Here is a 113,002-nt window from a genome sequence, read left to right as displayed (position 1 = left end):
ACGGAAAAGAGCCGACAGAATAATCTGTCTCTCGGCATCGGTGGCCGCATTTTCATGCTTGAGCGCTAGGTATGTTGTGGTCATCACCGCCCGCTCTTCGGCGTCATTCCGCAGATGGTGTTCGCTCAGGTAGAGCTTCATCAGCACCCGGCCAATCCAGAACGCTAGCGTCGAAAGAACCGTCAAGCCACCCGTGACAACCAAATAGAGGGCAATTGGCTGTTGCTGGCCTGCCGGGACCGTGTGGTTCAGCAGAAAATTGCCCGCCATGGAAAAAACGCCCCCCATCACGATCGCTGTTGCGATGAAATAGAACATTAGGCCAGACCGCAACGATTGCTCCTTGGTCCCGTGAGCCGACGCCTTCGTGGTCCAGTATTCTACAGGCGCTTGCAGTCCCATGGATTCGCGATAGGTGGCCTCAACAGCCCTGATGCTGTTGACCGCGTCGGTTGCTCCCGCTGCCCAGAAACTGCGCGAAGTATCCCATCGTTTCTGGCGAATTCGCAGGGCGCTCGCCGCAATCGCCTTAGCTCTTCCCATCAGGGCTAGCGCCTCACTCGCTCGCGCCTGCTCGGATTTCTCCACCCGGTCGATGGCTGAACGCAGGGAGTTCCGGTAGCGCTCCCGCTCCTGCTTCAAGAGCGAGGTTAAGGCAGAGGGATCGATCATGTCGGGTAGGGCCGTCAAGATCGCTCCCAACAATTGTTCGGGAGCTTTCGCGGCGCGTAGATCGACCATCTGTTTGCTGAATGCGTAAGCAAACGCAGCCGCAGGCTCCCCGGCGCGATCCCGGATGTCCAAAATCAGCTTTCCCCCCGGACTTTCCGAATAATGCAGCGGACCTCCAAGGCCCAATTTCGCAAGCGTCTCAGCAGCCGAGGAAATCGGGTTCCCACGGGAACTCAAGGCCGCAAGTGTGTTGGCGATGACATCGAGTTGGTCCTGCACATTCGCGGACACGCCGGAGAGGTCGGTTGCTCCGTCCCCACGGACAAGCCATGCCCACTGGGCGCGTTCCGACCCGAACCATTTTTGTAACCCGTCCCAGTCGCGAAAAATCAGGGGTGGTGCCTTGGTGTCAAATTCCAGCGCCGCCTGCTCAGTGTCCGACATAGCCAACCCCCTGTTCATTGCCCCCAGCGAAACTCGCCACCCGTTTAGCAGGCATGGGCGGCGGCGCATCCCGTAATGGTGCTCTTCTGTTTAAATGAATCGGCCACGCACGCGCCGTTGCCTCGCTGAACTATGCTGATTAAGCGTCATGCTCGGGCGCAGCGCAACGTCGCTGCGGTTGAGTTTCGAAGGTTGGGGGGCAAAAGAGTGGCGGTCAAAAAGTCGCAGATTTACAGTTCGTTGTGGAAAAGTTGCGACGCGCTGCGGGGCGGCATGGATGCCTCGCAATATAAGGATTACGTCCTCACCCTGCTGTTCCTCAAATATGTGTCCGACCGCTCCCTGAGCGATCCCAATGCCCAGATCGAGGTGCTGGAAGGGTGTCACTTCTCCGACATGGTGAAGCTCAAGGGCACCAAGGACATCGGCGAGGAGATCGACAAGATCATCGCCAAAGTGGCCGAAACCAACGGCCTTGGCGGCGTGATCGACAATGCCAAGTTCAACGATCCCACCAAGCTGGGTGACGGTAAGGACATGGTGGATCGCCTGTCCAAGCTGATGGAGATTTTCAGCCGCCCGGAACTCGATTTCCGTAAAAACCGGGCTGAGGGCGACGACATTCTTGGCGATGCCTATGAATATCTGATGCGCCACTTTGCCAGCGAGAGCGGCAAATCGAAGGGACAGTTTTATACCCCGTCGGAGGTCTCACGGATCATGGCGAAGGCCGTCGGGATCAACCGTGCAACCACCCGCCAGCATACCATCTATGATCCCACCTGCGGTTCGGGCTCCTTGCTGCTTAAGGCCAACGATGCCGCGCCGGATGGCCTGTCGATCTATGGGCAGGAAAAGGATGTCGCCACGTTCGCGCTCGCGCGGATGAATATGGTGATCCATAATAGCGCGGATGCCGAGCTTTGGCGTGAGAACACTCTGACCAAGCCCTACCACAAGGGACCGGACGGCAAGCTCAAGCAGTTCGATTTCATCGTCGCAAATCCGCCGTTTTCGGACAAGGCATGGTCCACGGGCCTCGATCCTGATCATGATGAGTTCGGACGCTTCGCCTATGGCACGCCCCCGGCGAAGAATGGCGATTACGCCTATCTCCTCCATGTGCTGGCCTCGATGAAATCAACCGGCAAGGCCGTGGTCGTCATGCCGCATGGCGTGTTGTTTCGGGGCAATGCCGAAGCCGACATTCGCCGCGAACTGCTCAAGCGCGGTTACATCAAGGGCATCATCGGCCTGCCCGCCAACCTGTTTTATGGCACCGGCATTCCCGCCTGCCTCATCGTGCTCGACAAGGAACACGCCTCAGCCCGTAAGGGCATTTTCATGATCGACGCCTCAAAGGGCTTCGTAAAGGACGGGAACAAGAACCGCCTGCGCGAGCAGGATGTTCACAAGATCGTCGATGTCTTCCAGCGCTCGATCGAGATCGATGGCTATTCCCGCATGGTTCCCATGGCGGAAATCAGCAAGAACGAGGGCAACCTTAACATCCCGCGCTATATCGACGGATCGGAAGCCGAAGACCTGCAAGACATCGAAGCGCACCTCAAAGGCGGAATCCCAGCCCGCGATGTCGATGCCTTGCAAGATTATTGGGCGGTCATGCCGGGACTGCGCGATGACCTGTTCGGCCCGGGTGATCGCCCCGGATACCTTAGTGCCAAGGTCGAGCCGACCGAGGTGCGCGCCACGATCCATGCCCATCCCGAGTTCGAGGCATTCGCCGACACGGTGCAGGGAATCTTCGCGGATTGGCGTGATGCCAATATCGAGGTGATGCGCGGGTTCGATCAGGGCGATCACCCGGCTGACCTGATCCACACCTTGTCGGAAGACCTGCTTGCCCGGTTCCGCGAATCCCCGCTGATCGATGCCTATGACGCCTATCAGCACATCATGGCTTACTGGGCCGAAGTGATGCAGGACGATGCCTATCAGATCACGGCGGAGGGTTGGCCGGTGGCCAAGGTGCTGCGCGAACTGGTGAAGGACGCCGATGGTAAGTTCACCGAGGAGCCCGATCTGGTGCTGGGTAGTGGCCGCAGCGCCAAGCGGCTCAAGGCCGAATTGATCCCGCCCGCACTGATCGTTGCTCGCTATTTCGCCAAGGAGCAGGCCGAAATTGAGGCGTTGGAAGCCAAGGCCGAGGAACTCGGACGGCTGATCGAGGAACTCGAAGAGGAGCATTCTGGCGAAGATGGCCTTCTGGCAGAAGCCAAATCCGATACCGAAAAGCTGACCGCCGCCAGCGTGAAAGCAAGGCTCAAGGTCATCAAGAACGACTCCGACGCGAAGGATGAGAGGGCTGCCTTGCTGCAGTGGTCGGCCTTGTCCACTGATCAGGCCGAGGCGGCACGCGCGGGCAAGGACGCACAGGTGGTGCTCAATGCCAAGGTGGCGGCGCAATATCCCAGATTGTCAGATGTAGATGCCAAGGCGCTGGTGGTTGAGGATAAGTGGATTGCTTCACTAGAAAGTGCGATTGAGGGTGAAGTGGACCGCGTGGCGCAGATGCTGACTGCTCGGCTCAAGACGCTAACCGAGCGCTATGCATCGCCATTGCCTGCGTTGTCGGATCACATCGCAGACCTAGAGGCCAAAGTCTCTAAGCACCTTGCCGCTATGGGATTTGTGGCATGACTGGCGAGGGAGCCATTTGCGTAGACGCCCTTCCAGATGACTGGAAAGAGGCTACAATTGCCGAACATTTCGATTTCAAAAATGGGCTAAACAAAGCCAAACAATTCTTTGGCTATGGCACGCCGATCGTAAACTATATGGATGTCTATCGGCAACCTTGGCTCTTGCCGTCCCATGTCACTGGCAAGGTTTCCGTTACTCGAGGTGAGCAACAGGCTTATTCTGTAAAGCAGTATGATGCCTTTTTTACGCGAACCTCCGAGACCGTTGCGGAGATTGGCATGTGTTCGGTCCTGATGGGGCCGATTGAGAGCGCTGTCTTTAGCGGGTTTGTGCTAAGAGCGCGCCCATCAAGTGACCGGCTACTGCCCGGTTTTGTGGCGTTTGCCTTTCGGAGCCGGAAAGTTCGTCAGCAGATCGAATCGTCTGCGACCTATACGACGCGTGCCCTAACCAACGGGAGGTTGTTGTCGGCGGTAAGCTTTGCTCTTCCGCCAGTGCACGAGCAACAACACATCACCGCTGCGCTAAAAGATATCGACGATCTCATCGCCTCGGTCGACGTGCTGATTGCCAAGAAACGCGACATCAAGCAGGCCGCGATGCAGCAGCTGTTGACCGGCAAGCTCCGGCTTCCCGGTTTTACGGGGGTTTGGGAGACCGTCGAATTGGGCAGTTTGTGCTCGATGAAGAGTGGCACCGGCATTACCAGCAGGAGTATTTTCGAAGACGGTCCCTTTCCTGTTTACGGTGCCAACGGCCTGCGAGGCTTCACTGGCAGCAAAACGCACAATGGTGTGTTTCCCTTGATCGGTCGAGTTGGCGCGCTGTGTGGAAATATTCAGATTGCCAGAGGTGATTTTTTCGCTTCTGAACACGCTATTGTCGCTGAACCGAGGGCGAGGACCGACCCAGAATGGCTGGCTCTTGCTTTAACACGACTAGGTCTTAATCGGCTGTCCGAAGCATCCGCTCAACCCGTTTTGACGGTTGGGAAGCTCGGCGTGCTGCGCCTCTTGGCTCCAACAGATCACTTGGAGCAGAGGGCAATCAGTAGAGCAATCTTGTCCATGGATGACGAACTAAAGCAGTTGCGCAGCAAGATGGGAAAGTTGCGCGATATTCGGGAGGGCATGACGCAGCAACTCCTCACCGGACGGATCAGACTGGTATGAGCACAGTCGGCCAGATCGAGCGCGCGACCCAGAACCGCGTGGTCAAGCTGTTCCGCGAAACGCTGGGCTACGACTATCTGGGGGACTGGCACGATCGGCAGGGCAACCGGAATATCGAGGAAGAATACCTCCGCGCGTGGCTCAAAGGCCAATATGACGACACTCTGATCTCCCGCGCCATCGCGGAATTGCAGCGCGTGGCCGGGGATCAGTCCCGCATCGCATACGATGTGAATCGCTCGGTCTACGAACGACTTCGATATGGCGTGAAGGTCTCAACCGGGGTGGGTGAGAACTACCAGACAGTTCGCCTAATCGACTGGGCCAATCCTGCGGCCAACCACTTCGCCATCGCCGAAGAGGTCACCGTCACCGGGGCCGATGCCAAGAGCAGCACCAAGCGCCCGGACATCGTGCTCTATGTGAACGGGATCGCACTGGGTGTGCTCGAACTCAAGCGTTCGACCGTTTCGGTGGCCGAAGGAATCCGGCAAAACCTCGATAACCAGAAGGCGATGTTCATCCGCCCCTTCTTCTCGACCATGCAGCTTGTCATGGCGGGCAACGACACCGAGGGGCTGCGCTATGGCACCACGGAAACCCGCGAAAAATATTACCTGCAATGGAAGGAGCCGGAGGAAGCCCCCGACCTGCCTGCCAGCCCACTCGACCGCGAACTCATCCATGTCTGCCGCAAGGATCGTCTGCTCGAACTGATCCACGATTTCATCGTGTTCGATGCGGGCACGAAAAAGACCTGCCGCCACAACCAGTATTTCGGTGTGCGCGCCGCACAGGAGAAAATCCGCACCCGGCAGGGTGGGATCATCTGGCACACGCAAGGCTCGGGTAAGAGCCTCACCATGGTCTGGCTGGCCAAGTGGATACGCGAGAATATTCAGGACTCCCGCGTCCTCATCATCACCGATCGCACCGAACTCGATGAGCAGATCGAGAAGGTCTTCAAGGGCGTAGATGAGGACATCCACCGCAGCAAAAGCGGTGCGGACCTGATAGCTCGCCTCAACGATACCGGCCCATGGCTGCTCGGTTCGCTGGTCCACAAGTTCGGCGGCAAGGAAGATGCCGAGGCGGATGTGGAAGGCTTCATCGAGGAGGTCAGTCAGTCATTGCCCCCCGGCTTTTCGCCCAAAGGCGACATCTATGTCTTCGTCGATGAGTGCCACCGCACCCAATCGGGCGAACTGCACAAGGCGATGAAGGCAATCCTGCCCAACGCCATGTTCATCGGCTTCACGGGCACGCCGCTACTCAAGGATGACAAGGCCACCAGCCTTGAGGTGTTCGGTCCCTACATCCACACCTACCGCTTCGATGAGGCGGTGGAGGACGGCGTGGTGCTCGATCTGCGCTACGAAGCCCGCGACATCGATCAGGACATCACTTCTCCCCACAAGATCGATCAGTGGTTCGAGGCCAAGACGAAGGGCCTGAGCGATCTCGCCAAGGCGCAGTTGAAGCAGCGCTGGGGGACGATGAAAGCGGTATTATCCAGCCAGTCTCGCCTCGAAAAGATCGTCGCCGACATCCTGATGGACATGGAATTGAAGGACCGGCTCGCGAGCGGTCGCGGCAATGCTATGCTGGTTTCGGGCAGCATCTACGAGGCGTGCAAGTTCTACGAACTGTTCGAGAAGACGCCGCTGAAGGACAAGTGCGCGATCATCACCAGCTATAAGCCCAGCAAAAGCGATGTGAAGGGTGAAGGCGACGGAGAGGGGCTGACCGAGCGGCTGCGCAAATACGAAATCTACAACCGCATGCTGGGCGGCAAAGAGCCTGAGGATTTCGAGAAGGAGGTAAAGAAGCGCTTCATCGAATCCCCCGGGCAGATGAAGCTCCTGATCGTGGTCGATAAGCTGCTGACCGGTTTCGACGCGCCGTCGGCCACCTACCTCTACATCGACAAGAAGATGCAGGATCACGGCCTGTTCCAAGCGATCTGCCGGGTGAATAGGCTCGACGGCGATGACAAAGAATATGGCCAGATCATCGACTACAAGGACCTATTCCGCAGCCTTGAGGGTGCGATCACCGATTACACCTCGGGCGCATTCGAGGGTTACGACAAGGCCGATGTCGAAGGGCTGTTGGAGAACCGGCTGCAAAAGGCGCAGCAGCGCTTGACCGAGGTTCTCGAATCCATTCGCGCCCTGTGCGAGCCGGTGGCACCACCGCGCGACACCCCGGCTTACCTCCACTTCTTCTGCGCCGCCGATACCTCCGACAAGGAGGCGCTTAAGGAGAATGAGCCCAAGCGTCTAGCTCTCTACAAGCTGACCGCTTCGCTGATACGGGCCTACGCCGACATCGCGAACGATCTCGATGAGGCCGGTTATGATGCATCGAGCGCGGCAGCGTTGAAGGCCGAGGTTGAGCACTTTGAGAAAGTCCGCAGCGAGGTGAAACTCGCCAGCGGCGATTACATCGATCTCAAGATGTTCGAACCCGCCATGCGGCACCTGATCGATACCTACATCCGCGCCGAAGATAGTGAGGTAGTTTCCGCATTCGACGACATGTCGTTGGTCGAACTGATCGTTGAGCGCGGTGCCGATGCGCTTGATGCCTTGCCCGAAGGCATCAAGCGCAACCAAGATGCCTCTTCGGAGACGATCGAGAACAATGTCCGCAAGCTCATTATCGATGAGACCCCGGTGAATCCCAAATATTATGAGCAGATGTCGGACCTGCTCGATGCCTTGGTAGAACAGCGCAAGGCGGATGCCATCAGCTACGCCGATTATCTGGCCAAGATCGTTGAGTTGGCGAAGAAGGTCCACAGCCCCGAGGGCAGCGGCACCTATCCAGTGGCGATCAACAGCGCGGCAAAGCGGGCTCTTTTCGACAACCTCGGCAAGGATGAATCGCTGGCCGTGGCGGTCGATGATGACATTCGCCGCACGAAGAAGGCCGATTGGCGGGGCAACATCTTTAAAGAGCGGGAGGTGCGGCGCGCGATCGCCCGTCACATCACCGATCCGGCGCTCGTCGAGATCATCTTCGATCTGGCGCACAAGCAGCATGAATACTGAGCACCGCCGCCTGTCGGTGGGGGACATTCATGTCGAAGTCGTCCGCAAGCAGATCAAAAATCTGCACCTCGGCGTTTACCCTCCTCATGGCCGCGTCCGGGTCGCTGCACCGCCAAGCGTGAGCGATGAGGCGATCAGGCTCGCGATTATCACCCGGATGGGATGGATCAAGCGGCAGCAGGCAAAGTTTGCCGCGCAGGCCCGCCAGAGCAAACGGGCTTATGTCTCTGGCGAAACCCATTTCCACTTGGGCACAGCCTATCGCCTGCGGGTGGTGAATCGAAAGGGGCCATCGCAGGTCAAGATCGCCGGGGATCGCCTCGAACTCTCGGTTCCACCGGGAAGCGACAGAGATTTTCGCGAACGGATGTTCCAACGCTGGCAGCGGCAAGAGCTTCGCCAGCGAAGCCAGCCCCTCGTTGATCATTGGGCACAGGTTCTCAACGTACCCACCCCTGAGTTTGGAATCAAACGGATGCGAACCAAATGGGGCTCTTGCAGCGCTGCGGCTCGCCGCATCTGGCTCAATCTCGAACTAGTGAAAAAGCCACCGGCTTGCATCGACTATCTCATTTGCCACGAAGTCGCCCACCTAATCGAACGCTCCCACGGCGATCGCTTCATCGCGCTGCTCGATCGTCACATGCCCCGCTGGCGTGTGATCCGAGCCGAGTTGAACAAGGAGCCACTGGGCCCGGAAAAGTGGGATCACTGAGGGGATGCTTGAAGAGATCAAAGCTTGGCAGGATGGTCTTGGCGCGATTGTGGGCTTCATTGGACTGATCGTGGTAACTCAGGTCACCCTCTGGGACATCCCATTCAGCCGATCCACTAAATCCTGATGCTCGGCACTTTCCAGTCCATCTAGGGTCTCCATCACATTGGTTGCTGCCAGTTTCTGGTCAGCCGAACCGGAATCGACCATCTTGCGTGCGTTCGCTCGGAGTTTCTCGCGCTCGGCAGACGACATGCTGGGCAAGGAGGAAATAATCTTATCGATGTTCACTGCCCAACCCCCGCTTCTTTGATCCACGCCTGATACTCGTCGGCGTGCTGTCCCTCATGATTGCCCATACCGGGTTTGGTCAGCCAGCCCCTGTCCGGCGGGACTTGGCTATAGATACAGCGCCGGGGCTGCTCATGCCATCGGATGTTGAATGCTGCTAATTTGGGGAAGAAGGTCAACCGATCATAGCCGGGCAGATGGTCGTGAATCCACCAAGCCAGCGCTTGCCAATGCTTGGTCCGCTCATAATAGGGCAGCAAGCGATTCACGACGATGCAGGCGGTCGCCCCCATCAGATTATCGGCGTCGCGGCGATCCCAGATATGTGCGGCATAATTCGACTCGTTTGATGCCCAGTTGTGTTCCTTGCCCCCGCTCATTCACGGCGCAGGAGCGAAAGGCGGATTGGATCGAGATGCGGCCAAGCTTGGCCCATATCGGCTCAAGTAGTTCCTCGCACAGCCGCGTGCCGACCGTTACGGCGAGGGCAGGATCATCCGGGATGTTTGGGATTCCCTAGAAATTGGCGATCTCAGAATAAAGGAAATCGCGCATGAAGAAATTTTCTGAAAGCCGCACCCGGCCAAGGTCTTCCAACGAACTGACAGAACCCGGACTGCGCATGCTTCCCCTCAATTTCATTGACTCACCGATCCTTACTATGGCGAAATGAGTGTCGATGACCAAGTTCTCTCTTTCAGCACTGTCTGCCGCTGGTTTCGAGGGCTGGCTGCCTTTTGATCGGCTGCTGGAAACGGACCCATGTCCGCAAGGCGGCGGGGTCTACGTGGTAACTCTCACGTCTCGTGGTGATCCCAGATTCAGCGCAAAAAGCTGTGGCGGCTGGTTCAAGGGCAAGGACCCGACAGTGCCGATGGAAGCTCTATCTGCGAACTGGGTAAAGGGTGCGGAGACCGTCTATATCGGCAAAGCGGATAATCTCCGCCGTCGCCTACGGGAGTTTGCGAAATTCGGCGGCGGACATCCTATCGGCCATTGGGGTGGTCGCTTAATTTGGCAGTTGGAAAACTGCTCGGATTTACAGGTGGCTTGGAAGCTGACGCCGGGGTTAAATCCGCTGTCCGTCGAGGCTCAGATGCTGTCTGATTTCCGAGCGGAATACGGCAAGCCGCCCTTCGCAAATGATCCGCACCGATTGGGCGGCTGACCCCTCTGCGGCCCCTACGAGTGCCCCAAACGGGGCCTTGGCGGAACCTTGGCATGGCACCACTTCGTGCTCACGCCGCCTTCGCCATAAGTTCGTCCCCGTCGTCGAGCAACGGCTGGTCCTGCATCGCCTCGCGTTCAAGAGCCATCTTCTTTCTCATTCTCACCAGCGTAATTTGCGCCCCCGGCTGCGATGAGGCGGCCTGCTCCTTCCGCCCCTTTACATGCTGATGTTCGGTAAGGATGACCTGCATCCCATATCGGGGCCGCGCCTTAGGGGCACCGGCCAGCAAACCAAACAGGCGCTGATTGGCCACGAGAATGTGGCGAACCTCATCGCGCTTGCGGAAGCCAAGGTTTCGGCCTGCTGTCTGATTGAACTCGTCGATGTGGCGATGCCGAACCAGACAATCCAACCCCGTCCAAGCGTTCAACGCCTCCAGCTTCTCAAACTCGTCCGGGGTGATAAATGTCATGGTCTGCATGACATCTTTGCCGATCAGATTGTTGGAACCCCGAGCAGCGGCATGGGTCATCGTGTCGGGGAGGTCGGCCACCTTGTTGGATACGATCCAGAAATCAGGGTGATCCTTCTGCCACTCCCGGCACAGATCGGGTAGGTTCTCGCCCTTGACGCCTCTTTGAGCGTGGACCTCAACTGTATCACGCCTGATCCGGGGAGTGTCGAGGTCGTAAATGGACCACTCATGCGAACTCCGGCGCGCCACTTCGACGGGGACGGTTTCCGTGGTCAGGACGATGGTCTTGGCGGCTGTTTCAACCGGCCACGGACGCTCGATGACCCGCCACTCCTTGCCGATGGCCTCGGCGTAGGCGGCTTCCAGATCGCCATACTCTCCGCTGTCGCGAGTGATCACGCGATCCCACTGGTAGCCGGAGAATGCTGCAATATCCTGTGCCTCTTCGAAGGTGATGAATCGAGAGCACGAGCGCTGCTTGAGGTAATGCGCGAAGGCGGCGCGACGAGCATGTTCCGGCGCGCCATTCCGCCAAACCTTCGGGTTGCTGGCAATCATCGCCGCCACCCAATCGACCTTCGGTGCCGGGTATGCGGCGACGAGATTATCCGCCCTGACCTCATCGTGGACGAACAGGCTGATTTTCGTTTCCTCGCGGCAGACGGCAGCATGCTCGTCCTGACCTTGGAGCTTCCAGAACGACGGAGCCCACATTTGCCGAGACTTCGAGGACAGCCGCCAATTGTGCGCCACCGCATGGACCACGAAGAATACCGGCGTCGCCTCGCCAACTTCCCCCCAGATTTCGGCGTGCCGCCTGCGGAACACCCCCACGACCTCAGGCTGAAGCGCGGCTATAGCATCCCAGAGAGACGCGGATTGGCTTGCCGGGGTTTGGGTCGTGTTCAACTTCCCAACGCCAAGTTCCGCACACGCCTTCTCATAGGCTCTGTCGAAGCTGTCGAGCACCACCGCGCGGTAGCGCCCATCTTGTTGGCGGCCGTTGAACTCCTTGGCCTTATCATTGGCCGATTTGTAATCGGCGAATGCATACATCACCGTTCCTGCCTCTTGCGCATTCAGCCACGGCGCGATGCGCGCATGATTGTCGAAAAGGCCAGTGGTTTTGCTGATACCCTCGGGCGCGCAGATCAGGGCAAGGCGCTCGTCCCGGATCACCTTGATTAAGAGCTTCGCCATTTCGCCGCGCGCGGAAACATCATCCACTACAGCCATCGCAAACTCTTGCTCGACCGGGGAGCGGTGGCGGGTGTTGATCGCTCGAGACTCCTCGGTCCATTCCGACACCATCTCACTCAGCGGCTTCGGAAGCCGAGGTGCTGAGGACGGGGTGAGCCCGAGCGGATTCGATCCGTTGATATTCACGGTGCGGTAGTCGGCGTCCATGTATGAGGCGGGGTGCCGATCCCCGGCATGATTGGTAAAGTGAGCGCGGATGCACCCTGCGTTTTCCATGAAGTCGTGAAATGCGGGGTAGTTATCTTCGTTGAAGATCGCCCGCATCTTGTTCCGGCAGAAATCCAGTTCCTCCCCGGTGGGGAGGAAGGTCAAGGAATTGCCAGAGCGACCATCGCGCGCAATCGCCCGTGGCACGAACTGCATGGGGTCGAAGAACATTGCGGTTGCGCCCTTGGCCTTCCTATCGCGAAACTTCTCCCAGATCGTGACCTGCGGGACATATTCATCCGCAGGGATGTCGAGGAGGTTCGGTGCATCGAGTAGCCGCACACCGTTCGGGATTCGGCGATATTTGTCCGCCTGCCACATAGACAAATCGGGATTCACGCTCGGCTTGAGCGTATCCATCACCGTGTCGAGCAGGCGGTGCCAGTGTTTGTCGAGGCCCTCGCGAATGTGCTGCTCAATGCCCATAGCCTTCGCGTGTCCCGTGCTGAACACGATGTGGATGTGGAAGCCTTTGTTGCCCGAGTAGTTGACCGTGATCCCTTCGAAGTCGATCCAAGCTGAGCACGCCTTGTATAGCCGCCCCATGTCGCAGTTCAGAAGCTTTCCGTCGCGGCTGCGGCACCATGCCATTTGCCGCTTGAAGAAGGCGAGATCGGTTTGGTCAAACTCGTAGGTCATGACCTGATACTGCCCCCAAACGACCCGGTCCTTGGGGGCGATCCATTTTTCTTCACCGTCCAAGATGACCGGGGATGGCGGGATCGAAAGTGGGTTGGTGAAATAGGTCAGCGCGTGCCACGCATCGGGGGACTGGAGCATGGTCTGGGCGAGGTAATGGTTCTTGCCCGCGACGAACTTGTCCAGCGCGACGGCGAGATAGAGGTTCTGGGATGGCTGGAAGAACTGCGGGGCGATGACCCGCTTGTGAAATTCCCCCATGGGCTGCTCGATTGCGATTTGAAATTGGCGGGCCTCTTTCGGGCCCAATACGGCGTTGGCGTATGTTAGAAAGTTATTCATGTTCCACCCTACACCCATTTATTGCATGACGGGAGAAGAGTTGAGGGTGTTTACAACCGTTATCTCTTGGGCATGACTTCAAGAGTCTCCCGCCAGAAGTATTTATACTCCCGAAGATTCAACTCTCGCAATATCCGTGTTCTGCGTGATGCGAATGGATGTATTCGTAGGCTTGTGTAGGAAAACCCGCCCATAAGGCTAGTTCCTTATATATATAGGGGTTCTGTTCTTATGGGTGGGTTTTCCCGGATAGGGCAAACCTACATCCCCCTCGCATCACGCCAACGGGACGACTTTCTTCGATTTCCATTTTCGGCGCAGATGTCGGGAGGGCTCCCGCTCAGCGGGAGCCCTCCCGACATCAAGTCGTCGGCGGCATGCCCCGGCATGCCAACGCCATCACCGGCTCGGAGAAGGATGTGGTCGCCGTTCCCCCTTTCCAAAATCATGGTGGAACCCTGCGACCTCAGACTGGCGAAACTCGTGTTCCAAAACCGGGGCGAGGACGAGTTCTGGAAATCGTTCGCAATTCAGTTGATTTTGGAACCGGCTGCGTAATGATGGTTCGGCGTCAAGGGGGATGGTGATGTCGCGACTGGATTGGGCAAATGGCGGACTCTACCAACCCGACCCTGCGCGGGCTCAGCAGTATCGAGATTTTGTCGAACCTGACCGGGTGATCACCGTCATCCGGGACCTCACGCCTGAGGAAAAGAGAGAATTGGCGAGGCGTGGGGCTCTTGGGCATCAGTCCCGTCGGCGAAAGAAATCGTCGGCAAAGAAGGCTCAGCCGGTAAAGAAGCCAACGGCGGTCAAGGTGAAGCCGAAGCAGATCGATAAGAAGCCGCTCACCCCTGAGGAGAAGCTGGCCAAGGCTTGGGCTGCCGCCCGAGTAGAGGGGCGACGAGCGGCAAAGGCTGAGGCCTATCTCAACAAGGTTCGCCGCCAGAAGGTGGCAATGGCTGCGAAGAAGAAGACCCACCTCGAAGCATGGGTGGAAAAACAGCAGGGGCTGCGAGCCGACCGTGAATCTCTTCATCGCGTCTGGAGGGCTAAGCTCTTGCCCGACGCCGACTTGAAGCCTTCGTCCGGTTGAGCGTCAGGTAACCTGACCACCTGCCCTGTGTTGTCGAGGCTGACCGCTTTCCTACCTTGGACAGACAAGGAGGTGTCGGCCATGGGATTGTTCGATAACAATGGGAATGACCGGAAAAATGACGGTCCGAAGGTCAAGACTGGCCCCACTGCTGGGCAAACCCGCTCTAGGAACGATGACGGGCGTTGGCGAACGAAGCGCAGCGATGCCGGTAAGCCTCGCAAGTGAGGGGCGCTGCCTGACAGGTCATGCCCCGAAAGAAACCGCCTCGACCCGAGCCCAGCATGCTGATCGCCAAGATCGAGGCGGTTGAGCAGAGCTACTACATCTCAGAGGATGCCGAGCGTGACCGCCCGATGGGGGACGAGGCCACCCTCGACATCGTGGGGCGCATCGAGCAGATCAGCCTCCGGTTGAAGCAGCACCTCGACCGACAGATCGATATATCTCTGGTCTGCGAACGATCCTTCTCACGAGATGAGCGAACCCCGGTCACCAACAATCCGTTCCTAATGCTGGTGAACCTGCGCAAGAGTGGCTGCTCCCTGATGGCTTATCTTCCTGCCGATGCCTTCTGGGCGCTGCCGCAGATGATCGCTGCCGGTGCTACCCATATTGAGGTCCGGTTCGAGCCGCCTCATCATGGGAGCGGCACTCTCCTCAGCCTCCACTTCGCGTCAGCGTCGAAGATCGGCGAGTAGCGTCCTAAATATCGGTATGCCCACGCCGATCCCCCTCACTGAATGTCTCGGCCTCATCGATCTCATGCTGACCGGCGACGAGCAGAGCTTCGACATCGATGGCGTCAGATGTTCGGTCGAACGGATCGAGGAGCACGCCTGCTTCGAAGCCGCCACCGCCGACTTCGGCCTCATGCTGATCATCCCCCACTGGTATGCCGGGGAACACGGATCACCCGCCTACATCGCCATCGTCGGCGATCACCCTGCCTGCCTGCGATGGCTTCCCATCGACCGGGAAGATAAGTGCGCCCTCATTGAGCGCCTGCCGCTCAGCGCCATCGATGAGACCTTATGTAGGCTGGCAATCTGATCGCCCGCGCCTATCGCCGATCGTAGATCAGCCCGGACAGGACATTGCCCTTGGCGATGGTCCGGTGCGTGGCGTCCTTGGTGCTGTTGGTGGTGGGATCATAATAGCCCAGCGTGTGGTAGCTGGCGTCGAGCGCCTTCTGCTTCCCGCCGCCGAGGTCTTCGATGTAGCCGATGGTGTGGTTGATCGCGTTCTTGATCGCCGTCTTCGACATAGATGCCTCCCTCAGTGAGACTCGACGCTCTCACGGAAATGAGAAATAATCGAACTAAAAGAACTACTTGACGCATTCCAGAACTGTGAGAGGGTTCTGGAATGACCAAGCGCGTAGCCCTTTATACCCGTGTCTCTCAGGACTCCCAGACCACCGAAAACCAGCTTCGCGATCTCCACCTGATGGCCGAGCGCATGGGCTGGGAGATCGTCGCCCACTTCACCGATCAGGGGATCAGCGGCGCACGCGGACGCGAGAAGCGCCCCGGCCTCGACGCGATGTTGAAAGGGATCGCCCGGCGCGAGTTCGACATGCTGGCGGCATGGTCGGTCTGCCGTCTGGGACGGTCCCTCCAACATCTCATCACCATGCTGGGCGATCTCGATGCCCGCGGCGTCGATCTCTATCTCCATGTCCAAGCCCTCGACACCTCCACGCCTTCGGGCAAGGCCATGTTCCAGATGTTGGGCGTCTTCGCCGAGTTCGAGCGGGCCATGATCTCCGAAAGGGTGAGGGCCGGTCTGGCCCGCAGCAGCAAGAAAGGTGGCCGCCCCCGCCTCGACCCGGACAAGGCCGAGAAGATCAGGCGCTCGCTCATGAAGGGCGTGAGCATCAATGCCACGGCAAAGAAGCTCAAGGTTGGCGTCGGCACCGTCCACCGGCTGAAGCAGCAGATGACCGCCCAATCGGCCTGATCTCAATCGGGGTGAGGCGATCTGGCGTCGATGTCACGCAGCCGCGCGATGAACTCCTCGGCGGTCATCGAGGGTCCCGGCTGCGCCGCCGCCTGCTGGATCATGGCGACGAACTCGTCCGACATCTCACCTCGGCAGATCGGGCAATCATCGTCATGCCCATTACCGAACCGTTCCTCATGCTCAATCACGATCTCGGAGCCTCCGCGCATGATCCAGCCAGATTATAGCACAGCCGCGACATAGTGGAGCCGGTTCGATGCCGTCCCCGGCACCACTAACTCACTGAAAATAAAGATTTATTCTCGCGAATTGCCCGGAATTATGGTGACGCGTGTGAACTCTGTGAGTTTGCAGAAGTAGTTTTGGATGAGATGACGCCATCGGTACGTCTCCGCGTCGAGCGGGACGGGAAAAGCGCGGCGCGCCGTCGCTCATTCTTTACATGATGATCCGGAGCGCTGACCCAGAGAGCCGATAGTGGAACGGGGTCGAAGATATGCGCCCCGATCACCGACAATGCGACCCCGCTCGTTGCGCCGAGGAAGCTCGCCGCCGCCACACCCATTTCTGCCATGGTCGCCTCATGTTCCGGCGGAAGATTCACCACCCGGGACAGAAGCCTGACGCCGAACCAGCTCGCGCCAATCAGGGAAATTCCGGCCAGTCGCAGGCCATATCCTGTTGTAAGCTTGTTTTCCTGGCCTGCATGTCGCCCTCCATCGTGGCGGCATGAGACTTACGGATGGGCGCATATGCTTTCGAGCGGCCGGATCTCCGATCGCCATAGTATTATCATAGCATTTGCAGGGCGGAGGCGGGGCGGGCCTAGAGCATCGTGCGCAAAAGTGGGAACCGGTTTTGCGCAAAAACGATGCGACAACAAATAACTAGAGTGCGCGCCTTGCGTCCGATTTAACGCAGCGCGCTCTAATCCGCCATCAGTCGATAGCCGATGCCAAGTTCATTGACGATCATGGACGGTCGCGCGGGGTCCTTTTCCAGCTTCTGCCTCAAATTGCGCACGACGATTCGCAGATAGTCGATCCGGCGATCATGATCGTGCGGCCAGGCGGCTGCCAGAATTCGCTGATGCGTTACGACGCGGCCGGGGTGCATTGCCAACTGGGTGAGGACCTCAAACTCCTTGCGGGTCAGATGCACTTCCTCGCCGTCACGCAGGATGCGCCGATTGGCGAGGTCGATTTCCACGGGGCCGGACTGGACGACGGGCGCGGCCCCCTGCGCCGCCACACGCTCGCGCAGCGCGGCACGAAGGCGCGCGAGCACTTCCTCGCTATCGAAGGGCTTGGTGACATAGTCATGCGCGCCCAGATCGAGTGCGGCGACCTTTTGCTCGGTCGCTTCGCGGGCAGACACGACGATGATGGGCGCGGCCACCGCCGCCTTGAGCAACTGGACGATCTCCAGACCATCGCGATCGGGCAAGCCCAGGTCGAGGAGGATGGCATCGGGCTTTGTCCGCCGGGCCTCGTCCAGCGCTTGTGCCGCGTTCACTGCTTCGGCGACGTCATACCCCGCCCGCGTCAACGTACCGTGCAACAGACGCCGGATATGCACCTCATCGTCTACGACGAGAATCCGCTGGCTGCTCATATATGCTGGTCCTGCTCCGTAGCGCGGGTGAGGAGGGATTCAGGGAAATGCAGGCTAAACCGAGCGCCTTTGCCATCTGGCCGATTGCCCGCATCCACATTCATGCCCATCGCCTCGGCGAAACCCTTCACGATGGCGAGGCCAAGACCGGTGCCGCTGACCGACCGATCGGACCCCTCCAGCCGCTTGAACGTCTCGAATACCTCCTTCTCCTGTCCGGTGGGAAGTCCCGGCCCTTCGTCCAGCACCGACAGGATGAGTTCGCGGCCGGAGAGCTCGGCGCGGATCGTGATCGCTGTGCCGGGGTCGCCATAGCGCCCGGCATTGTCGAGCAGATTGAGCAGGCAATGGTGGAAAAGCTGGGCATCGACATTGACGAGCGGCAGGTCAGGTGGGACGTCAAGCTGGATCGGATGCCCCTCCAGCGATCGGCGCGTGTCATGGACTGCCCCGCCCACGGCGTCGGTCAGGTCGACCGGCTCGATATGCAGGCGCAGCGCTCCCGCCTCTACCCGCGCCATGTCGAGCAGGTTCGCCACGAAGCGATTGAGCCGCACGGCCTCGCTCTCGATCGTGTCGAGCAGGGGATCGCCGTTGCGCTGGCGCAATTCGGCCGCCGCGCCCAGGATTGCCGTTAGCGGTGTGCGCAGGTCATGGCTGACGGAGGATAGCAGCGCGGCGCGGAGCCGATCGCGTTCGCGCACCTTGTCGACATCGCGCATCTCGCTTTCCAGGCGCAGCCGTTCGAGCGCGAGCGAGGTCTGGTCCAGCAGGCTGGTGAGCAGCGGAAGTTGGTCCGAACGGATAGGATCGCTGCCGTCGTCGCGCGCCAGACCCATGACCGCCAGAATATGCTCTCCCGCGCGCAGCGGCTGAAACTGCCAGTCCGATGCCGCAAGGCTGCCCGTGCCACGCCCGGCGGGTTGGCCGGTGTCCAGCACCCACTGCGCGGCGGCCAGTTCCATCGTTTCCACATTGATGCCCGGTTCACTCGCCGCCTGGACGACCAAGCCCGTTCGATGGCGTTCCAGGATCAGGACGCGGAGTTTGAGCAGGCGGCCGATTTCCTGGCAGGCGGTTCGCCCTACTTCTTCCCGGTCGCCGAGCGCCGTCAGTTGCCGCAGATAGCCAGCGAGCGCGGCGTTGGTCCGCGCGCTGGAAGCGGCGAGGTCCGCCTGCGATCGAACGCGCGAGGTCAACTGGCTGGTCACGATCGCCACGCCCAGCAGGACGAAGATGGAAATGACATTTTCCGGATTGCTGATCGTCAGCGTGCCGGTGGGTGGCAGGAAGAAGAAATTATAGGCAAGGCTGGACACGATCCCGGCAAATAGCCCGGTGCGCAGGCCGAACAGGCTGGCGGCGACCATGACCGGCAGCAGATAGAGCAGGCCGACATTACCCAGGTTGAGGATGTGGAAAAGGGCCGATCCAAGGGCTGTCACGCCAGCGACCAGCAGCGCGGTCCAGAGATATCCCGCAGGCTTGCCCCAATGGTTCAATGGGCGTGCGCGCGCAGGGCTGGCCGGGGCGCTTTCATCCAGCGGCAGGACGTGGACCGCCACGCCCGGCGTTTCCCGCACCAGCCGATCGACGATCGAGCCGTGCCGGAACTCGAACCAGCGCGATCGAATGGATTTGCCGACGACCAGCTGGGTCGCGCGCGCCTCATCGGCGTAGCTTTTCAGGCCCTCGAACACCGTGGAGGCGGGCACCGTGGCGACCGTCGCGCCCAGACTGGATGCCAGGTTGAGCGCAGAGGCAATCCGGCGCATTTCCGCTTCGCCGAAATATTGCGCCCGGGGCGTTTCGATATGGACCGCGCTCCAAGGCGCGCGGGCGGCGTCGGATATGCGCTTGGCGGCGCGCACCAACGTCTCGGCGCCGGGCAGTTCGCTGACGGCAACCAATATGCGCTCGCTGCCTGCCCAGGTGCCGCCGAGCGCCTGAGCCCGAAGATCCTCCAGCATCTGCGTATCGACAGCCTGCGCGGCCCGGCGCAGTGCCAGTTCGCGCAGCGCCGACAGATTGGTCTTGGAAAAGAAATGGGCAAGGGCGCGGGTCGCCTCCTGCGGGAGATAGACCTTCCCCTCCTTCAGCCGCTCGATCAGTTCGGCGGGCGGAATGTCGACGACTTCAATCTCTGCCTGTTCCAGAATGCCGTCGGGCACGGTTTCGCGCACGCGCACGCGGGTGAAGGATGCGACGACGTCGTTCAGGCTCTCCACATGCTGGATGTTGAGTGTCGAATAGACGTCGATCCCGGCGTCAAGCAGTTCCTCGACATCCTGCCAGCGTTTGGGATGACGGCTTTCCGGCGCATTGGTGTGGGCCAGCTCATCGACGAGCGCCAGCGCCGGTCGGCGCTCCAGCAGGCCGTCGATATCCATTTCGGTCAGGACATGACCCTGATAGTCGATAGATCGGCGCGGGAGAATCTCCAGCGCCTGCGTCAGCGCCTGCGTTTCCACACGGCCATGAGTCTCGACGACGCCGACGACGACATCGACGCCCGCCTTCTGCCGAGCCGCGCCCTGCACCAGCATTTCATAGGTCTTGCCGACGCCGGGCGCCGCGCCCAGAAATATCTTCAGCCTGCCTCGCCCCTCCTGCGCGGCGGCGCGCAGAAAGGCTTCCGGGGTAGGCCGATCCCGTTCGTTCAACGCGCGCTGCCGCCAAGCTGGTCAAGCTGCCGGTTCAGCGCCAGCACATTTACGCGCGCCTCGCCCACAAAGCCCAGCAATGGGCGTTCGACATTGCGGCTGACGAGATCGCGCACCAGCCGTTCGTCAAGCGCGCGAACGCGGGCGACACGGGACACCTGCGCCATGGCGGAAGCAGGCGACAGGTCGGGATCTAGGCCGGAGCCGCTGGTCGTAACAAGATCGGCCGGAACCGGTCCGGCAACACCCTCGGCGCGCCGCTTTTCCACATCGGCCTTCACCCGATCCGCCAGTGCTTTGGAAGTCGGGCCAAGGTTGGAACCAGCGGAGGCGAGGCCATCATAGCCCTTGCCCGCCGCTGAAGGACGCGTCTGGAAATAGCGGTCGGCGGTGAAGGCTTGTCCGATCAGCGTCGATCCGATCACCTGGCCCCTGTCGTCGCGAATCAGGCTGCCATTGGCGGCGCGGGGGAAGATCGCTTGTCCAATACCCGTCATGGCGAGAGGATAGGCGATCCCGAGCAGAATGGCGAACAGGATCGTCATGACGATCGCCGGACGCAGCGAAGAAAGGATGTCCTTGCCCATCATATGTTCCTTTATGCGAGGCCGAGGCCGCCGACGATTATGTCGATGATCTTGATGCCGATGAACGGCGCCACCAGCCCGCCAAGGCCGTAGATCGCGAGATTGCGCGCCAGCAGCGGGCCGGCGCCCATGGGCCGGTACGTCACGCCTTTCAGCGCCAGCGGCACAAGCAGTGGGATGATGAGCGCGTTGAAGATGATAGCGGACAGGATCGCGCTTTGCGGCGTGGATAGCCCCATGACGTTGAGAATGCCAAGGCCCGGATAGAGCGCGACGAACATCGCCGGGATGATCGCGAAATATTTGGCGACGTCATTGGCGACGGAGAAGGTGGTGAGCGCCCCGCGCGTCATCAGCATCTGCTTGCCCAGACCCACCACCTCGATCAGCTTGGTCGGATCGCTGTCCAGGTCCACCATATTGCCCGCCTCGCGCGCGGCCTGCGTGCCGGTGTTCATCGCAACGCCGACATCGGCCTGCGCCAGCGCGGGCGCGTCGTTGGTGCCGTCGCCGCACATCGCCACCAGCTTGCCCCCTTGCTGCTCCCTGCGGATAAGGTCCAGCTTGTCCTCTGGCGTCGCCTGCGCGAGGAAGTCGTCCACGCCCGCCTCGGCCGCGATGGCGGCGGCGGTCAGCGGATTGTCGCCCGTGATCATAACGGTGCGGATGCCCATGCGGCGAAGCTCCGCGAACCGCTCCCGGATGCCCGCCTTGACGATGTCCTTGAGCGCGATGGCGCCCAGCAGCCGACCGTCCTGCGCGACCGCCAGCGGGGTCATGCCCGCCCGGGCGATCTCGTCGGTGATGCGCCGCAGTTCGGTCGCTGCGGCGGTCTCGTCCAGACCGGGATTGGCCTTCAGGATCGAGTCCACCGCTCCTTTCTGGATCAACGTTCCGCCCACCCTGACGCCGGAGATGCGTGTCTGGGCGGTGAAGGAGATAACCTCCGCGTCCTCGGGCAGGGACGCTGTCCCGACGCCGAATTTCTCGCGCGCCAGTACCACGATGGAGCGACCCTCCGGCGTTTCGTCGGCCAGGCTGGCGAGCAGGGCGGCTTCAGCCAGCTGGCCCGGCTGGGCGCCGTCCACCGTCCGGAATTCGGACGCCTGCCGGTCGCCGATGGTGATCGTCCCGGTCTTGTCGAGCAGCAGCACGTCGATGTCCCCAGCGGCCTCCACCGCCCGGCCCGACTTGGCCAGCACATTGAAGCGCACCAGCCTGTCCATGCCCGCAATACCGATGGCCGACAGCAGGGCAGCGATGGTGGTGGGAATGAGCGTGATGAGCAGCGCCGCGAGAATGGCCACGGGGATCGCCCCGCCGGCATAGCTGGCAAAGCCCGGAACAGTGCCGACCGCGATCAGGAATATGATGGTAAGGCCGACAAGCAGGATGGTGAGCGCGATCTCGTTCGGCGTCTTCTGCCGCTCTGCGCCCTCGACCAGGGCGATCATCCGGTCGAGAAAGCCCTGGCCCGGATCGACGGTCACCCTGACCCTGATCTCGTCGGAAATGACGCGGGTGCCCGCCGTCACGGCCGAGCGATCGCCGCCCGCCTCGCGGATCACTGGCGCGGATTCCCCCGTTATCGCGGATTCGTTGACGGAAGCGACGCCCTCGACCACTTCACCATCTGCGGGGATCAGGTCTCCGGTGGTGACCAGCACGATGTCGCCTGCGCGCAACTGGCTGGCGGGGATCTCCTCGACCCGTCCGTTCTTCTCGCGGCGGGCGACCAGCTCCGCCTTGGTGGCGCGGAGAGACGCGGCCTGCGCCTTGCCGCGCCCTTCGGCCACCGCTTCGGCAAAGGTGCCGAACAACACCGTCAGCCACAGCCATATGACCAGTTGAAGCTTGAAACCGACCCCCAGCGTATCGGTGCCGATGACGAGCAGGATGGTCAGCAGCAAAGCGACGCTCGCCGTCACGAACATCACCGGGTTGCGGATCAATTGCCTGGGATGAAGCTTGAAAAAGGCGTCGCGGATCGCAGGTGCGATCAACTCGGCCGTGAACAGGGATTTGCTGGTTGCGCGAGCCATTGGGCGCCCCCCTTTTAGAAAAGTTGCCCGCGGATCATGGCGAGATGATCGGCGATGGGACCAAGCGCGAGGCTCGGCAGGAAAGTGAGACCGCCAACGATCAGGATGATCCCGACGAGCAGCCCGACCCAAAGGCCGCCGGTCGTGGGGAAAGACCCGGCGCTTTCGGGCGTATGCCTCTTCGCGGCGAGGCTGCCCGCGATCGCTAGCATCGGCACGATGACGAAGAAGCGTCCCAGCCACATCGCCACGCCCAGCAGCGCGTTGTAAAAGGGCGTGCTCGCCGTCAGCCCGGCAAAGGCGGACCCGTTATTGCCGGTGGCCGAAGTATAGGCGTAGAGGATTTCGCTAAATCCGTGCGGTCCCTTGTTGAGCGGCCCGGCCAGCCCGGCAGGCAATATCGCGCTGACCGCCGTCAGGCCGAGGATGCAGAGCGGCAGGATGGCGATGGCGAGCACCGCCAGCTTCACCTCCCGCGCTTCGATCTTCTTGCCGACATATTCCGGTGTCCTGCCGACCATCAGCCCCGCGACGAACACGGCAAGGATGGCGAACAGCAGGAACCCGTAAATGCCCGCGCCGACGCCGCCGATGACGACTTCCCCCAACTGTATGTTGAACAAGGGGATCATGCCGCCCAGCGCGGTGAAACTGTCATGCATGGCGTTGACCGCGCCGCAACTCGCCGCCGTAGTGACGACCGAGAAAAGGGCGGAGGCGGCGATGCCGAACCGGACTTCCTTGCCCTCCATATTGCCACCGGCAACACCAAGATGGTGAAGAACGGGATTGCCCGCCGCCTCCTGCCAGTAAGTGACGGCCACGCCCAGGAGGAACAAAAACGTCATGGCCGACAATATCGCCCAGCCCTGCCGGGTGTTGCCCACGGCCTTGCCGAAGCACCAGGTCAGGCCGAAGCCGATCACGAATATGGACAGAATCTGGATCAGGTTGGTGAGCGCGGTCGGATTTTCGAACGGGTGCGCCGAATTCGCATTGAAAAAGCCGCCGCCATTCGTGCCCAGCATCTTGATCGCTTCCTGGGAGGCAACCGGGCCAAGCGCGATAACCTGCTTCGCGCCTTCCAGCGTGGTCACATTGACCGAAGCGGCCAGGGTTTGCGGCACGCCCGAAGCGATCAAGTAGACGCCGTAAACCAGGCTGATCGGCAGCAGCAGGTAGAGGGTGACACGGGTCACGTCCGCCCAGAAATTGCCGATGCTCGCTGCCTCGCGCCGTGCGAACCCGCGGAAGAAGGCGAAGGCAAGCGCGATGCCGGTCGCCGCCGACAGGAAATTGTGCAGCGTCAGCCCCAGCATCTGGGAGAGGTTGGACATGGCCGCCTCGCCCGCATACCATTGCCAATTGGTGTTGGTAGTAAAGCTGATCGCGGTATTGAACGCGCCATCGGCGCCTATCCCTGCGTAGCCAAGGCCGTTGAGTGGCAGCACCCCCTGCAACCGCAACACGGCATAGGTGAAGATCAATCCCGCGAAGTTGAACAGCAGCATATGCGCCGCATAACGGCGCCAGCTCTGCTCTTCGTCGGGATTGATGCCGGACAGCTTGTAGAAGCCCGCTTCGATCGGCCCGAGCACGGCATGAAGCGGCGTCCGGCGTCCTTCATAAAGGGCGAACAGCCAGACGCCCATCGGCTTGGTCAGCGCCAGCAAGATGCCCACGAAGGCGAATATCAGGATCCAGCCCTGGATAGTCATGGTCCGGGCTCCTCGTCAGAAGCGTTCGGGGCGAATGAGCACCGCCACCAGATACAGAAGAAGGCCGATCGCCGTGATCGCCGCGAGAGTGAGGTCAAGCGTCATCCCCGCCCCCCTCACGCCTGATCGCACAGGCGGACATAAGCCAGCGTTGCCGCCAGCAGCCCGGCCAGTGCGCCAATCCAGAGCAGGTCCTGCATCATCACGCTCCTTCCCCCGGCGCTGGCGCGGCCGAACGGCGGGGCAGGCACTCAAATGCTGCGGTTCTGGTCATGTCCGATCTTCCCCAAATACACGCCACCCGGCTGCGGCGATTCGTGAGGGGTTGCAGATATGACCGGTCGCCATTTCTTATCGAGATCGAGAAGCGGCGATCTTCATAGTATTTGCATAGGGTAGCGTCCTGTTCTCACAGGGACGGGAGGCGCTTACCGGGCCAAGCAAGCGATCAGCGCAGGTCCCGGGGCGGCGTTCTTCGCCAGTCAAAACCTTGCACTTGGAGAAAACCCCGCCGGGCGGGAAGGCATAAGGCTGAATACCGAAGGGAGCGCCTCGCGGAGGAATCTGCGGCTGGCTTCTTTCACATCCGGCGCACGGATATCCTTGACAGCAATCCCGGGACATCGAACCCCGAGTATTACCGCGAAATACGCTGCTAAAATCTTCGAAAATCTGGAGCGGGCGAAGGGATTCGAACCCTCGACCCCAACCTTGGCAAGGTTGTGCTCTACCCCTGAGCTACGCCCGCTCTGGCGGCCGGAGGAAGTCCCTCTCGGCGGGTGAGGCGGGCAACTAGCAGCGGTTGGGGAGGTCGGCAAGGGAGAATTTGGCCCCGGCCCAAATTTATCCCGATGGCGGACTTTTGGGCGGGGGCAGAAGGACTGCGCTTGGCTGCGGAAGGTGCGCGCCCTATCTGGGCGACGCCGCATCTTTTCTGACCGTGGCGGATCATCCGTGAATATGCTTCGTATTGGCTACGGCAGGAGGAAGGACGATATGGCGCCAGATGATCTGACTCGTCGTGCCGTGTTGCAAGGCGGGGGCGCGATGGCGGTTCCGGCCGTGGCGGACGCGACAACCGGGACCAAACAAGTGCCTGAATCCAGTGAGGGAAGACACATGACTACCGTGGAGCTGACCGTGAACGGCCGTCAGGTGCATCTGCAACTCGATCCGCGCACGACATTGCTGGACGCATTGCGTGAGCATCTGCACCTCACCGGGACCAAGAAGGGCTGCGACCATGGGCAATGTGGCGCCTGCACGGTGATTGTCGAAGGGCAGCGGATCAATAGCTGCCTGACGCTGGCCGTCATGCATGAAGGCGAAACCGTCACGACGATCGAGGGCCTCGGCACGCCGGAAAAGCTCCATCCGATGCAGCGGGCCTTCATCACGCATGACGGATATCAATGCGGTTACTGCACGCCCGGACAAATCTGTTCCGCTGTTGCCGTGCTGGGCGAGATCAAGGCGGGTATTCCCAGCCACGTGACCGATGATCTGGAGCAGGTGGTTCCGTCGGACGCGGAATTGCGCGAGCGGATGAGCGGCAATATCTGCCGCTGCGCCGCCTATCCCAACATCATTGCTGCCATTCGTGACGTCACCGGGGAGGAAAAGGCATGAGGCCATTCACCTACAGCCGAGCCGCCAGCGTCGAAGATGCCGTGAAAGCCGCTGCGGATACGAAGGGCGCGCGCTTCATTGCGGGAGGCACCAATTTGCTGGACCTCATGAAGCTGCAGATCGAAACGCCCTCGCATCTGATCGACGTCAATCATCTCGGCCTCGATCGGATCGAGCGGACGGCTGAAGGCGGCTTGCGGATCGGGGCGATGGTCCGCAACACGGTACTTGCGGCGGACAAAATGGTGCGGCGCGACTATGCAGTGCTCAGCCGTGCGCTGCTTGCGGGCGCATCGGGCCAATTGCGCAACAAGGCAACGACTGCCGGAAACCTGCTCCAGCGCACCCGCTGCCCCTATTTTTACGACATACGCATGCCCTGCAACAAAAGAAAACCCGGCAGCGGGTGCGGCGCGTTGAAGGGGATCAGCCGCAGTCTGGCGATCATCGGCACCAGCGACGCCTGCATCGCGCAGCATCCTTCCGACATGGCCGTGGCGATGCGCGTGCTGGATGCGACGGTGGATACGGTGGCCCCGGACGGGACGCGCCGTTCCATTCCCATAGCGGATTTTCACCTGCTACCGGGGGATACGCCGCATGTCGAACATGCGCTGCAACCAGGCGAACTTATAACGTCCGTAACCCTGCCCCGGCCGATTGGCGGCACCCATGTCTATCGCAAGGTGCGGGATCGCCATTCCTACGCCTTTGCCCTTGTTTCCGTGGCGGCAGTGTTCGACGAGGATGGCGGCGCCCGCTTCGCCTTTGGCGGCATCGCGCCCAAGCCATGGCGCGTCCCGGCCGCGGATGCGGCGGCCAAGGCTGGTCCGGCTGCGGTTGCTGAAGCCGCGTTGGCAGGCGCACGGCCCACCGATCAGAACGCGTTCAAGCAGCAACTGACCGCCAGGACGCTGGCATCCCTCTTCCGCCAGAAGGAGGCGCGGCCATGAAGTTCGACAAGCCCGCCACGACAAGCCCCATCGATCGCGGCCGTGTAGTTGGGGTTGCGCATGATCGCATCGACGGACCGGCAAAGGTCACCGGCACCGCGCCCTACGCCTATGAACGGCATGATGCCGCGCCCCATGCCGCCTATGGCTGGATTGTCGGATCGGCAATCGCAAAGGGCAAGATCGACGCCATGGACCTGCGCGCCGCTCAAGCGGCACCCGGCGTTCTGGCTATCGTCACGCATCAAAATGCCGGGCCACTCGCGAAGGGCGGGAGGAACACCGCCCATCTGCTGGGCGGACCCCTGATCGAACATTATGATCAGGCGGTGGCGTTGATCGTCGCCGATACGTTCGAAAATGCCCGCGACGCCGCCCGGCTATTGCGCATCGACTACAGCCCGGAAAAGGGGCGTTACGATCTCGCAGTCGAACGTCAAAATACCATCGTACCGGAAGAGGGGTTCGGCGGCCCGGCCGATACGCGCGCGGGGGATTTCGACGCGGGTTTCGCCAGCGCGGCGGTAAAGATCGACCAGAGCTACACGACGCCCGACCAAAGCCATGCAATGATGGAACCGCATGCGACCACGGCGGCATGGAATGGCGATCAGCTGACCTTGTGGACATCCAACCAAATGGTCGCCTGGACCGTCGAGGACATGGCTGCCACGCTGAAGATCCCGAAGGAAAAGGTCCGGGTCGTCTCCCCCTATATCGGCGGTGGCTTTGGCGCCAAGCTGTTCCTGCGCGCCGACGCACTGCTGGCGGCTATGGGCGCACGGATGGTGGGTCGGCCGGTCAAGGTGGCCCTCGCCCGGTCGCAGGTGCCCAACAACACCACCCACCGCGCCGCGACCATTCAGCGCATTCGCATCGGCGCGGGCAAGAATGGCGTCATCGACGCGATCGCCCATGAAGTCTGGTCCGGCGATTTGCCGGGCGGTGGTCCGGAGGTCGCGGCGCAACAGACGCGGCTGCTTTATCGCGGTGCCAATCGGCTGACCGCGCACCGGCTGGCGGTACTGGACCTGCCCGAAGCCAATGCGATGCGCGCTCCGGGCGAAGCCGTGGGCTTGCTGGCGCTGGAAGTCGCCATGGATGAACTGGCCGAAGCCTGCGACATCGACCCGGTCGAGCTGCGCATCCGCAACGATGTGCAATATGATCCGGAAGCAGGACCGCAGCGCCCCTTTTCCAGCCGCAAGTTCATCGAATGCCTGCGTCAGGGCGCGGAACGCTTCGGATGGGAAAAGCGTCATCCGCAGCCCGGCCAGGTTCGGGACGGCCGCTGGCTGATCGGCATGGGCGTGGCCGCCGCTTTCCGCAACAATCTCGTCGCGCCCTCCGGCGCACGGGTCGGCGTGGACCGGCGCGGCCATGTCATTGTGGAAACCGACATGACGGACATCGGCACCGGCAGCTACACCATCCTCGCGCAGACGGCGGCGGAAATGCTCGGCGTGCCGATCGAGGCGGTCACGGTGCGCCTGGGCGATAGTCGCTTCCCCATATCGGCCGGATCGGGTGGCCAGTTCGGCGCGAACAGCGCAACCGCAGGACTTTATGCCGCCTGCATCGCCTTGCGGACAAAGCTCGCCGCCAAGGCTGGCTTCCCGGCGGACGACGTCATTTTCGAAGACGGGCTGGTGCGATTTGGCAATCAGTCGCAGCCCATCGGCAGTCTCGCGGAAGAGGGCGGCCTGTGGGCGGAGGATCGGATCACCTTCGGCAAATTGACCAAAGACTATGCGCAGGCGACCTTCGGAGCGCATTTCTGCGAAGTCGGGGTAGACATCGACACGGCCGAAGTACGGGTCAGGCGAATGGGCGGGGCGTTCGCGGCGGGCCGCATCCTCAATCCAAAATCGGCCCGCAGCCAGGTCATCGGCGCCATGACGATGGGTGTTGGCGCGGCATTGATGGAGGAGCTGCATGTCGACACGCGCTTTGGGTTCTTCGTCAATCATGACATGGCCGAATATGTGGTCCCCGTGCATGCCGATATTCCCGAGCAGGATGTGCTTTTCCTTGATGAACTGGACGACAAATCCTCTCCGATGAAGGCCAAGGGCGTGGGCGAACTCGGCATCTGCGGTGCTGGCGCAGCGGTTGCCAATGCCATCTATAACGCCACGGGAATCCGCCTGCGCGACTATCCGCTCACCATCGACAAGCTGCTGGCCGAGCGGGAAGGGTCGGCGCTGGCCTGACGCCGCACGCCGGGCGGCGTCGTTGTCAGGGGCAGGGCGCACCGCTATCAGCGGCGCCATGAAAGCCGCGCCCCTTTGCCTATTGCCTGCCTTGCTGTCCTCTGCCGCGCTCGCCCAACCTGCGGCATCTGACAATGCGCAGGCACGCATCGTCATCACGGGAGCGGGCTTGCCCCTGCCGCCCGGCACGCCTGCCTATGGGTCGGTGGAGATCGAACGGCAACGCCTGCTAAACAGTGCGTCCGGCAGGATCGAAAGCATCCTGACCGATGTAGCCGGGTTCCAGCAGTTTCGCCGATCCGACAGCCGGTCGGCAAATCCTTCGGCCCAGGGGGCGAGCTTGCGCGCCTTGGGCGGTAACGCGTCCAGCCGCACGCTGGTGCTGCTGGACGGCGTGCCGATGGCCGACCCGTTTTTCGGCTACATCCCTTTCAGCGCGCTGGTGCCGGATCGGCTTTCCGGCGCACGGGTGACGCGTGGGGGCGGTGTCGGCGCTTTCGGATCGAGCGCGGTCGCAGGGACCATCGAACTGGCAAGCGCCACACGCGAACAATTGCCCATGCTGACCGCCAGCGCCCTTTACGGCAGCCGCGATGCAACCGAACTGTCGGCCAGCCTCACGCCTGATCTTGGCGGCGGCTTCGTCTCCCTCTCCGGCCGTTGGGACAGAGGAGATGGCTTCCAAACCACGCCATCGGACCAGCGCGTGTCAGCGACGGTCCCTGCCGCCTATGACAGTTGGTCGGCCAATCTGCGCGCCGTGGTTCCGGTTTCCGCCAGCCAGGAACTGCAATTCCGCACGATATTGTTCCACGACGATCGGACGCTTCGCTTTCGTGGCGCGGACAGTGTGAGCGAAGGACAGGATGCAAGCATCCGTTACGTGTCGCGGGGCCGGTGGCAGGTCGACGCCCTTGCCTATGTTCAGGCGCGCAACTTTGCAAACATCGTGATTTCCTCCAATCCGCCTTTCCGCAAGACGCTGGATCAGCGGAACACGCCTTCCACTGGTCTTGGTGGCAAAGTCGAACTGCGTCCGCCGGTTGGTTCGGATCATCTGCTGCGCATCGGCGTGGACAGCCGCTTTGCCAGTGGCGACATGTTCGAGGATGCCTACAGCGCCACCACCGGGTTGGTCACCGCGCGCCGCCATGCGGGGGGGCAGCAACTCACCACGGGCATGTTCGCCGAAGATGACTGGACGCTGGGTCGCCTTGTCCTGACGGGAGGGGTCCGAGCCGACCGTTGGACGATATCCGACGGCTTCTTCCGCGCGGCGGGTGCTGGCGCGACAGACCGGGATTTTAAGAATCGCTCCGACTGGCAGATGTCGGGCCGGGCTGGGGTACTATGGCATGCCGGGGAGGGGATTGCCGTGCGAGGCGCGGCGTATACCGGCTTCCGCTTGCCGACGCTGAATGAGCTTTACCGGCCTTTCGTCGTCTTTCCGGTCACGACGCAGGCCAACGACGCTCTGGTGCCCGAGAAGCTGAAGGGGATCGAGGCCGGGATCGATGTCAGCCCCGTCAAAGGCATGACCTTGTCGGCAACCGCCTTCTATAACCGGCTGGACGATGCCATCGCCAACCTCACGATCGACACCAATCTGCGCCGAAGGGAAAATGTCGATGCCATCGTGGCCAAGGGGGTCGAACTGACCGCTGTCGGCCAGATAGGCCCGATCTTCCTGTCCGCCTCCTATGCCTACAGCTACAGCGTCGTTCATGCGCCGGGCAGCCTGTTCGACGGCCTTTCCCCTGCCCAGACGCCCCGCCACGCCGCCAGCACGACATTGGCCTGGCAGCCCCGGCGCGGATCTAGCCTGTCGGCCACCCTGCGTTATGTCTCCGCCCAGTATGAAGACGATCTTCATGCCGATCGCCTGGCGGGCGCGGTGACGGCCGACGCCGTCGCTCGCTTGCCGATCGGTCACGGCGTCCAACTGATCCTGCGCGGCGAAAATCTGTTCGATGAAGATGTCGTCACCCGCCGCGTCACCACCGGCACGGGGGTGTCGGAGGACCTCGGCGCGCCACGTACATTGTGGGTCGGACTGACCCTCAACCGCTGAATCTTACGCTTCTTGCTCCACTTTAAAGAGGGCAGACGCGCGCTTTGCTAGAGCGGCCGGAACGATCCGATCCGAGGTTCCGTGCGCGCAATTTTCGATGACTCTTCCCCGCCAGCTTTTTCGACGGCCCGATTGGCTGAATTTCGGTCGCCAAGCCCGGCGGAACTCGAAATTTTCTCCAGCCTCGCAGGCCCGGTTCAGCAGATCGCGCGCAACCGGACGATACGGCGGGAAGGGGATACCCCCCAGTCAATCTATATGCTGCTGGAAGGCTGGGCGATCAGCAGCATGACGCTGGCCGATGGCGGGCGGCAGATATTGAAGGTGCATTTGCCCGGCGACATTCTGGGCACGCCCAGCATGGCGCTCGACCGGGCGGCGGAGACTTTGACGGCGCTCACGCCCGTCAAGCTGCGCACGATCAGCCTGTCGGCCTTTGGCGGCCTTTTCACCCGCGCGCCGCACATGGCGGCCCTCATGTTCCTCAGCGTGCAGCAGGAACGCGTCATGCTGATGGACCGGCTATGCTCGATCGGCCGCACTTCGGCCGAATCCCGCCTCGCCGACTTTCTGGTTCACCTGCATGGCCGCCTGAACGTGGTTCAGCCGGGCACCGGGCCGCGCTTCGAACATCCGCTGACGCAGGAACAGATTGGCGACGTCATCGGCCTTACCGCCGTCCATGTGAACCGCGTCTTCCGCACGCTGGAGGACAAGGGACTCATCCTGCGGGACGGCCACATGATCGAACTGCTCGACATTCCGGCCCTGCGCAAACTCAGCGGCGTACCGCCCCGTACACTCGCGCGGGATTTGAGTTGGCTGCCAAAGCCGCTGCCATGACCTGTGTCTGCCATGCTCCAGGAAAAGCCGGGAACGCGGCAGGACCGCCCGTCATCCCATCAGGATCATGTTCCGCCCCTGCGCCTTGGCCCGGTATAGCGCTGCGTCGGCATCGTTGAGCGCGCCTGCCCAATCCGCACCTTCGTTGACCAGCGCGACGCCCGCCGAAAAGGTGATGGCGCCCATCGGCTCATCGGTGTCACGCAGCCTGAAAGCCCGTTGGCCGAGGTCGCGCCGGGCCGTGTCCAGCAACTCCACGGCCTGTTCTGGCGCCAATCCCTTCATTACCACCAGAAATTCCTCGCCGCCCCAGCGGCCCACCAGTTGGCCACCACAGCTTTCGACCAGGGAAGTTGCGACCATCTTCAGCACCCGGTCGCCGACCGAGTGGCCATATTGGTCGTTGACGCGCTTGAAATGATCGACGTCGCAGATCGCGACGGCGAAGGAGCGTTTCGCGCTTTTCAGCTGGTCCATCGCCGTTTCCAGCGCCCGCCGATTAAACAGACCGGTCAACGCATCAAGGTTCGCGTCATGGCGCGCGGTGTCGAGTTCCTGCCTTAGGACCTCCACCTCCCTTGCTGCTGCGGCCAGATCCTGCTCGGCCCGCAATGAGCGTTCGATCATGTCGGAAATGACAAGGCCCACGCCAGCGACGTCCTTGTCCGCCAGCTTTTCATAACCGATGTTGAGGTCCCGGTTGAAATCTCCGGTCCGTTCCGCCGCGCTGTTGGCGACTTCGGCCAGCCGCAGGAGTTGATGCCGGGTCTGGTTTCTCAGGGCGTCGGCGTTATGGGCTGTACCTTGACCGCCAAAGCTGCCGAGACAGCGCACGAAGATGTCGTCCGCCTGCTGCTGACTCATCCTGATGCCGCCATCCGTGGCATCGTTGACGGCTTTCGACAGCGGCTCGTTCGTGCCGCTTTTCAGCACGTAGCCCATTGCATAATTTTGCGGCGTAGGCGCGAGGCTTTGACGTTGAAGAAAGGTCAAGACCTCGTGCGCAACGGCTTGTTGCTCGCGCACCTAAAATTCCCCCCGGATTTCCCGATTCCCCGCAGGCGAAATAATATGGATTAAATTACGTAACAATAATCAAAAATAGGAAAATAGGCGAGCATGACTGCTCCAGCCTGTCGGGAAATGGTGCTGCCGGCGAGGATTGAACTCGCGACCTCAGCCTTACCAAGGATGCGCTCTACCACTGAGCTACGGCAGCACTTTCACCATCCCGCAGAGCCTTTCGGGCTGCGGAGCCGGGCCTATGGCCGCGCGCGTCCTGCTTGTCAAGGCGGGTTGCGGCCGATGCCCCAATTTGCTTATGGCGCGGCGATGACCAGTGGACAGGACGATCGCAAGGCACGGCTGGCGCAGGCGCTGCGCGACAATTTACGCCGCCGCAAGGCGCAGGCGCGGGAGGAGGCAGGTCGCGCCACGCCGTCACCAGCCAACCAGAAAGATCAGCCCGACGAATAAGGGCGCGGCGCCGTCACAAGGGTGCGCAGGCCTGCTTCAACCATTCCAGCGCGTCACCTTCCAGCTGCGGCCCGACAATCTCGACAACCTTGGCATGATAGGCATCGACCCACGCCCGTTCGTCCGCCGTCAATAATTCCACCGCGATGGCATTGCGATCGATCGGCGCGAAGGTCAGCGTTTCAAAGCCCAGCATCTCCCGCTCGGCACCGGGCACGTCACGCCGCTCGACCAGCACCAGATTTTCGATGCGGATGCCATATTCGCCCGTCTTGTAATAGCCCGGCTCGTTGGACAGGATCATGCCCGGTTGCAGCGGTTCGTCGCCACCTCCGGCTGTCGCGATGCGCTGCGGCCCCTCATGCACCGATAGAAAGCTGCCGACGCCATGTCCCGTGCCATGGGCATAATCGAGTCCTTCCGCCCAAAGAAACTGGCGCGCCAGAACATCCAGCTGGCTACCGCGTGTTCCTGCTGGAAACAGCGTCCGGCCAAGCGCGATATGGCCCTTCAGCACCAGCGTGAAGCGTCGTTTCATCTCTTCCGTTGGCGTGCCGATCGCGATCGTCCGCGTCACATCGGTCGTGCCGTCGCGATACTGGCCGCCCGAATCGACCAGATAGAAAGATCCCGGCTCGATCGACCGATTGGTCTTTTCCTCGACCCGGTAATGCACCACCGCGCCATTGGGACCGGCGCCGCTGATCGTGTCGAAGGACAGGTCCTCCAACAGCCCGGTCTCCTTGCGGAGAGCCTCCAGCCGGGCGGCGGCCGTCAACTCGTCTACGCCACCCTTGGGCGTTTCGACCGCAATCCAGTGCAGGAAACGTGACAGGGCAGCACCGTCGCGTGCCTGCGCCGCCTTATGCCCGGCGATCTCCACCGGGTTCTTGATCGCCTTGGGCAGCACGGCCGGATCGCGGAGCGACAATATCGTTGCCCCGCCCGCGTCCAGCGCTTCGAATATCGCCGCGACCGCCCGCTCGGGGTCCGCTGCCACCGTCTTGCCTGCAAACCCTCCCAGCGCCCCGGCAAAGTCAGCGTGCGGATGCACTCGCACTGCGTTGCCCAGATGCTGCACGACCGCCTCGTCACTCTTCTCGGGCGCGACATAGAGGTCCGCCGTCGCATCGGCATGCACGATGGCATAGGCCAGCGCGACAGGTGTGCGGGACACATCCTTGCCCCGGATGTTGAAGGTCCAGGCGATGGAATCCAGCGCCGACAGCACCACCGCGTCCGCCTTCTTCGACGTCAGCCAGTCGGCCGTTGCCTGCCGCTTTGCCGCCGCGCTCTGCCCGGCATAGCGATCTTCATGGATCACCAGCCGCGCATCGCTAGGGGCAGGGCGGTCGGGCCAGACCGCGTCCACCGGGTTGCTATCCACCGCCACCAGCTCCGCCCCGCGTTCCGCCAGCACTTCGCTCGCCGCCTTCACCCATGCGCGAGTGTGCAGCCATGGATCATAGCCGATCCGCCCGCTCTCAGGGGCATGGGCGCCAAGCCAGGCCGCGACCGACGTCTGCGGCACGCTTTCAAACTGCCAATGCGCGGCATCGACTTGCTCGCGCACTTGCAGCGTGTAGCGCCCATCGACAAAGATCGCGGCTTCTTCCGGCAGCACCACGGCACTACCGGCCGACCCTTGAAAGCCGGTTAGCCAGGCGAGGCGCTGCGCATATTCGCCGACATATTCGCTCATATGCTCATCGGTCAGCGGCACGACAAAACCGTCCAGCCGCTCGCGCATCAGCTGTTCGCGCAGGGCTTTCAGACGGTCTTCATGGGTCGACATCGCATTTCCTTGATCGAGAACCCTTGCGCAGGGCAGGCTGCCGCCAACATAAGCAGGCCCAGCCGCTTATGCCAGCGCGCCTCCTATACGAGAATCAGGATACTGAATGACCGCCGACAGCACGCCTCCTTCCGCCGCCCGCCGCCCGCACAGCTTCGCCCGCCACGGCATCACGGTTGAAGATCCCTGGGCATGGTTGCGCGATCCGGGTTATCCCGACGTGAAGGACAAGGATGTCCTGTCCTATCTTGAGGCGGAAAACGCCTTTTTCGAAAGCGCCATGCAGCCGCACAAGCGGCTGACCGACGCGCTCTTTGCGGAGATGAAGGGCCGCATCAAGGAAGATGACAGCTCCGTTCCGCAAAAGGACGGCGACTATGTCTATTGGCGCGCGTTCGAAACCGGCGCGCAATATCGCAAATGGTATCGCCGCCCGGTGGCTGGCGGCGAGGACCAACTGATCGTGGATGAGCCTGCGCTGGCGGAAGGACATGAATATTTCCGCCTCGGCGCGCTGTCGGTCAGCCCGGATGGCCGCTACCTCGCCTATGCTATCGACAATAATGGTTCGGAACGGTTCGAGGCGCGGATCAAGGACCTGTTCACCGGAGAAATCCTGCCCGAAGTCATTCCCGACACGCTGTCCTCGCTCGTCTGGACCAGCGACAGCAAGGGCCTGCTCTACGGCATCGCCAACGATCAGTGGCGCACCGACAATACGCGCCTCCATTGGCTGGGCCAGCCGGTGGAAAGCGATGTCGAGCTTTTCCATGAGGATGATGAGGGCTTCCGCGTGTCGGTCGGCCTGACCTCATCGGAAAAATGGATCGTCATCGCCACAGGCGACCATGTCACCACCGAAAGCTGGCTGCTCCCCGCCGACAATCCCCTGGCCGAGCCGCTGCTGGTGTCCGCGCGCAAGCCGGGGCGCGAATATGATGTCGATGAGCATGAAGACACGCTCTACATCCGCACCAACGATATCCATCCCAATTTCCGCTTGGCAAAGGCGTCGCTTGAGGCTCCGGGCGAATGGTCGGAGGTCATCCCGGCCGATCCACATTTCTACCTGACCGATTTCACCCTATTCAAAAACTTCTACGTCACGGAAGGGCGGCAGGACGGGCTCGACCAGATCGAACTGCGCGATTACGCGACCCATTCGGCCAAGCGACTTTCCTTCCCGGAGGCGAGCTATTCCGCCTCGCTCGACGACAATCCCGAATATGACGTGACGAAGCTGCGCATCGGCTATGAATCCATGGTCACGCCGGACACCATCTACGACTATCACCTCGCCACCGGCGAGATGGAGGTCCTGAAGGTCCAGGAAATCCCCTCGGGCTATGACGCGACCCGCTACGCAACCGAACGGCTGACCATCCCCGCGCGTGACGGCACGCCGATCCCGGTCTCCATCGTCTATCCCAAGGACCACCCCCGCGACGGCAGCGCGCCGCTCCACCTCTATGGCTACGGCGCGTATGGCATCGCGATGGAACCGGGTTTTTCAACCAGCCGCCTGTCGCTGCTCGACCGGGGCTTTGTGTTCGCTCTCGCCCATATCCGGGGCGGCGATGACCTTGGCCAGCAATGGTATCTGGACGGAAAGCTCGACAAGCGCACCAACACCTTCAATGACTTCGTCGATGTGGCGAAGGGACTGATCGAGCACGGCTACACGTCAAAGGGCCGGATCAGCATTTCCGGCGGCTCGGCGGGCGGCGAGTTGATGGGGGCGGTGATCAATTCCGATCCCGACCTCTGGGGCGCCGTCGTCGCACATGTCCCCTTCGTCGATGTCCTCAACACCATGCTCGATGAAAGCCTGCCGCTGACGCCCGGCGAATGGCCCGAATGGGGCAACCCTATCGAGGACAAGGCGGCGTTCGAGACGATCCTGTCCTACGACCCCTACAATAATGTGAGGGCGCAATCCTATCCGCCGCTGATGGTTACAGCCGGTCTCAACGACCCCCGCGTCACCTATTGGGAACCGGCCAAGTGGGTGGCGAAGCTGCGCGCGACCAAAACCGACCAGAATGTTCTGCTGCTCAAAACCAACATGGGCGCGGGCCATGGCGGTAAATCCGGCCGCTTCGAAAGCCTTCAGGAAACCGCCGAGGAATTTGCCTTCATCCTCTGGCAGCTTGGCGTATCTCAATAGCCAATAATCTCTCCCCTCCCTTTTAAGGGAGGGGTCGGGGGAGGGTGCGAGCGCAGCGAGCCAGCAACGGAGCATCAATATAATGTCCTCCACCTACACCGCCCAGATCACCGCAGGCCCGGAGCATATCGACATGCTCGGCCATGTGAACAACGCGGTCTGGGTGCAGTGGATGGAACAGGTCGCGACCGAACATTGGACGCGCGATGCCGCGCCGGAACATCTCGACGCCTATCTCTGGGTCGTGACGCGGCACGAGATCGACTATCGCGGCAATGTATCGGAGGGGGAGACGGTCACCGCCCGCACCTGGATAGCGGAAGCGCCGCGTGGCGCGCGCTTCGACCGGCACATGGAGTTCATCGGCCCGGACGGCAAGGTCAAGGTCAGCGCCACATCCACCTGGGCGATCATCGACAAGGACAGCGGCCGCATCCTGCGCGTGCCGGCCGAAGTCGCCGCCCCTTTTCTGCCAGACTGACGGCAGCCCGTCTCTCTCCAGCAACCGCGCATCCGGAACCCGGTTCATTCCGGCACGTTACCCGGCTCTCAACAGTCTCAGGAGAGAATATGCGTAAATCCGGCTACTCCCTACGCGCTCTTGCCGCCGCTTCGGCGCTTTTCCTCGCGAGCGGTCCCGCGCTCGCAGGCGACGAAGAACAGGCGCTCACGGCCATCGCGCAGGCGCAGGGCAAGATCGACGCCGCCGCCAAGCTGCAGGCAGGCCAGTTCGTTCCGGCCGTTCTCGCCAAAGCTCAGACCTCGCTTCGCCTCGCTCAGGAACGGCTGAAGAGCGGCAAGGAACAGGACGCCATCAAGGCCGCCGTCGAGGCGCAGGGCTTTGCCGACACCGCCATCGGCCAGAGCCAGGTGAGCGTCAAGACCGATGCAGAGGTTCAGGCCTCCACCGCCGCCGCCGCGCAGCAGGACGCTGCCGCCGCCAATGCGCGCGCCGAGGCCGCAGAACGGGCGGCTGCTTCCGCTGCTGCTGACGCAAGGGCCGCGCGCGCCGCCGCTGCGACCGCCCCGGCCGCCACCACCGTTACTACCGAAACCGTGAAAAGCGCGCCTGTGACAACCGTCCGCAAGGCCGCGCCGGTCAAGCGCAAGATCGTCCGCAAGACGACTTCCGCGCCCGCGCGTGCCACGGTTGTCGAAAAGACGACAACGACCGTCACCAACCGTTGATAGCTGGAAGGCAAGCGGCCTCGCGTTCCGAACCGGGGCCGCTTGCCTAGCCTTAGGAAAAGATGCCCACGGCACCTTCCGCCCATAGCAACATGGCCAGGATGAAGATGGCACCGGCCCACAACAACCGTCGCCCGCGCCCAGTAATTAGCCGCGCACCGAGCTGATAGATCAGCACAGCGCTGGCGAGCAGCACGCCCGCCGCAAGAAAGTCATGGCCGGTCCAGCGCACCTCATCGGTAAATTGCATTGCGACCAGCGGCACCATTAAGATGATCGCGATCGCCGCCCATGGCGCCAGTCGCCAGCCGCGACCGCCGTCCGTTATCTGCCGCATTCTCAACCCGTCCTCATCGAGGCTTCCCTGACAGCGATGCCGTCATCGATCACCGGATCTGAGGGCATCTCCTCTCGCTCTGTCGCCTGGCGCGTCCACATCGCAGCATAGAGCCCATCGGCCCGCACCAGATCAGCATGGCGTCCGCGTTCCACGATCCGCCCCTGATCCAGCACGATGATCTCATCCGCGTCCACCACCGTCGACAGGCGATGCGCCACTACCAGTGTCGTTCGCTTGCGGGAAATATTGCGCAACACGTCCTGAATTTCCGTCTCCGTCCGGCTGTCGAGCGCGCTTGTCGCCTCGTCCAGCACCAGAACGGGCGGGTCCTTCAGCAGCGTGCGGGCAATCGCCACGCGCTGCTTCTCGCCACCGGACAGCTTCAGCCCGCGCTCGCCCACCCGCGTGTCATAGCCCTGCGGCAGCCGCATGATGAAATCATGGATCGAGGCCGCCTTGGCCGCTGCCTCGATTTCCGCCTGCGTCGCGCCTGCCCGGCCATAGCCGATATTATAGCCGACCGTGTCGTTGAACAGCACCATGTCCTGCGGCACGATGCCGATCGCCGCGCGCAGGGATGCCTGCGTAACCTGCGCAATGTCCTGTCCGTCGATCAGGATGCGGCCACCCTGAATGTCGTAGAAACGGAACAGCGTACGCGCGATGGTGGACTTGCCCGCACCCGAAGGCCCGACGATCGCCAATGTCCGTCCGGCTGGCACGGCAAAGCTCACATCATGCAATATCTCGCGATCGGGATCATAGCCGAAGCGCACATGATCGAAGCGTACTTCCCCCGCGTGGACGTGCAGCGCCGGGGCGTTCGGCGCATCGGCGATCTCCGCCTCCGTATCGATCAGCTTGTACATCGCCTCCATGTCGATCACGCCCTGCCGGATCGTCCGGTAAACCATGCCCAGCAGATCGAGCGGCCTGAATAGTTGGCTAAGTAATGTGTTAACCAGCACCACGTCGCCGGTGGTGAAGCTGCCCTTGCTCCATCCCCACACTGTATAACCCATCGCGCCCGCCATCATCAGGTTGGTGATCAGCGATTGGCCGATATTCAGCCAGGCAAGGCTGTTTTCCGATTTGACGGCGGCATCGGCGTAACGCCGCATCGCCCTGGAATAGCGCGCCGCCTCACGACTTTCCGCGCCGAAATATTTGACCGTCTCGAAATTAAGCAGGCTGTCCACCGCATGGGCGACCGCGTTGGTATCCATGTCCACCATGTCGCGGCGCAACTGATTGCGCCATTCGGTGATGGTGCGGGTAAACCAGATGTAGAGGCCGACCATCGCCAATGTCGCGACGACAAGGCCCGGCCCGAACTTGACGAAGAAGATGACGCAGACCGCTGCCAGTTCCAGCACCGTCGGCGCAATGTTGAACAGCAGGAAATACAGCATCGTGTCGATGCTCTTGGTCCCGCGCTCCACGATCTTGGTGACCGCGCCCGTGCGCCGATCGAGGTGAAAGCGCAGCGACAGCCGGTGCAGATGCTTGAAGACGTCATCGGACAGCCGCCGCCCCGCCTCCTGCCCAACGCGTTCGAACACGGCGTTGCGCAGATTGTCGAACAGCACGCTCCCAAACCGCGCGCCCGCATAGGCGACGACCAGGGCTACGGCGAGCGCCACGCCCGATTCCAAACCCGGCGCCATCCGGTCGACCGCGGCCTTATAGGCGAAGGGCATCGCCAGGCTGATGACCTTGGCGAATATCACCAGCAGCATGGCAATGGACACGCGCCGCCGCAGCGCCGGGGCGTCGGAAGGCCACAAATAAGGAAGAAACCGCCGCAGCGTCGCCCAGACAGGCGGCAGGGGGGTGTTGTCAGGTGTGGATGGCGGCATCGGGGGAATGTAGGCGACCGGCGCCCATCTTATAAGCCCCTCCCTTCAGGGAGGGGGAAGGGGTGGGTGTGAGCGCAGCGAGCCGACGCCCTATCCCAGAGGGCGGCACGATTGCTGGCGCAATCGCGGCCCACCCCCAGCCCCTCCCGCCTGCGGGAGGGGAGTAGTGTCGCTTAATCCCGCAACAACTCGTTGATCCCGGTCTTCGACCGCGTTTGCGCATCCACGCGCTTCACGATCACCGCGCAATAGAGGCTCGGCCCTGGCGTGCCGTCAGGCAGCGGCTTACCCGGCAAAGACCCCGGCACGACCACCGAATAGGGCGGCACTTCACCGATGAACACTTCGCCGGTCGAGCGGTCCACGATCTTGGTCGACATGCCGATGAACACGCCCATCGACAGCACCGAACCCTTGCCGATGCGCACGCCTTCCACGACTTCCGACCGCGCGCCGATGAAGCAGTCATCCTCGATGATCACCGGATCGGCCTGCAACGGCTCCAGCACGCCGCCAATGCCAACGCCGCCCGACAGGTGGACGTTTTTGCCGATCTGCGCGCAGCTGCCCACCGTCACCCAGGTGTCGACCATCGTGCCTTCATCGACAAATGCGCCGATATTGACGAAGCTCGGCATCAGGATGACATTCTTCGCGATATGCGAACCCGCACGGGCGAAACTGCCCGGCACCGCACGGAAACCGGCGGTGCGAAACGCCCCTTCGTCCCAGCCGGCGAACTTGCTCGGCACCTTGTCCCACCAATGGCCAGCGCCCGGACCATTGTCGATCATGACATTGTCGTTGAGGCGGAAGGACAACAGCACCGCCTTTTTCGCCCACTGATTGACCTGCCAGCCCTCCGCGGTGGATTCAGCAACGCGCAGTTCGCCCTTGTCCAGCAGCGCCAGCGCCTTGTCGACCGCCTGGCGGACTTCGCCCTGCGTCGTCAGGCTGACATTGGCCCGGTCCTCCCAGGCGGCGTCGATGGTGGCGATCAGATCTTGGCTCATGGTCTTGTCCCCAGAATGTCGGCCAAAAATGGCGTCAGATGGTCGGTTTCGAAATCGATAAAATCCGGATGATGCTCGTGATTGCCTGCTTCAGAGCCATTATTCACCCAGATGGTGGACATGCCGATCGCCTTGGCGGGCCGCAGGTTGCGCGCCATATCCTCGAAGAAAGCGGCGCGGGTAGGATCGACGCCATGGACACGGCACAGCTCGGCATAGCCCGACGGATCGGGCTTCGGAATATATTGGCAGGCATGGATGTCGTGGATCAGCTCGAATGTCTGCCCAAGACCCAGCTTATCCAGAACCCGCTGCGCATAATCCGCGTCGCCATTGGTGAAGATCAGACGGCGGCCGGGCAGGGCAGCGATATGCGCATTCAGCGCCTCATCCACCTCCAGCCGATCCATGGAAATATCATGCACATAGTCCAGGAAAGCGCGCGGCTCGATGCCATGATGATGCATCAGCCCCGATAGCGTCGTGCCATGCTCGATGAAGTAGCGCTTCTGCGTGGCCTTCGCGACGTCCGGGTCACAGCCCAGCAGCCCCTGGATGAACTCGCCCATCTTCACGTCGATGAGCGCGAACAGGTCCGCCTTCGCCGGGTACAGCGTATTGTCCAGATCGAAGATCCAGCAATCGACATGATCAAGCTCGGCACGCATGGCCGCGCCCTAGTCTTCACAACCCCAAGAGGCAACATCTAACCCTTCTCCCCCACGGGGAGAAGGATACGAAGCCTTGGCCCAAAAGGGCCTAGGCGAAGTTGGATGAGGGGGAGGGGGCTAGGCGCCATCTCTCGCCCCCTCTCCAGCTCCGACTAGGCGCTTCGCACCAAGTCTCCACATCCTCTCCCCTAAAGGAGAGAGGACAAGCATCAGCACCCCGGCCCTTCACTATCCTGATAAAAAGTCTGCACAGCCTCCCACGCATCCTCGGCCGTCTCGACCCAGGTCAGCAAATTCAGGTCCGAAGGCGAAATCACCCCCTCATCCGCCAGCGCTTCGAAATCCACGACCCGTGTCCAAAACTCCCGCCCGAACAGCAATATCGGGATGGGCTTCATCTTCCCCGTCTGGATCAGCGTCAGCAGTTCGAACATCTCGTCAAACGTGCCGAACCCGCCCGGAAACACAGCCAAAGCCCGCGCCCGCAGCAGGAAATGCATCTTCCTGAGCGCAAAATAGTGGAACTGGAAGCTCAGCTCCGGCGTGACGAAGCGGTTGGGGGCCTGCTCATGCGGCAGCACGATGTTCATCCCGATCGTCTGCGCGCCCACATCCGCCGCGCCGCGATTGGCCGCCTCCATGATGGAAGGGCCGCCGCCCGAACACACCACGAAGTGGCGGCATCCCGCCTCATTCACCGGATATTGCGCCGCCATCCCCGCTAGCTTGCGCGCTTCTTCATAATAGCGCGCCTTCTTCCCCAGATTCTCCGCGATCCGCCGCTGGTCCGGTGTCGTAGCGGCGTCTATCCGCGCCTGTACCTGCTCAGGCTCGGGGATGCGGGCCGATCCATAAAAGACGAAAGTGGATTCGATCCTCGCTTCGTCCATCAGCAGTTGCGGCTTCAACAGTTCCAGCTGAAACCGCACCGGCCGCAAATCCTCGCGCAGCAGGAACTCGGTATCCTGAAAAGCCAGGCGGTAGGCGGCGCTGGTGGTTTGCGGGGTGTCCACGCCTTTCTGGGCATCGGCGGCTTCCTGCCGGGCGGGACGGAATTTGCGTTCTTCGATTTCTTTTCTTGTCATTCAACCCAACTTAGGAAGGTCAGCGGCAAAAGCCACCTCTTCCACCCATATCGAAATGAAAATGGTCATGATGCGCGACATTATAGTCGGGGCTCAAAACCGTGCGGAACCGCTTGCAGGCGCTCGCTCTGACTACCTCCAGAAACTGCCGCGTCTGCCGGTCGCCATTCCATCCCTGCTCTATGGTAATCCGCCGCCCGTCTGACAGGACAAAAGCCGACACATCCACCGCATTGCTGTGCGCATGTTCGGAAAGCCTGCCGCTGCCAGCGATCGGCCGGCAATTATAGGTGCCGAAAGTCTCGATCCGCTCGATCTCCGCGCCCAGGATCAGTCGCGCGGCAGGCTGCACGCCATAGCGCGCCCATGCCGCGAAATTGGCTGCCAGCCCGCATGTCATCGCGCCCAGATTGGTGGCAGGCACGCCGATGTCGAGCAGCTTGACGCTACCCATCGCCGAACAGCCGCCGCCGAAATTCTGGTCGGGCAGGGGGGTGAACAGCACCGATTGCGATTGCAGCTTCACCAGGCACTGTCGCAATTCCATCGTCGGAGGCGCGGCAGGACGGGCATTTTTTACAGGCTTGGACGGACGCTCCACCCGCCCGCGCGGGACGAGGTCGCCGCCGCACGATGCTAATGTCATGCACAGCGTCAGCAGGGCCGCCTGGCCCGCGCCGCGTATCGCCGCTTTCCCCCTGACCCACTCGTTCATGATCAACCATTTACCATGGCTCACGCAATTGAGGGTTAACGAGCGCAACGGTTCGTCGCATCCAGACATTCAGCTTGACTCTTCCCCTGCGATCTTTAGGGCGGCCAGCGGGCCACGCGGTCCCAACGCCGCGCGAGCTCTCTGCAAGGAGAAGCGTACATGACTGATGTTACCGCCGCCGACGCCACCACTGCGCCCGCGGCCAAGCCGACGACCAAGCCGGCTCGCCCCTATTTCTCGTCCGGTCCCTGCGCCAAGCCTCCGGGCTGGAGCGCCGACAAGCTGAGCGCTGAATCCCTCGGCCGCTCGCACCGCGCCAAGATCGGCAAGACCCGCCTCGCTTACTGCATCGACCTGATGCGCGAGCTGCTGAACCTGCCCGACACCCACCGCATCGGCATCGTGCCGGGCTCCGACACCGGCGCTTTCGAAATGGCGATGTGGACGATGCTGGGCGCCCGCCCGGTGACGACGCTGGCCTGGGAAAGCTTCGGTGAGGGCTGGGTGACGGACGCCGCCAAGCAGCTGAAGCTCGATCCGACGATCATCCGCGCCGATTATGGCCAGCTGCCCGATCTGGGCACCGTCGATTTCAGCAACGACGTGCTGTTCACCTGGAACGGCACCACTTCGGGCGTGCGCGTGCCGAACGCCGACTGGATTCCGGCGGATCGTGAAGGCCTGACCTTCGCCGACGCCACCAGCGCGGTCTTCGCCTATGAGATCGACTGGACCAAGATCGACGTCGCCACCTTCTCCTGGCAGAAGGTGCTGGGCGGCGAAGGCGGTCATGGCGTGCTGATCCTCGGCCCCCGCGCCGTGGAACGCCTCGAAACCCACACCCCGTCCTGGCCGCTGCCGAAGGTTTTCCGCCTGATGGCGAAGGGCAAGCTCGCCGAAGGCATCTTCAAGGGCGAGACGATCAACACCCCCTCCATGCTGGCGGTCGAAGACGCGATCTTCGCGCTGGAATGGGGCAAGTCGCTCGGCGGCCTCAACGGCTTGATCGCGCGCAGCAACGCCAATGCGGCAGCGCTGAACAAGATCGTCGAAGAGCGCGACTGGCTCGGCCATCTCGCCGCCGACGAAGCGACCCGCTCGACCACCAGCGTCTGCCTGACCGTCGAGGGTGCGGACGAAGCCTTCATCAAGAGCATGGCTGGCCTGCTCGAAAAGGAAGGCGCGGCCTATGACGTCGCGGGTTACCGCGACGCCCCGGCGGGCCTGCGCATCTGGTGCGGCGCGACGGTAGAGACCGCCGATATCGAAGCGCTTGGGGCCTGGCTCGACTGGGCCTACGCGACCGCCAAGGCTGCTTAAACCAAATCCCAATATCTCCGTCATCCCAGCGAAAGCTGGGATCTCAGGCCTCTAGGTACGATTTCACCGCCTGAGATCCTGACTTTCGTCAGGATGACGAATTGCAAGAAAGGCAATTCGTCATGCCCAAGGTACTCATTTCCGACAAAATGGACCCCCGCGCCGCCGCGATCTTCCGCGAACGTGGCGTCGAAGTCGACGTAATCACCGGCAAGACCCCGGACGAACTGAAGGCGATCATCGGCCAATATGACGGCCTCGCCATCCGCAGCTCGACCAAGGTGACCAAGGAAATCCTGGACGCTGCGCCTAACCTCAAGGTCATCGGCCGCGCAGGTATCGGCGTCGATAACGTCGATATCCCTGCCGCCTCGGCCAAGGGCGTGATCGTCATGAACACCCCGTTCGGCAACTCGATCACCACCGCCGAACATGCCATTGCGCTGATGTTCGCGCTCGCCCGCCAGCTGCCCGAAGCCAACGCCCAGACGCAGCAGGGCCTGTGGCCGAAGAACGGCTTCATGGGCGTTGAAGTCACCGGCAAGACGCTGGGTCTGATCGGCGCGGGCAATATCGGCTCGATCGTCGCCAGCCGCGCGCTTGGCCTCAAGATGAAGGTGGTCGCCTTCGACCCCTTCCTCACCCCCGAGCGCGCCGTTGAAATGGGCGTGGAAAAGGCCGATCTCGACACGCTGCTGGCGAAGGCGGACTTCATCACGCTGCACACGCCGCTGACCGACCAGACCCGCAACATCCTGAGCAAGGAAAACCTCGCCAAGACCAAGAAGGGCGTGCGCATCATCAACTGCGCCCGTGGCGGTCTGGTCGATGAAGCCGCGCTCAAGGAAGCGATGGATTCGGGCCATGTCGCTGGCGCCGCGCTGGACGTGTTCGTGCAGGAACCAGCCAAGGAATCGCCGCTGTTCGGCACCCCCAACTTCATCTGCACTCCGCATCTGGGCGCATCGACCGACGAAGCGCAGGTCAACGTCGCGCTTCAGGTCGCCGAACAGCTCAGCGACTATCTGCTCGACGGCGGCATCACCAACGCGCTGAACGTGCCGAGCCTGTCCGCTGAAGAAGCCCCCAAGCTCAAGCCCTATATGGCGCTCGCCGAGGAACTGGGCAGCCTCGTCGGCCAGCTGGAAGGCGACCGCATCCAGGGCGTCTCGGTCGAGGTCGAAGGCCATGCCGCCGAACTTAACCAGAAGCCGATCACGGCGGCGGTCCTCGCTGGCCTGATGCGCGTCTATTCCGACACGGTGAACATGGTCAACGCACCCTTCCTCGCGAAGGAACGCGGCCTCGATGTCCGCGAAGTGCGTCACGATCGCGAAGGCGACTATCAGACCCTCGTCCGCGTCACGGTGAAGACCGAAGCGGGCGACAAGTCGGTGGCTGGCACGCTGTTCGGCCACGGCAGCCCGCGCCTTGTCGAGCTGTTCGGCATCAAGGTCGAAGCCGACCTTGAAGGCCACATGCTCTACATCGTCAACCAGGACGCGCCCGGCTTCATCGGCCGTCTCGGCTCAACGCTCGGCGAAGCAGGCGTCAACATCGGCACCTTCCACCTCGGCCGCCGCAGCCAGGGTGGTGAAGCCGTGCTGCTGCTGTCGGTTGATGGCGCGGTCAGCGAAGCCGTGCTGAACGACATCTGCAAGCTCGCAGGCGTGAAGACGGTGAAGCTGTTGAAGTTCGCCTGACGTCTAAAAGCCCTCCCCCCTCGGGGGGAGGGTTGGGAGAGGGGGAAGCAACGGTGCGCCTTGATCCAAAACTCAAGGATCGCGCCAAACAAATGCGCGCCCACCCCCACCCCCGCCGAACAAAAGCTCTGGCTCGCCCTCCGGGCCAACCGCTTCGAAAACCAGCAATTCACCCGCCAGACGATCATCGCGCCCTACATCGCCGATTTCGCGTCCAAGGCTGCCAAGCTCATCATAGAGATCGACGGGGATACACATTCCGCCAAAGATCGCTATGACGCACGGCGAACAGAGTTTCTGGAATCGCTAGGATATCGCGTGCTTCGTTTCGGCAACCCGGATGTGATGGGAAATATTGAGGGCGTACTCAGTGTGATTGCGCAAGCGTTGCGCCATTCCCCCTCTCCCCAACCTCGGCCAGAGTCACGTGCCTCTGGCCGACCCCAAGGGGGGAGGGAGTCAAAATAATGACCATCCCGCCCGGCCTCCTTCCCGAAGGACTCTCCGACCGCCTGCCGCCGCAGGCCGAAGCCTCCGCGCGCCTCGCGCGCCGCGTGCTCGATACGGTCGCGTCGCATGGTTATGAGCGCGTCATGCCGCCGCTCGCCGAGTTTGAGGAAACGCTGGTCAGCCGCCTCAAATCCATGCGCGCGCAGGATCTGGTTCGCGCCGTCGACCCAGTGTCGCAGCGCAGCCTCGCTCTGCGCCCCGACATGACCGCACAGGTCGGCCGCATCGCCGCCACCCGCCTCGCCAGCGCGCCCCGTCCGCTACGCCTGTCCTATGGCGGCCCGGTGATCCGGCTGAAGGCCAACCAACTCCGCCCCGAACGCGAACGGCTGCAAGTCGGCGCCGAACTCATCGGCAGCGATAGCGTTGCCGCCGCCGTCGAGATCGTCAACGTAGCGATCGAGGCGCTGCAAGCCGCGGGCGTCACCGGAATCACGATCGACTTCACCCTGCCGGACCTGATCGACAGCCTCGCCGCCGGACCGCTCCCGCTCGCTCCCGAAGACATCGAGGCCGTCCGCGCCGAACTCGACGCCAAGGACGCAGGCGCCCTCGCTGCGATCAGCCCGGCCGCCGCCGCCTATCTTCCGTTGATGGAGGCCACCGGCCCCTTCCACCCCGCGATGGAAAAGCTCGAAGCGCTGAGCGCGCAACTCGGCGGCGCGATCAACAGCCGCATCGCAGGCCTGCGCGCCATCGCCAAGCCGATCGGCTGGGACATCACGCTGACGCTCGACCCGACCGAACGCCACGGCTTTGAATATCAGAACTGGTTCGGCTTCTCGATCTTCGCGGAAGGCTTCATCGGCGAGATCGGCCGGGGCGGTAGCTACGCCATCACCCGCGCGGACGGCTCGGAAGAACCGGCGATCGGCTTCTCGCTCTACCCCGATCCACTCATCGACGCGGGTTTCGGCGCGGAAACGCCTCAGCGCCTCTTCCTGCCCCTCCACCACGACCAAAGTCGCGCCGCGCAACTTCGCGGGCAGGGCTGGCAGACCGTCGCAGCCCTCGCAGGCCAGGAAAATGGCGAAGCACTGCGCTGCACCCATTGGCTGGACGGCGACGAACCGCGCCCCTACTGACTTGACGCATAGGGGGCAGCGCGGCTAACGCGCGCCCCGCATAGGGCGTGAAGCGTCCGCTTGATCCCACCGGCATGCCGAGTCCCGTCGAAGGGCATGGCCGGTCCCCGCGGCGGGCGGAGGACTGTATCTGTGGCTAACGTGACCGTGATCGGCGCCCAATGGGGTGACGAAGGCAAGGGCAAGATCGTCGACTGGCTGTCGGAGCGCGCCGATGTCGTCGCCCGCTTTCAGGGCGGCCATAATGCGGGCCACACGCTGGTTGTGGGCGAAAAGGTCTACAAGCTCTCGTTGCTCCCCTCGGGCATCGTGCGCGGCACGCTCAGCGTCATCGGCAACGGCGTGGTCCTCGACCCCTGGCACTTCCGCGATGAAGTCGCCAAGCTGAAGGGGCAGGGCGTGGAGATCACCCCCGAAAATCTCCAGATCGCCGAAACCTGCCCGCTGATCCTGCCCTTCCACCGCGACCTCGATGGCTTGCGCGAAGACGCATCGGGCGCGGGCAAGATCGGCACCACCCGCCGTGGCATTGGCCCTGCCTATGAAGACAAGGTCGGCCGCCGCGCCATCCGCGTCTGCGACCTCGCTCATCTGGACGATCTCGGCCCGCAACTCGACCGCCTGACCGCCCATCACGACGCCCTGCGCGCCGGTTTCAACGAAGCGCCGATCGACCGCGACGCGCTGATGGCGGAACTGCGCGACATCGCCAGCTTCATCCTGCCCTTCGTCAAACCTGTCTGGCTAACGCTCAATAAGGCGAAAGCAGAAGGCAAGCGCATCCTGTTCGAAGGCGCGCAGGGAACCCTGCTCGACATCGACCACGGCACCTATCCCTTCGTCACCTCCTCCAACACGGTCGCAGGCACGGCAGCGAGCGGCACCGGCCTTGGCCCCAATGGCGCGGGCTTCGTGCTCGGCATCGTCAAAGCCTACACCACTCGCGTTGGCTCCGGTCCCTTCCCGACGGAACTGGAGGACGAAACCGGCCAGCGCCTTGGCGAGCGCGGCCATGAGTTCGGCACCGTCACCGGCCGCAAGCGCCGCTGCGGCTGGTTCGACGCCGTGCTGGTACGCCAGTCGGTCGCCGTCTCGGGCGTCACTGGCATCGCGCTCACCAAGCTCGACGTGCTCGACGGCTTCGACACGCTCAAGATCTGCGTCGGCTACAAGATCGGCGACCAGACCTACGACTATCTCCCCGCCCATGCGCAGGACCAAGCGAAGGCACAGCCCATCTACGAAGACATCGAAGGCTGGCAGGACACGACGGCGGGCGCCCGCAGCTGGGCCGACCTGCCCGCGCAGGCGATCAAATATATCCGCCGGATCGAGGAGCTGATCGGCTGCCCGGTCACGCTCGTCTCCACCAGTCCCGAGCGCGAGGACACCATCCTCGTGCGCGATCCCTTCGCGGATTGATCCGATGGCAGGCGATCGCTTCGAGCGTCACAAACAGCCCTGGACGGCGGATGAGCTGCAAAAGCTCCATTCTCTGGCGAAAAAGGGCATGGCACTGAAAGCGATCGCCAAGGCCCTGACCCGCAGCGAGGAGTCGGTAAAAGCCCGCGCCAAGCAGGACGGGCTTTCGATAGCGAAGTTGCGCTAAAGCCTCATCCCCAACCCCGTCATGCCAGCGAAAGCTGGCATCTCGGGCCTATGCGTCCTACCCCATCCTGAGATGCCAGCTTCCGCTGGCATGACGCATAGAATGGCCGATATGCTGGACGCGCGCTCATGCCGATGCGACAAACCTCCCCCTAACAGCAAGGGAGCGCCGCGATGCCACTCAACCTCCTCATCCTCTACGGCTCCTACCGTCGTAATCGCATGGGCATCCGCCTCGCCGACTATCTCATCAACGGCTTCCAGCAACTCGGCCACAAGCCCGAACTCATAGACGCGATGCAGGTCAGCCTTCCCATGCTCGACCAGCGCTACAGTGACTACCCGCCCGGCCAGGCCCCCGCAGCCATGGCCGCGCTGGCCGACCGCCTCACCGTTGCCGATGCCTTCGTCTTCGTGACCGGCGAATATAATCGGGGCGTTCAACCCGGCCTCAAGAATCTCGTCGACCACTATCTCAAGGAATTCGACCGCCGCCCCGCCGCCATCGCCAGCTATTCGGCGGGCCGCTATGCCGGGGTCAACAGCCACGCCGCCTGGACGGTGACGCTGTCCGCCATGGGCATGGCCGTCATCCCGGAACGTTTGAGCGTCGGCCAGATCGCCCAGACGCTTGATGAACAGGGTCAGCCACAGGGTGACGGCGGCGCGGCGCTCGAACGCGGTTTTGCGGGTTTCGCGAGCAGCCTCATTTGGTGGGCGGAAGCGGCGAAGGCAGCGCGCTGACCTCCCCCCGTTGCAAAGAGGGCGTAACGCGCAGCCGGTAAATTGTCCCCCGCCCGCATCCAAAGGAGGGCCGCTTTGTTTATGCCCTCCTGTGCTGAAATCCGGAGAAATGCATGATCGTCAATGCCGCGCCCAGCCTGCGCCAGATTGCGAGTGAAGTTTGGAAGCCGCTCGCCCTGTTGTTCATCTGGGACTGCGCGGTCACGATCACCTATTTCATCCTGCCCTTTCGCGCGCCACCGCTGCCGCTTACCCTGTTCGGCTCGGCGCTGGCGCTCTTCCTCGGCTTTCGCAGCAATTCATCCTATCAACGCTGGTGGGAAGGCCGCATTCTCTGGGGAGCGATGATCAACGCCTCGCGCAGCCTGGCGCGTGCCACGCGGAACTTCCTGCCCGACCCCGAAGCGCGGGACCTGAAGCGAGAGATTATCAAACGACAAATCGCCTATGTGAACGCCTTGCGATGCCAGTTGCGCCGCCAGCCCTTCGACGATCGCGTTACCGGCTTTATCGAGGAGCGGGACAAGGGGCATGCCCTCGCGCGCTCCAATCCGGCCAATGGCCTGCTGGACAGCACCGGGCGGCGGATCGACATCGCCCGAAGGGAAGGGTGGATCGATACTATCCAGCAAACGCAGATGGAACGGACGCTGGTCGATATCTCCAATGCGCAAGGGGGCATGGAGCGGCTCAAGAACACGCCGTTGCCTATCCAATATCGGTTCCTGCCGACGCTGTTCACGCATCTCTTCTGCGTATTGCTGCCGATCGGGCTGGTGGAAACCCTCGGCCTTGCGACGCCGCTGGGGTCGACGGTGGCGGGCCTCATGTTCCTCGCCGTGCTGCGGATTGGCGATGATCTGGTCGATCCCTTCGCTAACAGCGTACATGACGTGCCACTCTCCGCCATGTGCCGCACGATCGAGATCGACCTGCTCCAATCCATCGGCGACGATGCGCCTGCACCGGATCAGCCGGTTAGGGGCATATTGTGGTAGCGGTCAGCTTCGCGGTTCTTCGTCCACCATGTCCGACGCCAGTTCCAGCCCAGCGCGGCCATGCGCGGGCGTATGGGCTGGCGCCTTGGGATGCGGCACGAATTCGGGTTCCTCGACCTCCAGCATGCCTTCCCATTTGGTGATGACCGACGTTGCGATGGCGTTGCCCAGCACGTTGGTGGCGGTGCGGCCCATGTCCATGAAATGATCGACGGCCAGGATGAAGGCGATGCCTTCCACCGGCAGGTCGAACTGGCCCAGCGTCGCCGCAACGACGACGAGCGAGGCGCGCGGCACGGCGGCGATGCCCTTGCTCGTCACCATCAGCACCAGCAGGATGGTGATCTGCGTCGCGATCGGCAGGTCGATGCCATAGGCCTGCGCGATGAAGATCGTGGCGAAGGTCGAATACATCATCGACCCGTCGAGATTGAACGAATAGCCAAGCGGCAGCACGAAGCTATAGATACGACGGGGGACGCCGAACCGGTCCAGCTGCTCCAGCATCTTGGGGTAGGCGGCTTCCGACGATGCCGTGGAAAAGGCGATCAGCAGCGGCTCGCGCACATATTTGAGCAGCTTGATCATCCGCCGCCCCAAGAAGATCGCCCCGGCGCCACAGAGCAGCAGCCACAGCGCAAAGAGCGAAAGGTAGAATTCGCCCACCAACTCGCCAAAGGTCTTGAGCACGCCCAGCCCCTCGGTGGTGATCGCCGACGCCAGCGCCCCGAACACGGCAAGGGGCGCGACCCGCATCACATAGCCCGTCACTTGCAGCATCAATTCGACCATCGCCTCGATAACGGTGACGATCGGCTTGCCCTTCTCGCCAATGGCGGTCAGCGCGACGCCCACGAACAGCGAAAAGACGACGATCTGGAGGATCGAATTTTCCGCCATCGCGCCCACCATGGACGTGGGGAAGACATGCAGGACGAAATCCCTGAAATTGAGTGCTTCGGTATTCACCGCGGATTGCGCGCCTGACCGGACAAGGTTCAGCCCTTCACCCGGCGCGAAGAAATTGACGAAGAAGAGGCCGAGCGTCAGCGATATGAGGCTGGCGATGATGAACCAGGCCAGCGCCCGCCCGCCGATCCGCCCCAACGCCGCGCTGTCGCCCATATGCGCGATCCCCGCGACCAGCGTCGAAAACACCAGCGGTGCGATGATCATCTTGATGAGGTGGAGGAAAATGTCGGCCAGCAGGTGGAAATATCCTGCCACATCCTTGGCAAGGGTCTTGTCGGCTCCGACCCACAAATTGGCCGCAAAGCCGGTGAGAACGCCCAGGATCATGCCAGCAAGGATGAAGGCCGTCAGTCGATTCCGCATGCAACCCCTCTTAGCCGTGCTGGCCTCACATCTAACAGGCGCCGACCGGAACGCCTATCCTGTTGAACGAATGACCGCAGCCTTATCCTCCCTGCGCCGGAGGCGTGGGGAGGGGGACCAGCCAAAGGCTGGTGGAGGGGAAATGCGCAACGCTGGCCACGCTCCCTCCACCACCGCTACGCGGCCCCCGCGCCTCAAGGATAAAGCAGCCCTTCGCGCCAACCATCGCCATCCCGCTCGAACAACCGCCGTTCGTGCAGCCGATGCTCACGGTCCTGCCAGAATTCGATCCGCTGGGGTACCACGCGAAATCCCGACCAGTGCGGCGGGCGAGGCACCGGCCCACCCTCGAACCGGGCGACCGCATCATCATAGCGGGCCATGAAAACCTCCCGAGACGGCAGCGGTCGCGACTGGTCGGAAGCCCATGCGCCCAGCTGGCTGTCACGGCTGCGCGTCGCGAAATAGGCGTCGGCCGCAGCCTCATCCACCGTCTCGACAGGCCCTTCGATCCGGATTTGCCGCCGCAGCGACTTCCAGTGAAACAGCAGCGCCGCATGCGGATTGGCGAGCAAATCCTCGGCCTTGCGCCCTTCGAAGTTAGTATAAAAGATAAAGCCTTCCGGCCCATGCCCTTTCAGCAGCACCATCCGCACCGACGGCCGCCCGCGCGCGTCGGCGGTTGCCAGCGCCATTGCGTTGCTGTCGTTGATCTCGGCGTCGCGCGCTTCGCCATACCATTGGTCGAACAGGATGAAGGGATCGGTCATGCTGCTGATCTACGGCTGGTTTCCGTTCATGTCGATGGCCGCGCCGCTTGAACGATCGTGACTATTTCGCCACATAAGGTGCAAATCAGCTTTCACGAACAAGGATAGACACTCGGCAATGGCGGATCCCTACTCCACTCTGGGCGTCGCGCGCGGCGCGAGCGAGGCAGAGATCAAGTCGGCCTACCGCAAGCTCGCCAAGGAGCTTCACCCTGACCGGAATCAGGATAATCCCAAGGCGGCCGAGCGTTTCTCGTCGGTTTCCAGCGCCTATGAGCTGCTGTCGGACAAGGATAAGCGCGCGCGTTTCGACCGGGGAGAGATCGACGGCGACGGCAATCCCACCGCTCCCTTCGGATTTGGCGGCGCTGGCGGCGGCGGCGGTTTTCGTGGACGTCCGGGTGGCGGCGGCGGCTTTGAATTCAACGAAGGTGCCGACTTCGGCGACATTTTCGAAGGATTGTTCAGCGGCGGCGGCGCCCGGCGCGGTGGCGGCGGTTTCGGTGGCTTTGGCCGTGGCGGCCCGCCGCAAAAGGGCGCCAATGTATCCTACCGCCTCGCCGTCGCGTTCGTCGACGCGGCCACCCTCGCGCCGCAGCGGATCACCCTGCAGGACGGCAAGAGCATCGACCTCAAGCTGCCTGCTGGCGTCGAAACCGGCACGCAGATGCGGCTGTCGGGGAAGGGGCAGGCGGGGCCGGCCGGGGCAGGGGACGCGATCGTCACTATCGAGGTGAAACCGCACCCATTCTTCACCCGCGACGGCGACAATGTGCTGCTCGACCTGCCCATCACCCTCGACGAAGCGGTGAAGGGCGGCAAGGTCAAGGTGCCCACCGTCGATGGTCCGGTGATGCTCGGCGTCCCGGCCGGGACCACATCGGGCAAGACGCTGCGCCTGCGCGGCAAGGGCTTCACGCACAAGGCTGGGGAGCGGGGCGATCAGCTCGTCCGGCTGCTGATCGACATCCCCGGTGACGACCCGGCGATCCTGTCGCTCGTGGAAAGCTGGCAGGATGGCCGTGCCGTTCGCGCCCATCTGGGCGTCTAGGGCGTTAGGAGGGCATGCCGCAGCCTTCACCCTACTCACCCGAATCCCGCCGCAAACGGATCGCGGACGACGCTCGTGCCCATCTCAACCGCGGCATAGCCAAGGTCCGACCCGGCAGCCACGCCTTCGAAATCATGAAGCGGGTGGCTGTCGGCACCTATAGCGATGGCTTCATCCACGCGGGAAACCTCGCCTATCTCTCGCTGATGACGCTCTTCCCCTTCTTCATCGTCGCGGCGGCGGTTGCCAGCATCTTCGGCCGGTCGCAGGATGGCCTGGCGGCGGTGGGCGCTTTCCTCGAAACCGTGCCGCCCGGCGTCGCCAGCGTGGTGAAACAGCCCATCATCGACGTGCTCACCGCCCGCACCGGACCGCTGCTCTGGCTGGGCGGCCTTGTTGGCCTGTGGACGGTGGGGAGCCTCATCGAAACCATCCGCGACATTCTCCGCCGCGCCTACGGCACCAAAAGCACGCGGCCTTTCTGGCACTATCGCCTGACCGCCATCGGCATCACGTTGGTCAGCGTGTTTGCCGTGATGTTCGCCTTTTCCCTTCAGGTCGTCATAACCGGCATCGACCAGTTCCTGCACCAGCTGCTGCCCTTCGCGGACCAGGCGATGCAGATCGTCACCCTGACGCGCGCCCTGCCGATGCTGATCCTCTGCGTCGCCCTTTATTATCTCTATTTCTCGCTGACACCCAGCGCCTACAAGGACAAACGCTTTCCCAAATGGCCCGGCGCGGTCGCCACGGCGCTTTGGTGGTATGGCGTCACCATGCTGTTGCCCCCCACACTTTCGCTGCTCGGCGGCTATGACCGCACCTATGGCAGTCTGGCTGGCGTAATGATCACACTCATTTTTTTCTTCCTCGTCGGGCTTGGCGTGGTAATTGGCGCGGAACTCAATGCGGCGCTTGCCGAATTTCCCGAAGAGGAAGTGGAGCGCGGCATGGAGGATCGTAAAGGGAACGGGACGGTAGAATGACGGGCTTGATGGCGGGAAAACGAGGTCTCATCATGGGCCTGGCGAATGACAAGTCGCTCGCATGGGGCATTTCCAAGGCATTGCGCGCACAGGGGGCTGAGCTGGCCTTTTCCTATCAGGGTGAGGCGCTGGCCAAGCGCGTGCGCCCGCTTGCCGAGGAACTGGGATCGGACTTTTTGATCGATTGCGACGTTTCCGACATGGACAAGCTCGACGCGGCCTTCGACGAAGTGAAGGCACGCTGGGGCAAGCTCGATTTCGTGGTCCACGCGATCGGCTTTTCCGACAAGAATGAGCTGCGCGGCAAATATGTCGACACCAGCCTCGAAAACTTCCTGATGACGATGAACATCTCGGCCTACAGCTTCGTCGCCGTCGCCAAACGCGCCCGTGCGCTGATGGCCGAGGGTGGCAGCATGCTGACGCTGTCCTATTATGGCGCCGAAAAGGTCATCCCCCATTACAACGTCATGGGCGTGGCCAAGGCGGCCCTGGAAACCAGCGTGAAATATCTGGCAATGGACCTGGGACCGGAAAATATCCGCGTCAACGCCGTTTCGGCAGGCCCCATCAAGACGCTGGCCGCCAGCGGCATCGGCGATTTCCGCTACATCATGAAGTGGAACGAGCTGAACAGCCCGCTCCGCCGCAACGTGACGATTGAGGATGTCGGCGGCGCGGCCCTCTACCTCCTGTCGGATCTGGCATCGGGCGTGACCGGCGAAGTCCACCATGTCGACGCAGGCTACAACGTCATCGGCATGAAGGCCGAAGACGCGCCGGATATCGCGCTCGACAAGGGCTGATCCGGGCTAGGGACAGGATATGAGCTTCAACACCTTCGGCCGCGTATTCCGCTTCACCACCTGGGGCGAGAGTCATGGTCCGGCCATCGGCGCGATCGTCGATGGCTGCCCTCCCGGCCTGCCGATCAGCGAAGCCGACATCCAGCCCTATCTGGACAAGCGCAAGCCCGGCACATCGAAGTTCACGACCCAACGCCGCGAACCGGACGAGGTCCGCATCCTGTCGGGCGTGTTCGAAGGCAAGACCACCGGCACCCCGATCAGCCTGATGATCGAGAATACCGATCAGAGGTCGAAGGATTATTCGGACGTCGCCAAGGCTTATCGGCCGGGTCATGCCGACTATGCCTACGATGCCAAATATGGCTTTCGCGACTATCGCGGCGGCGGTCGTTCGTCGGCGCGTGAAACCGCCAGCCGTGTCGCTGCGGGCGCGGTGGCCCGCCTCGTCCTGCCGGAGGTCGATATCTTCGCCTATGTCAGTGAGATAGGCGGCGACGCGATCGACTATGCCCGTTTTGACGCGGCGGAAATCGACAATAACCCCTTCTTCTGCCCCGACCCTGAAGCTGCCAAGCGGTGGGAGCAACTGGTGGACGGCGCGCGCAAGGACGGTTCGTCCCTTGGCGCCGTGGTCGAATGCGTCGCGTCCGGCGTGCCCGCGGGCTGGGGGGCGCCGCTCTATGCCAAGCTCGACAGCGAACTCGCCGCCGCGATGATGAGCATCAACGCAGTCAAGGGGGTGGAAATCGGCGACGGTTTCGCTGCTGCCCGCCTGCGTGGCGAAGACAATGCCGATCCCATGCGGCCGGGCGAAGAGGGGCCAGCCTTCCTTGCCAATCACGCAGGCGGCATTGCGGGCGGTATCTCGACCGGCCAGCCGGTGAAGCTGCGCGTCGCTTTCAAGCCGACCAGCTCGATCCTCATCCCCGTCGAAACAATCACGCGCGATGGCGAAGCATCCGACATCATCACGAAGGGTCGCCACGACCCCTGTGTCGGGATTCGCGGCGTGCCCGTCGTGGAAGCGATGATGGCGCTGGTGCTGGCGGACCAGAAACTCCTGCATCGCGCGCAATGCGGCGGCGCATAACCGGCTGACACGAGCCGATTACCCGTCGAAAGTCACGTTAGCGCGAGACGACTCAGTAAATCTGCGTTAACATCGGCACCATAGATCGCCCGCGGGAGGGCGAGCGGCAGTGCGTAAGCCTGGGGAGCGTCATTCCTCACCGGCCTTCGGGCCAAAATTGGATTGACGGTCAAAGCGTCCCCTCAAGCCGCGAACACGGGCCAGCCATTTCATATGGCTGGCCCATTTCGTATCCCACCCACGTCATGCCAGCGAAAGCTGGCATCTCAGGCCCCTGCATCGAACGCCAGATCACTCTCCCCCTTGACGCACATCCAGACCAATGTCTCCTCGCTGGCCCTATCGCCCGGCGTCACCGCGCGTCATCATCGGCGTCACAAGCCAGCGGAAACCCGATCCATGACCAGCCTTCCCTTCACCCAGGTTGACGCATTCGCCGACGCGCCCTTCACCGGAAATCCGGCTGCCGTGATGCCGCTCGGCCGCTGGTTGGACGATGCCACCCTCCAGGCGATCGCGGCTGAAAACAACCTGTCGGAAACCGCCTTCACCGTTCCGACGCCCGATGATCCCGACGCCAATTATGCGCTGCGCTGGTTCACGCCCACGGTCGAGGTGAAGCTTTGCGGCCATGCCACGCTGGCGAGCGGGCATGTGCTGATGGGCGGCCGCACCGCGCTGCGCTTCCGCACCCGTGACGCGGGCGTGCTGACGGTTATGCGCGACCGGGATGGCTATGCCCTTTCCCTCCCCGCGTGGCACCTGGAGCCGCGCGCGCTGCCCGATCTTGCGGCCGGGCTCGGCGGGGAGCCGCTTGAGTCCCATTGGCGCGACGGCGGGTACAGCCTGTTCCTCTTCCCTGATGCTGCGGCCGTCCGCGCGCTCCAGCCTGACTTTGCGGCATTGACGGCGCTCGGTGACATCATGCTGATTGCTACGGCACCGGGCGAGGACAGCGACATCGTCAGCCGCGTCTTCGTGCCCGGCGGCGGCGTGGACGAGGATCCTGTGACCGGCTCGGCCCATTGCCTGCTTACACCTTTCTGGGCGTCCCGGCTCGATAAGGTAAAGCTCAGCGCCGTGCAGGCATCTGCTCGCGGCGGTCGCCTTGGCTGCCGTCTGGACGGCGATCGGGTCATCCTGACCGGCGCCTGCCGCACGGTGATAGAGGGGCAGTTCCTGCTTTAGGCGAACGATATTGAGCTTGGCGGCAGCCGGGCCGCTTCAACCCTCAAGCCTCGTCGCCGAGCATCCCGATGATCGGGAAGATATGCCGGACCTTGCTGCGGTGAATGGAAGCGGTCACCCGGTCCTTATATTGGGTCAGGCCGATCAGGTTGCGGTCCCGCGCGCTCAGTCTGCCTATCGTCCAAAGCGATCGTTCCTCTTCGTCGCGCAGTTGCACGATTACGTCGGTATCAATGGAGGCAGGCTTGATCCTGTCCAATATCACCCGCTCGCCTGCCCGGAACCTCGGCTCCATCGCTTCGCTGGGGATGTAGATCGCGAAATAGCGGGCCGCGTCGGCACGGCCGAATGGCGCGGGGATAAAGGCGGCCGGCTGGGTGAAGTCGCCCTCCCACATCTCCAGGTCGTTGGCCAGCGATATACTGTCCTCGTCCGGGAACAGCAGGGACGCGGCATAAACCGGGATGGTCCTTTCACTCGGCATAGCAAAGGGCAGGGGCCGCTCTTTCACCAGATGAGTAGGTGCCGGTGAAGGGGTGGCGGTGATCCCTCTTGCCTCGCACATGGCGAATGGCTCGGGGAATGCTTCCTTGAGCTTGGATATGCTCCGGGCCGAAAGGGAATAGCCGACCGAAGGTGTTGGATAAATCCGGGTCAGCGTCGATGGAGCCAGCCCTGATCGGCGCGCTACTTCCGTCGCCGACAGGCCGGTTTCCTCTATCAGGCAGCTGATCAGCCCACGCGCTTTCTGCTGATCCCACTCATAATCAAAAGACATGTTTTTCTGCGCCTGTTCTTGGCACACCCGTGCGACCACCTGGAGAAACGACGATCGCAAACCTTGCGTCGCCTTTTGTTCGTTGTTGTTTCTAGAAGCGTTCACACCGCTGTCGCAAACCTGCCAAGTGCATATTGAACGATCATACAATTTGCGCACTTAAGAATCCAGAATTTTCATGGAAAAGGCCAAAAGCCCGACCCAAATCCGTCAAATCTCGGAGCTATTTGCGCACATCTTTGCGACGCCGCAAAAAGCGATTGCGAACCAATGCGATTGCGCATAGGAGATTTGCGCAAGTTGCGCACACGCACGTGAAGTGCGTCTAGCAATGTGCAGGGGGTGAAGGGGATTTCACCGCGCATATCAGATGCGGCAGGTCGGGTGGTGTCGTCCCGGCCCGGATGTCCCCTTGTGCCGTCTGGCTTTGCGGCTTTGCACGATGACTAGGGGAATAAAGAATGAGAAATAACTCGAAACTGCATCGGATGCTGCTCTTGTCAGCCTCGATGCCGGCGATGGCGCTCCTCGCCAACGCCAGTGGAGCCTCAGCCGCTCCCGCAACTGTGAACGTGCCCACCGGCGCGGGTACAAGCGCCGCGGTGAACGCCAGCATCGATGCCGCGATCACCACTCCTGCAAACCCTGACCTTACGGTAACGATCGCCTCGGGCGCGGACATCAGCGGCGGCAGCGTCGGCTATGATTTCGTCGCGGGCGGCTATGCCGCTGGCGAGGGCGATGGCGCTGTTTCACTGACCAACGATGGCCTGGTCACCGGCATCGCCTTTGGCGGCGTCGGCAGCACTGCCGCCGCCAACAACTTCACCGCCACCAACAATGGCGAAGTCACGGGCAGCATCAGCGCAACGGACTTCGGCGGCACGGCTTCGGTTACCAATAACGGTTCGGTAGGCGGCAGCGTATTCGGCTCGGCCTATGGTGATGTTGCGCTCGTCAACGGTCCCGCGGGCGAAGTCGGCGGCAGCCTGATCGGCTCAGCCCTTGATGCCGCCAACGTCTCCGTCACCAACAACGGTTCCGTCGATGGCGACCTTGTTGGCACGGCAACGACCGGTTCTGTCACCCTGGCCAATAGCGGCTCGGTCGGCGGCAGCGCCTTGGCCTCGACCACTGATGGTGCCATCTCGATTACCAATGCGGCCGCTGGACGGATCAGCGGCGACGTAGATGCCGATTCGGACACCGGCGCGATCACCATCGCGAACAATGGCCAGGTCCTCGGCCAGACTACCGCATCGAGCGGCAGCACGGTCTCGACCAGCACCGGTCCCACGGTCACCGTATCGGGAACGACCACGACCACGCAGTCGAGCAGTTCGAGCGAAACCGTCGGCGGCGACGTCACCGGCACCTATGCGGGCATCAACGGCTCGCTGAACTTCGGCACCGGCAATGACGGCAGCGTCAGCCAGTTCTCCGCCGCCAACAGCACGGCTACCGTCAGCGGCAGCGTCTATGGCGATGTGTCTTCTGTAGCCCAGGGTGGGTCATCCGCAACTGCCAGCACGGACGTTGCGACGGACTCCCGCGATGGCGCAGGCACCGGAACGGTCGTCGCCACCAGCCTCGACACGACCGATTTCGCCACCACCGGCGGCACGAGCACCGTCAACATCAGCGGAACGGTTGCTCCCGGTGATTCTGGCCGCAACGGCGATGTGTTCTCCTCCGGCAACGCAGGCAGTGCGGTCAACGTCAACGGCGGCCAGATCTCGGGCAACGTCACCTCGACGAGCCAGGGCTTCGCCATCAACCTGACGAACGCCTCGGAAAGCACCGACACCTATGACGCTGGCGTTCTGCAGGGAACCAGCTCGTCCGCCAGCTCGCAGTTCACCCAGAGCCAGACCGGCGGTGCGGCTTCCGTCGCGCTTCAAGGTGCGGCGAATGTGGGTGGCAACGTGAATGTTACGGGCACCGCTTGGGCATTGGCCGACATCGGCGCGGATGCAGCTGTCGCTGGCAACGTGTCTGTCAGCACCGCGCAGGTCGGCCCGTTCGCCTTCACGCCCGCTGACGTGGCATTCGCCACCTCCGCAACGCGGACGGTAGACGCCGCTGGAGATGGCACGGCTACTGTCACCACCACCTCGACGCAAACGGCTCCGGCCGCTGCTGGCAACGCCACGCTCAACAATGCCGGACGCATCGATGGTGACGGCAGCGTCACCTCGGCTTTCGGCAACGCGAGCGCCAACATCACCGGCTCGGTCGGCGGATCGGTCTTCGCCTCGTCGGGCACCGACCTGTCAAACAGCGAGAGCGTTGACAATTACAGCGTCACTGGCGGTATCGACACGCTGACGACCAGCACGCAAACCAACAGCTTCACCTCCGCAGGTGGTCAGGCTTCGGTCGTCGTGGATGCTCCCTCGCAGCAGGGCGTGCCCAGCGTGGCGGGCAACGTCTTCGCTTCCGGCGTAGGCGGTGCATCGATCACCATCGGCCAAGGCAGCGTCATCGGCGATGCCAACAACGGCACCGGCGGCAACCTTTTCGCCAGCAGCTCGGGCTTCGACAGCAGCGAAGAAACCGTCACCACCTATGCGGCTGATGGCTTCACCCCCGTCAGCGTCGTAACGACGTTCACGGGTCAGCCGGTCGGCGCCGCGGCTTCGGTCACGAACAACGGCACTGTCCTTGGCGATGTCGATGTCGAAGGTCTGGCCTCCGCCTCGCTCGTTAACAATGGCTCGCTCGGCACGCCGGGTGCGGGCAATGTGTTCAGCGTTTCCGCGTTGGACGGTGGCGGCTCCGCGACGATCACCGACACCAACCCGACCGACGCTGGCACCCGCACGATCGCGGCAAACGTCACGGCGGCTCCGGCAGGCGGCAACGCCAGCTTCACCAACAACGGCATCGCCTTTGGCGACGTCGAGCTGGAGGGCGTCACTGGTGCTGTCACGAACAACGGCATCCTGACGGGCAACACGACGCTCGGCGGATCGGTGTTCAGCGGCACGGCTACTGTCGATGCGACGGTCAACACGACCGCCGTCACCGTCACGGCTGCTCCTGCGGCTCAGACCTACACCGTCGATCAGAACGGCATCTCGCGCGGTTTCACCGTGACGGGTGCGGTATCGACGCAGGGCGAAGTCGCTTCCGAACTGGCTTCGCTGGTTTCGGGCGCGGGCGTTCCCCTGAACGCATCGCAGGTTGATCCTGCCGCGTTCAACCTCAGCGTGGGTGGCGAAGCTGCCGTCAAGACAGCCGACATCAAGGCGGCGATCAACCTCAACAACGGGTCGATCACGCTCGGCGACATCGACGCACAGCGCGACGACAGCGGTGCCTATCTGACCGACACGACCGTCAACCTGAACGGCGGCGGTTTCCTGGGCGCCCGCGAACTGAAGCTGGCTGGATCGACCACCCCGGCCAACTTCACGCCGGTCGCGACCCTGCCGCAAGACGCGCAAGGGCTGTTCAACCCGACGGCCGTTCGCGTGCTGGGCGTCAACACCGTCAACAAGACGGGTGCTGGCACCTTCGTGGTGACGGGCGCCGAATATGTTCCGGCTGAAGGCTCCTCGCCTGCTGCCTGGACGATGGATGTCGGCAACCTCAACGTGCAGGCTGGCGAACTCCAGCTGGACGTTGCTTCGGACGACGCGGTCTTCGGGATCAAGGGCAACATCAACAATGATGCGACCCTCGTCCTCGGCCGCCGCGCACCGACCTTCATCCGCACGGTCGGCAACAGCATCGTCACGCCGGGTCCCGAAGCCATCAAGGGCATCGAAGTCTATCAGCAGGGCAACTACACCCAGACTGCCAACGGCACGACGGTTGTGGGCGTCAACCCCTCGCTGGTCCGCTTCGGCAGCCTGAACGTCAACGATGGCGGTTCGGCTCCGGAAATCCTGGGCCCGATCACCGGCGGAGTCGGCATTCCCTACTTCACCACTCCGGAAAATGCGGGTGTCTTCTCGACTCCGTCGTCCGTCACGGTGGACGGGAACCTGAACCTGGCTGGCAAGGTCGCTGTGACCGTGTCGAAGGACAGCCTCTATTCCACGGGCGACGGCTACACGCTGTTCACCTACACCGGAACGGGCGATGTCACGGCAACTGCGACCCCGTCGCTTAGCTCGCAGTTCGTCACCTTCGGCCTGAAGCATGACACGACCGCCAAGACCGTGGCGATCGAAGCGACCCGCAACAGCTATGCTGTCGGCGCGACGAACCCCAACGCAGCTGCTGCGGCGGTGGGTCTCGACAGCGCTCTGGCTGACGTCATCGCCCGGGTGAAGACGGACGCTGCTGGTGGCAATGGCTTTGCTTCGGTCACGGAGATCGCCAACGCTCAGGACATCGCCAACATCGCGGCCGGTCTCGACTGGCGCCTGAACAGCGCTCAGGCGGCGCAGGTCTTCAACGAGCTTTCCTCGGCGGAGATTTACGGTTCGCTTGCTGCGGTGGATCAGAACGCGGTCTTCAACACCACGGTCAACCGTCTGGCGGCACGTCGCGGTTATGGAGAGGCTCTGGGCACCCAGCTCTGGTTCAACCCCTCGGCTAACTTCGCCAAGACGGGCGGCACCCGTTCGGGCGCGTCGAAGATCAAGACCAACAGCTATGGTGGTGCCTTCGGTATCGACGTCGCTTATCAGGAAGACGGCGCCTTCGGCATCGGCTTCGGCTATGGTCAGCATGACGTAACCGCTCAGGGTTCGCCGGAAGAAGCGCAGGTCCGCACCTACACCATCGGTGCCTATGCGACGCAGGGCTTTGGTCCCTTCTACGGCAGCTTCCAGTTCGCCTACGGCTTCTCGAAGTTTGAAGTCGAACGCGACCTGACCCTGCTTGCCCGCACGATCGAAGGCAACTTCAAGGGTTCGCAGTGGGATGCCAGCCTGGAAATGGGTTATGACTTCGCGGCCGGTAACGGTCTCGTCGTAACGCCCTTCGGTAAGCTGGCGCTTCGCCGCTGGTCGATGAACGGCTTCACCGAAAAGGGTGGCGCAGGCATCGGTCTCAACGTCGAAGACGCGTCGAAGACGGTCTTCTCGCCGGTCATCGGCGTGAAGGCCGGCGCTCTGCTGGGTGATGTCGATGGTGTGGCTTACCGCCCCTATGCCAAGGTGCAGTACAGCTTCCAGGGCAACATCGGCAGCGATCGCACCGTCCAATATGTGGGCGGCGGCAATGCCTTCAACCTGAAGGGCGTCGATCCCGATGGTCATGGCCTGATCGAACTTGGCATCGACACTTCGGTGAACAAGCGCGTCAACCTGTTCCTGTCCGGCGGCTACGGCTTCGGTGGGCACAACAGCCTGGCTCAGGTCCGCGGTGGCATCAGCTTCGGTTTCTGATCCAACCCTCCTCATGCACTGGGCGCGTCGATTTCGACGCGCCCTTTTTTTGCTCCAGCTACCGTGCTGGCAGACCATGACATTCCAGGATTGGAACGACGGGCATGAATATGAAATGGGAACACTATGTCGCTGACATGCTGATCGAGCGGCTAAGGCAACATCATGTTGAGCTTCTGACGGGCGAACAGGAAACGATATGCTTCTTCGTCGATCCAACGTCCCCATCCACCCGTCGTTGGACAGTCAGTGATTATGACAAGGGCGTGGTCGATGGCGCCATTCGCGAACTGCAACACCTCATCCACTCGTCCCCGCTGCTCAAACGTGCCATATTCGATCGACTGTCGGCGTCAGGCAGCGCCGAAGGGGCGCACCGCCAGCGGGTTCGGGGATAGGCCGCGATGCCCAAAGGGACATGGCATGTGGAAACCGGAATATTGCGCATCGGCCAATGGGGCTATGCGCTGGAGAGAGATGATGGCGGCACGTGGCAGCTTGACGCCCCCCGATCGGCGCGACGCTATCTCGACAGGCGAGTGACGGTAGAGGGCAGGCGGTCGGGCTTTGACCTGCTGGACGTGCATCGCATCTGTCCGGGCGACGGTCTGCGGCAACGGCTGCCGCCTGGCTGGTCGGCACTATTTGGGCGCTTCAGCCTCGGCTGACGTGGCGGCCTCTATAGCGTGATCGTTTTACACGGAAGCATGAGCATTAGGGCCGATTTTCCGTCACCCCGGGCTCGACCCGGGGTCCCGCTGCCTCGGCAGCATCAGAAAAGAAGTGGAACCCCGGATCCAGTCCGGGGTGACGATCACTCAAACATCATCATGCTTTAGCGAGCGGACGTAGGCCCAGACGAGTTCGCCATCATGCAACGCCCTGTTGTCAGCGCTACCTCCCACCACCGTTCGCGCTGGAGCTTCGGCTTAACGGCGACTGATATCTTGCGTGTGGCGCGTTCGTGGGCTGTCATCCGGGCCTGACCCAGATGTCCTCGGCGAGGCGCCATAGCATCGTGCCTTGTATCTGGATCACTCAGCCCGATGACCGGGCATATTAACATCCGGCGGAAATCACCCTCAGGCAGGAAATAGCCGCATCAATCTTGCCAGCCCTTGCTTCACGGCCGTTCGCTGCTTCTTTTCCGGTGACGCCCCGATCCGAACGATCGTCAGCGCCTGACCCGGCGACACCAATATATATTGCCCCCCATGTCCCACACAGCCAAACAGGCTGCGCGGCGCATCCCCCGGCATCAGTACGCTTTCCTCGCTTTCGCGGTTCAGCCAAAGATGCGCGCCATAGGCCGCATTGCGCCCTGAAGGTGTGCGCATGAAATCGACCCATTTTTCCGGCACGATCTGATGTCCGTTCGGCCCCCGCCCATGGTTCCGCAGCAATTCGCCAAAACGCGCATAATCGCGCGCCGTCATATGCAGGAAACTGCCGCCTATCATCGTGCCCGCCGCGTCATATTCCACCGTCAGGCTCTTGATCCCCGCCGGAATCTTCAGCCGTCCGTCGATAAAGGTCTGCATCGCCTGCCGCCGTACATCCGGATCGGGATTGCTGGTCAGCATCCGCGCCATCAGGTCGCCCAGGATCAATGTATTGCCTGTCGAATAGGAAAAGCGCGAACCCGGCGCATGCGCCAGCGGCTTCGCCTCGGCAAAGGCGCTCATGTCCTGCGCGCCGTCGGTGAACAGCATCCGCACCGTGTCCGCCTCGGCCAGCGGCTCGTCATCCTCGACATGGTCCAGCCCTGACGTCATGGCGAGCAATTGCCGCAGTGTAATCTTTCCGCGCGGATCGCCCGGCTGACCCCATGCCGCGACCGGCACCGGCGAATCCAGCGCCAGCCGCCCGTCAGCAACCATCAAGCCAACCAGCACCGCCGTCACGCTCTTGCCCATCGACCAGCCAAGCAGCTTGGTTTCCGGCCCGAATCCGGGCGCATAGCGTTCCGCGACGATCTCGCCGCGATGCATGACGATCAGCGCCCGCGTCTCGCCGACATCCTCGTCGCCCTCGAACAGCGGATCGATCGCGGCGCGCAAATCCCCTTCATTCACGCCCGCATCCGCCGACACGCGATAATCTGTCGCCGGATCGGCGGCGCGCACGGCGAGGCCCCCCGCCAGCGCCAGCAGCGACAAAATGGCAGCGCCTGCGCCAACAGCCTTTACGCGTTTCCGATCGAGCTTCATAAGCCGCGCCCTTAGCACGGCTCATCGGAAAGGGGAGCATGTCCGCACGCCCGAAATGGATTTATGCGCTCGCCGCCATCGTCGCGCTGCTCGTCCTGCTGCTGGCATGGAACTGGAGCGCCCTGCGCGCCCGCGCCGCCGTGGGCGCTGGTTTTGGCGCGCGCGTCACCTGTTCCTGCCGTTATGTGGAAGGGCGCGCAATGGACAGCTGCAAGGGCGACAAGGAACCCGGCATGGCCTTCGTCACCCTCTCGGACAATCCCGAATCGAGCAGCGTCGAAACCAGCGTCCCGCTCCTGGCTTCCCGCACGGCGCGCTACCGCAAGGGCTGGGGCTGCCTCCTCGACCCAATCGACTAGGGCGCGCGGAAGCGCCGAAGACCCAAAATAGCGCGCCGCGCCTTTATATGGGTCACTAACCCCGTTCGGGCTGCCCGAACGAGTCACTTGCCTCGTTCGAATGTCGAAGCCCTCTTCTTTCCAAAGAAGTTGAACCAGGACGCGAACGGTAATGGGGGCAGCGCCGATTAAGACGCGATGCCCTAAAAGCGTTTCGGCCACAGCGCTCGGCAAACCCTCTGCCCGCAAATCCACAGCACAGCCACTTTATCAGCCCACCTGAAGCGCGACCTTCTTCCGTCGCGCATCTGCATTGCCTCGCCAGCCGAACCCGCTACAGCCGCCAGATGCGTTCGGACATCCCCAGTCTCCTCCACGACATTTTCGGCTTCCCCGGTTTTCGCGGCGTACAGGAACAGGTCGTCGAACGCGTCATGGCGGGCCAGCCGACGCTCGCCATCATGCCGACGGGCGCTGGCAAATCGCTTTGCTACCAACTCCCCGCCGTCGCGCTCGATGGCTGCTGCGTCGTCATCTCGCCCCTCATCGCCCTCATGCACGACCAACTCCGCGCGGCGCAGGCGGTCGGCATCCGCGCCGCCAGCCTGACCAGCGTCGATGCCGACTGGCGCGAAACTCAGGACCGTCTGCGCAATGGCGACCTAGACCTGCTCTACGTCGCGCCCGAACGCGCAAGCGGAGAAGGTTTCCGCAGCCTCCTCCGCTCGGCAAAGATCGCCCTTTTCGCCATAGACGAAGCGCATTGTGTATCCGAATGGGGCCACGACTTCCGCCCCGACTACCGCCTGCTCCGCCCTCTGCTGGACGAGTTCCCTACCGTCCCGCGCCTAGCGCTCACCGCCACTGCCGACCACCACACCCGCGACGACATCCTCGTCCAGCTCGGCATCCCGCGCGAAGGCCTCATCATCGCGGGCTTTGACCGCCCAAATATCCGCTACGCCGTCCACCCCCGCGACGGCCTTCCTCGCCAGCTGTCCGATCTGATCTCCGCCCGCGAAGGCCCCGGCATCGTCTACGCCCCCACCCGCGCGGCCACCGAAAAGCTGGCCGACACCCTGACCCGCACCGGCCGCCCGACCCGCGCCTATCATGCCGGGCTCGATCCGGCGGTGCGTGCCGCCAACCAGTCCGCCTTCATCGCCAGCGAAGACATGGTCATGGTCGCGACCATCGCCTTCGGCATGGGCATCGACAAGCCCGACGTCCGCTTCGTCGCCCACGCGGCGCTGCCCAAGTCGATCGAGGGCTATTACCAAGAATCCGGCCGCGCAGGCCGCGACGGCGAACCGGCCGAAGCACACCTCTTCTGGGGCGCCGACGACTTCGCCCGCGCCCGCCAGCGCATCGCCGAATTGGACCCCAGCCGCCAGCAGGGCGAACGCACCCGTATCACCGCCCTCGGGGGCCTCGTCGAAACCGGCACCTGCCGCCGCGCCATCCTCCTCCGCCACTTCGGCGAACATCCGCCTGCCAGCTGCGGCAATTGCGACAATTGCCTCAATCCCCCGCCCAGCATCGACGCCACTGAAACCGCGCGCAAATATCTGTCCGCCGTCTATCGCACCGGCCAGAGCTTCGGCACCGGCCATATCGAGCAAGTCCTGACCGGCGCCGTCACCGACCGCATCCGGGAACGCGGCCATGACAAGATTTCCGTCTACGGCATCGTATCAGGCGAGGAGACAGCGCTCCTCCGCCCGGTCTCCCGCGCCCTGCTCGTAAAAGATGCTTTGCAAACTAACGAACATGGCGGCCTCGAACTAGGCCCCAGCGCCCGCCCGATCCTGCGCGGGGAGGAGGAGGTCAGCCTGATCCTCCCCCCACGCCGCGAGCGCCGCCGCCGCAGCGCCCGCAACGGCAATCCGGAAAACCCCGTCGGCGATCCGCTGTTCGACGCCCTGCGCGCCTGCCGCCGCGAACTGGCGCAGGAACAGGGCGTGCCCCCCTATGTGATCTTCCACGATTCCACCCTGCGCGAAATGGCCGAACAACGCCCTGCGACACTCGCCGAACTCGGCCACATCAGCGGCATCGGCCAGCGCAAACTCGACGCCTTTGGCGACGCCTTCCTCGCCGCCATCCGCCCCTTCCTCTAACTACATCCTCTCTCCTTCAGGGGAGAGGATAGGGAGCCTTGCTGCGTTAGCAGCTAGGCGTACTTGGAGAGGGGGAGGGCGGATGCCCCCCTGTGCCCACCCAAAACCCCCTTGAATCCCGCCCCCCACAAGCGCATGGCTCGCGGCAGAAGGAGTCCCGCCCCATGTTCCGTCAGATCACCCCCAACCTCTACGTCTCCCCCCAGATCAGCGTCGATCAGGTCGAGGAAGCCAAGGCCTTGGGCGTGACCGTCATCATCAACAACCGCCCCGATGACGAGGAACCGGGCCAGACCAACGGCGCGGAAATCGAGGCCGCCGCAAAGGCCGCAGGCCTCGCCTACGCCGCTGTCCCCGTCGCCCATGGCGGCTTCGCTCCCTGGCAGCTTGACGGTATGGCCGCCGCACTCAACGAAGCAGGCGAAGGCAAGGTCCTGGCCTATTGCCGCTCCGGCACCCGCAGCACGCTCCTTTGGGCACTCACCCGCGCCCGCGCTGGGGATCACCCCGCAGCGCTCAGCGAGAAGGCGGAAGCGGCTGGCTATGATCTCACCCCCATTCGCCAGATCATGGACGCGCTCTCCGCAGGCTGATCTTGTCCACCACATCCGATCAATTTGACGCCATCGTCCTCGGCGCTGGCGGAGCGGGCCTCATGTGCGCGGCAGCGGCCGGGCAGCGTGGCAAACGCGTCCTTGTCCTCGATCACGCCGATCAGCCGGGCAAGAAGATCCTGATCTCGGGCGGCGGCCGCTGCAATTTCACCAACATCCACACCGCGCCCGACCGCTATCTCTCGGCCAACCCCCATTTCGCCAAGTCCGCGCTCGGCCGCTATACGGCAGCGGATTTCGTCGCGCTGGTCGATCGCCACGGCATCGCCTGGCACGAAAAGACGTTGGGTCAACTCTTCTGCGATCAGTCCGCGCGCCAGATTGTCGCCATGCTGCTCGCCGAGTGCGAAGCAGGGGGCGTCACCATCCGCCTCGGCCACCCTGTCGGCGCGATCACCCACGCCGATGGCCGATACAGCGTGACCCATGGCGGCAAGATAGCACAGGCCCCCGCGCTGGTGATCGCCACAGGTGGCCCCTCCATCCCGCAAATGGGCGCTACCGGCTTTGCCTATGACCTCGCCCGGCAGTTCGGCCTCAAGGTGGTGGAGCCGCGCCCCGCGTTGGTCCCGCTCACCCTCGGGGGCGAAGATATGCTTTTCCGCGAACTTTCCGGCGTCTCGACGCCCGTGATCGCCCGCCATGGTAAGACGGCCTTCCGCGAAGCCGCGCTGCTGACCCACCGTGGCCTGTCCGGCCCGGCCATCCTGCAAATCTCCTCCTATTGGCGTCATGGCAGCGAAGTCAGCCTCGACTTCCTGCCCGACATGCCCGCCAATTGGCTGACCGAAGCCAAGCGTAGCAAGCCGCGCACATCGCTGACCGCGCTGCTGCGCGCGCAACTCCCCGACCGCCTCGCCGACGCCCTGGCCGATCGCCTCGCGCTGCCCGGCGATCTTGGCAACATAGCCGACCGCAAGCTGGAAGAAGCGCAGCGCCGCCTTGCCGCCTGGTCCTTCGCCCCCAATGGCACCGAAGGTTTTGCCAAGGCAGAAGTCACGGTCGGCGGCATCTCGACCGCCGAACTCTCCTCCCGCACGATGGAAGCCCGCCGCATGCCCGGCCTCTACGCGATTGGCGAAGCGGTCGATGTCACCGGCTGGCTAGGCGGCTATAATTTCCAATGGGCATGGGCCAGCGGCTGGGCAGCGGGGCAGGCGATCAGCGAAGCCTGACCGCTTGCCCGCCACCAATCAGTAATTCCACTGCACCTGCGTACGGATCAGGTCTCCCGTCGCCCGACCCGTCCGCCGCTCGTCTGCTTCGGCCCGCTTCATCCGCGCATAGGCCAGCGTGATCTCCAGCGCCTTCCACGGCTGCCATTCCAGCCCCAATTCAAACTCGTCCGTTTCCAGGCGAGGCGCATTGGTGGAAGCCTTCCACCCGCCGCGATAATGCTGCCAGCGGCCATAAGGCACCAGCACGCCGATCGAATCGGTGGGCAGGCGATACATCATCTGGACATACCCACCGTTCAGCTTCTTCTTTTCGATCGACTGGCTTACCCGGTCGAACTCCGGCCCCTTGCCCCAATTCCATTCGGCCTGAATGCCGAAGGGCTGCGGATAGAGCATCGCGTGAATGCCGACGCGCTTTTCGTCATAGGATTGCTCACTGATCGCGACCGCCGATCCGTTGCGCACTTCCGGCTGGTAGTCGTTCATCATCGCCGACCCGCCGATTTCGAACACCTGATCCTCGAACATGCCGCCCAGCCCATCCAGTTCGAACGGCCAGGTTGCAAAGGCCACCTTCATCAGCCCGCGATTCTGCTCGGTCTTGTTGATGCCCTGACCATTGAAGACGCCCAGACCGAACGCACCATAATTGCCGAACAGCTTCTGCCCGTCATGCCCCAGCCGGTCCCAGATCTTCTGCACCGAAGGCGGCGTGTAATAGCCGACAATGCCCAGATCACGCTCGCCCGGCACCGCGCTGTTGATCGCGTCGCTGCGGTCCAGCGTCAGGCGGTTGGAGGACGACTGCATATTCTCCCAGCCATAGGGCACCTTGGACTGGCCCAGGCGCATGCGGAATGTCTTGGCCTTGTCCAGGAAGACGTCGGCATAGGCGTCGCGCAGCTGTACAAAGCCTTCCCGCCGCTCACTGCCTGCCTGATTGTTTACGGCAGCGGAGAAATCGGACTGAAGGTAGAGCGACACGCGATCGGAAATGTCGCCCTGAACGACAAGGCGCGTCCGGCGGAGCGAGAAGCTGCTCTTGTCGGAAATTCCGCTGTCATGCACCGACCGCAGGCGCGACTGGCCTGCCGGTGCGGTGTCGTCGCCCGACAGAAACGCATTATAGCGCATCTGGGTATAGCCGCGCAGCGACAGCCGCTCATACCAGGCCTTCGACTTCGGAACGGATGATGTCGCAGATGTAACGACCGGCTGGGTTGGAGCCGCAGCCAGAACCGCAGGGGCGGGGGTCGCCGCCAAACCCGCGACCGGAGCAGGCGCGGACGAAGCGTTCGCGCTGGCGACTTCACTGCCCTTGTTGGCAGCAAGCGCATTCGTCAGCGCCTGAACCTGCGCCTTCAACTCGTCAATCTGGCGCTGCAACGCTTCATTGCTCTGCGCCTGCGCCACTTCCGGCATCAACGCCAGCAGGCTCACCGCAAGAGCCATGCTTTTCATCTTGGAACCTGTCACGAAAATTTCCCCTGTTTCGATCGAGGGGCGAATTATGATTTTTCAGTGACAGTTCAGTGACAAATATCTTTCGCTTACATGACAGCGAACCACCGACGTCTATTGAGCCGTCATCCCAGCGACCGCTGGGATCTCAGGCCCCACAGCCGAACATTAGCGCCAGCGCACCCAATAAAAAAGCGGCGCATCACTCCCGCGACACGCCGCCCGCTCATCTTACCGGCAATCCCCGCGTTCAACCTCGCGGCCCGCCAGCGCGCCCGCGCCAGCGCCCAAGATCAGGCCAGTCGTGCTCGGCCGGTTCCACCGTCCGCCACGGCCGATTTCCCGACCCAGCAAGCCGCCCAATACACCGCCGACCACCGCGCCAGTCGTCCCGGACGAACAGCCATCGTCATAGCCCCGCGCCCGATAGCGGCGGGGCGCCTCACGATAATGGTCCTCGCGATACTCCCGATATTCCACCGGCCGTCGGTCATAGTCGCGATAGCCGCGATCATAATCCCGATCGTCCCGCTGATAGGTTTCGCTGCGATAATAGCTGCCGTCGTCCCCATCATAGCGTTCGCTATAGCGATAGCTGCTCTGCGCAAAGGCGGGCGATGCGGCAGCGCCCGCGATCGCCGCACTGGCGACGGAAAGGGAAATGATGAACTTGGTCAACATGACAGGCCTCCACTGATCCTTATCGGACCCATATGCTAGGCCGCTGATGAGTGCTTCCTGAACATGCCCGTCACTTATCGTTCAGCAACAGGCCATTGTTCGCAAAGACATTTCCGTTCAGCCTGAATGGACCTGCGTTCAACCGCACTCGACCGTGACATGCTCCATCCTTGGCAGCGCGCGCACCCGCTGGCGCACCGCGCCCACATCGCCGCCCGGCGCCAGGCTGATGATCGCGGCATGGGCGTGCGGCCCTATCCGCCAGACATGCAGGTCATGGATGATCGCGCCCTCTGCCTCCACGAGCGCCTTGATCCGCTTCATCAACGCCGGTTCGGCGGTGTCGAGCAGGATGGCCGAGGTGTCCTTCATCAACCCCCATGCCCAGCGCGCGATCACCACCGCGCCCAATATGCCCACCGCCGGGTCGAGCCACCACCAGCCCATATAGCGCCCGGCGAGCAGCGCCGCGATCGCCAGCACGGATGTCAGCGCGTCGGTCAGCACATGCACATAGGCGGCGCGCAGATTATTGTCGGCATGCCCATGCTTGTGATCGTGCCCATGATCGTGATCCGTCCCATGGCCCCCCGCATGCTCATGATCATGCCCATGATGATCATGGCTATGGTCATGCCCCAGCAGCAACGCGCTGATCAGGTTGATGGCGAGGCCAATGACCGCGACCAATGTCGCCTCGCCAAACTTCACCGATACCGGCTCAAAGAAGCGCAGCACCGATTCGACCAGGATGAACAGCGCCGTGACGCCCAGCAGCAGGGCGGATGCAAAGCCCGAAAGGTCGCCGACCTTCCCCGTGCCGAAGGTAAAGCGCGGGTTGCGGGCATGGCGCCGCGCATAGCCATAGGCTGCCGCCGCCACGGCCAGCGCGCCCGCATGGGTCGCCATATGGAACCCATCGGCCAGCAGGGCCATCGACCCGGTGATCCAGCCAAAGGCGATCTCGACCACCATCGTCGCAGCCGTCAGCCACACGACCCACATCGTCCGCCGAGCATTTTTGTCATGGCCCGCGCTCAGGTAAATATGGTCGAAATAATGGCTTTCTTCCTCATCCCCATTGGTGGGGAAAGGGGGCAGCGCCTCGCTTTGAGCCTTTGCTGCGTCATAATCGTGGCTATGGCCGTGCATCGTCATTTCCCGTACCGCCGGATCAGCTCCAGCATTTCTTCCGCCGCCGTCTGCCGCTCTTCATCGGTCAGGCCGGGGCGGGCGACATGGTCGCGCATATGCTGCTCGATCAGCTCCTCCATCAGGCTGCCGACCGCACCGCGCACCGACGCGACCAGCTGCAAAGTCTCCGAACAGCCCGCATCTCCGCCCAGCTGCCGCTCGATCGCGCCGACCTGCCCCGCGATGCGCCGCACCCGCGCCAGCAGCTTGTCCTTGTTCTCGATCACATGCATAGGCTACCCCCCTATCCTATACGGCCATTTTCGTCAAACCCCGTTCTTTTCGCCAATTGCTTCATTAATTCGCCCTCCCTAACAGGACTCATGGCCAAGACGTTCGACTGCGACCTTGCGATTCTGGGCGGCGGCCTTTCCGGCACTCTGACCGCGCTCGCCTTCGCCCGCCTTCGCCCGGAGGTCGATCTGCTGCTGATCGAACGCGGCCAATCGCTGGGCGGCAACCATCTCTGGTCCTTCTTCGACGGCGATGTCCGCCCCGCCGATCGCTGGCTGGTCGATCCGCTCATCACCCATCGCTGGCCCCAAGGCCATGAGGTCCGCTTCCTCGCCTATCAGCGTCGCCTCCCCACCGCCTATAACAGCATCGCCTCCGCCCAACTCGACGCCCATGCCAGCCAACTCCTCGGCGATCGCGTCCTGCTCAACGCCGACGTCACCCACATCACGCCCACGAGCGTCACCCTTGGCGACGGCCGCCATATCCAGGCTCGCGCCGTACTCGATACTCGCGGCGGCGGCGATATGTCGGCGCTGGAGTGCGGCTGGCAAAAGTTCGTCGGCCAGGTCCTCCGCGTCAGCCATCCACACGGGTTGGAGCGCCCGGTGATCATGGACGCGACCGTTGCGCAGATCGACGGCTATCGCTTCGTCTATCTGCTCCCCTTCGATGATCGCACCATCTTCGTCGAGGATACCTACTATAGCGACAGTCCCGAACTAGGTCACCCGACGCTCGCCAGTCGCATCGCCGAATATGCCAAAGATCAGGGCTGGCACATCGAACAGATCACCCATCAGGAAAGCGGCGTTCTTCCCGTAGTTCATGGCGGCAACTTCGATCGCTTCTGGCCAGCGGAGGATGACATTGCCCGTGCAGGCGTTCGCGCCGCATTGTTCCACCCGATGACCGGCTATTCGCTGCCCGACGCCGTGGCCACCGCGCTCTGGCTCGCCGACCAGCCGATCGAAGACCTTGCCGCCACTACCCGTGCCCGCGCTGCGGCGCATTGGCGCGCCGGCGGCTATTACCGGCTGCTCGGCAAGATGCTCTTCCGCGCTGCCCGGCCGGACCAGCGCTGGCGCATCTTCGAACGCTTCTATCGACTCAATCCCCATCTGGTCGGTCGCTTCTATGCGGGCCGATCAACTTGGGCCGATCGCATCCGCATCTTGTGTGGACGCCCGCCGGTGCCCATAAGGAGCGCCATGCGCGCATTGTTGACCCCCTCCGCCTGATGAACCGCAAAGCGATAGTAATAGGGGCGGGCTTTGGTGGCCTTGCTCTTGCGATCCGCCTGCAATCGGCGGGCATCGACACCACTCTGGTAGAAGCGCGGGACCGCCCGGGGGGGCGCGCCTATATGTGGGAGAAGGACGGCTTCGTCTTCGACGCAGGCCCGACCGTCATCACCGATCCAGATTGCCTTGCAGAGCTCTGGCGCCTGTCCGGCCATGACATGGCGGAAGATGTCAGCCTTGTGCCGGTCACCCCCTTTTACCGGCTGAACTGGCGCGACGGCACGAACTTCGATTATTCCAACGACGAAAACAGCCTGCGGGCGCAAATCGCAAAGCTGAACCCGCAGGATGTCGCTGGGTATCAGCGCTTTCTCGACTATGCTGACGGCGTTTATGAGGAAGGCTATCGCAAGCTTGGCTCGGTGGCTTTCCTCGACTTCGCCTCCATGATCCGCGCCGCGCCAGCACTGGCGAAGCATCAGGCATGGCGCTCGGTCTATTCGATCGTCTCTTCCTATGTGAAGGACGAAAGGCTGCGTCAGGCGCTGTCCTTCCACACGCTGCTGGTGGGTGGCAATCCGATGCAGACCAGCGCGATCTATGCGTTGATCCACAAGCTGGAAAAGGATGGCGGCGTCTGGTTCGCCAAGGGCGGCACGAACCGCCTGGTCCAGGGCATGGCGACGCATTTCGAGCGGCTCGGCGGTACGCTGCGTCTCGCCGACCCGGTCGTGCGCATCGAGACCCATGGCGACCGCGCGGTCGCTGTCTCGACCGCGTCGGGATGGCGGGGGGAGGCCGATGCTGTCGCCACGAACGGCGACCTCATGCATAGCTATCGGGACCTTCTCGGCCATCACCCAAGGGGGCAGAAACAGGCCGAGAGCCTCGCGAGAAAGCGTTGGTCGCCCAGCCTGTTCGTGCTGCATTTCGGTATCAAGGGTAGCTGGCCCGGCATCCCCCACCATATGATCCTGTTCGGTCCCCGCTATGAAGGGTTGCTGACCGACATCTATGATCACGGCGTGCTGCCTCAGGATTTCTCGCTCTACCTGCACCACCCGACCGTCACCGATCCGTCGATGGCGCCCGACGGTCATTCGACTTTCTACGCTCTTGCGCCCGTGCCCCACATGGGCAAGCTGCCGATCGATTGGAAGCAGTTTGGCCCGGTCTATGCGGAGCGCATCCTTGACGAGATCGAACATCGTCTTATCCCCGACATCCGCTCTCGCATCGTCACGCAATTCCACTACGCGCCGCCCGATTTCCAGAGCGACTTGTCCGCGCATCTGGGCAGCGCCTTCAGCCTTGAACCGCTGTTGACGCAAAGCGCCTGGTTCCGCGCCCATAACCGCGATGACGTGATCCCGAACCTGTATCTCACCGGCGCCGGTACTCATCCGGGGGCGGGCATCCCTGGCGTCGTCGGTAGCGCCAAGGCGACCGCCGCGCTGATGCTCGAAGACCTGCTGTGAAGCGGCTGGCCGTCTATTGCGGATCGGCTTTGCCTGCTGATCCGGTCTATGTGGAATCCGCTCGCCAAGTTGGCCGCACCCTTGCAGGGCGAGGCATTGGAGTCGTCTATGGCGGCGGACGGCTGGGTTTAATGGGCGCGGTTGCCGATGCCGCGCTCGAGGCGGGAGGCGAGGTGATCGGCGTCATCCCGGAAGCTCTGGTACGGGCGGAGGTCGCGCATCAGGGCTGCACCGAGCTTCATGTCGTCCAGACCATGCATCAGCGCAAGGCATGCTTCACCGATCTGTCTGACGGCTTCATCACGCTCCCCGGCGGCGTTGGCACCATGGATGAGTTATGGGAGGCGATCAGCTGGGCGCAACTTGGCTATCATGCCAAGCCTGTTGGCCTGCTGAATGCATCTGGCTTCTATGACCAGCTCATCGCCTTCAACCGGCATATGATCGACACCGGCTTCATCCGGCCGCAACATGCCGACATCCTGGTCCATGCCGACTCGATCGAGGCGCTGCTTGATAAAATGGCAGCCTATAAGGCGCACGAGCCGATCTTTTCGATGAAGGCCGACAGGCTGTAATTCGTGCCACCCTTGCGGCGACCATCGGCGCGGGGCATGGCCGCAGTGTGAACACTCTCGATCGCACCGCCCTCGTCGCCCATGCTCGCGAAAGTATCGCCCGGGGTTCCAAATCCTTCGCCTTGGCATCGAAGCTGTTCGACCGGCAAACGCGTGAGCGTGCTTGGCTTCTCTATGCATGGTGCCGCAAGTGCGACGATATCGCCGACGGGCAGGATCATGGTGGCGTAATGAGAGGCGTGGCCGATGGGCAGGTGCGTCTTGCCAGTATGAGGACACTGACCGATGCCGCCCTGCGCGGCGAGCGCACGGGCGATCCCGCCTTCGACGGCTTTGGCGTGGTGATGCGCGAATGCGCCATCTCGGCCCGCTATGCGCATGACCTGATCGAAGGGTTCGCGCTCGATGCTGAAGATTGGCGGCCTCAGAGCGAAGAGGACATGCTGCGCTACTGCTATCATGTCGCCGGAGCCGTCGGCTGCATGATGGCGGTGCTGATGGGGGTGGACCCGTCGGATGAGGCTACGCTGGATCGTGCTTGCGATCTGGGTTTGGCGTTCCAGCTCGCCAATATCGCTCGCGACATCGGTGAGGATCAGGCGGCGGGACGCTGTTACCTGCCCCAGCAATGGCTGGCGGAGATGCACATTCCTTCGGGCAGGCATATGGAGCCAGGCTTCCGTCCGCAGCTAGTGATATTGGCGCGGCGTCTCGCCGGGCTGGCCGCGGATTATGAGGCTAGCGCGCGGCATGGCACCGGCGCCTTGCCGCCGCGCTCTGCCTGGGCGGTTCTGGCCGCAGCGGGCATTTATGGCGATATCGCTCGGGAAGTGGATCGACGGGGCGGTCATGCCTGGGACGATCGCGTGGTGACGCCGAAGAGTGAAAAACTGGGCTGGGTGGTCCGGGCGGGGTTGCAGATCGTGGCCCGGTCTCGCCGCTGGCCTTTATCGGTGCCCCGACAGGCATATCTCTGGACCCGACCAAAGGACTGACATCAAAAAAAGGACCGATACTTTCGTACCGGTCCCGAGGCGTGTTCGCAGGAGGAACATCGTGTGGCGGGCGGGCCGTTCTTTCCGGCCCGCCCTGCCGAAGTCTCAGTAGTTGTAGGCGCGCTCGCCGTGGCTCGCGAGATCCAGACCTTCCATCTCCGCATCGCGGCTCGGACGCAGACCCATGGTCTTGTCGATGATGAAGTAGAGGATCGCACTGCCGATGCCCGAGAAGAGCAGGGTGAACACCACTGCCTTGGTCTGGATCCAGACCTGCGCCGGGATGCTGTAGGCTTCCGGATGGAAGGCCGCCGGGAAGACAGTGTAGTCGAACACGCCCTGGCCGCCGAGCGACGGAGCCGCGACGATGCCGGTCGCGATCGCGCCGACGATGCCGCCGATGCAGTGCACGCCGAACACGTCCAGGCTGTCGTCATAACCGACCTTGCCCTTCACGAACGCCACGAAGAGGTAGCAGATCGGGGAGACGGCGAAGCCGAGTACGATGGAGGTCATGGGAGCCGCGAAGCCCGCAGCCGGGGTGATGGCGACGAGGCCAGCGACAGCACCCGTGACCGCGCCGAGCAGCGAAGCCTTGCCATGGTGGACCTGTTCGACCAGCGACCAGCTGACCGCTGCCGCACAGGTGGCGACCATGGTGTTGATGAAGGCGACGCCGGTGACGGCATTGGCTTCCAGGTTGGAACCGGCGTTGAAGCCGAACCAGCCGACCCACAGCAAGCTGGCGCCGATCATGGTCATGGTCAGCGAGTGCGGCGGCATGGGTTCCTTGGGGAAGCCGACGCGCTTGCCGATCATGATGGCGCCGACGAGGCCCGCGATACCCGCGTTGATGTGGACGACGGTGCCGCCCGCGAAGTCGAGCGCGCCCCAGCCCCAGAGCATGCCATAGTCGGTAGGAGCATCAGCCAGGAAGTCCGGGCCAGCCCAATACCACACCATGTGCGCCATCGGGAAGTAGATGAAGGTCAACCACAGCACGACGAACACGATCAGCGAGGAGAATTTCACGCGCTCCGCGAACGCACCGACGATCAGCGCCGGGGTGATCATGGCGAAGGTCATCTGGAAGACGACGAACACGAATTCGGGCAGATAGACGTTGTTGCTGAACGTCGCCGCCGAGGTCGTGCCATCGACGCCCATCAGGAACGCCTTGGATAGACCGCCGAAGAAATGATTGTCGCCACCCGAGGTGAAGGCGATGGAATAGCCCCAGCAGGTCCAGACCAGACCAGCCACGGAAACGATCGTGAACACCTGCATGAGGATGCTCAGCATGTTCTTGGTACGGACCAGGCCGCCGTAGAACAGGGCAAGGCCCGGAATCGACATCATCAGGACCAGCGCGGTGGAGATCAGCATCCAGGCGACGTCGCCCTTGTTGACCATGCTGGCCATTGCAGCGGCGTCTGGCGCCTTTATCGGCGCGGCGAGCGCCGGTGCGGCTGCGAGAAGGGTCAGCGCAGCCGCCCCCATCACGCCGCAGAATTTCTTGGAAAAGGTCATTATTCCCCCCTTCTTACAGCGCGGTTTCGCCGGTCTCGCCGGTGCGGATGCGCACGGCCTGACCGACATCGAGAACGAAGATCTTGCCATCGCCGATCGCGCCGGAATTGGCGGCCGCCTGGACCGCTTCGACTACGCGCGGTGCAAGATCGTCATCGCAGACGACCTCGATCTTGATTTTCGGAACCATGTTCGTGGAATATTCGGCGCCCCGGTAGATTTCGGTTTGCCCCTTCTGGCGGCCGAAGCCTTTCACCTCGCTCACCGTCATGCCGGCGATGCCTAGCGAGGAGAGTGCCTCGCGGACATCGTCAAGCTTGAACGGCTTGATGATAGCCATGACAAGTTTCATGTCGCCCCCTGTTAATGGTGTGCGGCGACATTCCAGCAAGAGGCGTGCCAATTGGTCAGCGCCGTTTAAAAGCGTGCTTTTTAGACTGGCCTTAAACACCACCCGCCAAAAAAATGGGCAGTCTGCCTACGCTGCCCAAAAATTGGGCAGCTTTTCCCTACCAGTTGGCCGTCATATGGACGGCGTCTTTTTCCTCCGGCAAAGTTGGCCGCCCAATCGCAGCGTTTCGATGCGGGAACCGGCCAAAGCGGGCGATGACGTCGTGATGCTGACGGGCATATTCCAAGGACTGCGCATCGCCTGCTGCCTCGAACAGACTAAGTGACAGATTCTGATCGTCGATATCTTCGCTATGCTGGAACGGCATGTAGAAAAACCTGCGGCCCGCGCCGCCAATCTGGATGTCATAGCCATGCGCAATGGCGCCGCGCGCGACGCTTCGAGCGAGTTCGTCAGTTTTGAACGCCTCGGCGGTGCCGCGGAACATATTACGCGGTAACTGATCGAATAGCAGGACTGCCGCCAATGCGTCATCAGCCCGATCAAGGAATGTTTCGGCGGCCAACTTGCGTTTTTCCTCCCACAGCTCGCAAAAGCGCGTCGCGCACTGTTGGTCCAGCTTCGGGTCATGCTTCCACCAGCCCTCCTCCCCGACCTGATTGAACCAGAAGTCCAGCAGGGCAGCCGCCCAATCGGCGGTCACGGCGTCATGGCTGTCCGTAAGCATGTTCATACAAGGAAAAAGAAGCAGTGGGCCGCAGGTTCCGCAGCCCACGGCGCGAGGATGTCAGGTCGCCGTGCCGCCAACCGTCAGCCCTTCGATCAGCAGCGTCGGCTGCCCGACGCCCGCTGGAACGCTCTGTCCACCCTTACCGCACATGCCGACGCCCTCATCCAGAGCCCAGTCATTGCCGATGCCGACCACCTTGGTTAGCGCCGTTGGCCCGTCCCCTATTAACGTTGCCCCCTTGATTGGGTCGCCCAGCTTTCCATTCTCGACCTTGTAGGCCTCGGTGCAGGAAAAGACGAATTTGCCTGAGACGATATCGACCTGACCTCCGCCAAAGCTCTTGGCGAAAATGCCGGAACCCATGCGGGACAGCAATTCCTCAGGATCATCATGGCCGTCTTTGATGAACGTGTTGGTCATGCGCGGCATCGGCGCATGGGCATAGCTTTCGCGACGCCCGTTGCCCGTGGGTTCCACGCCCATAAGCCGGGCGTTGAGGCGATCCTGCATATAGCCTTTAAGGATGCCATCCTCGATAAGGACATTCTCTCGTGTGGGCGTGCCTTCGTCATCGATCGAGAGCGATCCACGGCGGCTGAGGATCGATCCGTCATCCACCACCGTGACGCCGGGAGCCGCAACGCGCTCGCCGATCCGGCCGGAAAAGGCGCTGGTGCCCTTACGGTTGAAATCACCCTCAAGGCCATGGCCGATCGCCTCATGCACCAGTACGCCCGGCCAGCCCGGCCCCAGCAGCACCGTCATTTCGCCCGCAGGCGCAGCGACGGATCGCATGTTCACTCTCGCTTGTGCCAGTGCCTCGTCGATGGCCCGGTTCCATATCGCGGAATCCATCACCTGATCGTAGAGATAGCGTCCGCCAATACCGAAGCTGCCGGTTTCGCGGCGGCCATTTTCTTCAAGAATCAGGGAGACATTCAGCCGCACCAGCGGCCGGACGTCGGTAGCGGTAAAGCCATCGGCACGGACGATTTCCACAACCGACCAGCTCCCGGCCAGACTGACCGAAACCTGCGCGACGCGGGGATCACGAGCTCGCGCCGCCGCATCAATGGCAGCGCACAGCGTCACCTTTTCGGCGAACGGGACGATGTCCAGAGGGTTGGCGTCTGTATAAAGATGCCGGTTGGTCCGCTGCGGCGGCGGAGCGGGCTGGCCCATGGCCGGGTCCAACAAGGTCAGCGTTTCGGCCGCCCGGCGAATCGCTGCTTCGCTGATATCGTTGGCATGGGCAAAGCCCGTCATCTCGCCCGACACGCCGCGCAAGCCAAAGCCTGCATCGGTCGAATAGTCGGCAGTCTTCAGCCTTCCATCGTCGAACCCGAAACTCTCGCTGGCGCGATATTGCAGATAGAGCTCGCCATCATCACAATTGGTGAGCGCCTGCGCCGTCAGTCGCTGCGCGCCATCGGGATCAAGCAAGCCCGGCCGGTAGAGAAGGCCGCGCGCGTCAGTGAACTGGGAAACGATGCTGGTCATGCCGCCTGATATAGGAGCGACACAGCCCAAGCCCAATCAAATTCGAAGGGCGCTTCTTTAGATGCTCGCGCCGGACGAGATGTCAGGCAGGCCCGCAACTTCCGGTGTATCCGCAGGACCGCCAATCAGGACGAAGCGCTTGTCACAATAACCGCAATCGACATAGCCATGTTCGTCAATCTCCAGGAACACGCGCGGGTGACCCAGAGCGGCGGGAATGTCGCCTGACCCGTCGCATGAGACGCGGGCTTTGGTGACTCGAAGAATTTCAGGCGGCTGTATCATGATGGCGTCGATTAGCAGCGGCGCCATCGCACCGCAATATCCGGCACGGCTTTCTGGCAGCATAAGGGATGGTGGGCGATGACGGGCTCGAACCGCCGACATTCTCGGTGTAAACGAGACGCTCTACCAACTGAGCTAATCGCCCGATACCGCATCCATGCCGGTGCAGCCGGAGCGCGCCTATCTAGGCCAATCAGCGCGCGGGTCAAGCGTTGATGACGACCTTGTCACGCGCAAAGAAAACGGCGGCTGGCCATGAACCAGCGTGTAAGGGCTTGGGCCGTCTCTTCCGCAAGGGCGATGAACACACGGCGGCCATCATGCGGATCGGCCTGCCGATGAACGATGCCCTTGTCTGTCAGCGTTCGAATCCAGCGCAGTGCTGTGGTGGGCGGCACTGCCGACGCGATGCATAGGCTGGAAACGGACACGCGCTCCTGCTCCAGACGCGCCGCCAGCAGATCCAGCAGCATGTCCCATGCGGGATCCGCAAACAGTTCTCCAGGCAGGAAATCCTCGCGCAGCCGCCGCGCGCGCAGCATGTCCCGTACCTGCGCGGCACCCAGTGCTGCTTCGTCGGCGGCGGTTGGCTGACCACCCATCGGCTCGACGGTGGGCATGCCGATATAATCGCTTGCCCGATCGGATATGCGAGGCCCCAATGCGAAGGAGGGGGTCGCGTGGCGCGGTCGCGATGTCAGCGCCTCCAGCGTCCGCGCAAGGCGGCTGACCTCTTCGCTCAGCTGTTGCAGGCGGACGCCCTCGCTTTCCTGATTGACCTCATGAACCGTGCGCTGCGGCGTCGTTCCCCCGGCAGTCAGCAAAGCGGCGGCGAGGTCGGTGTGATCCGGCGTGCAGAGCAGTTGCGTGCGGTCGCTCCGCATGCAGGCGAAGGCAAGATCGATTGTGTCGAGACCGGCAACCAAGATGACCGACATGTCATTCTGAACCGCCAGCGTCTCCACCTGCACCAGCAATCGCTCGAGCAATGCGGACGGGTTTGTGCAGAAGAGCAGGATGACGTCGCACCCCACCTGCATGTCGAGCCGCAGCATCGCCTGATCCAGCGGCACGATATCGAGGAGCCGGAACTGGGCGGCCTTTGCCAATCCTGCGACATCGTCCAGAAAGACGTCGTCCGCCAGAATGAGGAGTCCCGCGCGAGGGTCTCTTATCCCATAGATTTCCTCGCTGCTGGATCCAAATTCAGTCCGGGGGCGATCCATTTCCACCTGTTACTCCTGTCCCTGCTTTGTTCCGAACCTATCGCAATATTGCGGCGGCGTGCCTGCTCTTTCCTCCGGATCGGACATGCCAGCTTCCCTTTATTGACCGATAATCCTGCTGACCCACCCGAATTCACGACGTTCGGCCCTCGCTGTCGCCAAAATGGTTTGGCTTTTCGCCGAAATGGCGGGAGGCGATGGAGAAGAGGCAACCCATCCAAAATGGATGTTGTTATCCCAGGTTGTCGCTTCAGACCGCCGTCCGGCGTGCGAAATCGATGTAGAGCTGGCGTAGCCGGGTGGCGACCGGGCCGGGGGTGCCATCGCCGATCTTGGTCCCGTCGATACGCACGACCGCTTGGCAGAGTGTCGATGCACTGGTGATGAAGGCTTCGCGGGCTTCCTTGGCTTCCGCCACGGAAAAGGGGCGATGGACAATATTTAGGCCGCATTCTTCGGCCAGCGCAGTGAGTGCAGTGCCGGTGCATCCGGCAAGCACAGCTTGTGAATAAGGGCGGGTGATGATGCCTTCATCCGTGACCAGAAAGGCCGTGGAAGAGGCGCCTTCGGTTATGAAGCCGTCTTCCACCATCCAGGCTTCCTGTGCCCCGGCCTCGGCCGCGATCTGTTTTGCCATCGCTTGAGCCAGCAGACCGACACTCTTGATGTCGCGCCGCGCCCACCGCAGGTCGGGTGTCGTGACAACCGCGATGCCGTTCTGCACAGCGGGAGAATCGAGAAAGCGCTTGGCGTGTGTGAACATCACAAGCGTTGGCTGCAAAGCCGATGATGGCAGGAAGTCGCGCCCTGCGTCAGCGCCCCGCGTCAGTTGCAGATAGATCAAGCCCTCTTCGAGATCATTGCGCGCCGCCAATGCCTTCTGCACCGCTTCAATCTCTGCAAGGGAGACGGGAAGGCTAAGCCCTATCGCGGCCGCCGAACGTTCAAGACGCACCAAGTGCGACGCGCTGTCGATCAGTCTGCCATCAAGGACGGCCGTCACCTCGTAAACGGCCTCGGCGAACAGAAAGCCGCGATCCAGCACCGAGACCCGCGCTTCGGCGAGCGGCAGGAACTGGCCATTGAGATAGGCGATGGACATGAAGCGCTAAAATCCTCCGGTATGAACATCCGCGATGTTGCCGGGGCAGGATCGTCGGTCAAGCAATGATCATCGGCTTAACGTCCTTACCCGCTCTCCTATCTCTCGCAAATCTGCGACAAAGCGCGCTCGCTCGGCCGCCTTCCGTGCTTCATCGGGTATGCGCAGCAGGAAACTCGGATGCACGGTCACCCAAGCTTCGGTGCTGTTTTCCAGTGGAATCGGCGCGCCTCGCGTGCGGCTGATCGTCACGGCCTTGCCCAATATGGCGCGCGCGGCAGTTGCGCCCAGAGCGACGACGACGCGCGGGCGAACGAGGTCCAATTCCTGATCCAGCCACCAGCGGCAGGCAGCAATCTCGGGTGTGTCAGGCGTCTGGTGGATGCGCCTCTTGCCCCGCCGCTCATGCTTGAAATGCTTGACGGCGTTCGTGACATAGACGCTCGCGCGATCGATCCGGGCTTCCTCTAATGCCTGGTCGAGCAACTGGCCCGCCGGGCCTACGAAGGGGCGCCCGGCAATATCTTCCTGATCGCCCGGCTGTTCCCCCACGAGAACCAGGGGCGCATCAATGGGGCCTTCGCCAAACACAGTCTGGGTGGCGTCGCGATAAAGGGGGCAGCGGGTGCAGCCTATCGCCTCCTCGCGCAATCTGGTCCAGGCAGCAGTCGCGTTGCTGGCGCGGGCAGGGGCTTTAGGAGGAGTGGCGATCATGGCTGCTTCCCGTGCCTGCGCCCCGGCAACAAGGTCGGGGATGAGCGCCGCCTCCGGCAGGTTGCGCCAGTATTTCTTGGGCATCTCGGACAGCATGGCTCGCTGCTTGAGCCGGGCGGGGTTGAATGTTGCAGCATAATAGCTTTTCCAGATTTCCTCGACCGGGTCGCCGCCCGGCGCATCTGTCTTTGAAGCGCCGGGACTTTCTTCCAACCTTTCGCCATTCCAATGGAGACTGAGTTCGGGCGTCAGGATCGACCAGCGCATCGATGCGAAACGCCGCACGAAAAACCCGGCATTCGCGCGGACGATATGATGATCAGGCTCGAACCAGGCGATGAAACGGGCTCCGTCATCATCCTGCATTTCGCGGAATCGGACAAAAGCGCGCATCTTATGCATGTCGCGCCGAACTGCTTTTGCCAGCATCTCGACACGGCGGACCAGGGGATCGGCTTTATCGTCCAGGCGTGCGGGGCTTTGTCGCACTTCGATCAAAAGGGCGTAGAGCAAGGCGAAGCGCTCTTCATCCTGATGCAGTATTACGCTCTCGGCCAAGTCCAGAAAGGCGCGCGGCACTGAAAATGCTCCGCCGCCATCTTCCGGAGGCGGCGGATCGAAGGCCAGCATCGACCCGCCTTCTCCTTCGACCCGCCAATCAATATCGTGAGCAGGCACAGCAGCCAAAGCGAAGCGACGGGCGGCATTGCGCCACCCGTCGAAATCATCCGGCCTGCTCAGCAGCACCTGATACATGAGAGATCAATCCGACGATTCCGCTCGCTCCAATTCGGCGGGCTTGCGCCGGGCAAAGGTGGCGGCGAGTTTCAGTTCCTCTTCATCCGTCAACTCCGCAGCCGCATCGGGAAACATCTCCTCTTCCTCCTCCTCGATATGGTGGAGATAACGCTTCTTCAGGTTGGCGAAGGTTTCCCGCCATTCAGGGCCGTTGAAGGGCTGCTCCTGCAGCTCCTCCAGATAATCGTCGATTTCCTTATGCTCGGCTACACTATGCTGTGCATCTTCGCGCAGGTCGGGACGGGCGAGCATCGTTGCATATAGCGTTTCTTCCTCCGCCGCCGCATGTGCGGTGACTTCCACACGGAACTGCTCGAACAGCTTCTCCAGCCGATCATTATCGTCCTTCGCGTCAGCCATTTTCTCAAACAGCTGGCGATGGGCGTCATGATCTTGCTTCAGTTTGTCGAAAATCGTGGCATTGGCCATGATGTGCTCCTCTTGATTTAGAGGACACAACGAAAGGCGAAGAGCTTTGGGTCCGCTGGTTCAGCCGAACAGGAAGCGGAAGATGATGGCAACCGGTATCCACAGCAGGCTGCTGGCGATGCTCGTCAGCCAGACCTGCGCGACATCCCTGCGAAAGCGGAGGTCCAGGCTCGACATCGACAGGCCGCTCTCATCCAGTAATTCCCACCGGCGTTCCATGTCCCTCGCCACCATTGCAAAGCCGCCGATTGCGATGATCAGGGCGAGGTGTAGCACCAGCGAGCCGCCCATCCTGGCGACGATGCCAATTTGAAGAAGGCAAAAAACAACAAGCGCAATAGCCAGATGGCTGCTCATGCGCTTGGCATACCGCCCACCATGAGATCGTGCGGAATCATTGTTGAATGCCGTTGCCACCAGCGCCTTCCCCTCGACTTTTATTGAATCTCAAGAAATCACGAAGTGCCGCACTTATCAATAAGGAAAACCTGTCGTCAGTCGAAAAGCTCCAGTTGCGAAGGGGGAGGGGTGAGCTGCCGTTGAAGGTCTGCCTTGTCGGTGAGGTGAACCGGCCTCCAATCGCTGGCGACCAAAAAGGGCCGCAGCTTGGCAATCGAATTTGTCACGCGCGCGACATCGTCCAGCCGAAGGCGGCGGACCCTGCGGCTCGCCAATATGCGATCGACGGCCTTTACGCCCAGGCCCGGCACGCGCAGCAACATCTCACGCGGCGCGTGGTTCACATCTACCGGGAATATGGCCCGGTGTCGCAAGGCCCAGGCCAGCTTGGGATCAATGTCGAGAGGCAAATGCCCCGTTGCGGGGTCGGTCGCTTGATCAAGATCATCCACTGAAAAGCCATAAAAGCGCATCATCCAGTCCGACTGATACAGGCGGTGTTCGCGCAGCAGTGGAGGACGCTTTAACGGAAGGACGCTGCTCGGCGAGGGAATAGGCGAAAAGGCGCTGTAATAGACGCGCCGTAGAGCATGGCGGTCATATAGAGATCGCGCACGCCGGATGATGGCCCGGTCATCTGCTTCGTCGGCCCCTATGATCATCTGCGTGGATTGTCCCGCAGGGGCAAATCGCGGCGCGTGGCGGTAGCGCTTTCTCGCATCGCGCGTATCTTCGATGGCTGTGCGCAGCCCGTTCATCGCGCCTTCGATCCGTGTTCCATCCTTTTCGGGCGCCAGTCGCCGAAGCCCCTGCTCGGTCGGCATCTCGACATTGATCGACAGCCGGTCAGCCAAAAGACCGGCCTGATACGTCAGTTCCGGATCGGCATCAGGGATCGTCTTGAGATGAATATAACCGCGAAAGTCATGCTCTTCCCGCAACGCTCGGGCAACGCCCACCAGCTGTTCCATCGTATAATCGGGCGATCGTATGATCCCGGAGGACAGGAAAAGTCCCTCGATATAATTGCGCCGGTAAAAGCTCAGCGTCAGTTCGACCACTTCGCCCACAGTGAAGCGCGCCCGGCGAACGTCGCTCGACCGGCGATTGATGCAATAATGGCAATCAAAGATACAACTGTTCGTCAGCAAAATCTTGAGCAGCGATATGCATCGTCCGTCAGGTGCGTAGGCATGGCAGATGCCCATGCCTTCGGTCGAACCCAAGCCGCCCTTCTGCCCTGACAGGCTATCGCGCTTCTTCGTTCCGGAGGATGCGCATGATGCATCATATTTGGCCGCGTCGGCGAGGATTTTCAGCTTCTGCGGAATGGAAAGGGCAGTCATAAGTTCATGGTATGTTCTTTTTCTCCGCTTGTCCTTGATCCAGATTGCGAATCGCGTTCAGTCGGACATCAGTTTTTCCATCCTGGATCGATCCGATCGATCAACCGAACCATTGCCTCAAAATCAGGAACGCCCGGCCCAGTCGGCAACTGCACGCCGCTGATATCGCGTTGATGTACGGCAATCACTTCGTCCGGAATGTCGACAGGGGTGCCTGCCGAACCCGTCGCTACCTGTATCTCGCAGGCGCGCTGAAGCATCCAATGCATGAGGAATGCCTTGGGAAGGGTGTCCGCCATGACCAACGTACCGTGGTTGCGCAGCATCATTAGCCGCCGGTCGCCGAGATTGGCGATCAGCCTCTCGCCTTCTTCGGGGCGCAGGGTGATGCCTTCAAAATCGTGATAGGCGATTCGCCCGGCAAAGGCGGCGGCATAGAAATTGGTGGGACGCAGCCCCTCCTGTGTCGCGCTGACCGCCATGGCGGCGGTCGTGTGTGAATGGATGACGCAGTGGGCGTCGGGTAGGTGGCGGTGGAAGACGCTGTGCTGGGTAAAACCGGCGCGGTTCACTGGATAGGGACTGCCGTCCAATATGTGCCCGTCAATGTCGATCTTGACGAGGTTGGACGCCGTCACCTCGGAATAAAGCAAGCCGAACGGGTTGATCAGGAACGCGCTGTCGTCGCCGGGCACGCGCAGCGTGATATGATTGTAGATAAGTTCTGACCATCCCATGTGGTCAAATATGCGGTAGCATGCAGCAAGTTGCTGGCGCGCTTTCCATTCTTCGATGGGCATGTCATCAGCGGAAGCGGCGGTTGCCATGGTGGTCCTCCTATACCCTGTCGCCGTAACTATCCTCCCCGGCGGCGCTGCTGTCGAGCGAAACGGCTTTGGGGTTGAATTTGGCCGACTCTGCTGGTAGGGCGCGCCCCACACGGCGCAGGCTGCCCTGCGACGACTCATCGCTATTACTTTCGGTAGGCCCGTCGGGAAGGGTTTTTTTCCTGACGAACCGCCCGTTTTCGACTGGAGTTTGACTGGATTATGCAAATCATCGTTCGCGACAACAATGTCGACCAGGCCCTGCGCGCGCTCAAGAAGAAGCTGCAGCGTGAGGGCGTGTATCGCGAGATGAAGCTGCGCCGTCACTACGAAAAGCCCTCGGAAAAGCGCGCCCGCGAAAAGGCCGCTGCGGTTCGCCGCGCGCGCAAGCTGGAGCGCAAGCGCGCTGAGCGTGACGGCGTTCGTTAAGACGTTCGTTTTTAAGGGGCGGCGGTTCTCCGCCTCTTTCTGCTGATCATCCGCATCGCGAGGCTTAGGTCCATGTCCACGACCGCTGTTCCCCTTCGTCCCATCGCCAAGGGGTCGCTGACGCGTCTCTGGATCGGTGTTGCCGCCGTGGCGATCGCCGCGGGTGGCTTGGCCTGGGCCGGGCAGCGCGGGGTCGAGCCTTCGCCTGCCAGCTACCTCGCCCGCAATGCCGGGGAGGAAGGTGTAGTCACGACCGAATCGGGCCTCCAGTACAAGGTTCTGGAAGAGGGCACTGGCCCCAGCCCCACCGCAGCGGACGTGGCGCTGGTTGGATATAAGGGCACTTTGCTCGACGGCACTGTCTTCGACGAAAATGCCCAGACCGCGATGCCGGTCGATGGCGTTGTGCCGGGCTTTTCCGAAGGTCTGCAAAAGATGAAGAAGGGCGGCAAGTACCGTCTCTGGATCCCGCCGCAGCTCGGCTATGGTGAGCAGGCGGCTGGACCTATCCCCGCCAATTCCGTGCTGGTCTTCGATGTTCAACTGCACGATTTCAAATCGAAGGCAGACATCATGCGGATGCAGCAGATGATGCAGCAGGGCGCGGCTCCTCCGCCGCTTCCCGGCCGCTGATCGCATCGCCGAAATGTAAAGAATAGAAGGGTCCGGTTTTCGGACCCTTTTTTTATTCGGTGACGACGATCCCCTTTGATTCGGGACCATCGTTCATCGCCTTGGACCGTTCCTCCAGATAGACCTTGATCATCGCCACGATCGGGTCGGCCAGGAACAGGCCCATTATTCCAAACAGCGCGCCGAACAATATCTGCGCGGCCAGGACCAGCGCGGGGGCAAGGTCGGTTGCCCGCTTCGCCACCATGGGAACGATCAGGTAACCATCGACGATCTGCACTACTAGATACACGAAAAAGGCGTAGATCCCGGCGTCCACCCCCGCCGAAAATCCGACGAGCACGATCAATACGCCCGATATGATCGACCCGATGTTCGGCAGAAAAGCAAACAGCCCGGTCAGGATTCCCAGCAGGCCAGCCATTGGGACACCCCCCGCGAGCAGCAGCAGCCAAGTTCCAACGCCCTCGACCGCCATGCCAATCAGTCGACCGAACATCAAACGCCGCAGTGTCCACCCCATCCTGTCGATGACATTGTAGAAGCTCAGGCGGCTGCTCATGGGGAGCATCCAAGCGACGCCGCGCTCATAGAGACGCGGCTCCACCGCAATGAAAATCGCCAGCACCAGCATCATTACGCCGCTGGTCACGGCGCCCATGACGGTGCCGACCGCCGCAGTGACCCGACCGATTGAATTGAAAGCCTGCGTCGCCAGGCTCTTGAAATCATTGGGTGTCGTCGTCACGCCCATTTGCTGCATCCAGCCACCGATGCGGGTGACCTGAGTCTCCACGATGGTGCGCATGGCCTGCGCCTGCGCGGCCAAACTCGCGCCTGTCAGGTAGAATGTATAAGCCAGGAACAGCAGGGCGGAGAGGAGCACGATCGTAAGGCGCCAGCCTCGGCCGATGGGTAAGACACGGCCGAGTAGCCGCGTGCCGCCGTCCATCATGCTGGTCAGGACCAGCGCTCCAAGGATGAGCATGATCGGTTGCGCGAGCAAGGTCAGCAGTGCGACGGCAACCGCCATGGCGATCCACACGCCCGCGCGTTTTATCTCATGCTGAACGAGCGGGTTGCGCAGTTCACTCGGACCCGGTTGCTCAATGTGGACGTGTTTCCCGCTCAATCACCAGCCCCTTTGCAGATGTATTATTTCGGGGGTGGAACGCTTTCCGGGCGTAAGCTGTTCCCCGCCCGGCCACTACGCAGCGCGTGAATCCAGGTCCCGGGATTCCAGCTGGAATTGCCGTCGAGCGAAAAAGTAATGAACTCCGCCCGTCCGCCAATCGCTTCCCAAGGGACAGGTCCTCCAAGGCCGTTCTCCTCAAGCGGCGCGCGGCTGTCGGCGCTATTGTCCCTGTTGTCACCCATCAGGAAGACATGGTCGCGTGGAACGCGCACCGGACCATACCAATCCAGCGCGCTCGGCCCCATGTCGATCGTCACATAGCTTTTGCCGTTCGGTAGAATCTCCTGCCGGACAGGCAACTGACAATATTCCCGCCCGTCTGCCCCCGTGATGCGGGCGCCGGGGAACTGGGTGGGGGAACAGGGGGCGTTGCCATCGATCGGGATCAGGACCGGCTTGATTGCCTTCTGGGGAACAGCGGTGCCGTTCAGGATGACCTGTCCGCCCCGGACCTCGATGATGTCGCCCGGCAGGCCGATCACCCGCTTGATATAGTCTTCCCGCCGGTTATGCGGCGACACGATGACGATATCGCCACGCTCGGGCAGGCGGCCGAAAATGCGACCCTTCAGAAAGGGCAGGGGGTGGAAACTGGGCGAAACATAGGACCAGCCATAAGGGAATTTGCTGACCACCAGCCGGTCGCCCTTCAGCAGCACCGGCATCATGGACTCGCTCGGGATGTAGAAAGGTTTGGCGACGAAGCTGTGAAAGGCCAGGACCGCCAGAATCAGAAGCGCGATGCTCTTCACCTCATGCCACCAGTCGATCGCACTCTTGTCTGTCCGCGCTGGCGGTGCCGCCGCCGGTTCTTCTGTGGAAAGCGGGTCGTTCTCGCTCATGTCGGCTGCCGTCATGGATGGCTTCTCGGATGCTGGTGGTGCCGTGGTCACTGGGGCTGGGCCTCAAGGATGACGAATGCCTGCGCCCATGGATGATCATCGGTTAGCGTGACGTGAATGACCGCCTTGTGTCCATCGGGCAGCATTGTTTGAAGCTGTGCGAGCGCGCCGCCGGTCAGCTCGAGCGTCGGTGCGCCGCCGGGGCGATTGACGACGCCGATGTCCTTCATGAACACGCCACGATTAAAGCCCGTCCCCACTGCTTTGGAAAAGGCTTCCTTGGCGGCGAAACGCTTGGCGAGCGTCCCGGCCTTGGTGAACGGTCGGCGGTTTGCCTTGGCGCGTTCGACTTCGGTGAAAACGCGCTGCTCGAACCGCTCGCCAAAGCGATCGAGCGAATTTTGGATCCGCTCGATGTTGCATAGGTCGGAGCCGAGGCCGATGATCAACGCGCCAGGTCCATCTGCCGCCGCATTTCGCGGATGCTGCTTTCCAACCCGCTGAAAATGGCCTCGCCAATCAGGAAGTGGCCGATGTTGAGTTCGGCCACCTGCGGAATTGCCGCCACCGGGCCTACATTGTCGAAAGTGAGGCCATGACCAGCATGGGGTTCGATACCATTTTTGGCCGCAAGCGCAGCAGCATCGGAGATGCGCCGCAACTCTTCAGCGCGCGCTGAGCCGGAAATATGCGCATAGCGCCCAGTGTGAAACTCCACCACCGGCGCGCCTAGGCGCATCGCTGCCTCGATTTGCGCCGGATCAGGTTCGATGAAAAGGCTGACGCGAATCCCCGCGTCCCCCAGCGCGCCGACGATCGGTCGCAGCGCCTCGATCTGCCCGGCGGCATCCAGACCGCCCTCGGTCGTCCGCTCCTCGCGCTTTTCAGGCACGATGCATGCCGCGTGCGGGCGATGCTTCAACGCAATGTCCAGCATCTCCCGCGTTGCGGCCATTTCAAGGTTCAGCGGAACCTTAAGAGCCGCCATCAGCGTGGCGATATCCTCGTCCCGGATGTGCCGCCGATCCTCGCGCAGGTGCGCGGTGATGCCATCGGCCCCCGCCTTCACGGCCAGCAACGCCGCCTTGACGGGATCAGGATGTTCTCCCCCCCGCGCATTCCGGATGGTGGCAACATGGTCGATGTTGACACCCAGGCGCAGGTGGGCGGGAGTTTGCTGCATGATGCCTATTGTTTCCGGCTTCCAGGTTTGATGGCGGGGATGGCCGCTAGTTCCGGCGGGACATCATCTGCTTCATATACAGGGAAATTGATGCTGACGAGCGGGTAGAAGGGGACGCCCAGATCCACTTCTCCTGCGGATCGGTCGACCAGCGCCACCTCGGCGACAACGATGCCGCCTTCGGCCTCCACCGCTTCGATCGCTTGGCGCGACGACAGCCCGGTCGTAACGACGTCTTCGACCATCAGCACTTTTTGGCCGGGCGTTATGGCGAAGCCGCGCCGCAGCTCGAATTTTCCCTCGGGCCGTTCCAGGAATACGGCATCCTTGTCGAGCGCGCGCCCGACTTCATGGCCGATGATAAGGCCGCCCATGGCGGGCGAGACGACAAGGTCGATGTCCTGCCGCAGTTCGCGGGGCAGCTTCTGCACGACTGCGCGCGCGAGGCCGCCTGCGCGTTCGGCGTTCATCAATACCCGCGCGCATTGCAGGTAATTGGCGCTACGGCGGCCCGAGGACAGAATGAAATGTCCCTCCAGCAGCGCTCCTGCGGCCCTGAATTCTGCCAGTACTTCCTCGTCGGTCATCCGGTTCTTCGATCCATCAGTACATGCCCAGGCCTATTTTCGGGGCCATCTGCACATCAATTTCTAACATGGGTAATGCCCATGAACGCGCCCCTGCGCGCGAGGTGCGAGATAGGCGGACGACCGGGGCGTTGCAACAGCGAAGAAAATCTGCTCCTGCCCGCTTGAGGCAGGAAAAAACCATGCCTATAAGCCGCGGCAGACCGACCGGGCGGAGGGGGATGCGCATGCGCGCGCCTTCGTTGCAGCGGCGCCAAGGGGTTACGGGGTAAGAAGACGCTTATGAAAATGGTGAAATCGCTCGTTCTCGCCGGGTTGCTGGCCTTTGCGCCAGCTGCGGTGTTGAACAGTCAGGCGCTGGCGCAGGACAATGCCGCCGTCGCAGCCGCCGCTGCGGGCAATGCCGCCGCACCGGCCGACTCGGGCGCCAATGCGGCCGCTGCCGAGGCTGCGCCTGCGGCCAAGGTTGCCGCGCCGCCCCGCATGAAGCCGACCGAAGGCATCGGCATGCCGCGCCCCGGCGAGATCACACTGCAGGAACAGTTCACCCCCACGGGTCATACCGCTCGCTGGTTGCATGACGTGCTGCTTCTGCCGCTCATCACGATCATTTCGGTCTTCGTGGCCCTCCTGATGCTCTATGTGATGATCCGCTTCCGCCGCAGCGCCAATCCGGTGCCGTCGAAGACATCGCACAATACGCTGATCGAAGTGATTTGGACCGTGGTTCCGGTGGTGATCCTCCTTGTTATCGCGGTGCCCTCGATCGGCCTGCTGGCTGACCAGTACAAGCCCGCGCCCAAGGATGCGCTGACCGTGAAGGTCACCGGCTACCAGTGGTATTGGGGTTATGAATATCCCGACAACGGCATTCCTGAATATGTCTCGAACATGCTTCCCAGGGAAAAGGCCGAGGCGAATGGCGAGCCTTATCTGCTCGCGCCTGACAACCGCATGGTTCTTCCTGCTGGCCGCCCGATCAAGCTGATCATCACCGGTGCTGACGTGATCCACGCCTTTGCGGTGCCGTCGCTCTGGGTGAAGATGGACGCTGTTCCTGGCCGTCTCAATGAGAAGACCTTCACCATTGAGAAGCCGGGCGTCTATTACGGGCAGTGTTCTGAACTGTGCGGCGCGCGTCACGGGTTCATGCCGATCGCGATCGAGGCGCTGCCTCCTGCCCAGTTTGACCAGTGGGTTCTCTCGCAGGGCGGCAAGCTTAGGGGCGCTGACGCAGCAGCTACGGCTGCCGCTCCCGCAGCGCCTGCCGCCGCTCCCGCCGAAAAGCTTTGATGTAAGGGCATAACGCCATGACCACGATTACTGCAGATCATCACGGCGATCATGCTCATGATCATCATGACGCCGATCACAAGCCAGCCTTCTTCCAGCGCTGGTTCATGTCGACGAACCACAAGGACATCGGCACTCTCTATCTGATCTTCGCGATCCTCGCCGGCGTGATCGGTGGCGCAATTTCGGGTCTGATGCGTGCTGAGCTTGCGCAGCCCGGCATTCAGTATCTCCACACTTGGGCCCAGATGACTGATGGTCCTTCGGCCACGATGGACCAGGCCTATCACCTCTGGAACGTGCTGATCACCGCGCACGGTCTGATCATGGTCTTTTTCATGGTCATGCCTGCGATCATCGGCGGCTTTGGCAACTGGTTCGTGCCGATCATGATTGGTGCGCCGGACATGGCCTTCCCGCGCATGAACAATATCAGCTTCTGGTTGCTGATCCCCGCTTTTTCTCTGCTGCTCGGTTCGACATTCGTTCCTGGTGGTACGGGTAATGGCGCGGGCACGGGCTGGACGGTCTATGCTCCGCTCTCGACCAGCGGTTCTGCGGGGCCAGCTGTGGATATGGCTATCCTGTCGCTCCACATCGCGGGCGCCAGCTCCATTCTGGGCGCCGTCAACTTCATCACTACCATCCTGAACATGCGCGCGCCGGGTATGACCCTGCACAAGATGCCGTTGTTCGTATGGTCGGTTTTGGTCACCGCCTTCCTCCTGCTGCTCGCGCTGCCGGTTCTGGCGGCCGCTATCACAATGCTGCTGACCGATCGTAACTTCGGCACCACTTTCTACGATGCCGCCGGGGGTGGCGATCCGGAGCTTTACCAGCATCTTTTCTGGTTCTTTGGGCACCCCGAAGTGTACATCATGATCCTGCCTGGTTTTGGTATCGTCAGCCAGATCATCTCGACCTTCAGCCGTAAGCCGGTGTTCGGCTACCTCGGCATGGCATATGCCATGGTCGCGATTGGCGTCGTCGGGTTCGTCGTCTGGGCGCACCATATGTTCACCACCGGCATGTCGGTGAACGTGAAGATGTACTTCACGGCCGCGACGATGGTCATTGCCGTTCCCACCGGCATCAAGATCTTCTCGTGGATCGCGACGATTTGGGGCGGTTCGATCAGCTACAAGACCCCCATGGTCTGGGCGCTGGGCTTCATCTTCCTGTTCACCGTGGGTGGTGTTACCGGCGTGGTCCTGGCAAATGGCGGCGTCGATGACGTGCTGCACGACACCTATTATGTTGTTGCCCACTTCCATTATGTGTTGTCGCTGGGCGCCGTTTTCGGTCTCTTCGCGGGCTTCTACTATTGGTTCCCGAAGATGTCGGGCCGCATGTACAGCGAATTCCTCGGCCACCTGCACTTCTGGGTGTTCTTCGTGGGCGTGAACCTGCTGTTCTTCCCCATGCACTTCCTCGGCCTGTCGGGCATGCCCCGCCGCTACCCCGATTATCCAGAAGCCTTTGCCTACTGGAACAGCGTGGCCAGCCATGGATATGAGATCATGGCCGTGGGCGTGTTGATCTTCTTCGTGAACGTCTTCTGGTCGCTTGCTTTCGGCAAGAAGGCAGAAGGCAATCCGTGGGGCGAAGGCGCGACGACCCTGGAATGGACGCTGCCCAGCCCGCCGCCATTCCACCAGTTCGAAACATTGCCGGTCATCGACTGACGATCGGCGAAAAGAATGCATCCAGCGGGATGCCGGGTGGCGACGAATATCGCGGACCCGCAGTTAGCAGCGCCGGCGCCTGTGATGGTGCCGGGCTGCCGCATGAGGAGCATATGGCAAGTTCGCCGTTCATGACCGGGAGCGCCGCTTCCACGATTCCCGCACACTGGCGCGACTTTGTCGCGCTGACCAAGCCGCGCGTGATGACATTGGTTGTCTTCACCGGTCTTTGCGGGCTGCTCGCGGCGCCTGGTCAAATCCATCCCGTACTCGCCTTCACGGCCATCCTGTGCATAGCGTTGGGCGCTGGCGCAGCCGCAGCGCTCAACCAATGGTATGAGGCGGATATTGACGCAAAGATGAAGCGGACCGCCAACCGTCCACTGCCCGCTGGCCGGATGGACCGGCAGTCGGCCCTCCATTTCGGCGTCGGCCTTTCCTTCTTCTCGGTCCTGCTGATGGGCGTGGCGACGAACTGGCTCGCCTCTGCCATCCTGGCGGTGTCGATTCTTTTCTATGTTTTCATTTACACTATTTGGCTCAAGCCCCGGACAACACAGAACATCGTCATTGGCGGTGCTGCGGGGGCCTTTCCTCCCGTTATTGGCTGGGCTGCAGTCACAGGTGACGTCGGCGCCCTCCCGGTGGCGCTTTTCATGCTCACCTTCTTCTGGACGCCGCCGCATTTCTGGGCACTCGCGCTGTTCGTGAAGACCGACTATGCTGCGGCAAACATTCCGATGCTGCCCGTCGTATCAGGTGAAGTTGCTACGCGCCGTCAGATATGGTTCTACACCGCGATCATGGCCGCCGCAGCGATGGCACCCATTCTGCTTCGCCTTACCGGTCTGATTTACGGCGTAACTGCCTTGTTCGGTACGGGCCTGTTCGTGATCTTCGCCTTTCAGGTCTACCGGCGCCGTGAAATGGATCCCAGCCGCATGGGTCCCGAACGCCGACTGTTCAAATATTCGATCCTCTATCTTTTCCTTCTGTTCGGAGCGGTTGTCATTGATCGTTGGTTGCTGGCATGACGCCTGAGGAGGAAAAGCAGGTACGCAGTCGGCAGAAGTCGCGCGCCATTGTCACTGGGCTGTTGCTCGGGGCGCTCGTCATTCTCTTTTACGCGATCACGATCGTGAAGATTGGCGCGGGTCAGTAATGGCCAGCTTGCCACCGTCGCCTTTTGATCGGGATCGCCGGAACCGCCGCACCCTCATCACTATGACGGGGGTAGGATTGGCTATGCTTGGGCTGGGTTTCGCATCGGTCCCACTCTACCGGATTTTCTGCCAGCAGACGGGATATGGCGGCACGACGCAGCGCGCTGCTGCTGACGTCAAGTTGCAGCCTGCGATCGGCCATACAATGTCGATCCGGTTCGATTCCAACGTTCAACCTGGCATGCCCTGGCAATTCTATCCTGAACATCGGACGGATACGGTGACCGTTGGCGCGCGCGACATGGCGATCTTCATCGCGAAGAACATGTCGGATAAGCCTGTTACGGGCACGGCCAGCTTCAACGTGACGCCGATCCAGTCTGGCGCCTACTTCACCAAGATTCAGTGTTTCTGCTTCACCCAGCAGACATTGCAGCCGGGCGAGCAGGTCCGCATGCCGGTGATTTATTATGTTGATCCCAAGATACTGAATGATCCCGACAATAGGGACACTCAGCAAATTACGCTAAGTTACACCTTCTATCCTGTTGAGCAGGACAAGAAGCCGAGCTAAGGCAATCCACGATAACGCGAACGCGAACAGGGAAGAGTACGTCATGGCAGGCGCCAAGCAGCACGATTATCATATTCTACCGCCCAGCATCTGGCCGCTATTCGGGTCCATGTCGGCGCTGGTAATGGCGCTCGGCGCGATCATGTGGATGCACCCTGATGCCATGCCTGCCGGCGGTGGCTGGGTATTCCTGATCGGCGTCGCGGGCGTGCTGTTCACCATGTATAGCTGGTGGGCGAACGTGATCGCAGAGGCGCATGCCGGTGACCATACGCCGGTGGTGCAATTGCATCTGCGCTATGGGATGATCCTGTTCATTGCTTCGGAAGTCATGTTCTTTGTCGGCTGGTTCTGGGCGTTCTTCGACTTCTCGCTCTTCCCGAGCCAGCTTGCTCCGATCGAAGGGTTGTTCCCGTCCAAGGGTATCGAGGTGATGAACGCGTTTGAGCTGCCGCTGCTCAACACGCTGATCCTGCTCTGCTCGGGCACGACCGTCACCTGGGCGCACCACGCGCTCATTCATGGAGATCGTGAGAGTCTGAAAACCGGCCTGTGGTTGACGGTGATCCTCGGCCTGCTCTTCTCTTCGATCCAGGCCTATGAATATATGCATGCGCCGTTCCCGTTCGGCGGCAGCCCCTACAGCTCGGCCTTCTACATGGCGACGGGCTTCCACGGCTTCCACGTTCTGATCGGTACGATCTTCCTGATCGTCAATCTGGTCCGCGTCTATAAGGGGCACTTCACTCCCCGCCAGCATTTCGGTTTTGAGGCCGCTGCCTGGTACTGGCACTTTGTCGACGTCGTCTGGCTGTTCCTGTTCGTCGCCATCTATGTGTGGGGCGGCTGGGGCGCTCCGATGCACGGCGGCTAAGGACTGCGTCTTATCCATCAAGCAAACGGCCGGTAACAACCGGCCGTTTTCTTTTGGGCGGAAGATAATTATGCCTGTCGTTATGCTTCTTTCCACACCAGTGCTTCTCCAGCCGTCCAGCCTCTCTCTGCCCGGCGTTCGGCTGCCGAATGCGAGTGCCGTGCCTGCCTGCCGGCAACTCGGCCCGTCCGCGTTGACCGGGGCGACCATATCGTCGGCGGTCAAGCTATGACCGCGCGTCGCGTCCCCCTTTTTGCCAGCATTATCGTGGCAGGCGCCGTGCTGGTCATGATCGCCCTTGGCATCTGGCAGTTGCAGCGCCGCGGCGAGAAGGAGGCGATGCTGGCCCTTGCGTCGGCCAATCCAGCCAAGCCGACTGTCAGCTTCCCGCAAATGCCACCTGTTCCGCCCGTGCTGCTGTTCCGGCGCTCTTCCATTCATTGCCTGAATGTCGTCGGCTGGCAGACGGAAGCGGGACGGGCCGCCGATGGGTCGGTCGGCTACCGCTATATCGCGCAATGCGCCACCGGAGCAGAAGGGCCTGGAGCGCTCGTTGCCTTGGGCGTCGCCAAGCAGCCGGACCTGAGGCCAAATTGGAAAGGCGGCCAAGTCACCGGCTGGATATCCGAAGAGCCTGATCACCGGACGTTGTTGTCGCGGTTCACGGCCAATGTCCTTCCGCTGCGGCCGATGTTGATCGCGGAGCGCGCGCCGGAAGGGTTGAAACCGGTCGCCCCGCCGAGCGTCAACGACGTTCCGAACAATCACCTCGCTTATGCCATCCAGTGGTTCTTCTTCGCGGCGGTGGCCGTGGTTATCTACGTTCTTGCGCTTCGCAAGCGGATGCCTCCATCGGCCGATCCGTCGTAAAGGCTTGCTCCAACGCTCCAGCCTCGTTACCGCGCTTCCCCATCATGCAATATGTGAGCACCAGGGGAAGCGCGCCTGCGCTGGGTTTCGAGGATGTGACGCTGGCAGGGCTGGCGTCCGACGGCGGCCTTTATGTTCCGGAAAGCTGGCCGCGCTTTTCGGAGGCGGACATACGCGCGCTCGCCGGGCTTTCCTATGTGGAAACCGCCGTCCGCGTCATGGCCCCCTATGTCGCGGGCTCGCTCAGTGAAGATGAACTGCGCGAGCTGTGCACTGCCGCCTATGGCCGGTTCAGCCACAACGCGGTGACGCCGCTGGTTCAGCTGGACCACCAGCATTGGTTGCTCGAACTTTTCCATGGCCCGACCCTGGCGTTCAAAGATGTCGCGCTGCAATTGCTGGGGCAGCTGTTCGAGCGGTTCCTGTCCCGCCGTGATGATCATCTGACGATCGTCGGTGCGACTTCAGGCGATACGGGGTCGGCGGCGATCGACGCCGTTGCAGGGCGCGAGAAGATCGACATCTTCATGCTGCACCCGGAAGGCCGCGTGTCCGACGTGCAACGGCGCCAGATGACCACGGTGCGCGCGCCCAACGTCCATAATATCGCGATTGAGGGCAGCTTCGACGACGCGCAGGCACTCGTGAAGGCGATGTTCAACGACCCTGTCTTTTCGAAGAAGTTCAATCTGTCGGCGGTGAACAGCATCAACTGGGCGCGGCTGATGGCGCAGGTGGTCTATTATTTCTACGCCGCCGTAAGACTGGGCGCGCCCGAGCGGCAAATTGCCTTTTCAGTGCCGACCGGCAATTTCGGCGACGTGTTCGCTGGTTATGTCGCGGCGCAGATGGGGCTTCCCGTTGCGAAGCTGATGGTCGCGACCAACGTCAATGACATTCTGCACCGTGCGCTGGCGGATGGTGACTATAGCCAGGGCCAGGTCGTTCAGACTTCCACTCCCAGCATGGATATCCAGATCAGTTCGAATTTCGAACGACTGCTGTTCGATGCAGGTGGCCGTGGCGGTCCGGCGCTGGCTGAGCAGATGAAGGGTTTCGAGACCAGCCGGGCGATGCGGCTCACCAATGCGCAGCGGGCTGGCGCGGCTAAGCTGTTCGCTTCGGCGCGCGTCGATGGCGATGCAATGAACATGGCGATTCGTTGGGCCTTTGATGGAGCGGGTCAGGTCATCGACCCCCATACCGCCGTGGGCCTTGCCGCCGCGCGCGAGATGGAGGTTGAGGCAGGCGTGCCGATCGTCACGCTGGCGACGGCGCATCCAGCCAAGTTCCGCGAGGCCGTGGAGCGCGCCACCGGGCTTCGTCCGCCTCTGCCTGCCCGCATGGGTGACCTGTTCGCCCGAGAGGAAGCCTATGCCAAGCTGCCCGCGACCTTTGAGGCGATCACCGCCTATGTCGCGGAGCGCGCTACGCCGCGAGCATGAAGCTCGACACGCTCATCGGTGAGCCGTGGGCCGATTATGGCCTGCTCGATTCGGGTCATGGCCGCAAGCTGGAACGCTATGGCCGTTATCGTTTCATCCGACCCGAGCCGCAGGCGATGTGGGCGCCCGCGAGTGCCGACTGGCAGGCCGATGGCGAATTCGTGCCGGGGTCGGATGAAGAGGGCGGCGGGCGCTGGTTCTATGATCGCCCGGTGCCCGCTGAAGGTTGGCCGCTCAGCTGGAACGAGGTGACGTTTCAGGCGAGTTGCACGCCTTTCCGGCATCTCGGCTTCTTTCCCGATATGGCGCCGGTGTGGAACTGGATGCGCGAGCAGACGGCCGGGCTGGAGCAGCCGCAGATCATGAACCTGTTCGGCTATACCGGCGTCGGGACATTGGCGATGTCGGCTACCGGCGCGCAGATGGTGCATGTCGATGCGTCGAAGAAGTCGGTGGCGCAGGCGCGGGCTAATGCCGCCGCATCGGGGATGGAAGACCGCCCCGTTCGCTGGATCGTTGACGATGCGGCCAAGTTCGTCGCTCGCGAGGTCCGGCGAGAGCGGCGCTATGACGGCATATTGCTTGACCCGCCTAAATATGGCCGTGGGCCGGACGGTGAAATCTGGAGGCTGGAAGAGGATCTGCCTCGGCTGATCGCGGATTGCCGCCGTCTGCTGGATGCCGACAGCCGCTTCCTGTTCCTGACCGTTTATGCCGTCCGCATGTCCGCGCTGGCGATCGGGGAATTGCTGAAGCAGGCCTTTGCCGACCTTCCGGGCACGGTCGAAGCGGGCGAATTGGCCGTGCGGGAGGAAGCAAGAGGGCTGGAACTGCCAACGGCCATCTGGGCGCGCTGGCGGCGCTAGCGCGCACTGCGCAACACTTTTGCGCCCGATACTAATCAGCGGCGCGTCCGAACGCTTTCAGCCTAGCCCGACCAACGGCACGATGTCGACCGGACGGCCATTGCGACGCAGTTCGATCGTGATGGTCGGATGCCCGCTTCCGGCGTTGCCCAGCGGATCACCCTGTCGCACATCATCGCCCACGGCGGCGGAAAGCCGATGCAATCCGGTGATCAATGTGGTCCAGCCGCCGCCATGATCGAGGATCATGATCTGGCCGTAGCCGCGATAAGGTCCTGCGAAGACGACGCGCCCCGCCGTAGGTGCGACGGCGAGCGCGCCCGACTGGGTGACGATGGTGAGACCCCGCGACCGGACGCCGCTTTCCGACAATTCACCCATGCCGGTGACCAGCTGACCCATCACCGGCAAGCGATAGGGTGGAGGTCCGCCCGCACTGCGCTGCCTTGCCTGTGCAGGCGCCATAGCGAGGTCGGGGCGCGCTGGCCTGAGCAGCGCGCCGGGGAGCGCTGCCAGTTCCTCCCGTAAATCGCCTGCGGCCTGGAGGCGATCCATCAGATCGACAATGTCGCGGGCTCTTTCGCCCAGGGCGAGAGCGCGGTCACTCTCCAGATTGGCGTTGGAGCGATAGTCCCTCGCCGCCAGCCGCTTTTGCGTTTCCAACGTGCGTAAAGCGGCTTGGCTATTGCGGAGGTCGGCTTGGCTTTGTGCGAGTGAAGCGGCGGCCTGCTCGGCGGTCTCACGCAAAGCGCGGCTGCGCTCCAGTTCAGCGCGCAAGCCAGTTGTGCGCTCCTGAATGACGGGCAATATCTGTCCCAGCACGGCGCGCATGTGGACGGCATCGCTCAGCGACCCCGGCTGCACCAGCGCCAGGGCCAAAGGCCGCCGCGCCATCATCTGAAGGGCGGCGGTCAAACGGACAACCGGCTCCTGCTTGGCCGCCAGCCGTGCTGCTTGCGAACGCTGCATGCGGGCTATGATAGCGATACGTGCTTGGGCCGCTTGAATGTCGGCCTCGGCCTGCTGGATACGGGCAGCCATGGCGGCGGCGCGGCGGCGCGCCTGTTCGGCTTCGTCCCGCGCGGCCGTTGCCTGCTGTTCCAACCGCTGGGAGCGTTCGCGCGCTTGTTCGGACTGGATGCGGGCCGCCTTCAGCGCAGCCTGTTCCTGACGCAGGCTGGTTTCGCCGGTGCCGCCCAGGATGATGCCCGCTTGAGGAGCCGCCGCCAGGCGCGCGGCGGCGATGACCGCTACGCCGCCGATGATCGCCGCGAAGGCTGTTGACCTTTTCACCCCTTGCCCCCTGCCGGTCCTGCTGGCGACCGGCGATATCTGACTAGGCGCAAACGCCCATCCATGTCGAGCGGTGGCGGCATCAGCCTTCGCGATGATAGGGGTGGCCCGAAAGGATGGAACAGGCGCGCCACAATTGTTCGGCCAGCATGGCGCGAGCCATCATGTGTGGCCAGGTCATCGCGCCAAAGGCGATCAGCAGGTCGGCCCCCGCGCGGGCTTCGTCGTCGAAGCCGTCCGCCGCGCCGATCAGGAAGCGGCATTCGCGCGCGCCCTGGTCTCGCCAGCCTTCGAGCCGCTTGGCGAAGTCCATTGAGCTGAGCTGGCGGCCTTTCTCGTCCAGCATCACGGTGATCGTGCCAGTCGGAGCGGGCGGCAGCTTGCCGCCACGGTCGGGCAGTTCGGTGATCCTGTGCGGCATGGTCAGCCGCTTCACGTAACGTTCGACCAGTTCCGCTTCGGCCGAACGTCCGATCTTGCCGCGCGCGATGATGTGGAGGAGCATGGCTCACGCTCCTAACGGGTCAGTGCACGCTTGTCGAAGGTCTGCATGCATTGGCGACACGAAGCCGATGCAGCAGAAGCCTTCAGGCCGTGCCAGCTACCGGCGAGTCGACAAAGCCCCACATCCGTTCCAGATTGTAGAAGCTGCGTACTTCGGGCCGGAACAGGTGGACGATCACGTCGCCCGCATCGATCAGCACCCAGTCAGCGACCGGCAGTCCCTCCACGCGCGCGGAGCGGCCGGTGGCCTGCTTGATGCGCTCGGCAAGCTTCTGCGCCATCGACGCGACCTGACGCGATGAACGCCCGCTGGCGATCACCATATGGTCGGCAATGCTGCTCTTGCCTTCAAGCGGGATGGAGATGGTTTCCTGCGCCTGGTCATCGTCGAGCGATTTCAGGACAAGGTCGTGCAGGGCGGCAACGCTGTCGGCATCAGCCGGGTCGTTGGCAGGATGTGGTCTGGTCAAAAATGCTCCATTCTAGACAATCAACCGGCGCGTGAGCGGATCGCGCACGCGTGCATGTTCATATTCGCGATGCCAGAGGGGTTTCGCCTGCCGCAGCAGGGTCGCCGATCTTGGATCAGGGCGAAAGCGCAAAAGCACAAGCGCCGGCGGTCTCCAATCCGTCCAGTCTGCACTCTGGCGCGCGGGCCGGACGAAACGCCGCAGCCAGGCCATGGCCCCAGAGCCACGGGCAACTCCATCATAGCCGGGCCGGGCGATTACGGCAATGGGCATCTGTCGCGCGATGCCGCGCCAATCTTTCCACTGGCCGAACTGGGCCAGATTGTCCGCGCCCATCAGCCAGATAAACTGATTGCGGGGGAAGCGGTGCCTGATCATCTTAAGCGAATCGACGGTGTATCGGGTGCCCAGCGCTTGCTCGATCGCGGTGGACCGAATCGGCGCGCCTCTAGCGACATGGCGGGCATGGGCGAGGCGCGCGGGGAGGGACGCCATGCCAGCACGGGGCTTGAGCGGATTACCCGGCGAGACCAGCCACCAGACTTCGTCCAGCCGCAGCGCCTTCGCAGCGAACAGCGAGATTGCGCGATGGCCGCCATGCGCCGGATTGAAAGAGCCGCCCAGCAGGCCGATGCGTGCCATTCAGCTTGCCGCCGTCGCTGCCAATGGGCCAGAAATGAACCGATTGGTCACTCTGCTTCCATGAGCCCGCGTGCCTTCCGCACGCCCTTCCGCCGATTCCCTTGCGCCAGTTGCCTTTTGAGCTCCTCCGGCCGCGGGGCGACCAGGAAGCCGAAGCTGATGCAGCCCTCGCGCGTTTCGACCGCATGATGCAGCCGATGTGCCTGAACGATCCGCTTCATATAGGGCGAGCGGGAGACATGCCGGTGATTGATCCGCTGATGGACGAGGATGTCGTGAAAGCCGAGATAGATGAGGCCGTAAGCCGCGATCCCCGCGCCGCAGGCTGTCGCCCAATCGCCCCAGCCCCATTGCACGCCCCCCAGCAGCAGCAGGATCGAGGGGAGCGCGAAGATCACGAAATAGAGGTCGTTCGCTTCCCACATTCCGTTGCGGGGACGATGATGGCTGGCGTGCAGGAACCAGCCCGGCCCATGCATCACCCAGCGGTGCATGACATAGGCAAAGCCCTCCATCGCGGTGACGGTGGCGGCGAAGATCAGGAACAGCAGGAACGCGGACATGGCGCCCTGTATAAACGGGCGAATGAAGGTGCGCGACCCCGTATAACTCCGGACACGAAAAAGGCCGCGATCATCGAGATCGCGGCCCCATCATTCAATAATCGAAGAAATCAGAAGGAGGCGGTGATCGAACCCACTACGCCAGCCTTGCTGATGTTACGGCCGCTGGGGCTGTAGAGCGACTTGTCGGTGTCAACATAGCTGACGCCGAAGGTCAGGTGGCTCCAGGTGTAGGTCGCGCCGATGCTCCAATCGGTATATTCGTCACCGATGGTGAGGTAGCTGGGACCGAAGCTGTGGCCCAGATGCGCCGAAACGCCCAGTGGCGTGTTGGGAATGCTGGCCGACAGGTCGCCCGCGACATAGAGATTGTCTTCGCGGGTCAGGCCGCCATCGACCGAAAGGGCGCGCGACTTGGGTGCATAGGCGGCGCTGAGCTTGGCCGTTGCCGGGCCGAAGGTGCCCTTGACCGAAGCGTAGGGCTCAACGAAGTCGGTGTTCGCACCGCCCGAACCGGGATAGTAATAATAGAGCACGCCGACATCGACGGTCGCGGCGCCGAAGGTCCGCGAATAGCCTGCGATCAGGTCGAGTTCCTGATCGCTGCCAGCGGCCACATAATCGTCGATGGACGAGCCCCAGGTCGAGACATAGAAGCCCGATTCATGGGTGACGGTGATGCCGCCCTGCAGCGCGAAACGCTTGTCGGTCTGTGAAATGCCACGGAAGCGATAGTCGCTGACTACGGCTGCATTGCCGGTGACGGTGAGCGCTGGCGTAGCTTCGTCCTGGGCGAGCGCCGGGACGGACAGAGCAGCGAGAGCGACGGCCGAGAGGCCGAGAATGGACTTACGCATTGGATTCCCCTTGATGGTTTTCTGCGATGGTCCCGCCTGCGTCAGGATCCCGAATTCTCTATTCCCACGAAGGGCCGGATCGGATGACCTGAACAGGCACGACATGCCGACGCATGCCGCGCTGCACAAGAAATTATTGCTATTGGTTGTCTTTTACGTCCGTAATGTTGCTACTCTGCAACAAAAGGCCGAGCGCTTGGTGCAGCCTGATGTACCACCCGCTGTGGATAGGGGATCGTGATCCCATGCTCGCGAAACAACAGCCAGAGGCGGTTCAGCACGTCCGATTTGACACTTCCGACGCCCCCTTCCGGGTCGCTGATCCACACCAATATGTCATGTTCCACGCGGTTTTCGCCAAAGCCCGTCAGCCAGACATTGGGCTTGGGATTGCGCAGGACGCGTTGGCTTTCCTGCGCGGCGCGAAGCATGAGCTCCTGCGCGAGCTTGAGGTCGCTGTCGTAACCGATGCCCACTGGAATGCGGATGCGGACATTGCGGTCGGAATAGGACCAGTTTTCCACCTCCTGCGTCATCAGATTTTCGTTCGGGATCAGATGCTCTTTACCATCGCGGGTCAGGACGGAGACGGCGCGAACACCGATCTTGTTCACCCAGCCAAAGCTGTCGCCGACAACGATGACGTCGCCCGGCTTGATCGAGCGGTCCATGAGCAGGATGATCCCGGCGAACAGATTGCCGAAGGTTTTTTGCAGGCCGAAGCCGACCGCCAGGCCCAACGCCCCGGAAAAGACGGCAAAGGCCGTAAGGTCGATGCCGAGCAGATCGACGCCGACGAAGAAGGCGGCGACGACGGCGGCGATGGCGGCAAGCTTTTGGGCCAGCAGCTTTTGCGTGGGATCGAGCCCTTTGGCACGGTCGATGCTGCGGGCGAACAGGCGATTGGCGAGCCGCACCAGCGCAAAAAGCAGGACGCAGATCGCAGCGGTGCTGACAAGGCCAAGCAACGTGATCCGCCGTTTGCCAAGGTCTATGCCAATGCCATCAAGCATGTCGGCAACGGGCGCGAAGCCGCCGCTACTGCCGGAAAGGATCATGATGAACAGCAACAGGGCGAGCGGAACGACAGCCCAGCGCGGAATGGCGAGGCTGCGCAGGATATGGACGGCGAGCAAGGCGACGGAGAGCGCGAAGGCTCCGCCAAGGATGAGGTGGGCGAGCGCGCCGACGGGCCATAGCATGACAGCTAGGGCGAAAAGACCGCTTCCAAGGCTGTGGCGAAGGATGGGGCGGAAATGTCCGGCCAACGCTTCCCCTAATGGTCGTGCCCGGCGGCGCAGGCGCGGGGCGGCGATATGGGCAATTCCATCGGCGATCAGGAACAGAACCCCCACGATCGTGAGCGCTACAAGGGGATGAACGATCGCCGGATTTCCGGGCAGAAATGCCAGCAGGTTGGGGAGGCCCCGGCTCATCCCCGGACCTTGCGGAAACGAGCGAGACCAGCATCGAGGTCGGCAATGAGATCGGCGGGATCTTCTAGACCGATCTGCAGCCGGACGAGCGGGCCTTCCGCCTGCCATATGGTGGCGGTGCGGTAGCGTGCTGGATCGACGGGCAAGGCCAAGCTTTCGAAACCGCCCCAGCTATAGCCTATGCCGAAATGTTCGAGGCCATCGATCAGCGCGGCGCGGGCTTCTTCATTGCCGCCTTTCAGGACGAAGCTGAAAAGGCCGCTGGAGCCGGAAAAGTCACGCGCCCAGTTCTCATGGCCGGGGCAGCTTGGCAGTGCGGGGTGAAGGACGCGGGCGACGTCGGGCTGTTCGGCGAGCCAGCGGGCGATCCTGAGCGCGCTGTCCTGATGCTGGTTGAGGCGGACGCCGAGTGTGCGGAGGCCACGGCTGGCGAGCCAGGCGTCGTCGGGGCTGACCACTTGGCCCAGGAGATAGGCGGTCTGGCGGAGCTTCGGGAAATGCTCCGGGGTGGCGGTGACGGAGCCGAGCATGACGTCGCTGTGGCCGACTATATATTTGGTGCAGGCGAGGATGGTGATGTCGATGCCGTGCGCGAGGGCGGGAAAGAAGAAGGGCGTGGCCCAGGTATTGTCGAGCAGAGTGACGATGCCCTTTTCCCTGGCGAGGGCGGTGATGGCGGGGATGTCCTGCACTTCGAAGGTCAGGCTGCCTGGGCTTTCCAGGAAAATGGCGCGGGTGTTTTCATTAAGGAGTTGGCGAATTGAAACGGAATCGGCGAGGGGGTCGTAATATATCGTTTCGATCCCGTAACCTTTTAGCATCTGCTCGCAGAAGTTGCGGGTGGGGTCGTAGGCGCTGTCGACCATGAGCAGCTGGTCGCCGGGTTTCAGGACCGAAAGCAGCGCGCAGGCGATTGCGGCGACGCCGGAGGGGAAGAGCATCGTCCCTTCCGCGCCGGGCTCCATCTCGGTGAGCGCGTCGGCGAGGCTCCAGGCGGTCGGGGTGCCCTTGCGGCCGTAGAAGAGCCGTTCGTGCGTGCTGCTGCGGGCCGCGCTGCGCAGATGGGCGACATCGTCATAGAGGATAGTCGAGGCGCGCCAGACCGGCGGGTTGACGATCGCGCCGGGCTGGCCGGGCATGCCGGTCCATTCAGGCTTGCGTCCCGCCTGCGCCAATTGGGTGAGCGGCTTGCGGTCCTTGCTCATGCGGCTGGCCCCGTGGCTTTTGGCGTTGAGGGATCGAGGCCCCATTCCGACCAGCTGCCGTCATAGAGGGTGACGTCCGTCTTGCCGAGCAACTCGAGGCCCGCCAGCAGGATCGCCGCCGTCACGCCGCTGCCGCAGCTGGTGATGATGGGGCGAGCGAAATCGGTGCCCGCGTCGAGGAACAGTTGCCGCAATTCCTCGCCCTTCTTCATGCTGTTGTCGGCGTTGAAGAGGGATGCGGACGGGATGTTGCGGGAGCCGGGGATATGGCCTGACGCCATGCCGGGGCGGGGTTCTGTCTCCTCGCCGGTGAAGCGGGCCGCGCCGCGCGCATCGAGGACCTGCGCGGCGTGATTGTCGAGATTGGCGAGCAGGTCGTCCTTGGTGCGGACTTGGCCCTCAGCGCGCCGAGCTGTGGCGTTGCCGGGCGGGATGACGGGCCAGCCGCTTTCTGTCGGGCGGCCTTCGGCGAGCCACTTTGGCAGGCCGCCGTCCAGGATCGCGGCGGACTTGCCCACGCCATAGAGCCGCATCATCCACCAGGCGCGGGCGGCGCTGTGCGTCGGGCTATTGTCGTAGAGGATGACGCGGCTGTCGGCGTTGATGCCGAGCGCGCGGCAGCGTTCGGTCATGAAGGCGTCGCTTGGCAACATGCCGGGGCGCGGGTCGTCTGCATCGGAAAGGCTGGGGAGGTCGAGA

At 62.4% G+C, this 113,002-nt stretch carries 107 protein-coding genes and 3 tRNA genes (2 of these 110 only partly in view); 53 read left to right on the top strand and 57 right to left on the bottom strand.

The genetic code is table 11. The features are described from left to right. Positions 1 to 1,116, bottom strand: the 5' portion of a protein-coding gene (locus tag ACZ5ZH_RS10300) for a DUF6161 domain-containing protein (protein WP_464771449.1). The gene continues 87 nt to the left of window position 1, outside the view; only the first 1,116 of its 1,203 coding nucleotides appear in the window; the start codon lies at positions 1,114 to 1,116; the stop codon falls past the left edge of the window. Positions 1,117 to 1,323: 207 nt separating this feature from the next. On the opposite strand from ACZ5ZH_RS10300, the gene ACZ5ZH_RS10295 reads away from it, so the two are divergent. Genes ACZ5ZH_RS10295 through ACZ5ZH_RS10280 form a run of 4 tightly spaced genes read left to right on the top strand, consistent with a single transcriptional unit; the run spans position 1,324 to position 8,723 of the window. After that, complete coding sequence (locus ACZ5ZH_RS10295) at positions 1,324 to 3,777, top strand: type I restriction-modification system subunit M (RefSeq protein WP_464771448.1); 2,454 nt, start codon at positions 1,324 to 1,326, stop codon at positions 3,775 to 3,777. Next, positions 3,774 to 4,952 carry a restriction endonuclease subunit S gene (locus ACZ5ZH_RS10290; RefSeq protein ID WP_464771447.1) on the top strand — a complete coding sequence of 393 codons (1,179 nt, stop codon included), beginning with the start codon at positions 3,774 to 3,776 and terminating at the stop codon, positions 4,950 to 4,952. Before ACZ5ZH_RS10295 ends, ACZ5ZH_RS10290 begins: the two co-directional genes overlap by 4 nt. Next, positions 4,949 to 8,008, top strand: a complete 3,060-nt coding sequence (locus ACZ5ZH_RS10285) for a type I restriction endonuclease subunit R (protein ID WP_464771446.1) — start codon at positions 4,949 to 4,951, stop codon at positions 8,006 to 8,008. The genes ACZ5ZH_RS10290 and ACZ5ZH_RS10285 overlap by 4 nt, the downstream gene beginning before the upstream one ends. A 16-nt stretch (positions 8,009 to 8,024) precedes the next feature. Beyond that, entirely contained in the window at positions 8,025 to 8,723 is a 699-nt protein-coding gene (locus ACZ5ZH_RS10280; RefSeq protein ID WP_464775177.1) for a M48 family metallopeptidase, read from the top strand. A 78-nt stretch (positions 8,724 to 8,801) separates the two neighbouring features. Here ACZ5ZH_RS10280 and ACZ5ZH_RS10275 read toward each other — a convergent pair whose 3' ends face one another. Further along, entirely contained in the window at positions 8,802 to 9,014 is a 213-nt protein-coding gene (locus ACZ5ZH_RS10275) for a hypothetical protein (protein ID WP_464771444.1), read from the bottom strand. Further along, positions 9,011 to 9,394, bottom strand: a complete 384-nt coding sequence (locus ACZ5ZH_RS10270; RefSeq protein ID WP_464771443.1) for a hypothetical protein — start codon at positions 9,392 to 9,394, stop codon at positions 9,011 to 9,013. The genes ACZ5ZH_RS10275 and ACZ5ZH_RS10270 overlap by 4 nt, the downstream gene beginning before the upstream one ends. Before the next feature lie 299 nt (positions 9,395 to 9,693). On the opposite strand from ACZ5ZH_RS10270, the gene ACZ5ZH_RS10265 reads away from it, so the two are divergent. Continuing rightward, entirely contained in the window at positions 9,694 to 10,182 is a 489-nt protein-coding gene (locus ACZ5ZH_RS10265) for a GIY-YIG nuclease family protein (RefSeq protein WP_464771442.1), read from the top strand. Between the two features lie 70 nt (positions 10,183 to 10,252). Here ACZ5ZH_RS10265 and ACZ5ZH_RS10260 read toward each other — a convergent pair whose 3' ends face one another. Beyond that, positions 10,253 to 13,108: a hypothetical protein gene (locus tag ACZ5ZH_RS10260; RefSeq protein WP_464771441.1), complete on the bottom strand. Its 2,856-nt coding sequence runs from the start codon at positions 13,106 to 13,108 to the stop codon at positions 10,253 to 10,255. 586 nt (positions 13,109 to 13,694) lie between these two features. Between ACZ5ZH_RS10260 and ACZ5ZH_RS10255 the strand changes: the two genes are divergently transcribed. From ACZ5ZH_RS10255 to ACZ5ZH_RS10245, 3 genes are all read left to right on the top strand, one after another. After that, positions 13,695 to 14,204 (top strand): hypothetical protein, encoded by a 510-nt coding sequence (locus ACZ5ZH_RS10255; RefSeq protein WP_464775176.1) that lies wholly within the window; start codon positions 13,695 to 13,697, stop codon positions 14,202 to 14,204. A 284-nt stretch (positions 14,205 to 14,488) separates the two neighbouring features. After that, the gene (locus tag ACZ5ZH_RS10250) at positions 14,489 to 14,905 is read left to right on the top strand and encodes a hypothetical protein (protein ID WP_464771439.1); all 417 of its coding nucleotides are present in this window, start codon (positions 14,489 to 14,491) and stop codon (positions 14,903 to 14,905) included. A 16-nt stretch (positions 14,906 to 14,921) separates the two neighbouring features. Then, positions 14,922 to 15,257, top strand: a complete 336-nt coding sequence (locus ACZ5ZH_RS10245) for a hypothetical protein (RefSeq protein ID WP_464771438.1) — start codon at positions 14,922 to 14,924, stop codon at positions 15,255 to 15,257. A 10-nt stretch (positions 15,258 to 15,267) separates the two neighbouring features. Here ACZ5ZH_RS10245 and ACZ5ZH_RS10240 read toward each other — a convergent pair whose 3' ends face one another. After that, a complete protein-coding gene (locus ACZ5ZH_RS10240) occupies positions 15,268 to 15,471 on the bottom strand; it encodes a hypothetical protein (protein WP_464771437.1) in 204 nt (67 codons plus the stop codon). A gap of 101 nt (positions 15,472 to 15,572) precedes the next feature. Here ACZ5ZH_RS10240 and ACZ5ZH_RS10235 point away from each other — a divergent pair, with 101 nt between their 5' ends. After that, the gene (locus ACZ5ZH_RS10235; RefSeq protein WP_464771436.1) at positions 15,573 to 16,166 is read left to right on the top strand and encodes a recombinase family protein; all 594 of its coding nucleotides are present in this window, start codon (positions 15,573 to 15,575) and stop codon (positions 16,164 to 16,166) included. Positions 16,167 to 16,168: 2 nt separating this feature from the next. Here the strand turns inward: ACZ5ZH_RS10235 and ACZ5ZH_RS10230 are convergent, their stop codons facing one another. The 8 genes from ACZ5ZH_RS10230 to ACZ5ZH_RS10195 all read right to left on the bottom strand — a co-directional run bounded on the left by ACZ5ZH_RS10230 (position 16,169) and on the right by ACZ5ZH_RS10195 (position 25,541). After that, positions 16,169 to 16,378 (bottom strand): hypothetical protein, encoded by a 210-nt coding sequence (locus ACZ5ZH_RS10230; RefSeq protein WP_464771435.1) that lies wholly within the window; start codon positions 16,376 to 16,378, stop codon positions 16,169 to 16,171. Positions 16,379 to 17,096: 718 nt separating this feature from the next. Continuing rightward, positions 17,097 to 17,783 carry a response regulator gene (locus tag ACZ5ZH_RS10225; protein ID WP_464771434.1) on the bottom strand — a complete coding sequence of 229 codons (687 nt, stop codon included), beginning with the start codon at positions 17,781 to 17,783 and terminating at the stop codon, positions 17,097 to 17,099. Continuing rightward, on the bottom strand, positions 17,780 to 20,446 hold the full coding sequence (locus tag ACZ5ZH_RS10220) for a DUF4118 domain-containing protein (protein ID WP_464771433.1): 2,667 nt from the start codon (positions 20,444 to 20,446) through the stop codon (positions 17,780 to 17,782). Before ACZ5ZH_RS10220 ends, ACZ5ZH_RS10225 begins: the two co-directional genes overlap by 4 nt. After that, the gene (kdpC, locus tag ACZ5ZH_RS10215; RefSeq protein ID WP_464772635.1) at positions 20,443 to 21,033 is read right to left on the bottom strand and encodes a potassium-transporting ATPase subunit KdpC; all 591 of its coding nucleotides are present in this window, start codon (positions 21,031 to 21,033) and stop codon (positions 20,443 to 20,445) included. The genes ACZ5ZH_RS10220 and kdpC overlap by 4 nt, the downstream gene beginning before the upstream one ends. 11 nt (positions 21,034 to 21,044) lie before the next feature. Then, positions 21,045 to 23,075, bottom strand: coding sequence for a potassium-transporting ATPase subunit KdpB (kdpB, locus tag ACZ5ZH_RS10210; RefSeq protein ID WP_464771432.1), 2,031 nt, complete (start codon positions 23,073 to 23,075; stop codon positions 21,045 to 21,047). A gap of 14 nt (positions 23,076 to 23,089) precedes the next feature. Continuing rightward, positions 23,090 to 24,793 (bottom strand): potassium-transporting ATPase subunit KdpA, encoded by a 1,704-nt coding sequence (gene kdpA / locus ACZ5ZH_RS10205; protein WP_464771431.1) that lies wholly within the window; start codon positions 24,791 to 24,793, stop codon positions 23,090 to 23,092. Positions 24,794 to 24,808: 15 nt separating this feature from the next. Further along, the gene (kdpF, locus tag ACZ5ZH_RS10200) at positions 24,809 to 24,898 is read right to left on the bottom strand and encodes a K(+)-transporting ATPase subunit F (protein ID WP_449474375.1); all 90 of its coding nucleotides are present in this window, start codon (positions 24,896 to 24,898) and stop codon (positions 24,809 to 24,811) included. Positions 24,899 to 25,466: 568 nt separating this feature from the next. Then, positions 25,467 to 25,541 (bottom strand) — tRNA-Gly (locus ACZ5ZH_RS10195). A gap of 248 nt (positions 25,542 to 25,789) precedes the next feature. Here ACZ5ZH_RS10195 and paoA point away from each other — a divergent pair. The 5 genes from paoA to ACZ5ZH_RS10170 all read left to right on the top strand — a co-directional run bounded on the left by paoA (position 25,790) and on the right by ACZ5ZH_RS10170 (position 32,502). Continuing rightward, on the top strand, positions 25,790 to 26,422 hold the full coding sequence (gene paoA / locus ACZ5ZH_RS10190) for an aldehyde dehydrogenase iron-sulfur subunit PaoA (RefSeq protein WP_464771430.1): 633 nt from the start codon (positions 25,790 to 25,792) through the stop codon (positions 26,420 to 26,422). Beyond that, entirely contained in the window at positions 26,419 to 27,375 is a 957-nt protein-coding gene (locus ACZ5ZH_RS10185; protein ID WP_464771429.1) for an FAD binding domain-containing protein, read from the top strand. The genes paoA and ACZ5ZH_RS10185 overlap by 4 nt, the downstream gene beginning before the upstream one ends. Beyond that, positions 27,372 to 29,588, top strand: a complete 2,217-nt coding sequence (gene paoC, locus ACZ5ZH_RS10180) for an aldehyde oxidoreductase molybdenum-binding subunit PaoC (RefSeq protein ID WP_464771428.1) — start codon at positions 27,372 to 27,374, stop codon at positions 29,586 to 29,588. Before ACZ5ZH_RS10185 ends, paoC begins: the two co-directional genes overlap by 4 nt. Before the next feature lie 58 nt (positions 29,589 to 29,646). After that, on the top strand, positions 29,647 to 31,659 hold the full coding sequence (locus tag ACZ5ZH_RS10175; RefSeq protein ID WP_464771427.1) for a TonB-dependent receptor plug domain-containing protein: 2,013 nt from the start codon (positions 29,647 to 29,649) through the stop codon (positions 31,657 to 31,659). 132 nt (positions 31,660 to 31,791) lie between these two features. After that, positions 31,792 to 32,502 (top strand): Crp/Fnr family transcriptional regulator, encoded by a 711-nt coding sequence (locus ACZ5ZH_RS10170; protein ID WP_464771426.1) that lies wholly within the window; start codon positions 31,792 to 31,794, stop codon positions 32,500 to 32,502. A 51-nt stretch (positions 32,503 to 32,553) separates the two neighbouring features. Here the strand turns inward: ACZ5ZH_RS10170 and ACZ5ZH_RS10165 are convergent, their stop codons facing one another. After that, a complete protein-coding gene (locus tag ACZ5ZH_RS10165) occupies positions 32,554 to 33,495 on the bottom strand; it encodes a GGDEF domain-containing protein (RefSeq protein ID WP_460986920.1) in 942 nt (313 codons plus the stop codon). A 151-nt stretch (positions 33,496 to 33,646) separates the two neighbouring features. Then, a tRNA-Thr gene (locus ACZ5ZH_RS10160) sits at positions 33,647 to 33,721 on the bottom strand. Positions 33,722 to 33,807: 86 nt separating this feature from the next. Here ACZ5ZH_RS10160 and ACZ5ZH_RS10155 point away from each other — a divergent pair. Beyond that, positions 33,808 to 33,978 (top strand): hypothetical protein, encoded by a 171-nt coding sequence (locus tag ACZ5ZH_RS10155; protein WP_464771425.1) that lies wholly within the window; start codon positions 33,808 to 33,810, stop codon positions 33,976 to 33,978. 13 nt (positions 33,979 to 33,991) lie between these two features. Here the strand turns inward: ACZ5ZH_RS10155 and ACZ5ZH_RS10150 are convergent, their stop codons facing one another. Further along, complete coding sequence (locus tag ACZ5ZH_RS10150; protein ID WP_464771424.1) at positions 33,992 to 35,773, bottom strand: aminopeptidase P family protein; 1,782 nt, start codon at positions 35,771 to 35,773, stop codon at positions 33,992 to 33,994. Between the two features lie 106 nt (positions 35,774 to 35,879). On the opposite strand from ACZ5ZH_RS10150, the gene ACZ5ZH_RS10145 reads away from it, so the two are divergent. From ACZ5ZH_RS10145 to ACZ5ZH_RS10135, 3 genes are all read left to right on the top strand, one after another. Further along, a complete protein-coding gene (locus tag ACZ5ZH_RS10145; RefSeq protein ID WP_464771423.1) occupies positions 35,880 to 37,940 on the top strand; it encodes a S9 family peptidase in 2,061 nt (686 codons plus the stop codon). Positions 37,941 to 38,022: 82 nt separating this feature from the next. Then, positions 38,023 to 38,421, top strand: a complete 399-nt coding sequence (locus ACZ5ZH_RS10140) for an acyl-CoA thioesterase (protein ID WP_460986917.1) — start codon at positions 38,023 to 38,025, stop codon at positions 38,419 to 38,421. Positions 38,422 to 38,510: 89 nt separating this feature from the next. After that, positions 38,511 to 39,128, top strand: coding sequence for a hypothetical protein (locus ACZ5ZH_RS10135; protein WP_464771422.1), 618 nt, complete (start codon positions 38,511 to 38,513; stop codon positions 39,126 to 39,128). Positions 39,129 to 39,180: 52 nt separating this feature from the next. On the opposite strand, the gene ACZ5ZH_RS10130 is transcribed toward ACZ5ZH_RS10135, so the two are convergent. The 6 genes from ACZ5ZH_RS10130 to ACZ5ZH_RS10105 all read right to left on the bottom strand — a co-directional run bounded on the left by ACZ5ZH_RS10130 (position 39,181) and on the right by ACZ5ZH_RS10105 (position 44,811). Further along, positions 39,181 to 39,465, bottom strand: coding sequence for a hypothetical protein (locus ACZ5ZH_RS10130; protein ID WP_464771421.1), 285 nt, complete (start codon positions 39,463 to 39,465; stop codon positions 39,181 to 39,183). A gap of 2 nt (positions 39,466 to 39,467) precedes the next feature. After that, a complete protein-coding gene (locus ACZ5ZH_RS10125; RefSeq protein WP_464771420.1) occupies positions 39,468 to 41,327 on the bottom strand; it encodes an ABCB family ABC transporter ATP-binding protein/permease in 1,860 nt (619 codons plus the stop codon). 173 nt (positions 41,328 to 41,500) lie between these two features. Continuing rightward, positions 41,501 to 42,340, bottom strand: a complete 840-nt coding sequence (gene dapD / locus ACZ5ZH_RS10120; protein ID WP_464771419.1) for a 2,3,4,5-tetrahydropyridine-2,6-dicarboxylate N-succinyltransferase — start codon at positions 42,338 to 42,340, stop codon at positions 41,501 to 41,503. Beyond that, positions 42,337 to 43,008, bottom strand: a complete 672-nt coding sequence (locus ACZ5ZH_RS10115) for a pyrimidine 5'-nucleotidase (RefSeq protein ID WP_464771418.1) — start codon at positions 43,006 to 43,008, stop codon at positions 42,337 to 42,339. The genes dapD and ACZ5ZH_RS10115 overlap by 4 nt, the downstream gene beginning before the upstream one ends. Before the next feature lie 212 nt (positions 43,009 to 43,220). Next, complete coding sequence (locus tag ACZ5ZH_RS10110; protein WP_464771417.1) at positions 43,221 to 44,096, bottom strand: LOG family protein; 876 nt, start codon at positions 44,094 to 44,096, stop codon at positions 43,221 to 43,223. A 19-nt stretch (positions 44,097 to 44,115) separates the two neighbouring features. Further along, positions 44,116 to 44,811, bottom strand: a complete 696-nt coding sequence (locus ACZ5ZH_RS10105; RefSeq protein WP_464771416.1) for an extensin family protein — start codon at positions 44,809 to 44,811, stop codon at positions 44,116 to 44,118. Positions 44,812 to 44,970: 159 nt separating this feature from the next. On the opposite strand from ACZ5ZH_RS10105, the gene ACZ5ZH_RS10100 reads away from it, so the two are divergent. The 8 genes from ACZ5ZH_RS10100 (at position 44,971) to ACZ5ZH_RS10065 (ending at position 52,779) form a co-directional block, all read left to right on the top strand. Further along, positions 44,971 to 46,131, top strand: a complete 1,161-nt coding sequence (locus tag ACZ5ZH_RS10100; RefSeq protein WP_464771415.1) for a phosphoserine transaminase — start codon at positions 44,971 to 44,973, stop codon at positions 46,129 to 46,131. A 122-nt stretch (positions 46,132 to 46,253) separates the two neighbouring features. Continuing rightward, a complete protein-coding gene (serA, locus tag ACZ5ZH_RS10095; RefSeq protein WP_464771414.1) occupies positions 46,254 to 47,834 on the top strand; it encodes a phosphoglycerate dehydrogenase in 1,581 nt (526 codons plus the stop codon). Between the two features lie 60 nt (positions 47,835 to 47,894). Next, positions 47,895 to 48,302 (top strand): endonuclease domain-containing protein, encoded by a 408-nt coding sequence (locus ACZ5ZH_RS10090; protein WP_464771413.1) that lies wholly within the window; start codon positions 47,895 to 47,897, stop codon positions 48,300 to 48,302. Then, the gene (locus tag ACZ5ZH_RS10085; protein WP_464772634.1) at positions 48,299 to 49,429 is read left to right on the top strand and encodes an ATP phosphoribosyltransferase regulatory subunit; all 1,131 of its coding nucleotides are present in this window, start codon (positions 48,299 to 48,301) and stop codon (positions 49,427 to 49,429) included. The genes ACZ5ZH_RS10090 and ACZ5ZH_RS10085 overlap by 4 nt, the downstream gene beginning before the upstream one ends. Before the next feature lie 132 nt (positions 49,430 to 49,561). Continuing rightward, the gene (locus ACZ5ZH_RS10080) at positions 49,562 to 50,851 is read left to right on the top strand and encodes an adenylosuccinate synthase (RefSeq protein WP_464771412.1); all 1,290 of its coding nucleotides are present in this window, start codon (positions 49,562 to 49,564) and stop codon (positions 50,849 to 50,851) included. A gap of 4 nt (positions 50,852 to 50,855) precedes the next feature. Continuing rightward, positions 50,856 to 51,038, top strand: a complete 183-nt coding sequence (locus tag ACZ5ZH_RS10075; RefSeq protein WP_062113188.1) for a hypothetical protein — start codon at positions 50,856 to 50,858, stop codon at positions 51,036 to 51,038. Positions 51,039 to 51,211: 173 nt separating this feature from the next. Then, entirely contained in the window at positions 51,212 to 51,781 is a 570-nt protein-coding gene (locus ACZ5ZH_RS10070; RefSeq protein ID WP_464771411.1) for an NADPH-dependent FMN reductase, read from the top strand. 113 nt (positions 51,782 to 51,894) lie between these two features. Then, positions 51,895 to 52,779 (top strand): bestrophin family protein, encoded by an 885-nt coding sequence (locus ACZ5ZH_RS10065; RefSeq protein ID WP_460986902.1) that lies wholly within the window; start codon positions 51,895 to 51,897, stop codon positions 52,777 to 52,779. Between the two features lie 3 nt (positions 52,780 to 52,782). Here ACZ5ZH_RS10065 and ACZ5ZH_RS10060 read toward each other — a convergent pair whose 3' ends face one another. Together ACZ5ZH_RS10060 and pdxH are read right to left on the bottom strand one after the other, a co-directional pair. Then, positions 52,783 to 54,114, bottom strand: coding sequence for a dicarboxylate/amino acid:cation symporter (locus ACZ5ZH_RS10060; protein ID WP_464771410.1), 1,332 nt, complete (start codon positions 54,112 to 54,114; stop codon positions 52,783 to 52,785). Positions 54,115 to 54,308: 194 nt separating this feature from the next. After that, entirely contained in the window at positions 54,309 to 54,884 is a 576-nt protein-coding gene (pdxH, locus tag ACZ5ZH_RS10055) for a pyridoxamine 5'-phosphate oxidase (protein WP_464771409.1), read from the bottom strand. A gap of 118 nt (positions 54,885 to 55,002) precedes the next feature. Between pdxH and ACZ5ZH_RS10050 the strand changes: the two genes are divergently transcribed. The 5 genes from ACZ5ZH_RS10050 to ACZ5ZH_RS10030 all read left to right on the top strand — a co-directional run bounded on the left by ACZ5ZH_RS10050 (position 55,003) and on the right by ACZ5ZH_RS10030 (position 60,008). Continuing rightward, a complete protein-coding gene (locus ACZ5ZH_RS10050; protein WP_464771408.1) occupies positions 55,003 to 55,935 on the top strand; it encodes a DnaJ C-terminal domain-containing protein in 933 nt (310 codons plus the stop codon). Between the two features lie 14 nt (positions 55,936 to 55,949). Next, positions 55,950 to 56,921: a YihY/virulence factor BrkB family protein gene (locus ACZ5ZH_RS10045; protein ID WP_449474348.1), complete on the top strand. Its 972-nt coding sequence runs from the start codon at positions 55,950 to 55,952 to the stop codon at positions 56,919 to 56,921. After that, positions 56,918 to 57,727: an enoyl-ACP reductase FabI gene (gene fabI / locus ACZ5ZH_RS10040; protein WP_464771407.1), complete on the top strand. Its 810-nt coding sequence runs from the start codon at positions 56,918 to 56,920 to the stop codon at positions 57,725 to 57,727. The genes ACZ5ZH_RS10045 and fabI overlap by 4 nt, the downstream gene beginning before the upstream one ends. Positions 57,728 to 57,746: 19 nt before the next feature. Then, the gene (aroC, locus tag ACZ5ZH_RS10035) at positions 57,747 to 58,820 is read left to right on the top strand and encodes a chorismate synthase (RefSeq protein WP_464771406.1); all 1,074 of its coding nucleotides are present in this window, start codon (positions 57,747 to 57,749) and stop codon (positions 58,818 to 58,820) included. Between the two features lie 399 nt (positions 58,821 to 59,219). Next, positions 59,220 to 60,008, top strand: coding sequence for a PhzF family phenazine biosynthesis protein (locus ACZ5ZH_RS10030; RefSeq protein WP_464772633.1), 789 nt, complete (start codon positions 59,220 to 59,222; stop codon positions 60,006 to 60,008). Between the two features lie 43 nt (positions 60,009 to 60,051). On the opposite strand, the gene ACZ5ZH_RS10025 is transcribed toward ACZ5ZH_RS10030, so the two are convergent. Further along, positions 60,052 to 60,786 (bottom strand): hypothetical protein, encoded by a 735-nt coding sequence (locus ACZ5ZH_RS10025; RefSeq protein WP_449474344.1) that lies wholly within the window; start codon positions 60,784 to 60,786, stop codon positions 60,052 to 60,054. A 461-nt stretch (positions 60,787 to 61,247) separates the two neighbouring features. On the opposite strand from ACZ5ZH_RS10025, the gene ACZ5ZH_RS10020 reads away from it, so the two are divergent. From ACZ5ZH_RS10020 to ACZ5ZH_RS10010, 3 genes are all read left to right on the top strand, one after another. Further along, entirely contained in the window at positions 61,248 to 66,131 is a 4,884-nt protein-coding gene (locus tag ACZ5ZH_RS10020) for an autotransporter domain-containing protein (RefSeq protein ID WP_464775175.1), read from the top strand. Between the two features lie 110 nt (positions 66,132 to 66,241). After that, the gene (locus ACZ5ZH_RS10015) at positions 66,242 to 66,529 is read left to right on the top strand and encodes a hypothetical protein (RefSeq protein ID WP_460986894.1); all 288 of its coding nucleotides are present in this window, start codon (positions 66,242 to 66,244) and stop codon (positions 66,527 to 66,529) included. A gap of 6 nt (positions 66,530 to 66,535) precedes the next feature. Beyond that, positions 66,536 to 66,799, top strand: a complete 264-nt coding sequence (locus ACZ5ZH_RS10010) for a DUF5818 domain-containing protein (protein ID WP_464771404.1) — start codon at positions 66,536 to 66,538, stop codon at positions 66,797 to 66,799. 414 nt (positions 66,800 to 67,213) lie between these two features. On the opposite strand, the gene ACZ5ZH_RS10005 is transcribed toward ACZ5ZH_RS10010, so the two are convergent. Further along, a complete protein-coding gene (locus tag ACZ5ZH_RS10005; RefSeq protein WP_464771403.1) occupies positions 67,214 to 68,341 on the bottom strand; it encodes a serine hydrolase domain-containing protein in 1,128 nt (375 codons plus the stop codon). 38 nt (positions 68,342 to 68,379) lie between these two features. Here ACZ5ZH_RS10005 and ACZ5ZH_RS10000 point away from each other — a divergent pair, with 38 nt between their 5' ends. The 4 genes from ACZ5ZH_RS10000 to ACZ5ZH_RS09985 all read left to right on the top strand — a co-directional run bounded on the left by ACZ5ZH_RS10000 (position 68,380) and on the right by ACZ5ZH_RS09985 (position 72,588). Further along, positions 68,380 to 68,700 carry a hypothetical protein gene (locus ACZ5ZH_RS10000; RefSeq protein ID WP_464771402.1) on the top strand — a complete coding sequence of 107 codons (321 nt, stop codon included), beginning with the start codon at positions 68,380 to 68,382 and terminating at the stop codon, positions 68,698 to 68,700. A 326-nt stretch (positions 68,701 to 69,026) separates the two neighbouring features. Then, on the top strand, positions 69,027 to 70,799 hold the full coding sequence (recQ, locus tag ACZ5ZH_RS09995) for a DNA helicase RecQ (protein ID WP_464771401.1): 1,773 nt from the start codon (positions 69,027 to 69,029) through the stop codon (positions 70,797 to 70,799). A 164-nt stretch (positions 70,800 to 70,963) separates the two neighbouring features. Continuing rightward, positions 70,964 to 71,392, top strand: coding sequence for a protein tyrosine phosphatase family protein (locus ACZ5ZH_RS09990; protein ID WP_460986889.1), 429 nt, complete (start codon positions 70,964 to 70,966; stop codon positions 71,390 to 71,392). A 62-nt stretch (positions 71,393 to 71,454) separates the two neighbouring features. Beyond that, a complete protein-coding gene (locus tag ACZ5ZH_RS09985) occupies positions 71,455 to 72,588 on the top strand; it encodes a BaiN/RdsA family NAD(P)/FAD-dependent oxidoreductase (RefSeq protein WP_464772632.1) in 1,134 nt (377 codons plus the stop codon). 18 nt (positions 72,589 to 72,606) lie between these two features. Here ACZ5ZH_RS09985 and ACZ5ZH_RS09980 read toward each other — a convergent pair whose 3' ends face one another. The 4 genes from ACZ5ZH_RS09980 to ACZ5ZH_RS09965 form a co-directional block, all read right to left on the bottom strand. Then, positions 72,607 to 74,043, bottom strand: coding sequence for a porin (locus ACZ5ZH_RS09980; RefSeq protein ID WP_464772631.1), 1,437 nt, complete (start codon positions 74,041 to 74,043; stop codon positions 72,607 to 72,609). Between the two features lie 240 nt (positions 74,044 to 74,283). Next, positions 74,284 to 74,733 (bottom strand): glycine zipper 2TM domain-containing protein, encoded by a 450-nt coding sequence (locus tag ACZ5ZH_RS09975; protein WP_464771400.1) that lies wholly within the window; start codon positions 74,731 to 74,733, stop codon positions 74,284 to 74,286. Between the two features lie 138 nt (positions 74,734 to 74,871). Next, positions 74,872 to 75,891 carry a CDF family Co(II)/Ni(II) efflux transporter DmeF gene (gene dmeF, locus ACZ5ZH_RS09970; protein ID WP_464771399.1) on the bottom strand — a complete coding sequence of 340 codons (1,020 nt, stop codon included), beginning with the start codon at positions 75,889 to 75,891 and terminating at the stop codon, positions 74,872 to 74,874. Then, complete coding sequence (locus tag ACZ5ZH_RS09965; RefSeq protein ID WP_464771398.1) at positions 75,888 to 76,160, bottom strand: metal/formaldehyde-sensitive transcriptional repressor; 273 nt, start codon at positions 76,158 to 76,160, stop codon at positions 75,888 to 75,890. Before ACZ5ZH_RS09965 ends, dmeF begins: the two co-directional genes overlap by 4 nt. A 90-nt stretch (positions 76,161 to 76,250) precedes the next feature. Here ACZ5ZH_RS09965 and crtY point away from each other — a divergent pair, with 90 nt between their 5' ends. From crtY to ACZ5ZH_RS09945, 4 genes are all read left to right on the top strand, one after another. Further along, positions 76,251 to 77,402: a lycopene beta-cyclase CrtY gene (gene crtY, locus ACZ5ZH_RS09960; protein ID WP_464771397.1), complete on the top strand. Its 1,152-nt coding sequence runs from the start codon at positions 76,251 to 76,253 to the stop codon at positions 77,400 to 77,402. After that, positions 77,402 to 78,883 (top strand): phytoene desaturase, encoded by a 1,482-nt coding sequence (locus ACZ5ZH_RS09955; RefSeq protein ID WP_460986884.1) that lies wholly within the window; start codon positions 77,402 to 77,404, stop codon positions 78,881 to 78,883. The genes crtY and ACZ5ZH_RS09955 overlap by 1 nt, the downstream gene beginning before the upstream one ends. After that, a complete protein-coding gene (locus ACZ5ZH_RS09950; protein ID WP_464771396.1) occupies positions 78,880 to 79,461 on the top strand; it encodes an LOG family protein in 582 nt (193 codons plus the stop codon). The genes ACZ5ZH_RS09955 and ACZ5ZH_RS09950 overlap by 4 nt, the downstream gene beginning before the upstream one ends. A gap of 95 nt (positions 79,462 to 79,556) precedes the next feature. Further along, complete coding sequence (locus tag ACZ5ZH_RS09945; protein ID WP_464772630.1) at positions 79,557 to 80,456, top strand: phytoene/squalene synthase family protein; 900 nt, start codon at positions 79,557 to 79,559, stop codon at positions 80,454 to 80,456. A gap of 105 nt (positions 80,457 to 80,561) precedes the next feature. Here ACZ5ZH_RS09945 and ACZ5ZH_RS09940 read toward each other — a convergent pair whose 3' ends face one another. The 13 genes from ACZ5ZH_RS09940 to ACZ5ZH_RS09880 all read right to left on the bottom strand — a co-directional run bounded on the left by ACZ5ZH_RS09940 (position 80,562) and on the right by ACZ5ZH_RS09880 (position 91,694). Then, positions 80,562 to 81,986 carry an ammonium transporter gene (locus ACZ5ZH_RS09940; protein ID WP_464771395.1) on the bottom strand — a complete coding sequence of 475 codons (1,425 nt, stop codon included), beginning with the start codon at positions 81,984 to 81,986 and terminating at the stop codon, positions 80,562 to 80,564. Positions 81,987 to 81,999: 13 nt separating this feature from the next. After that, positions 82,000 to 82,338 (bottom strand): P-II family nitrogen regulator, encoded by a 339-nt coding sequence (locus tag ACZ5ZH_RS09935; RefSeq protein WP_196224712.1) that lies wholly within the window; start codon positions 82,336 to 82,338, stop codon positions 82,000 to 82,002. 157 nt (positions 82,339 to 82,495) lie between these two features. Beyond that, complete coding sequence (locus ACZ5ZH_RS09930) at positions 82,496 to 83,071, bottom strand: DUF924 family protein (RefSeq protein WP_449474328.1); 576 nt, start codon at positions 83,069 to 83,071, stop codon at positions 82,496 to 82,498. A 54-nt stretch (positions 83,072 to 83,125) separates the two neighbouring features. Then, positions 83,126 to 84,568: a metalloprotease TldD gene (gene tldD, locus ACZ5ZH_RS09925; protein ID WP_464771394.1), complete on the bottom strand. Its 1,443-nt coding sequence runs from the start codon at positions 84,566 to 84,568 to the stop codon at positions 83,126 to 83,128. Between the two features lie 57 nt (positions 84,569 to 84,625). Next, positions 84,626 to 84,853 carry a zinc-finger domain-containing protein gene (locus ACZ5ZH_RS09920; protein WP_196226624.1) on the bottom strand — a complete coding sequence of 76 codons (228 nt, stop codon included), beginning with the start codon at positions 84,851 to 84,853 and terminating at the stop codon, positions 84,626 to 84,628. Positions 84,854 to 84,922: 69 nt separating this feature from the next. Next, positions 84,923 to 84,998, bottom strand: a tRNA-Val gene (locus ACZ5ZH_RS09915). An 82-nt stretch (positions 84,999 to 85,080) separates the two neighbouring features. Further along, a complete protein-coding gene (locus ACZ5ZH_RS09910) occupies positions 85,081 to 86,079 on the bottom strand; it encodes a MarR family transcriptional regulator (RefSeq protein ID WP_464771393.1) in 999 nt (332 codons plus the stop codon). Between the two features lie 250 nt (positions 86,080 to 86,329). Next, positions 86,330 to 87,181, bottom strand: coding sequence for a D-amino-acid transaminase (locus ACZ5ZH_RS09905; RefSeq protein WP_464771392.1), 852 nt, complete (start codon positions 87,179 to 87,181; stop codon positions 86,330 to 86,332). Positions 87,182 to 87,250: 69 nt separating this feature from the next. After that, complete coding sequence (locus ACZ5ZH_RS09900) at positions 87,251 to 88,651, bottom strand: UdgX family uracil-DNA binding protein (protein WP_464771391.1); 1,401 nt, start codon at positions 88,649 to 88,651, stop codon at positions 87,251 to 87,253. A gap of 6 nt (positions 88,652 to 88,657) precedes the next feature. After that, complete coding sequence (locus ACZ5ZH_RS09895) at positions 88,658 to 89,122, bottom strand: hemerythrin domain-containing protein (protein WP_464771390.1); 465 nt, start codon at positions 89,120 to 89,122, stop codon at positions 88,658 to 88,660. Between the two features lie 60 nt (positions 89,123 to 89,182). Next, on the bottom strand, positions 89,183 to 89,539 hold the full coding sequence (locus ACZ5ZH_RS09890) for a hypothetical protein (RefSeq protein ID WP_460986875.1): 357 nt from the start codon (positions 89,537 to 89,539) through the stop codon (positions 89,183 to 89,185). A gap of 77 nt (positions 89,540 to 89,616) precedes the next feature. Continuing rightward, positions 89,617 to 90,867 (bottom strand): putative DNA modification/repair radical SAM protein, encoded by a 1,251-nt coding sequence (locus tag ACZ5ZH_RS09885; RefSeq protein ID WP_460986874.1) that lies wholly within the window; start codon positions 90,865 to 90,867, stop codon positions 89,617 to 89,619. A gap of 68 nt (positions 90,868 to 90,935) precedes the next feature. Beyond that, positions 90,936 to 91,694, bottom strand: a complete 759-nt coding sequence (locus ACZ5ZH_RS09880; protein ID WP_460986873.1) for a class II aldolase/adducin family protein — start codon at positions 91,692 to 91,694, stop codon at positions 90,936 to 90,938. Positions 91,695 to 91,916: 222 nt separating this feature from the next. On the opposite strand from ACZ5ZH_RS09880, the gene rpsU reads away from it, so the two are divergent. Beyond that, positions 91,917 to 92,123: a 30S ribosomal protein S21 gene (gene rpsU, locus ACZ5ZH_RS09875; protein ID WP_004208618.1), complete on the top strand. Its 207-nt coding sequence runs from the start codon at positions 91,917 to 91,919 to the stop codon at positions 92,121 to 92,123. A 72-nt stretch (positions 92,124 to 92,195) separates the two neighbouring features. Further along, positions 92,196 to 92,756 carry an FKBP-type peptidyl-prolyl cis-trans isomerase gene (locus ACZ5ZH_RS09870; RefSeq protein WP_449474321.1) on the top strand — a complete coding sequence of 187 codons (561 nt, stop codon included), beginning with the start codon at positions 92,196 to 92,198 and terminating at the stop codon, positions 92,754 to 92,756. A 52-nt stretch (positions 92,757 to 92,808) separates the two neighbouring features. Here the strand turns inward: ACZ5ZH_RS09870 and ACZ5ZH_RS09865 are convergent, their stop codons facing one another. The 5 genes from ACZ5ZH_RS09865 to pyrE are packed head-to-tail and all read right to left on the bottom strand — an operon-like array spanning position 92,809 to position 96,563. Continuing rightward, positions 92,809 to 93,888, bottom strand: a complete 1,080-nt coding sequence (locus ACZ5ZH_RS09865; protein ID WP_460986872.1) for an AI-2E family transporter — start codon at positions 93,886 to 93,888, stop codon at positions 92,809 to 92,811. A gap of 23 nt (positions 93,889 to 93,911) precedes the next feature. Continuing rightward, positions 93,912 to 94,808, bottom strand: coding sequence for a signal peptidase I (gene lepB / locus ACZ5ZH_RS09860; protein ID WP_464771389.1), 897 nt, complete (start codon positions 94,806 to 94,808; stop codon positions 93,912 to 93,914). Positions 94,809 to 94,840: 32 nt separating this feature from the next. Next, complete coding sequence (gene acpS / locus ACZ5ZH_RS09855) at positions 94,841 to 95,242, bottom strand: holo-ACP synthase (RefSeq protein WP_196224700.1); 402 nt, start codon at positions 95,240 to 95,242, stop codon at positions 94,841 to 94,843. Further along, positions 95,239 to 95,976, bottom strand: coding sequence for a pyridoxine 5'-phosphate synthase (locus tag ACZ5ZH_RS09850; RefSeq protein WP_464771388.1), 738 nt, complete (start codon positions 95,974 to 95,976; stop codon positions 95,239 to 95,241). Before ACZ5ZH_RS09850 ends, acpS begins: the two co-directional genes overlap by 4 nt. Positions 95,977 to 95,981: 5 nt before the next feature. Continuing rightward, positions 95,982 to 96,563: an orotate phosphoribosyltransferase gene (gene pyrE, locus ACZ5ZH_RS09845; protein ID WP_449474318.1), complete on the bottom strand. Its 582-nt coding sequence runs from the start codon at positions 96,561 to 96,563 to the stop codon at positions 95,982 to 95,984. Between the two features lie 282 nt (positions 96,564 to 96,845). Between pyrE and coxB the strand changes: the two genes are divergently transcribed. From coxB to ACZ5ZH_RS09800, 9 genes are all read left to right on the top strand, one after another. Beyond that, a complete protein-coding gene (coxB, locus tag ACZ5ZH_RS09840) occupies positions 96,846 to 97,856 on the top strand; it encodes a cytochrome c oxidase subunit II (RefSeq protein WP_449474317.1) in 1,011 nt (336 codons plus the stop codon). A gap of 17 nt (positions 97,857 to 97,873) precedes the next feature. Beyond that, entirely contained in the window at positions 97,874 to 99,541 is a 1,668-nt protein-coding gene (gene ctaD / locus ACZ5ZH_RS09835) for a cytochrome c oxidase subunit I (RefSeq protein WP_196224696.1), read from the top strand. Positions 99,542 to 99,654: 113 nt separating this feature from the next. Further along, positions 99,655 to 100,575, top strand: a complete 921-nt coding sequence (locus tag ACZ5ZH_RS09830; RefSeq protein ID WP_460988124.1) for a heme o synthase — start codon at positions 99,655 to 99,657, stop codon at positions 100,573 to 100,575. After that, positions 100,572 to 100,703 carry a hypothetical protein gene (locus ACZ5ZH_RS09825; RefSeq protein WP_268934763.1) on the top strand — a complete coding sequence of 44 codons (132 nt, stop codon included), beginning with the start codon at positions 100,572 to 100,574 and terminating at the stop codon, positions 100,701 to 100,703. The genes ACZ5ZH_RS09830 and ACZ5ZH_RS09825 overlap by 4 nt, the downstream gene beginning before the upstream one ends. Beyond that, a complete protein-coding gene (locus ACZ5ZH_RS09820; RefSeq protein ID WP_449474315.1) occupies positions 100,703 to 101,278 on the top strand; it encodes a cytochrome c oxidase assembly protein in 576 nt (191 codons plus the stop codon). Before ACZ5ZH_RS09825 ends, ACZ5ZH_RS09820 begins: the two co-directional genes overlap by 1 nt. Before the next feature lie 43 nt (positions 101,279 to 101,321). Continuing rightward, on the top strand, positions 101,322 to 102,152 hold the full coding sequence (locus ACZ5ZH_RS09815; protein WP_449474314.1) for a cytochrome c oxidase subunit 3: 831 nt from the start codon (positions 101,322 to 101,324) through the stop codon (positions 102,150 to 102,152). A 228-nt stretch (positions 102,153 to 102,380) separates the two neighbouring features. After that, on the top strand, positions 102,381 to 103,022 hold the full coding sequence (locus tag ACZ5ZH_RS09810; RefSeq protein WP_460986869.1) for an SURF1 family protein: 642 nt from the start codon (positions 102,381 to 102,383) through the stop codon (positions 103,020 to 103,022). Positions 103,023 to 103,066: 44 nt separating this feature from the next. Next, positions 103,067 to 104,467 (top strand): threonine synthase, encoded by a 1,401-nt coding sequence (gene thrC, locus ACZ5ZH_RS09805; RefSeq protein ID WP_460986868.1) that lies wholly within the window; start codon positions 103,067 to 103,069, stop codon positions 104,465 to 104,467. Beyond that, entirely contained in the window at positions 104,464 to 105,333 is an 870-nt protein-coding gene (locus ACZ5ZH_RS09800) for a class I SAM-dependent methyltransferase (protein WP_464771387.1), read from the top strand. Before thrC ends, ACZ5ZH_RS09800 begins: the two co-directional genes overlap by 4 nt. A gap of 57 nt (positions 105,334 to 105,390) precedes the next feature. On the opposite strand, the gene ACZ5ZH_RS09795 is transcribed toward ACZ5ZH_RS09800, so the two are convergent. The 9 genes from ACZ5ZH_RS09795 to sseA all read right to left on the bottom strand — a co-directional run. Continuing rightward, positions 105,391 to 106,626: a murein hydrolase activator EnvC family protein gene (locus ACZ5ZH_RS09795; RefSeq protein ID WP_464771386.1), complete on the bottom strand. Its 1,236-nt coding sequence runs from the start codon at positions 106,624 to 106,626 to the stop codon at positions 105,391 to 105,393. A gap of 82 nt (positions 106,627 to 106,708) precedes the next feature. Beyond that, positions 106,709 to 107,131, bottom strand: a complete 423-nt coding sequence (locus ACZ5ZH_RS09790) for a 23S rRNA (pseudouridine(1915)-N(3))-methyltransferase RlmH (protein ID WP_196224688.1) — start codon at positions 107,129 to 107,131, stop codon at positions 106,709 to 106,711. A gap of 82 nt (positions 107,132 to 107,213) precedes the next feature. Then, a complete protein-coding gene (rsfS, locus tag ACZ5ZH_RS09785) occupies positions 107,214 to 107,600 on the bottom strand; it encodes a ribosome silencing factor (protein WP_464771385.1) in 387 nt (128 codons plus the stop codon). A 12-nt stretch (positions 107,601 to 107,612) separates the two neighbouring features. Continuing rightward, a complete protein-coding gene (locus ACZ5ZH_RS09780; protein ID WP_464771384.1) occupies positions 107,613 to 108,242 on the bottom strand; it encodes a nicotinate-nucleotide adenylyltransferase in 630 nt (209 codons plus the stop codon). Positions 108,243 to 108,289: 47 nt separating this feature from the next. Then, on the bottom strand, positions 108,290 to 108,805 hold the full coding sequence (locus ACZ5ZH_RS09775) for a sterol desaturase family protein (protein WP_464771383.1): 516 nt from the start codon (positions 108,803 to 108,805) through the stop codon (positions 108,290 to 108,292). Positions 108,806 to 108,915: 110 nt separating this feature from the next. Further along, positions 108,916 to 109,662, bottom strand: coding sequence for a TorF family putative porin (locus ACZ5ZH_RS09770; protein ID WP_464771382.1), 747 nt, complete (start codon positions 109,660 to 109,662; stop codon positions 108,916 to 108,918). 170 nt (positions 109,663 to 109,832) lie between these two features. After that, positions 109,833 to 111,098: a mechanosensitive ion channel family protein gene (locus ACZ5ZH_RS09765; protein ID WP_464771381.1), complete on the bottom strand. Its 1,266-nt coding sequence runs from the start codon at positions 111,096 to 111,098 to the stop codon at positions 109,833 to 109,835. Next, complete coding sequence (metC, locus tag ACZ5ZH_RS09760; protein WP_464771380.1) at positions 111,095 to 112,303, bottom strand: cystathionine beta-lyase; 1,209 nt, start codon at positions 112,301 to 112,303, stop codon at positions 111,095 to 111,097. The genes ACZ5ZH_RS09765 and metC overlap by 4 nt, the downstream gene beginning before the upstream one ends. Beyond that, on the bottom strand, positions 112,300 to 113,002 hold the 3' portion of the coding sequence (gene sseA, locus ACZ5ZH_RS09755) for a 3-mercaptopyruvate sulfurtransferase (RefSeq protein WP_464771379.1). 146 nt of this gene lie beyond the right edge of the window; only the last 703 of its 849 coding nucleotides appear in the window; the start codon falls outside the window, past its right edge; its stop codon occupies positions 112,300 to 112,302. The genes metC and sseA overlap by 4 nt, the downstream gene beginning before the upstream one ends.

The organism is Sphingobium sp. TomMM7A (genome assembly GCF_055397305.1).
This window is presented reverse-complemented; position numbering and strand designations above follow the sequence as displayed.

Bases quoted from the DNA above. Each gene is read 5' to 3' on its own strand.
- ACZ5ZH_RS10250 (WP_464771439.1), top strand. From the start codon at position 14,489: ATGCTGATCGCCAAGATCGAGGCGGTTGAGCAGAGCTACTACATCTCA.
- pdxH (WP_464771409.1), bottom strand. From the start codon at position 54,884: ATGACCGATCCCTTCATCCTGTTCGACCAATGGTATGGCGAAGCGCGC.
- fabI (WP_464771407.1), top strand. From the start codon at position 56,918: ATGACGGGCTTGATGGCGGGAAAACGAGGTCTCATCATGGGCCTGGCG.
- ctaD (WP_196224696.1), top strand. From the start codon at position 97,874: ATGACCACGATTACTGCAGATCATCACGGCGATCATGCTCATGATCAT.
- ACZ5ZH_RS10225 (WP_464771434.1), bottom strand. From the start codon at position 17,783: ATGAGCAGCCAGCGGATTCTCGTCGTAGACGATGAGGTGCATATCCGG.
- ACZ5ZH_RS09910 (WP_464771393.1), bottom strand. From the start codon at position 86,079: ATGGATCGCCCCCGGACTGAATTTGGATCCAGCAGCGAGGAAATCTAT.
- ACZ5ZH_RS10100 (WP_464771415.1), top strand. From the start codon at position 44,971: ATGACTGATGTTACCGCCGCCGACGCCACCACTGCGCCCGCGGCCAAG.
- ACZ5ZH_RS09935 (WP_196224712.1), bottom strand. From the start codon at position 82,338: ATGAAACTTGTCATGGCTATCATCAAGCCGTTCAAGCTTGACGATGTC.
- ACZ5ZH_RS10015 (WP_460986894.1), top strand. From the start codon at position 66,242: ATGAAATGGGAACACTATGTCGCTGACATGCTGATCGAGCGGCTAAGG.
- ACZ5ZH_RS09900 (WP_464771391.1), bottom strand. From the start codon at position 88,651: ATGTATCAGGTGCTGCTGAGCAGGCCGGATGATTTCGACGGGTGGCGC.
- ACZ5ZH_RS10030 (WP_464772633.1), top strand. From the start codon at position 59,220: ATGACCAGCCTTCCCTTCACCCAGGTTGACGCATTCGCCGACGCGCCC.
- ACZ5ZH_RS10045 (WP_449474348.1), top strand. From the start codon at position 55,950: ATGCCGCAGCCTTCACCCTACTCACCCGAATCCCGCCGCAAACGGATC.
- rpsU (WP_004208618.1), top strand. From the start codon at position 91,917: ATGCAAATCATCGTTCGCGACAACAATGTCGACCAGGCCCTGCGCGCG.
- ACZ5ZH_RS10185 (WP_464771429.1), top strand. From the start codon at position 26,419: ATGAGGCCATTCACCTACAGCCGAGCCGCCAGCGTCGAAGATGCCGTG.
- coxB (WP_449474317.1), top strand. From the start codon at position 96,846: ATGAAAATGGTGAAATCGCTCGTTCTCGCCGGGTTGCTGGCCTTTGCG.
- ACZ5ZH_RS10240 (WP_464771437.1), bottom strand. From the start codon at position 15,471: ATGTCGAAGACGGCGATCAAGAACGCGATCAACCACACCATCGGCTAC.
- ACZ5ZH_RS10105 (WP_464771416.1), bottom strand. From the start codon at position 44,811: ATGAACGAGTGGGTCAGGGGGAAAGCGGCGATACGCGGCGCGGGCCAG.
- ACZ5ZH_RS10025 (WP_449474344.1), bottom strand. From the start codon at position 60,786: ATGTCTTTTGATTATGAGTGGGATCAGCAGAAAGCGCGTGGGCTGATC.
- ACZ5ZH_RS09815 (WP_449474314.1), top strand. From the start codon at position 101,322: ATGGCAGGCGCCAAGCAGCACGATTATCATATTCTACCGCCCAGCATC.
- kdpB (WP_464771432.1), bottom strand. From the start codon at position 23,075: ATGGCTCGCGCAACCAGCAAATCCCTGTTCACGGCCGAGTTGATCGCA.
- recQ (WP_464771401.1), top strand. From the start codon at position 69,027: ATGCGTTCGGACATCCCCAGTCTCCTCCACGACATTTTCGGCTTCCCC.
- pyrE (WP_449474318.1), bottom strand. From the start codon at position 96,563: ATGACCGACGAGGAAGTACTGGCAGAATTCAGGGCCGCAGGAGCGCTG.
- ACZ5ZH_RS09790 (WP_196224688.1), bottom strand. From the start codon at position 107,131: ATGCTCCTCCACATCATCGCGCGCGGCAAGATCGGACGTTCGGCCGAA.
- ACZ5ZH_RS09850 (WP_464771388.1), bottom strand. From the start codon at position 95,976: ATGCAGCAAACTCCCGCCCACCTGCGCCTGGGTGTCAACATCGACCAT.
- ACZ5ZH_RS09870 (WP_449474321.1), top strand. From the start codon at position 92,196: ATGTCCACGACCGCTGTTCCCCTTCGTCCCATCGCCAAGGGGTCGCTG.
- kdpC (WP_464772635.1), bottom strand. From the start codon at position 21,033: ATGGGCAAGGACATCCTTTCTTCGCTGCGTCCGGCGATCGTCATGACG.
- paoA (WP_464771430.1), top strand. From the start codon at position 25,790: ATGGCGCCAGATGATCTGACTCGTCGTGCCGTGTTGCAAGGCGGGGGC.
- ACZ5ZH_RS09830 (WP_460988124.1), top strand. From the start codon at position 99,655: ATGGCAAGTTCGCCGTTCATGACCGGGAGCGCCGCTTCCACGATTCCC.
- ACZ5ZH_RS10115 (WP_464771418.1), bottom strand. From the start codon at position 43,008: ATGCGTGCCGAGCTTGATCATGTCGATTGCTGGATCTTCGATCTGGAC.
- ACZ5ZH_RS09990 (WP_460986889.1), top strand. From the start codon at position 70,964: ATGTTCCGTCAGATCACCCCCAACCTCTACGTCTCCCCCCAGATCAGC.
- ACZ5ZH_RS10005 (WP_464771403.1), bottom strand. From the start codon at position 68,341: ATGAAGCTCGATCGGAAACGCGTAAAGGCTGTTGGCGCAGGCGCTGCC.
- ACZ5ZH_RS10010 (WP_464771404.1), top strand. From the start codon at position 66,536: ATGCCCAAAGGGACATGGCATGTGGAAACCGGAATATTGCGCATCGGC.
- ACZ5ZH_RS09920 (WP_196226624.1), bottom strand. From the start codon at position 84,853: ATGATACAGCCGCCTGAAATTCTTCGAGTCACCAAAGCCCGCGTCTCA.
- lepB (WP_464771389.1), bottom strand. From the start codon at position 94,808: ATGACGGCAGCCGACATGAGCGAGAACGACCCGCTTTCCACAGAAGAA.
- dmeF (WP_464771399.1), bottom strand. From the start codon at position 75,891: ATGACGATGCACGGCCATAGCCACGATTATGACGCAGCAAAGGCTCAA.
- ACZ5ZH_RS09765 (WP_464771381.1), bottom strand. From the start codon at position 111,098: ATGAGCCGGGGCCTCCCCAACCTGCTGGCATTTCTGCCCGGAAATCCG.
- ACZ5ZH_RS10070 (WP_464771411.1), top strand. From the start codon at position 51,212: ATGCCACTCAACCTCCTCATCCTCTACGGCTCCTACCGTCGTAATCGC.
- ACZ5ZH_RS10255 (WP_464775176.1), top strand. From the start codon at position 13,695: ATGTCGCGACTGGATTGGGCAAATGGCGGACTCTACCAACCCGACCCT.
- ACZ5ZH_RS09780 (WP_464771384.1), bottom strand. From the start codon at position 108,242: ATGGCACGCATCGGCCTGCTGGGCGGCTCTTTCAATCCGGCGCATGGC.
- ACZ5ZH_RS10245 (WP_464771438.1), top strand. From the start codon at position 14,922: ATGCCCACGCCGATCCCCCTCACTGAATGTCTCGGCCTCATCGATCTC.
- ACZ5ZH_RS09800 (WP_464771387.1), top strand. From the start codon at position 104,464: ATGAAGCTCGACACGCTCATCGGTGAGCCGTGGGCCGATTATGGCCTG.
- ACZ5ZH_RS09770 (WP_464771382.1), bottom strand. From the start codon at position 109,662: ATGCGTAAGTCCATTCTCGGCCTCTCGGCCGTCGCTCTCGCTGCTCTG.
- ACZ5ZH_RS10175 (WP_464771427.1), top strand. From the start codon at position 29,647: ATGAAAGCCGCGCCCCTTTGCCTATTGCCTGCCTTGCTGTCCTCTGCC.
- ACZ5ZH_RS10050 (WP_464771408.1), top strand. From the start codon at position 55,003: ATGGCGGATCCCTACTCCACTCTGGGCGTCGCGCGCGGCGCGAGCGAG.
- kdpF (WP_449474375.1), bottom strand. From the start codon at position 24,898: ATGACGCTTGACCTCACTCTCGCGGCGATCACGGCGATCGGCCTTCTT.
- serA (WP_464771414.1), top strand. From the start codon at position 46,254: ATGCCCAAGGTACTCATTTCCGACAAAATGGACCCCCGCGCCGCCGCG.
- metC (WP_464771380.1), bottom strand. From the start codon at position 112,303: ATGAGCAAGGACCGCAAGCCGCTCACCCAATTGGCGCAGGCGGGACGC.
- ACZ5ZH_RS09940 (WP_464771395.1), bottom strand. From the start codon at position 81,986: ATGACCTTTTCCAAGAAATTCTGCGGCGTGATGGGGGCGGCTGCGCTG.
- ACZ5ZH_RS10145 (WP_464771423.1), top strand. From the start codon at position 35,880: ATGACCGCCGACAGCACGCCTCCTTCCGCCGCCCGCCGCCCGCACAGC.
- ACZ5ZH_RS09965 (WP_464771398.1), bottom strand. From the start codon at position 76,160: ATGCATGTGATCGAGAACAAGGACAAGCTGCTGGCGCGGGTGCGGCGC.
- ACZ5ZH_RS10285 (WP_464771446.1), top strand. From the start codon at position 4,949: ATGAGCACAGTCGGCCAGATCGAGCGCGCGACCCAGAACCGCGTGGTC.
- thrC (WP_460986868.1), top strand. From the start codon at position 103,067: ATGCAATATGTGAGCACCAGGGGAAGCGCGCCTGCGCTGGGTTTCGAG.
- ACZ5ZH_RS09955 (WP_460986884.1), top strand. From the start codon at position 77,402: ATGAACCGCAAAGCGATAGTAATAGGGGCGGGCTTTGGTGGCCTTGCT.
- ACZ5ZH_RS10235 (WP_464771436.1), top strand. From the start codon at position 15,573: ATGACCAAGCGCGTAGCCCTTTATACCCGTGTCTCTCAGGACTCCCAG.
- ACZ5ZH_RS10155 (WP_464771425.1), top strand. From the start codon at position 33,808: ATGCCCCAATTTGCTTATGGCGCGGCGATGACCAGTGGACAGGACGAT.
- ACZ5ZH_RS10110 (WP_464771417.1), bottom strand. From the start codon at position 44,096: ATGACAAGAAAAGAAATCGAAGAACGCAAATTCCGTCCCGCCCGGCAG.
- ACZ5ZH_RS09810 (WP_460986869.1), top strand. From the start codon at position 102,381: ATGACCGCGCGTCGCGTCCCCCTTTTTGCCAGCATTATCGTGGCAGGC.
- tldD (WP_464771394.1), bottom strand. From the start codon at position 84,568: ATGACCAGCATCGTTTCCCAGTTCACTGACGCGCGCGGCCTTCTCTAC.
- ACZ5ZH_RS10150 (WP_464771424.1), bottom strand. From the start codon at position 35,773: ATGTCGACCCATGAAGACCGTCTGAAAGCCCTGCGCGAACAGCTGATG.
- ACZ5ZH_RS10265 (WP_464771442.1), top strand. From the start codon at position 9,694: ATGACCAAGTTCTCTCTTTCAGCACTGTCTGCCGCTGGTTTCGAGGGC.
- dapD (WP_464771419.1), bottom strand. From the start codon at position 42,340: ATGAGCCAAGATCTGATCGCCACCATCGACGCCGCCTGGGAGGACCGG.
- crtY (WP_464771397.1), top strand. From the start codon at position 76,251: ATGGCCAAGACGTTCGACTGCGACCTTGCGATTCTGGGCGGCGGCCTT.
- ACZ5ZH_RS10125 (WP_464771420.1), bottom strand. From the start codon at position 41,327: ATGCCGCCATCCACACCTGACAACACCCCCCTGCCGCCTGTCTGGGCG.
- paoC (WP_464771428.1), top strand. From the start codon at position 27,372: ATGAAGTTCGACAAGCCCGCCACGACAAGCCCCATCGATCGCGGCCGT.
- ACZ5ZH_RS10060 (WP_464771410.1), bottom strand. From the start codon at position 54,114: ATGCGGAATCGACTGACGGCCTTCATCCTTGCTGGCATGATCCTGGGC.
- aroC (WP_464771406.1), top strand. From the start codon at position 57,747: ATGAGCTTCAACACCTTCGGCCGCGTATTCCGCTTCACCACCTGGGGC.
- ACZ5ZH_RS09985 (WP_464772632.1), top strand. From the start codon at position 71,455: ATGTGCGCGGCAGCGGCCGGGCAGCGTGGCAAACGCGTCCTTGTCCTC.
- ACZ5ZH_RS10290 (WP_464771447.1), top strand. From the start codon at position 3,774: ATGACTGGCGAGGGAGCCATTTGCGTAGACGCCCTTCCAGATGACTGG.
- ACZ5ZH_RS10140 (WP_460986917.1), top strand. From the start codon at position 38,023: ATGTCCTCCACCTACACCGCCCAGATCACCGCAGGCCCGGAGCATATC.
- ACZ5ZH_RS09885 (WP_460986874.1), bottom strand. From the start codon at position 90,867: ATGACTGCCCTTTCCATTCCGCAGAAGCTGAAAATCCTCGCCGACGCG.
- ACZ5ZH_RS09880 (WP_460986873.1), bottom strand. From the start codon at position 91,694: ATGGCAACCGCCGCTTCCGCTGATGACATGCCCATCGAAGAATGGAAA.
- ACZ5ZH_RS09825 (WP_268934763.1), top strand. From the start codon at position 100,572: ATGACGCCTGAGGAGGAAAAGCAGGTACGCAGTCGGCAGAAGTCGCGC.
- ACZ5ZH_RS09980 (WP_464772631.1), bottom strand. From the start codon at position 74,043: ATGGCTCTTGCGGTGAGCCTGCTGGCGTTGATGCCGGAAGTGGCGCAG.
- ACZ5ZH_RS09895 (WP_464771390.1), bottom strand. From the start codon at position 89,122: ATGGCCAATGCCACGATTTTCGACAAACTGAAGCAAGATCATGACGCC.
- ACZ5ZH_RS10270 (WP_464771443.1), bottom strand. From the start codon at position 9,394: ATGAGCGGGGGCAAGGAACACAACTGGGCATCAAACGAGTCGAATTAT.
- ACZ5ZH_RS09975 (WP_464771400.1), bottom strand. From the start codon at position 74,733: ATGTTGACCAAGTTCATCATTTCCCTTTCCGTCGCCAGTGCGGCGATC.
- ACZ5ZH_RS09775 (WP_464771383.1), bottom strand. From the start codon at position 108,805: ATGTCCGCGTTCCTGCTGTTCCTGATCTTCGCCGCCACCGTCACCGCG.
- ACZ5ZH_RS10075 (WP_062113188.1), top strand. From the start codon at position 50,856: ATGGCAGGCGATCGCTTCGAGCGTCACAAACAGCCCTGGACGGCGGAT.
- ACZ5ZH_RS09930 (WP_449474328.1), bottom strand. From the start codon at position 83,071: ATGAACATGCTTACGGACAGCCATGACGCCGTGACCGCCGATTGGGCG.
- ACZ5ZH_RS10000 (WP_464771402.1), top strand. From the start codon at position 68,380: ATGTCCGCACGCCCGAAATGGATTTATGCGCTCGCCGCCATCGTCGCG.
- ACZ5ZH_RS10020 (WP_464775175.1), top strand. From the start codon at position 61,248: ATGAGAAATAACTCGAAACTGCATCGGATGCTGCTCTTGTCAGCCTCG.
- ACZ5ZH_RS09820 (WP_449474315.1), top strand. From the start codon at position 100,703: ATGGCCAGCTTGCCACCGTCGCCTTTTGATCGGGATCGCCGGAACCGC.
- ACZ5ZH_RS10260 (WP_464771441.1), bottom strand. From the start codon at position 13,108: ATGAATAACTTTCTAACATACGCCAACGCCGTATTGGGCCCGAAAGAG.
- ACZ5ZH_RS09905 (WP_464771392.1), bottom strand. From the start codon at position 87,181: ATGTCCATCGCCTATCTCAATGGCCAGTTCCTGCCGCTCGCCGAAGCG.
- ACZ5ZH_RS10230 (WP_464771435.1), bottom strand. From the start codon at position 16,378: ATGCGCGGAGGCTCCGAGATCGTGATTGAGCATGAGGAACGGTTCGGT.
- ACZ5ZH_RS10135 (WP_464771422.1), top strand. From the start codon at position 38,511: ATGCGTAAATCCGGCTACTCCCTACGCGCTCTTGCCGCCGCTTCGGCG.
- ACZ5ZH_RS10065 (WP_460986902.1), top strand. From the start codon at position 51,895: ATGATCGTCAATGCCGCGCCCAGCCTGCGCCAGATTGCGAGTGAAGTT.
- kdpA (WP_464771431.1), bottom strand. From the start codon at position 24,793: ATGACTATCCAGGGCTGGATCCTGATATTCGCCTTCGTGGGCATCTTG.
- ACZ5ZH_RS10130 (WP_464771421.1), bottom strand. From the start codon at position 39,465: ATGCGGCAGATAACGGACGGCGGTCGCGGCTGGCGACTGGCGCCATGG.